This window comes from Pseudomonas sp. GW101-3H06 (genome assembly GCF_059424605.1).
The window spans coordinates 2296360-2409657 of record NZ_JBWKZO010000001.1 but is presented as its reverse complement, the minus strand read 5'-3'; the positions used below and the strand labels follow the sequence as shown (position 1 = coordinate 2409657).

General features: G+C 58.5%; 110 protein-coding genes, 5 tRNA genes, 11 pseudogenes and 1 riboswitch (2 of these 127 cut by a window edge). Of the genes and pseudogenes, 65 read left to right on the top strand and 61 right to left on the bottom strand.

The genetic code is table 11. The features are described 5' to 3' along the window. The 4 genes from AC07ZE_RS11050 to AC07ZE_RS11035 form a co-directional block, all read left to right on the top strand. Nucleotides 1-127 carry the final stretch of a TetR/AcrR family transcriptional regulator gene (locus AC07ZE_RS11050; protein ID WP_207264278.1) on the top strand. 533 nt of this gene lie to the left of the window's left edge, so the window shows 127 of its 660 coding nt (coding positions 534-660); the start codon falls outside the window, past its left edge; the stop codon is at nt 125-127. A 90-nt stretch (nt 128-217) separates the two neighbouring features. After that, entirely contained in the window at nt 218-631 is a 414-nt protein-coding gene (locus AC07ZE_RS11045; RefSeq protein WP_207264276.1) for a VOC family protein, read from the top strand. 139 nt (nt 632-770) lie between these two features. Continuing rightward, on the top strand, nt 771-1193 hold the full coding sequence (locus AC07ZE_RS11040; protein WP_207264274.1) for a YajG family lipoprotein: 423 nt from the start codon (nt 771-773) through the stop codon (nt 1191-1193). 201 nt (nt 1194-1394) lie between these two features. Continuing rightward, nucleotides 1395-1595 (top strand): hypothetical protein, encoded by a 201-nt coding sequence (locus tag AC07ZE_RS11035; protein WP_207264271.1) that lies wholly within the window; start codon nt 1395-1397, stop codon nt 1593-1595. Nucleotides 1596-1649: 54 nt separating this feature from the next. On the opposite strand, the gene AC07ZE_RS11030 is transcribed toward AC07ZE_RS11035, so the two are convergent. Continuing rightward, entirely contained in the window at nt 1650-2429 is a 780-nt protein-coding gene (locus AC07ZE_RS11030; RefSeq protein ID WP_207264269.1) for an AraC family transcriptional regulator, read from the bottom strand. 221 nt (nt 2430-2650) lie between these two features. Here AC07ZE_RS11030 and AC07ZE_RS11025 point away from each other — a divergent pair, with 221 nt between their 5' ends. The 9 genes from AC07ZE_RS11025 (at nt 2651) to AC07ZE_RS10985 (ending at nt 11436) form a co-directional block, all read left to right on the top strand. Then, a complete protein-coding gene (locus AC07ZE_RS11025) occupies nt 2651-3577 on the top strand; it encodes a 4-hydroxyproline epimerase (protein ID WP_207264267.1) in 927 nt (308 codons plus the stop codon). A gap of 50 nt (nt 3578-3627) precedes the next feature. Continuing rightward, on the top strand, nt 3628-4575 hold the full coding sequence (locus AC07ZE_RS11020) for a dihydrodipicolinate synthase family protein (protein ID WP_207264265.1): 948 nt from the start codon (nt 3628-3630) through the stop codon (nt 4573-4575). A gap of 73 nt (nt 4576-4648) precedes the next feature. Continuing rightward, a complete protein-coding gene (locus tag AC07ZE_RS11015) occupies nt 4649-5932 on the top strand; it encodes an NAD(P)/FAD-dependent oxidoreductase (protein WP_207264263.1) in 1284 nt (427 codons plus the stop codon). 280 nt (nt 5933-6212) lie between these two features. Next, nucleotides 6213-6989: an ABC transporter substrate-binding protein gene (locus AC07ZE_RS11010; RefSeq protein ID WP_207264261.1), complete on the top strand. Its 777-nt coding sequence runs from the start codon at nt 6213-6215 to the stop codon at nt 6987-6989. Between the two features lie 92 nt (nt 6990-7081). Then, nucleotides 7082-7771 (top strand): ABC transporter permease, encoded by a 690-nt coding sequence (locus AC07ZE_RS11005; protein WP_207264259.1) that lies wholly within the window; start codon nt 7082-7084, stop codon nt 7769-7771. 14 nt (nt 7772-7785) lie between these two features. After that, nucleotides 7786-8484 carry an ABC transporter permease gene (locus AC07ZE_RS11000; RefSeq protein ID WP_207264257.1) on the top strand — a complete coding sequence of 233 codons (699 nt, stop codon included), beginning with the start codon at nt 7786-7788 and terminating at the stop codon, nt 8482-8484. Nucleotides 8485-8492: 8 nt separating this feature from the next. Next, nucleotides 8493-9605, top strand: a complete 1113-nt coding sequence (locus AC07ZE_RS10995) for a succinylglutamate desuccinylase/aspartoacylase family protein (protein WP_207264256.1) — start codon at nt 8493-8495, stop codon at nt 9603-9605. An 18-nt stretch (nt 9606-9623) separates the two neighbouring features. After that, entirely contained in the window at nt 9624-10388 is a 765-nt protein-coding gene (locus tag AC07ZE_RS10990) for an ABC transporter ATP-binding protein (RefSeq protein WP_207264253.1), read from the top strand. Between the two features lie 139 nt (nt 10389-10527). Continuing rightward, the gene (locus AC07ZE_RS10985; protein WP_207264245.1) at nt 10528-11436 is read left to right on the top strand and encodes a MurR/RpiR family transcriptional regulator; all 909 of its coding nucleotides are present in this window, start codon (nt 10528-10530) and stop codon (nt 11434-11436) included. Between the two features lie 33 nt (nt 11437-11469). Here AC07ZE_RS10985 and AC07ZE_RS10980 read toward each other — a convergent pair whose 3' ends face one another. Then, the gene (locus tag AC07ZE_RS10980; RefSeq protein ID WP_207264243.1) at nt 11470-12126 is read right to left on the bottom strand and encodes a trypsin-like peptidase domain-containing protein; all 657 of its coding nucleotides are present in this window, start codon (nt 12124-12126) and stop codon (nt 11470-11472) included. Nucleotides 12127-12548: 422 nt separating this feature from the next. Between AC07ZE_RS10980 and AC07ZE_RS10975 the strand changes: the two genes are divergently transcribed. From AC07ZE_RS10975 to AC07ZE_RS10965, 3 genes are all read left to right on the top strand, one after another. After that, entirely contained in the window at nt 12549-13295 is a 747-nt protein-coding gene (locus AC07ZE_RS10975; RefSeq protein WP_207264241.1) for a metallophosphoesterase, read from the top strand. A 389-nt stretch (nt 13296-13684) separates the two neighbouring features. Continuing rightward, complete coding sequence (locus tag AC07ZE_RS10970; protein ID WP_207264239.1) at nt 13685-14359, top strand: polysaccharide lyase family 7 protein; 675 nt, start codon at nt 13685-13687, stop codon at nt 14357-14359. 397 nt (nt 14360-14756) lie between these two features. Then, nucleotides 14757-14951, top strand: coding sequence for a hypothetical protein (locus AC07ZE_RS10965; RefSeq protein WP_259331945.1), 195 nt, complete (start codon nt 14757-14759; stop codon nt 14949-14951). Nucleotides 14952-16043: 1092 nt separating this feature from the next. Here AC07ZE_RS10965 and AC07ZE_RS10960 read toward each other — a convergent pair. Continuing rightward, nucleotides 16044-17199: pseudogene (locus AC07ZE_RS10960) on the bottom strand (IS3 family transposase). 568 nt (nt 17200-17767) lie between these two features. Between AC07ZE_RS10960 and AC07ZE_RS10955 the strand changes: the two are divergent. Then, nucleotides 17768-18140 (top strand): annotated as a pseudogene (locus tag AC07ZE_RS10955) (helix-turn-helix transcriptional regulator); the annotation flags it as partial. A 42-nt stretch (nt 18141-18182) separates the two neighbouring features. Here the strand turns inward: AC07ZE_RS10955 and AC07ZE_RS10950 are convergent. Beyond that, nucleotides 18183-18587 (bottom strand): nuclear transport factor 2 family protein, encoded by a 405-nt coding sequence (locus AC07ZE_RS10950; RefSeq protein WP_207264237.1) that lies wholly within the window; start codon nt 18585-18587, stop codon nt 18183-18185. A 197-nt stretch (nt 18588-18784) separates the two neighbouring features. Between AC07ZE_RS10950 and AC07ZE_RS10945 the strand changes: the two genes are divergently transcribed. The 8 genes and pseudogenes from AC07ZE_RS10945 (at nt 18785) to AC07ZE_RS10910 (ending at nt 26737) form a co-directional block, all read left to right on the top strand. Continuing rightward, nucleotides 18785-19327, top strand: coding sequence for a DUF3455 domain-containing protein (locus AC07ZE_RS10945; RefSeq protein WP_259331944.1), 543 nt, complete (start codon nt 18785-18787; stop codon nt 19325-19327). 107 nt (nt 19328-19434) lie between these two features. After that, nucleotides 19435-20001 (top strand): sigma-70 family RNA polymerase sigma factor, encoded by a 567-nt coding sequence (locus AC07ZE_RS10940; RefSeq protein ID WP_207264235.1) that lies wholly within the window; start codon nt 19435-19437, stop codon nt 19999-20001. Then, the gene (locus tag AC07ZE_RS10935; RefSeq protein WP_207264233.1) at nt 19998-20729 is read left to right on the top strand and encodes an anti-sigma factor; all 732 of its coding nucleotides are present in this window, start codon (nt 19998-20000) and stop codon (nt 20727-20729) included. The genes AC07ZE_RS10940 and AC07ZE_RS10935 overlap by 4 nt, the downstream gene beginning before the upstream one ends. A gap of 118 nt (nt 20730-20847) precedes the next feature. After that, nucleotides 20848-21909: pseudogene (locus AC07ZE_RS10930) on the top strand (TrkH family potassium uptake protein); the annotation flags it as partial. Nucleotides 21910-22005: 96 nt separating this feature from the next. Next, nucleotides 22006-23211: an ISL3 family transposase gene (locus AC07ZE_RS10925; RefSeq protein ID WP_207262873.1), complete on the top strand. Its 1206-nt coding sequence runs from the start codon at nt 22006-22008 to the stop codon at nt 23209-23211. Nucleotides 23212-23216: 5 nt separating this feature from the next. Continuing rightward, a pseudogene (locus AC07ZE_RS10920) lies at nt 23217-23618 on the top strand (potassium transporter TrkG); the annotation flags it as partial. Nucleotides 23619-23771: 153 nt separating this feature from the next. Next, nucleotides 23772-24980 (top strand): MFS transporter, encoded by a 1209-nt coding sequence (locus AC07ZE_RS10915; protein ID WP_207264231.1) that lies wholly within the window; start codon nt 23772-23774, stop codon nt 24978-24980. A gap of 1097 nt (nt 24981-26077) precedes the next feature. Next, nucleotides 26078-26737: a carbonic anhydrase gene (locus AC07ZE_RS10910; RefSeq protein WP_160109235.1), complete on the top strand. Its 660-nt coding sequence runs from the start codon at nt 26078-26080 to the stop codon at nt 26735-26737. A gap of 592 nt (nt 26738-27329) precedes the next feature. Here AC07ZE_RS10910 and AC07ZE_RS10905 read toward each other — a convergent pair. Together AC07ZE_RS10905 and AC07ZE_RS10900 are read right to left on the bottom strand one after the other, a co-directional pair. After that, nucleotides 27330-27755 (bottom strand): hypothetical protein, encoded by a 426-nt coding sequence (locus AC07ZE_RS10905; protein ID WP_207264230.1) that lies wholly within the window; start codon nt 27753-27755, stop codon nt 27330-27332. A 57-nt stretch (nt 27756-27812) separates the two neighbouring features. Then, the gene (locus AC07ZE_RS10900) at nt 27813-28331 is read right to left on the bottom strand and encodes an S-layer homology domain-containing protein (RefSeq protein WP_207264229.1); all 519 of its coding nucleotides are present in this window, start codon (nt 28329-28331) and stop codon (nt 27813-27815) included. 76 nt (nt 28332-28407) lie between these two features. Here AC07ZE_RS10900 and AC07ZE_RS10895 point away from each other — a divergent pair, with 76 nt between their 5' ends. The 9 genes and pseudogenes from AC07ZE_RS10895 to AC07ZE_RS10855 all read left to right on the top strand — a co-directional run bounded on the left by AC07ZE_RS10895 (nt 28408) and on the right by AC07ZE_RS10855 (nt 33683). After that, nucleotides 28408-28716, top strand: a complete 309-nt coding sequence (locus tag AC07ZE_RS10895; RefSeq protein WP_207264227.1) for a hypothetical protein — start codon at nt 28408-28410, stop codon at nt 28714-28716. After that, a pseudogene (locus AC07ZE_RS10890) lies at nt 28710-28793 on the top strand (alpha/beta hydrolase); the annotation flags it as partial. The gene AC07ZE_RS10895 and the pseudogene AC07ZE_RS10890, both read left to right, overlap by 7 nt. Before the next feature lie 229 nt (nt 28794-29022). Next, a pseudogene (locus tag AC07ZE_RS10885) lies at nt 29023-29718 on the top strand (transposase); the annotation flags it as partial. A gap of 62 nt (nt 29719-29780) precedes the next feature. Then, a complete protein-coding gene (locus AC07ZE_RS10880; protein WP_207264225.1) occupies nt 29781-30227 on the top strand; it encodes a thiol-disulfide oxidoreductase DCC family protein in 447 nt (148 codons plus the stop codon). 81 nt (nt 30228-30308) lie between these two features. Beyond that, nucleotides 30309-30866 carry a GTP cyclohydrolase I FolE gene (gene folE / locus AC07ZE_RS10875; RefSeq protein WP_090473967.1) on the top strand — a complete coding sequence of 186 codons (558 nt, stop codon included), beginning with the start codon at nt 30309-30311 and terminating at the stop codon, nt 30864-30866. A 43-nt stretch (nt 30867-30909) separates the two neighbouring features. Continuing rightward, nucleotides 30910-31620: an SDR family NAD(P)-dependent oxidoreductase gene (locus AC07ZE_RS10870; protein ID WP_207264223.1), complete on the top strand. Its 711-nt coding sequence runs from the start codon at nt 30910-30912 to the stop codon at nt 31618-31620. A 14-nt stretch (nt 31621-31634) separates the two neighbouring features. Then, nucleotides 31635-31940 (top strand): DUF6482 family protein, encoded by a 306-nt coding sequence (locus tag AC07ZE_RS10865; protein WP_207264220.1) that lies wholly within the window; start codon nt 31635-31637, stop codon nt 31938-31940. A 25-nt stretch (nt 31941-31965) separates the two neighbouring features. Next, complete coding sequence (locus tag AC07ZE_RS10860) at nt 31966-33504, top strand: cryptochrome/photolyase family protein (RefSeq protein WP_207264219.1); 1539 nt, start codon at nt 31966-31968, stop codon at nt 33502-33504. Continuing rightward, nucleotides 33501-33683: a DUF2256 domain-containing protein gene (locus tag AC07ZE_RS10855; protein WP_207264217.1), complete on the top strand. Its 183-nt coding sequence runs from the start codon at nt 33501-33503 to the stop codon at nt 33681-33683. The genes AC07ZE_RS10860 and AC07ZE_RS10855 overlap by 4 nt, the downstream gene beginning before the upstream one ends. Before the next feature lie 159 nt (nt 33684-33842). Here the strand turns inward: AC07ZE_RS10855 and AC07ZE_RS10850 are convergent, their stop codons facing one another. From AC07ZE_RS10850 to AC07ZE_RS10840, 3 genes are all read right to left on the bottom strand, one after another. Beyond that, nucleotides 33843-34820, bottom strand: a complete 978-nt coding sequence (locus tag AC07ZE_RS10850; RefSeq protein WP_207264215.1) for a DMT family transporter — start codon at nt 34818-34820, stop codon at nt 33843-33845. Next, the gene (locus tag AC07ZE_RS10845; RefSeq protein WP_207264213.1) at nt 34817-35389 is read right to left on the bottom strand and encodes a TetR/AcrR family transcriptional regulator; all 573 of its coding nucleotides are present in this window, start codon (nt 35387-35389) and stop codon (nt 34817-34819) included. Before AC07ZE_RS10845 ends, AC07ZE_RS10850 begins: the two co-directional genes overlap by 4 nt. Nucleotides 35390-35762: 373 nt before the next feature. Continuing rightward, a complete protein-coding gene (locus AC07ZE_RS10840) occupies nt 35763-36755 on the bottom strand; it encodes a TerC family protein (protein WP_207264204.1) in 993 nt (330 codons plus the stop codon). Nucleotides 36756-37632: 877 nt separating this feature from the next. On the opposite strand from AC07ZE_RS10840, the pseudogene AC07ZE_RS10835 reads away from it, so the two are divergent. The 8 genes and pseudogenes from AC07ZE_RS10835 to AC07ZE_RS10800 all read left to right on the top strand — a co-directional run bounded on the left by AC07ZE_RS10835 (nt 37633) and on the right by AC07ZE_RS10800 (nt 42960). Next, nucleotides 37633-38613 (top strand): annotated as a pseudogene (locus AC07ZE_RS10835) (site-specific integrase). Nucleotides 38614-38944: 331 nt separating this feature from the next. Continuing rightward, the gene (locus AC07ZE_RS10830; RefSeq protein WP_207267798.1) at nt 38945-39259 is read left to right on the top strand and encodes an ArsR/SmtB family transcription factor; all 315 of its coding nucleotides are present in this window, start codon (nt 38945-38947) and stop codon (nt 39257-39259) included. Then, on the top strand, nt 39256-39690 hold the full coding sequence (locus AC07ZE_RS10825) for a YeeE/YedE family protein (protein ID WP_207264202.1): 435 nt from the start codon (nt 39256-39258) through the stop codon (nt 39688-39690). The genes AC07ZE_RS10830 and AC07ZE_RS10825 overlap by 4 nt, the downstream gene beginning before the upstream one ends. 2 nt (nt 39691-39692) lie before the next feature. Continuing rightward, the gene (locus tag AC07ZE_RS10820; RefSeq protein ID WP_207264194.1) at nt 39693-40112 is read left to right on the top strand and encodes a DUF6691 family protein; all 420 of its coding nucleotides are present in this window, start codon (nt 39693-39695) and stop codon (nt 40110-40112) included. 14 nt (nt 40113-40126) lie between these two features. Beyond that, nucleotides 40127-40314: pseudogene (locus tag AC07ZE_RS10815) on the top strand (YgaP family membrane protein). Nucleotides 40315-40650: 336 nt separating this feature from the next. Beyond that, a complete protein-coding gene (locus AC07ZE_RS10810) occupies nt 40651-41016 on the top strand; it encodes a YidH family protein (protein ID WP_207264192.1) in 366 nt (121 codons plus the stop codon). A gap of 115 nt (nt 41017-41131) precedes the next feature. Continuing rightward, nucleotides 41132-41335 (top strand): annotated as a pseudogene (locus AC07ZE_RS10805) (ATP-binding cassette domain-containing protein); the annotation flags it as partial. A 302-nt stretch (nt 41336-41637) separates the two neighbouring features. After that, nucleotides 41638-41700, bottom strand: a riboswitch (Fluoride riboswitch). A 180-nt stretch (nt 41701-41880) separates the two neighbouring features. Next, entirely contained in the window at nt 41881-42960 is a 1080-nt protein-coding gene (locus AC07ZE_RS10800) for an ArsO family NAD(P)H-dependent flavin-containing monooxygenase (protein WP_207264191.1), read from the top strand. 125 nt (nt 42961-43085) lie between these two features. Here AC07ZE_RS10800 and AC07ZE_RS10795 read toward each other — a convergent pair whose 3' ends face one another. Both AC07ZE_RS10795 and AC07ZE_RS10790 read right to left on the bottom strand, forming a co-directional pair. After that, nucleotides 43086-44414: a sensor histidine kinase gene (locus AC07ZE_RS10795; protein WP_207264189.1), complete on the bottom strand. Its 1329-nt coding sequence runs from the start codon at nt 44412-44414 to the stop codon at nt 43086-43088. Then, a complete protein-coding gene (locus tag AC07ZE_RS10790; RefSeq protein WP_207264187.1) occupies nt 44411-45070 on the bottom strand; it encodes a response regulator transcription factor in 660 nt (219 codons plus the stop codon). The genes AC07ZE_RS10795 and AC07ZE_RS10790 overlap by 4 nt, the downstream gene beginning before the upstream one ends. Nucleotides 45071-45202: 132 nt before the next feature. Between AC07ZE_RS10790 and AC07ZE_RS10785 the strand changes: the two genes are divergently transcribed. The 5 genes from AC07ZE_RS10785 to AC07ZE_RS10765 all read left to right on the top strand — a co-directional run bounded on the left by AC07ZE_RS10785 (nt 45203) and on the right by AC07ZE_RS10765 (nt 50024). Continuing rightward, the gene (locus AC07ZE_RS10785; protein ID WP_207264185.1) at nt 45203-45529 is read left to right on the top strand and encodes a PepSY domain-containing protein; all 327 of its coding nucleotides are present in this window, start codon (nt 45203-45205) and stop codon (nt 45527-45529) included. 92 nt (nt 45530-45621) lie between these two features. Beyond that, a complete protein-coding gene (locus AC07ZE_RS10780) occupies nt 45622-46092 on the top strand; it encodes a DUF2271 domain-containing protein (RefSeq protein WP_207264183.1) in 471 nt (156 codons plus the stop codon). A 25-nt stretch (nt 46093-46117) separates the two neighbouring features. Next, nucleotides 46118-48298, top strand: coding sequence for a PepSY domain-containing protein (locus tag AC07ZE_RS10775; RefSeq protein ID WP_207264166.1), 2181 nt, complete (start codon nt 46118-46120; stop codon nt 48296-48298). Continuing rightward, entirely contained in the window at nt 48282-49253 is a 972-nt protein-coding gene (locus tag AC07ZE_RS10770; RefSeq protein ID WP_310650364.1) for an FAD:protein FMN transferase, read from the top strand. Before AC07ZE_RS10775 ends, AC07ZE_RS10770 begins: the two co-directional genes overlap by 17 nt. Nucleotides 49254-49322: 69 nt before the next feature. Further along, complete coding sequence (locus AC07ZE_RS10765) at nt 49323-50024, top strand: VIT1/CCC1 transporter family protein (RefSeq protein WP_084317898.1); 702 nt, start codon at nt 49323-49325, stop codon at nt 50022-50024. 195 nt (nt 50025-50219) lie between these two features. Here AC07ZE_RS10765 and AC07ZE_RS10760 read toward each other — a convergent pair. The 9 genes from AC07ZE_RS10760 to thrS all read right to left on the bottom strand — a co-directional run bounded on the left by AC07ZE_RS10760 (nt 50220) and on the right by thrS (nt 57676). Beyond that, nucleotides 50220-50296 (bottom strand) — tRNA-Pro (locus AC07ZE_RS10760). An 89-nt stretch (nt 50297-50385) separates the two neighbouring features. Beyond that, on the bottom strand, nt 50386-50742 hold the full coding sequence (locus AC07ZE_RS10755; RefSeq protein ID WP_003179985.1) for a MerR family transcriptional regulator: 357 nt from the start codon (nt 50740-50742) through the stop codon (nt 50386-50388). Beyond that, nucleotides 50723-51025, bottom strand: coding sequence for an integration host factor subunit alpha (ihfA, locus tag AC07ZE_RS10750; protein ID WP_002553164.1), 303 nt, complete (start codon nt 51023-51025; stop codon nt 50723-50725). Before ihfA ends, AC07ZE_RS10755 begins: the two co-directional genes overlap by 20 nt. A 3-nt stretch (nt 51026-51028) precedes the next feature. Then, nucleotides 51029-53410 (bottom strand): phenylalanine--tRNA ligase subunit beta, encoded by a 2382-nt coding sequence (pheT, locus tag AC07ZE_RS10745; RefSeq protein ID WP_207264156.1) that lies wholly within the window; start codon nt 53408-53410, stop codon nt 51029-51031. 26 nt (nt 53411-53436) lie between these two features. After that, nucleotides 53437-54453, bottom strand: a complete 1017-nt coding sequence (pheS, locus tag AC07ZE_RS10740) for a phenylalanine--tRNA ligase subunit alpha (protein ID WP_007940232.1) — start codon at nt 54451-54453, stop codon at nt 53437-53439. A gap of 109 nt (nt 54454-54562) precedes the next feature. Next, on the bottom strand, nt 54563-54919 hold the full coding sequence (rplT, locus tag AC07ZE_RS10735) for a 50S ribosomal protein L20 (protein WP_007905879.1): 357 nt from the start codon (nt 54917-54919) through the stop codon (nt 54563-54565). Nucleotides 54920-54947: 28 nt separating this feature from the next. Further along, a complete protein-coding gene (gene rpmI / locus AC07ZE_RS10730; protein ID WP_002553160.1) occupies nt 54948-55142 on the bottom strand; it encodes a 50S ribosomal protein L35 in 195 nt (64 codons plus the stop codon). A gap of 60 nt (nt 55143-55202) precedes the next feature. Beyond that, the gene (gene infC, locus AC07ZE_RS10725) at nt 55203-55754 is read right to left on the bottom strand and encodes a translation initiation factor IF-3 (RefSeq protein WP_169843736.1); all 552 of its coding nucleotides are present in this window, start codon (nt 55752-55754) and stop codon (nt 55203-55205) included. Further along, nucleotides 55754-57676, bottom strand: a complete 1923-nt coding sequence (gene thrS, locus AC07ZE_RS10720) for a threonine--tRNA ligase (RefSeq protein WP_137806497.1) — start codon at nt 57674-57676, stop codon at nt 55754-55756. The genes infC and thrS overlap by 1 nt, the downstream gene beginning before the upstream one ends. A 374-nt stretch (nt 57677-58050) precedes the next feature. Here thrS and AC07ZE_RS10715 point away from each other — a divergent pair, with 374 nt between their 5' ends. Beyond that, the gene (locus AC07ZE_RS10715) at nt 58051-58353 is read left to right on the top strand and encodes a hypothetical protein (protein WP_207264148.1); all 303 of its coding nucleotides are present in this window, start codon (nt 58051-58053) and stop codon (nt 58351-58353) included. A 292-nt stretch (nt 58354-58645) separates the two neighbouring features. After that, nucleotides 58646-58858, top strand: coding sequence for a cold-shock protein (locus tag AC07ZE_RS10710; protein WP_003179963.1), 213 nt, complete (start codon nt 58646-58648; stop codon nt 58856-58858). Between the two features lie 70 nt (nt 58859-58928). On the opposite strand, the gene AC07ZE_RS10705 is transcribed toward AC07ZE_RS10710, so the two are convergent. Both AC07ZE_RS10705 and AC07ZE_RS10700 read right to left on the bottom strand, forming a co-directional pair. Beyond that, a complete protein-coding gene (locus AC07ZE_RS10705; RefSeq protein WP_207264146.1) occupies nt 58929-59249 on the bottom strand; it encodes an I78 family peptidase inhibitor in 321 nt (106 codons plus the stop codon). A gap of 168 nt (nt 59250-59417) precedes the next feature. Next, the gene (locus AC07ZE_RS10700; protein ID WP_095193356.1) at nt 59418-59723 is read right to left on the bottom strand and encodes a hypothetical protein; all 306 of its coding nucleotides are present in this window, start codon (nt 59721-59723) and stop codon (nt 59418-59420) included. A gap of 133 nt (nt 59724-59856) precedes the next feature. On the opposite strand from AC07ZE_RS10700, the gene AC07ZE_RS10695 reads away from it, so the two are divergent. Continuing rightward, on the top strand, nt 59857-60069 hold the full coding sequence (locus AC07ZE_RS10695) for a hypothetical protein (protein ID WP_207264144.1): 213 nt from the start codon (nt 59857-59859) through the stop codon (nt 60067-60069). Nucleotides 60070-60102: 33 nt separating this feature from the next. Here AC07ZE_RS10695 and AC07ZE_RS10690 read toward each other — a convergent pair whose 3' ends face one another. The 8 genes from AC07ZE_RS10690 to AC07ZE_RS10655 all read right to left on the bottom strand — a co-directional run bounded on the left by AC07ZE_RS10690 (nt 60103) and on the right by AC07ZE_RS10655 (nt 67728). Beyond that, nucleotides 60103-61131, bottom strand: a complete 1029-nt coding sequence (locus AC07ZE_RS10690; RefSeq protein WP_207264142.1) for a nucleoside hydrolase — start codon at nt 61129-61131, stop codon at nt 60103-60105. A gap of 37 nt (nt 61132-61168) precedes the next feature. Continuing rightward, entirely contained in the window at nt 61169-61573 is a 405-nt protein-coding gene (rbsD, locus tag AC07ZE_RS10685; protein WP_207264140.1) for a D-ribose pyranase, read from the bottom strand. Further along, complete coding sequence (rbsK, locus tag AC07ZE_RS10680) at nt 61570-62487, bottom strand: ribokinase (RefSeq protein WP_207264130.1); 918 nt, start codon at nt 62485-62487, stop codon at nt 61570-61572. Before rbsK ends, rbsD begins: the two co-directional genes overlap by 4 nt. A gap of 41 nt (nt 62488-62528) precedes the next feature. Continuing rightward, nucleotides 62529-63548: a LacI family DNA-binding transcriptional regulator gene (locus AC07ZE_RS10675; protein WP_207264120.1), complete on the bottom strand. Its 1020-nt coding sequence runs from the start codon at nt 63546-63548 to the stop codon at nt 62529-62531. Nucleotides 63549-63551: 3 nt separating this feature from the next. Next, entirely contained in the window at nt 63552-64529 is a 978-nt protein-coding gene (locus tag AC07ZE_RS10670) for an ABC transporter permease (RefSeq protein WP_207264111.1), read from the bottom strand. Further along, nucleotides 64526-66079, bottom strand: a complete 1554-nt coding sequence (locus AC07ZE_RS10665; protein WP_207264109.1) for a sugar ABC transporter ATP-binding protein — start codon at nt 66077-66079, stop codon at nt 64526-64528. The genes AC07ZE_RS10670 and AC07ZE_RS10665 overlap by 4 nt, the downstream gene beginning before the upstream one ends. A gap of 55 nt (nt 66080-66134) precedes the next feature. Then, the gene (locus tag AC07ZE_RS10660; RefSeq protein WP_095193348.1) at nt 66135-67088 is read right to left on the bottom strand and encodes a sugar ABC transporter substrate-binding protein; all 954 of its coding nucleotides are present in this window, start codon (nt 67086-67088) and stop codon (nt 66135-66137) included. Nucleotides 67089-67287: 199 nt separating this feature from the next. After that, nucleotides 67288-67728: a hypothetical protein gene (locus AC07ZE_RS10655; protein ID WP_207264107.1), complete on the bottom strand. Its 441-nt coding sequence runs from the start codon at nt 67726-67728 to the stop codon at nt 67288-67290. 318 nt (nt 67729-68046) lie between these two features. Here AC07ZE_RS10655 and AC07ZE_RS10650 point away from each other — a divergent pair, with 318 nt between their 5' ends. From AC07ZE_RS10650 to AC07ZE_RS10640, 3 genes are all read left to right on the top strand, one after another. Next, nucleotides 68047-69135, top strand: coding sequence for an asparaginase (locus AC07ZE_RS10650; protein WP_207264105.1), 1089 nt, complete (start codon nt 68047-68049; stop codon nt 69133-69135). A gap of 182 nt (nt 69136-69317) precedes the next feature. Then, a complete protein-coding gene (locus AC07ZE_RS10645; protein ID WP_207264103.1) occupies nt 69318-69587 on the top strand; it encodes a DUF1654 domain-containing protein in 270 nt (89 codons plus the stop codon). 4 nt (nt 69588-69591) lie between these two features. After that, on the top strand, nt 69592-70281 hold the full coding sequence (locus AC07ZE_RS10640; RefSeq protein ID WP_207264101.1) for an endonuclease: 690 nt from the start codon (nt 69592-69594) through the stop codon (nt 70279-70281). Nucleotides 70282-70414: 133 nt separating this feature from the next. Here the strand turns inward: AC07ZE_RS10640 and AC07ZE_RS10635 are convergent, their stop codons facing one another. Beyond that, the gene (locus tag AC07ZE_RS10635) at nt 70415-70780 is read right to left on the bottom strand and encodes an SPOR domain-containing protein (protein WP_207264099.1); all 366 of its coding nucleotides are present in this window, start codon (nt 70778-70780) and stop codon (nt 70415-70417) included. 250 nt (nt 70781-71030) lie between these two features. On the opposite strand from AC07ZE_RS10635, the gene csrA reads away from it, so the two are divergent. Next, nucleotides 71031-71225, top strand: coding sequence for a carbon storage regulator CsrA (gene csrA / locus AC07ZE_RS10630; RefSeq protein ID WP_007938114.1), 195 nt, complete (start codon nt 71031-71033; stop codon nt 71223-71225). Nucleotides 71226-71309: 84 nt separating this feature from the next. On the opposite strand, the gene AC07ZE_RS10625 is transcribed toward csrA, so the two are convergent. Further along, a complete protein-coding gene (locus AC07ZE_RS10625) occupies nt 71310-71765 on the bottom strand; it encodes a DUF2214 family protein (RefSeq protein WP_207264097.1) in 456 nt (151 codons plus the stop codon). A 197-nt stretch (nt 71766-71962) separates the two neighbouring features. Between AC07ZE_RS10625 and AC07ZE_RS10620 the strand changes: the two are divergent. Beyond that, a pseudogene (locus tag AC07ZE_RS10620) lies at nt 71963-72714 on the top strand (carbonic anhydrase). Between the two features lie 63 nt (nt 72715-72777). On the opposite strand, the gene AC07ZE_RS10615 reads toward AC07ZE_RS10620, so the two are convergent. Then, nucleotides 72778-72972 carry a hypothetical protein gene (locus tag AC07ZE_RS10615; RefSeq protein WP_207264095.1) on the bottom strand — a complete coding sequence of 65 codons (195 nt, stop codon included), beginning with the start codon at nt 72970-72972 and terminating at the stop codon, nt 72778-72780. A 177-nt stretch (nt 72973-73149) separates the two neighbouring features. Between AC07ZE_RS10615 and AC07ZE_RS10610 the strand changes: the two are divergent. The 4 genes and pseudogenes from AC07ZE_RS10610 to AC07ZE_RS10595 all read left to right on the top strand — a co-directional run. Further along, nucleotides 73150-73269: pseudogene (locus tag AC07ZE_RS10610) on the top strand (DNA cytosine methyltransferase); the annotation flags it as partial. Nucleotides 73270-73979: 710 nt separating this feature from the next. Next, nucleotides 73980-74219: a hypothetical protein gene (locus tag AC07ZE_RS10605; protein WP_207264093.1), complete on the top strand. Its 240-nt coding sequence runs from the start codon at nt 73980-73982 to the stop codon at nt 74217-74219. Nucleotides 74220-74267: 48 nt separating this feature from the next. After that, nucleotides 74268-74948: a DUF4406 domain-containing protein gene (locus AC07ZE_RS10600; RefSeq protein WP_259331943.1), complete on the top strand. Its 681-nt coding sequence runs from the start codon at nt 74268-74270 to the stop codon at nt 74946-74948. Nucleotides 74949-75083: 135 nt separating this feature from the next. Then, nucleotides 75084-75857: a site-specific integrase gene (locus AC07ZE_RS10595; RefSeq protein WP_259331942.1), complete on the top strand. Its 774-nt coding sequence runs from the start codon at nt 75084-75086 to the stop codon at nt 75855-75857. 98 nt (nt 75858-75955) lie between these two features. Here AC07ZE_RS10595 and AC07ZE_RS10590 read toward each other — a convergent pair. Beyond that, a tRNA-Val gene (locus AC07ZE_RS10590) sits at nt 75956-76032 on the bottom strand. Between the two features lie 183 nt (nt 76033-76215). Between AC07ZE_RS10590 and AC07ZE_RS10585 the strand changes: the two genes are divergently transcribed. Beyond that, the gene (locus AC07ZE_RS10585) at nt 76216-77499 is read left to right on the top strand and encodes an NAD(P)/FAD-dependent oxidoreductase (RefSeq protein WP_207264089.1); all 1284 of its coding nucleotides are present in this window, start codon (nt 76216-76218) and stop codon (nt 77497-77499) included. A 119-nt stretch (nt 77500-77618) separates the two neighbouring features. Here AC07ZE_RS10585 and AC07ZE_RS10580 read toward each other — a convergent pair whose 3' ends face one another. The 5 genes from AC07ZE_RS10580 to AC07ZE_RS10560 all read right to left on the bottom strand — a co-directional run bounded on the left by AC07ZE_RS10580 (nt 77619) and on the right by AC07ZE_RS10560 (nt 84320). Then, nucleotides 77619-78590: an XdhC family protein gene (locus AC07ZE_RS10580; RefSeq protein WP_207264087.1), complete on the bottom strand. Its 972-nt coding sequence runs from the start codon at nt 78588-78590 to the stop codon at nt 77619-77621. 1 nt (nt 78591) lies between these two features. Then, a complete protein-coding gene (locus AC07ZE_RS10575) occupies nt 78592-79827 on the bottom strand; it encodes a c-type cytochrome (RefSeq protein ID WP_207264084.1) in 1236 nt (411 codons plus the stop codon). A 2-nt stretch (nt 79828-79829) separates the two neighbouring features. Beyond that, the gene (locus tag AC07ZE_RS10570) at nt 79830-80369 is read right to left on the bottom strand and encodes a (2Fe-2S)-binding protein (protein WP_095193325.1); all 540 of its coding nucleotides are present in this window, start codon (nt 80367-80369) and stop codon (nt 79830-79832) included. Continuing rightward, nucleotides 80362-83193, bottom strand: coding sequence for a xanthine dehydrogenase family protein molybdopterin-binding subunit (locus tag AC07ZE_RS10565; protein WP_207264082.1), 2832 nt, complete (start codon nt 83191-83193; stop codon nt 80362-80364). Before AC07ZE_RS10565 ends, AC07ZE_RS10570 begins: the two co-directional genes overlap by 8 nt. Nucleotides 83194-83378: 185 nt before the next feature. Then, complete coding sequence (locus AC07ZE_RS10560; protein WP_207264080.1) at nt 83379-84320, bottom strand: LysR family transcriptional regulator; 942 nt, start codon at nt 84318-84320, stop codon at nt 83379-83381. Between the two features lie 125 nt (nt 84321-84445). On the opposite strand from AC07ZE_RS10560, the gene AC07ZE_RS10555 reads away from it, so the two are divergent. The 4 genes from AC07ZE_RS10555 to aldA are packed head-to-tail and all read left to right on the top strand — an operon-like array spanning nt 84446 to nt 89211. Further along, nucleotides 84446-85741 carry an MFS transporter gene (locus AC07ZE_RS10555; RefSeq protein ID WP_095193322.1) on the top strand — a complete coding sequence of 432 codons (1296 nt, stop codon included), beginning with the start codon at nt 84446-84448 and terminating at the stop codon, nt 85739-85741. A gap of 17 nt (nt 85742-85758) precedes the next feature. After that, complete coding sequence (rhmD, locus tag AC07ZE_RS10550) at nt 85759-86943, top strand: L-rhamnonate dehydratase (protein WP_056853692.1); 1185 nt, start codon at nt 85759-85761, stop codon at nt 86941-86943. A gap of 14 nt (nt 86944-86957) precedes the next feature. Then, nucleotides 86958-87758 (top strand): aldolase/citrate lyase family protein, encoded by an 801-nt coding sequence (locus tag AC07ZE_RS10545; protein ID WP_207264078.1) that lies wholly within the window; start codon nt 86958-86960, stop codon nt 87756-87758. 19 nt (nt 87759-87777) lie between these two features. Continuing rightward, nucleotides 87778-89211, top strand: a complete 1434-nt coding sequence (gene aldA, locus AC07ZE_RS10540; RefSeq protein ID WP_207264076.1) for an aldehyde dehydrogenase — start codon at nt 87778-87780, stop codon at nt 89209-89211. 190 nt (nt 89212-89401) lie between these two features. Here the strand turns inward: aldA and AC07ZE_RS10535 are convergent, their stop codons facing one another. The 22 genes from AC07ZE_RS10535 to leuC all read right to left on the bottom strand — a co-directional run bounded on the left by AC07ZE_RS10535 (nt 89402) and on the right by leuC (nt 112977). Further along, nucleotides 89402-91825, bottom strand: a complete 2424-nt coding sequence (locus AC07ZE_RS10535; RefSeq protein ID WP_207264074.1) for a TonB-dependent receptor — start codon at nt 91823-91825, stop codon at nt 89402-89404. Nucleotides 91826-91891: 66 nt separating this feature from the next. Then, nucleotides 91892-92836, bottom strand: coding sequence for a FecR domain-containing protein (locus AC07ZE_RS10530; protein WP_207264072.1), 945 nt, complete (start codon nt 92834-92836; stop codon nt 91892-91894). Then, nucleotides 92833-93342 (bottom strand): sigma-70 family RNA polymerase sigma factor, encoded by a 510-nt coding sequence (locus AC07ZE_RS10525; RefSeq protein ID WP_207264070.1) that lies wholly within the window; start codon nt 93340-93342, stop codon nt 92833-92835. The genes AC07ZE_RS10530 and AC07ZE_RS10525 overlap by 4 nt, the downstream gene beginning before the upstream one ends. A 249-nt stretch (nt 93343-93591) precedes the next feature. Continuing rightward, nucleotides 93592-93668, bottom strand: a tRNA-Asp gene (locus AC07ZE_RS10520). A 108-nt stretch (nt 93669-93776) separates the two neighbouring features. Next, a tRNA-Asp gene (locus AC07ZE_RS10515) sits at nt 93777-93853 on the bottom strand. A 53-nt stretch (nt 93854-93906) separates the two neighbouring features. Beyond that, nucleotides 93907-93982: transfer RNA gene (locus AC07ZE_RS10510), tRNA-Val, on the bottom strand. A gap of 210 nt (nt 93983-94192) precedes the next feature. Next, entirely contained in the window at nt 94193-94966 is a 774-nt protein-coding gene (locus AC07ZE_RS10505; protein WP_207264068.1) for an SDR family oxidoreductase, read from the bottom strand. Next, nucleotides 94963-96174: an O-succinylhomoserine sulfhydrylase gene (locus AC07ZE_RS10500; protein WP_207264067.1), complete on the bottom strand. Its 1212-nt coding sequence runs from the start codon at nt 96172-96174 to the stop codon at nt 94963-94965. The genes AC07ZE_RS10505 and AC07ZE_RS10500 overlap by 4 nt, the downstream gene beginning before the upstream one ends. 73 nt (nt 96175-96247) lie before the next feature. Beyond that, complete coding sequence (purF, locus tag AC07ZE_RS10495; protein ID WP_207264065.1) at nt 96248-97753, bottom strand: amidophosphoribosyltransferase; 1506 nt, start codon at nt 97751-97753, stop codon at nt 96248-96250. A 41-nt stretch (nt 97754-97794) separates the two neighbouring features. Continuing rightward, nucleotides 97795-98355 (bottom strand): CvpA family protein, encoded by a 561-nt coding sequence (locus AC07ZE_RS10490; protein WP_095193312.1) that lies wholly within the window; start codon nt 98353-98355, stop codon nt 97795-97797. A gap of 98 nt (nt 98356-98453) precedes the next feature. Further along, entirely contained in the window at nt 98454-99140 is a 687-nt protein-coding gene (locus AC07ZE_RS10485) for an SPOR domain-containing protein (RefSeq protein WP_207264063.1), read from the bottom strand. Beyond that, complete coding sequence (folC, locus tag AC07ZE_RS10480) at nt 99124-100431, bottom strand: bifunctional tetrahydrofolate synthase/dihydrofolate synthase (RefSeq protein WP_207264061.1); 1308 nt, start codon at nt 100429-100431, stop codon at nt 99124-99126. The genes AC07ZE_RS10485 and folC overlap by 17 nt, the downstream gene beginning before the upstream one ends. Next, nucleotides 100428-101348, bottom strand: a complete 921-nt coding sequence (accD, locus tag AC07ZE_RS10475; protein WP_137807446.1) for an acetyl-CoA carboxylase, carboxyltransferase subunit beta — start codon at nt 101346-101348, stop codon at nt 100428-100430. Before accD ends, folC begins: the two co-directional genes overlap by 4 nt. Before the next feature lie 192 nt (nt 101349-101540). Continuing rightward, the gene (locus AC07ZE_RS10470; protein ID WP_137807447.1) at nt 101541-102158 is read right to left on the bottom strand and encodes a phosphoribosylanthranilate isomerase; all 618 of its coding nucleotides are present in this window, start codon (nt 102156-102158) and stop codon (nt 101541-101543) included. A gap of 63 nt (nt 102159-102221) precedes the next feature. Beyond that, nucleotides 102222-103046 carry a tRNA pseudouridine(38-40) synthase TruA gene (gene truA, locus AC07ZE_RS10465; protein ID WP_095193691.1) on the bottom strand — a complete coding sequence of 275 codons (825 nt, stop codon included), beginning with the start codon at nt 103044-103046 and terminating at the stop codon, nt 102222-102224. A gap of 310 nt (nt 103047-103356) precedes the next feature. After that, nucleotides 103357-106236 carry a motility hub landmark protein FimV gene (locus AC07ZE_RS10460; protein WP_207264059.1) on the bottom strand — a complete coding sequence of 960 codons (2880 nt, stop codon included), beginning with the start codon at nt 106234-106236 and terminating at the stop codon, nt 103357-103359. 207 nt (nt 106237-106443) lie between these two features. Continuing rightward, on the bottom strand, nt 106444-107454 hold the full coding sequence (locus AC07ZE_RS10455) for an aspartate-semialdehyde dehydrogenase (protein WP_137807449.1): 1011 nt from the start codon (nt 107452-107454) through the stop codon (nt 106444-106446). A 239-nt stretch (nt 107455-107693) separates the two neighbouring features. Beyond that, the gene (asd, locus tag AC07ZE_RS10450; RefSeq protein WP_046026895.1) at nt 107694-108806 is read right to left on the bottom strand and encodes an aspartate-semialdehyde dehydrogenase; all 1113 of its coding nucleotides are present in this window, start codon (nt 108804-108806) and stop codon (nt 107694-107696) included. 68 nt (nt 108807-108874) lie between these two features. Next, entirely contained in the window at nt 108875-109957 is a 1083-nt protein-coding gene (gene leuB / locus AC07ZE_RS10445; protein WP_095193305.1) for a 3-isopropylmalate dehydrogenase, read from the bottom strand. A gap of 52 nt (nt 109958-110009) precedes the next feature. After that, nucleotides 110010-110777, bottom strand: coding sequence for a class I SAM-dependent methyltransferase (locus AC07ZE_RS10440; protein ID WP_207264057.1), 768 nt, complete (start codon nt 110775-110777; stop codon nt 110010-110012). A gap of 122 nt (nt 110778-110899) precedes the next feature. Next, nucleotides 110900-111544, bottom strand: a complete 645-nt coding sequence (leuD, locus tag AC07ZE_RS10435; protein WP_207264049.1) for a 3-isopropylmalate dehydratase small subunit — start codon at nt 111542-111544, stop codon at nt 110900-110902. Between the two features lie 2 nt (nt 111545-111546). Continuing rightward, entirely contained in the window at nt 111547-112977 is a 1431-nt protein-coding gene (gene leuC / locus AC07ZE_RS10430) for a 3-isopropylmalate dehydratase large subunit (RefSeq protein WP_207264046.1), read from the bottom strand. A 148-nt stretch (nt 112978-113125) separates the two neighbouring features. Here leuC and AC07ZE_RS10425 point away from each other — a divergent pair, with 148 nt between their 5' ends. Continuing rightward, a protein-coding gene (locus tag AC07ZE_RS10425; protein ID WP_137807455.1) for a LysR family transcriptional regulator crosses the window boundary here: on the top strand, nt 113126-113298 show its 5' end (the start). The gene runs 718 nt beyond the window's last position; 173 of the gene's 891 nt are visible here — the first part of the coding sequence; the start codon lies at nt 113126-113128; its stop codon lies beyond the right edge, outside the window.

The window sequence follows — 113298 nt, the reverse complement described above, 5'->3', positions numbered from 1 at the left end:
GCTGGAAAACATGCTCAGCGGAGCCATCGAGCGGGTGCTCGCACCACGACGCTCGGTCGAGGCAATAAGCCTCGCCCGGTCTATCGAAAAAACGTCTAAAAAAACCCAGGCCCCTGCCGCGATTTAGGGCTTTGCTTGCCCGGTCGATGTCATCGGAATTCGCTCCTGAACCAAGCGTCCAATCCGATGTGTCCCTTCAATGACCGGGAGCCGCATCATGAAAATCAATCCCTACCTTATCTTCAATGGCGACTGCAAAGCCGCGTTCACCTTCTATGCCGAATGTCTGAAAGGCCAGATCGAAGCGATGTTGACCTACGGTGAAACACCCGCCGGCGATCATGTTCCCAAGGACCTGCATAACCTGATCATCCACACCCGACTGGCAGTGGGCGATCAGGCGATCATGGGGTCGGATACCACCCCCGACCGCCCCACCGAAGAAATGAACGGGTGTTCGATTTCGCTGAATGTCGACAGCATTGCCGAGGCTGAACGGGTGTTCCGCGCGCTGTCAGCAGGTGGCAATGTGCAAATGCCGCTGGAGACCACATTCTGGGCGGCCCGCTTCGGCATGCTGGTCGACCGCTTTGGCGTTTCGTGGATGGTCAATTGCGAAAAAGATCAGTAAATCCCGCCTGATCGACGATGTTCCACGCATGAAACAGCCCAATCTGAACAGGTTGGGCTTTCTGGCAACTCCCGGATCGTCTGCTACCGTCAACATGCCATTCCCCGTATAGCAGCGGATTGTCCGAAGGAAACCCACCATGCCTGCGCCCTGGCCCACCCGTTTCAAACTGTCGCTACTGGCCGGCGGGCTCACCGCCACCCTCCTCGCTCTCAGTGGTTGCGCCACCGTCGATGCCCAGAGCACCGCCTATGTCGGTGTCGAGCACCCCGCTCCGACGATGCCCAGCGAAGTCGTGGTGCTACGCTCCGAACCCCTTCGCCCGCACATACGCCTGGGTGAAGTGCTGATCGACGCCAGCGTCGATCCCGCGCCACCGATCGCCGAGGTCGAACAGAAATTGCGCGAGGAATCCGCCAAGCTGGGCGGCGATGCCGTGGTAGTAGTCTATGACCGTATCGGGATCGTGGGCGCCCATGCCAACGGGCCGCTGTGGGCGCGCGACGTGCAAGCCATCGAAGGTCGCAAGCTCAAGGGGATAGTCATCAAGTACCGGTCCTAGTTGTCGACCTCCCTGGTCTGACTCATCGCACAACCTTTCGTCGCAAATCAACACCTGGGGCGCCCTATGCGCCCCTGTCTGGCTTACGGCTTGCACAGGCGTCGTAGCGGCCCCAGAACGACATAATTCTGACACGCCAGCCCCTCAAACTCATGCTTAAGGCCTCCAGCAATACGCTTGGTCAGTCACCGGAGATGTAACGTGTCAACTCTTAATGAAATCGCAGCGAACCACGCGAGAATGGCCAAGGCAAAAGAAGAGGAGGCGACCGGGTTGAATGAGCGACAGCTTCAGATTGTCGGTGGTTTTGAAATCCCGTGCCTGGAAAAGCAGCAACAGGTTCCGTTGCACCTGATGGCTGGAGTGCATGACAACCACGTCGGGCAAGTAGCCGGTTTTTGAGTTGATTGTCCGAAGGCAATGCGCGGTCGAGGCAAACTCATCGCGCCTTGTTCTTCAGGATTCGCCAAGCGTGACCCGCCGATACTGACGCGGGGTGAAACCCGTCAATGCCTTGAACTGCCGGGTGAACGCACTGTGGTCGGTATAGCCGCACTGCAGCGCGACCTCCGTTATCGGCATGTCGGTATGCAGCAGTCGATGCGCATGCTCCAGGCGAACTTTCTGGATCATCTGCCGCGGCGTCAGGTTGAACACACGTTTGCAGTACCGTTCCAGTTGCGCCACTGAAATGCCGGCGATCCGCGTCAGTTCACCCAAGGTGACGCGCCGGTTGAAATGCGCGCGAATGTATTCGTCTACTGCGGCCAGACGCTGGTAGGCCGGATGCGTCTCACTGGCCGACTGCAGGTCGACCGAGATCCCCACCAAACCGATGATTTCACCGTTGCGATTGTACAGGGGCCGTTTGTGCGTCAGGCACCATCCGGGCTCCCGACTGCCGTACAAGTGCAACTCCAGCTGATCCTCCAGAACAAGCCCCTGCTCCAGCACCCGTCGATCCTGTTCGGTATAGCCAGGCCCCAACTGCGCCGGAAAAACCTCGGCACTGGTTTTTCCAAGCAAGGATTGCAGGTGTTTCAGCCCGCAGCGACGTACCAGGGTCAGGTTGGCCATGACGTAGCGCGCCTGGACATCCTTGATAAAGATCGCGGCATTGGGAATGACATCCAGCATCGGCAGCAGCAGTGCCACACCCGCCAATAACTCATCGATGGTCTGAGGACGACTGGCGTCGTTCCCCTGGCACAGGATCGCAAACGCGTTCTGTGTCATGAAGCTCCTCCCCACTTTTCGTCCAGGCAACCAGCACGCCGAGCAGGTTGCCCCAACCCCGGCGCCCTGTCGAGGGCGCATCACGTCATCCGTACTGTGCTGATTTCGTCATCGATGCCAGTGAAAAACATCAATCGCGGCCAGGCTGACGAGCTCACTCTGAAGCCATTGCGGGTGAGTTCAGACCCACAGGCTTCCGATCTCCTCTAATGGGCGGGACTATGAAAAAAGTACATGTCATCGATTCCCACACCGGCGGCGAACCGACTCGCCTGGTGATGAAAGGCTTTCCCGATTTGCCCGGCAATACCATGGCCGAAAAACGCGATGCCCTGCGTGAGGGGCATGACCAATGGCGTCGCGCCTGCCTGCTGGAACCCCGGGGCAACGATGTGCTGGTGGGTGCTCTGTATTGCGAGCCGGTTTCGCCGGACGCCACCTGCGGCGTGATTTTCTTCAACAATGCCGGCTATCTGGGCATGTGCGGCCACGGCACCATCGGCCTGGTCGCGTCTTTGCACCACTTGGGACATATCAGCCCGGGCGTGCACAAGATCGATACGCCGGTCGGCCAGGTCAGCGCCAACCTGCATGAAGACGGTGCGGTGACTGTGGGCAACGTGCCCGCCTACCGCTACCGCCAGGACGTTGCGGTCCTGGTACCCGGACACGGCCGCGTGTATGGCGATATCGCCTGGGGCGGCAACTGGTTTTTCCTGGTGTCCGACCATGGAAAGGTATTGCAAATGGACAACGTCGAGGTGTTGACCGAGTACACCTGGGCAATGCTCAAGGCGCTGGAGGACCAAGGCATTCACGGCGAAGACGGCGCCCTCATCGACCATGTCGAACTGTTCGCCGACGACGATCATGCCGACAGCCGCAACTTCGTCATGTGCCCGGGCAAGGCCTACGACCGTTCGCCTTGCGGCACCGGCACCAGCGCCAAACTGGCGTGCCTGGCCGCCGATGGAAAACTGGCTGCGGGCGAACGCTGGGTACAAGCCGGCATCACCGCCAGCCAGTTCGAAGGCCGCTACGAATGGGAAGGCGATCGCATCCGCCCGTTCATTACCGGCCGCGCCTGGATGACCGCCGACAGCTTGCTGCTGATCGACGAGCAGGATCCCTTCGCGTGGGGTATTTGAGCCCCGCACCTCCCTGTTTATCTGAATCAACGTTCCAAGGAGCGACAACCATGAGCGACAACATCTTCACCGGTTGCATTCCCGCGCTGATGACACCCTGCACCGCCGAACGCAAGCCGGACTTCAATGCCCTGGTGGCCAAGGGTCGCGAACTGATCGATATCGGCATGAGCGCTGTCGTGTACTGCGGCTCGATGGGCGATTGGCCCCTGCTCACCGAAGCCGAACGTCAGGAAGGTGTGGCGCGCCTGGTCGACGCCGGCATCCCGACCATCGTCGGTACCGGTGCCGTCAACAGCCGCGAAGCGGTATCCCACGCAGCCCATGCGGCCAAAGTCGGTGCCCATGGCCTGATGGTCATTCCTCGCGTGTTGTCCCGTGGCGCATCCGCAACCGCCCAAAAGGCGCACTTCGCCGCCATCCTGAACGCCGCTGCGAATCTACCGGCAGTGATCTACAACAGTCCTTACTACGGCTTCGCCACCCGCGCCGATTTGTTCTTCGAACTGCGTCGAGAGCATCCGAACCTGATCGGCTTCAAGGAGTTCGGCGGTGCCGCCGACCTGCGCTACGCCGCCGAGAACATCACTTCCAGGGATGATGATCTGACCCTCATGGTGGGCGTCGATACCCAGGTGGTGCACGGCTTCGTCAACTGCAACGCCACCGGCGCCATCACCGGCGTCGGCAATGCACTGCCGCGTGAAGTGCTGCAACTGGTGGCGCTGAGCAGGCAGGCGGCCAAAGGTGACGCCAAGGCTCGCCGTCTGGCGCGCGAACTGGAGTCTGCATTGGCCGTGCTGTCGTCCTTCGATGAGGGCTGCGACCTGGTGCTCTATTACAAGTATCTGATGGTGCTCAATGGCGAGCAGCAATACACCCTGCACTTCAACGAGACCGATGCGCTCAGCGATGCCCAACGTCGTTACGCCGAGACCCAGTACAGGTTGTTCCGCCAGTGGTACGCGAACTGGTCGAAAGAGCAGAACCTGGTCTGACACCCGACTCGATTCACATCGTGGTGCGCCAATGCGCACCTTTTGCTGGATGACCCAACAGAAGCCCAGAAACATGACGTCCCTTAATTCAGGCAACACGCACAACCCCGCGGACATCGCCGTGGTCGGCGCCGGCATCATCGGCGTCGCCTGCGCCCTTCGGCTTGCACGCCAGGGAAAGCGGGTGGTGGTCATCGATCATCAGGATCCGGGGCACGGGGCTTCATTCGGCAACGCCGGGCATCTGGCCACCGAACAAGTGTTTCCCATCGCCGACCTGTCCATTCTCAAGCGTCTGCCGGCGATGCTCATGGACCCCATGGGTCCGTTGCGCCTGGACTGGAGATACATGCCCCGGGCATTACCGTGGTTCATCCGTTTATTGCTGAACCTGCGACCGGCACCTTTCCAGCGCACCGTGGCCGGCATCCGCGCACTCAACGAAAGCAGCCTTGGCGCCTGGCAACGGCTGCTCGAAACGATTGCCCGTGCGGACCTGCTGAAAGAGGATGGCTCGCTGTTGGTGTTCGAGCGCCCCGACTCGCGACAGGCAATCGACGCGTTACAGGCACGCATGCGCCATCAAGCAGTGCCCGTCGATTTATGGCAGGCGAGCGCAGTGCGTGAGGTTGCCCCGCAGCTGAGCGAGCACCTTCAGGGCGGGCTGTTCTTCCCGCGCACCGGGCACTTCCTGGACCCCTACCGCGTCGTTGGTGAATTGGTGAAAGCGGCCAAGGCCAGCGGCGTGCAGTTCATCAAACATCAGGTGATGGACGGGCGTGTGCAGGAGCACGGCGTTTCACTGCTCACCCACCAGGGCAGCCTGACCGCCCGCCAGGCCCTCATCGCCTGCGGCGCTCACTCCGCCAGACTGACCGCTGCGCTGACCGGCAAAAAAGTGCCCCTGGACACCGAGCGCGGCTATCACCTGATGCTGCCCCATGAACATCAGCGCCTGCCTTTCGCCGTCACCTCGCTGGAACGCAAATTCATCATGACCCCCATGGCCGATGGCCTGAGGCTGGCCGGCACCGTCGAATTCTCCGGCCTCGACAGCCCTCCGAACATGGAACGCGCCTGGCAGTTGCACCGATTGAGCAAAGGCCTGTTCAAGCGTGATCTGAATGCTGAGGCCGCAACACCCTGGATGGGGTTTCGTCCTTCGCTGCCTGACTCATTGCCGATTATTGATCGGGTGTGCGACGGCAAGGTATTGCTTGCGTTTGGCCATCAGCATTTGGGGCTGACTCAGGCGGCGGTTACGGCTGAGCTGATTGGCCGGATGGTATTGCCTGCAAGCGCCACTGAGGTCCATGAATTACCGGCGGTTGAGGCGTATCGGTTGGATCGGTTCTGAGCGAAACACCCCGCACCACCAACCCACCCGACACCTGCGTTGCCTGACAGGCTGCTTTGGCGAGCAGGCTCGCTCCCACAGGTTTTACCCCTTGATTGACTGGCACTAGCGTTTTCGGCGCCCTTTTCTCGTTTGAAGGTTCGATAGCATGGCAGCGATTACACGCCCATCCATGCACCTTTTATCGCCTCGTTTTGATACGTTTATTTTCATATTATTGATTTATGAAATTCAATATGTCATTTATATCTCCGCATCCCCCATCCAAGGAGTCAACAATATGAACAAGACAGAACTTCTAGGTGCCCTGACACTGTGCGCCGCAAGCTTTCTGGCACACGCCGACGAAGGCAGCTTGCGTATCGGTATCGAAGCCGCCTACCCGCCCTTCTCTTTCAAGACGCCAGAGGGCAACGTCAGTGGTTTCGATTACGACATCGGCAACGCGCTGTGCGAGGAAATGAAGGTCAGATGCGAGTGGGTCATCCAGGAGTTCGACGGCATGATCCCCTCGCTGAAAGTGCGCAAGATCGATGCGGTGCTGTCGTCGATGTCGATCACCGAAGACCGGATGAAGTCAGTCGACTTCAGCAAAAAGTACTACCACACGCCGGGCAAGTTCGCGATGAAGGCCGGCAACGTGATCAACGACCCGCAGGTCGATCTCAAGGGCAAGAAAGTCGGCGTGCAACGCTCCTCGACCTACGACCATTTTGCCACCGAGCAGCTGGTGAAAGCCGGCGTCGAGGTGGTGCGCTACTCCTCGCAGAATGAAGCCTTCCTCGACTTGGCGTCGGGTCGACTGGACGCCACGCTCGCCGACATTGTCAACACCGATGAGAGCTTTATCAAAACGCCACTCGGCAGAGGTTTCGCCCTGACAGGCCCGGATATCAACGATCCGAAATACTTCGGCAGGGGCGCCGGGATCGCGGTGCGCAAAGGCGACACTGCGAACGTTGCACGCTTGAGTGCGGCGATTGACGCCATCCGCACCAATGGCAAGTACCAGCAAGTGATGACCAAGTACTTCGCCTTCGATATCTACGGCGAATAAGCCGTTACCCGAAACCCTGGCGCCGGCCCCTGCGGGCGCCACCTTTGGCTTGTTTCGCGCGCCCACCGGGCGCTCGCTTGAGGAATTTCATCATGCTCCACGGGTACGGATCGAGCATTCTTGATGGCGCCTGGCTGACCATTAACCTGGCCCTGATCTCCATGTCCATGGCGATTGCCCTGGGCCTGATCGGCGCCGCCTTTCGTTTATCGCCGTTCAAATGGCTGGCAATACTGGGCGAAGGCTACACCACCCTGATTCGCGGTATTCCTGACCTGGTGTTGATCCTGCTGATCTTCTACGGCGGCCAGGATCTGGTGAACCGCATTGCCCTCGCACTCGGTTACACCCGCTACATCGACATCAATCCCTTTATCGCCGGCGTGTGCACCATGGGTTTCATTTTTGGTGCCTATCTCTCGGAAACCTTTCGGGGTGCCTTCATGGCGATCCCTAAAGGTCAGGCCGAAGCCGGTGCGGCTTATGGCCTGGGTGGTACCCAGGTGTTCTGGCGGATTCTGGTGCCGCAGATGATTCGTTTCGCCATTCCCGGCTTCACCAACAATTGGTTGGTGCTGACCAAATCCACCGCGCTGATCTCGGTCATCGGCTTGCAGGACATGATGTTCAAAGCCAAAAACGCAGCGGACGCCACCCATGAGCCATTCACGTTTTTCCTCGCGGTTGCCGCGCTCTACCTGGTGCTGACCAGCGTGTCATTGCTGGTCCTGCGCTGTCTGGAAAAACACTACTCGGTCGGCATCAAAGCCGCCGAACTGTAACCGGGAGCCCACCCATGATGCTCGACTACAACCTGATCTGGGAGAACCTGCCGCTGTATTACAGTGGCGTATGGGTGACCCTGAAAGTGCTGCTGATTTCCCTGGCCGTTGGCCTGGTGCTGGCAATTCCGCTGGCGTTGATGCGGGTATCGCGATCACCGCTGATCAACTGTCCGGCCTGGCTCTACACCTATGTGATTCGCGGCACGCCGATGCTGGTGCAATTGTTCCTGATCTATTACGGGCTGGCGCAGTTCGAAGCGGTACGCCACAGCGCGCTCTGGCCTTACCTGTCCAGCGCCACCTTTTGTGCCTGCCTGGCCTTCGCAATCAATACCAGCGCCTATAGCGCAGAACTCCTGGCCGGCAGTTTGAAGGCCACGTCCCACGGCGAGATCGAAGCCGCCAAAGCCATGGGCATGTCGCGCGTTACCTTGTACCGCCGCATTCTCCTGCCATCCGCCTTGCGCCGGGCACTGCCGCAGTACAGCAACGAAGTCCTGATGATGCTGCAAACCACCAGCCTGGCGTCGATCGTCACGCTGGTGGATATCACCGGCGCCGCGCGAACGGTCAGTTCGCGGTTTTATCTGCCGTTCGAAGCGTTCATCACTGCCGGCCTCATCTACCTGGCCCTGACCTTCATCCTGGTTCGCCTGTTCAAGCTCGCCGAGCGCCGCTGGCTGGCCTATCTGGCACCGCGCAAGCACTAAGGAGTTCCATGAAACACATTCAATACCGCTTGCCGTGGAGCGCCTCGGGCACGGAGCGAACGCTCGCGCTGTTTCGTTTTGGCAGCGGCCCGCGCAAGGCCTACATCCAGGCCTCGCTGCACGCCGACGAGCTACCGGGGATGCGCGTCGCCGTCGAACTCAAGCACCGCCTGCAAGCGCTGGAAGAACAAGGTCGCCTGACCGGCGTGATCGAATTGGTGCCAATGGCCAATCCGATCGGCATCGCACAGATGTTCCAGGCCACCCATCAAGGGCGTTTTGAGTTTTCCAGCGGGAAGAATTTCAATCGCGACTTCCCGGAGCTCGCCGAAGCCGTGGTACCGATGCTGGAAGGTCGACTGGGAGACGATAGCAACAGCAACATCGCGCTGATCCGCCGCGCCATGAGCGATGCCCTCACCAACATGCCACCGCCGACATCGGAACTCGATGGCCTGCGGCGCCTGTTGATGCAACATGCCTGTGATGCCGATGTGGTGCTGGACCTGCACTGCGATTTCGAGTCAATCATGCTGCTGTATGCCATGCCGCAAAACTGGCCACGCTTGCACTCGTTGGCCGCCCGACTGGGCGCTGGCGTTGCCCTGCTGGCCGAGGCGGCGGGAGGTAACGCCTTCGACGAAGCCTGCGCCATTCCCTGGCTGCAACTGGCCGATCGCTTTCCCCAAGCCAGTATTCCGCTGGCGTGCGTCGCGACTACGATCGAACTGCGCGGCATGGCAGACACCGAACGCGAGCAATGCGTCGAGAGCGCACAGGCCATTCTCGGCTATCTCGCCGAGCAAGGCCTGATCAGTGGTGACTGGCCTGCCGCCCCGCCGAGCCGTTGTGAAGCGACCCCTTTCGCCGGTGCGCAGTACGCCTATGCGCCGCACCCGGGGGTGGTGAGCTATTTGCAACCGTTGGGCGCCCACGTCAGGGTCGGCGATCCGCTGTTCGAAGTCATCGACCCGCTGACAGACCTGCACAGCGTGGTGCGCGCCAGCACCGACGGCATCCTCTATGCCCGCGAACGACTGCGTTTTGCCCAGCCTGGTTTGTGGCTGGCCAAAGTGGCCGGCCGTACCCCCATCCGCCAAGGCCGCTTGCTCAGCGACTGATTCCAGAGAGTTGAAACCATGTACAAGCTTGAAATTCAGGACCTTCACAAAAGCTACGGCAGCCACGAAGTGCTCAAGGGCGTGTCCCTGGAGGCCAAAGCCGGTGACGTTATCAGCATCATCGGCTCCAGCGGCTCCGGTAAAAGCACCTTTCTGCGTTGCATCAACCTGCTGGAGCAGCCCAACGCCGGCAGTATCGTGCTCAACGGCGAACCGCTCAAACTGGTGACCAACAAACTCGGCGGGCTCAAGGCGGCCGAACCCAAGCAACTGCAACGCATGCGTTCGCGACTGTCGATGGTGTTTCAGCACTTCAACCTCTGGTCGCACATGAGTGCCCTTGAAAACGTCATGGAAGCGCCGGTGCATGTGCTGGGCGTAAACAAAAAACAAGCGCGGGAAAAAGCCGAGCACTACCTGAACAAAGTCGGCGTGGCGCACCGCATGGACGCCTGGCCGGCTCATATGTCTGGCGGTGAGCAACAGCGAGTGGCCATTGCCCGCGCACTGGCCATGGAACCTGAAGTGATGTTATTTGATGAACCGACTTCGGCACTCGACCCCGAACTGGTCGGCGAAGTGCTCAAAGTCATGCAGGACCTGGCACTCGAAGGCCGCACCATGGTGGTCGTGACCCACGAAATGGGTTTTGCTCGGGAAGTATCGAATCAGTTGGTGTTCCTGCATAAAGGCCAGGTCGAAGAGCGTGGCGATCCGCGCGAAGTGCTGGTCAAACCGCAATCCGAACGCCTCCAGCAGTTTCTGTCCGGCAGCTTGAAATAATCAACCCGCCCCGCTCACCGCAAGATACGGCTTCGGATACACTCCAGCCTACGCAGCACCCTGTGGGAGCGCCGCCCGCACGCTCCCACAGGTTATGCGCCAGCCCCAGCCCCAACCCTCAGGAAGTGTTGAACCGGATATGCCGACTCCTTCGAAAAACACCACGGTCTATGCCGCTCCAGTGATGCGCAAACTCGCGGAAATCGTTCCCGACTTACCGCCGTCACTGCGCAAGGTGGCGGATTTTATCCTGCGTCATCCGCTCAGGGCCGCGACGCTGACGATCGAAGAAATGGCTCATGAAACATCCACCTCGCCAGCAGCGGTCAATCGTTTGGCCAAGGCGCTGAACCTGGGTGGCTACACCGGCATGAAAGCCGAGCTGGTCGCGACGTTGCAGCAGATGGTGTCGCCGGTCGACAAACTGCGAAACGAACTGGCCCATCGTCCTGGCGGCGCCTTCGGCCTGCACGAGCAAATCCAGAGCGCCACCAGCAACCTCGCCACGGCCGCCACCAACAACCACGCAGATACTTTTGAAGCGTTCGTCAGCCGCCTGATCAACGCTCGCAAGATTTACATCCTGGGCTTTGGCAACAGCGTCTACTTCGCCGGGCTGGCCGCCTCGACACTGATGCCGTTCTGTGCGGATGCCACCGCCATCAGCATGGAGGGCGGCAATGAAAATGCCGCTTACCGTCTGGCCGCCATCACCGATCAAGACGTATTGCTGGCGATCTCCCTGCCACGCTATTCCCTCGACACCCTGCAACTCGCGCGTTTTGCAAACGAGCGCGGCGCCTCGGTGCTGGCAATCACCGACTCACCCGCCTCGCCGCTGACCAGTATTGCCGAACACGTGTTGTTTGCCCCCGCCGATCATCCGGTAATGACCAGTTCCAACATCGCCGTACTCGCCTTGATCGAAGGATTAGTGGCGGGTGTGATGGCTCGCAATAAAGAAGCCGTCAAGCTGGCGACCGAACTGACCGAAAGCGTGATGTCTTATTTGCATATGCCCTCGAGCGCTAAATCACCGAAGAAGTGATGATTCCCGGGCCAACTGGGTGCCGGCTGAAAATCACTTCGCAACATACTGCGTGCCGCGCGGATCGTTAAGCTTTGCCTGCAACATCCCCCACTCGCGTTGAATGATCGAGTAAGGGATAAAGACACTGATCCTCTCAGCGTCTTTTACCCCGGCGTTATTACTCACATCATTCAATGTGGTTGAGTGGAAACCAACATTGATGCCGACAACACTGCCGTCATTGGCGATGACCGGCCCACCGGACATCCCCTTGACCAGCGGGGCATCATGGATGCCGTAGAGATCACCGCTGTTCTCGTCGGCGTTGACGAACGGCGTTTTATACACCTTGCCTTTCCCGGTGGTGGTGACCAGGTAAGGACTCACCCCCACGGCCGTGATGCTCTCGCCCACACGCGGAGCGCGCCATGAGGGGTAGCGGCCATTGGCTTTATGCTTGATGAAGACAAGATCGCAGTTGGTGCTGCAGCTGTATTTCACGTTGGGAATGAACGGCGTGTGACGGGTGGTGACGGCGTAGTCATCGTTCCATTGCACGGCCGAGGCCATGTACACATACGGCAGAGGAAAGCCTGAAAAGACTAAAAAGTATGAATCATTGGCAGGCTCCGAAAAGTCGGGCTTTACAATGCCATTGCATCCTGCAGTTACAGCTCCTATTAGAAAGAAGGCCATGATCTTGATCATGATGTATCACCGACTTAATAGGGAAAATGTGACTGTTTTTTGTTGTCAGTATTTTGTCTTTTATCGGGTTGCAGTACTCCTCGCCACTTGCTCTAGTTGGACACCTTGATACTTATGGCTGAAGTTACAGCAATGCGTATGAATAAATCGCACTAAGACCAATCGCTTTTCGATCAACTTTTTAGTGTGAATATTTGGCGCCAGAAATACGTTAATAACGAGACTAAATAATAAAAAAACACTATGACTGACTGATTTAAAGATGGCGACTGTTGTTTGTGTATTTGAGCGAAAGAGGACAGCAGCGGGCGAGACAAAGCTATGCCAGAATTCAAGGGAACGCTTGGCCATTGGCCGCTGATGCCGAGGCCGTCATTGGCAATGCGACAAACCGGCCGCCTGCTGCTGCATCGGAGTGTCCAATGTCCGAAACTACCGAGGTGTCGCGCGTGAAGCACTTCGCCGCCAACACGGCGGGCCGGGATCTCGCGGTCGGCGACATTCACGGCCACTTCACCCGGCTGCAGGCGGCGCTGGATGCGGTCGGGTTCGAACCTGCCGTCGACCGCCTGTTCAGCGTCGGTGATCTGGTCGACCGCGGGCCTGAGTCGCTGGATGTCGATGAATGGCTGCTGCGCAAGCCCTGGTTCCATGCAGTGCGTGGCAACCATGAGCAGATGGCTGTTGATTCGAACGCCACCGGCCGCATCAGCTATGAATGCAGCCTGCACTTGCTCAATGGTGGCGCGTGGTTCTACGGGCTGTCGAGCATCGAGCAAGACCGCTACGCCAGCCTCTTTCAGGACTTGCCGCTGGTGATCGAAGTCGAGACCGCACAGGGCCTGATCGGCATCGTGCATGCCGACGTTCCGCGCGCAAGCTGGGGAGAAATGATGACAGCACTTTCTGGATCGGCGAGGGAGGCCGACCACGTTGCCGCCATCCTTCAGTGGTCGCGCAAGCGCTTGACTGACGAAAACCACACCGGTGTTGACGGCGTGCGGGCCGTGATCGTGGGCCATACGCCACTCAGGCAGCCGGTCATACTCGGGAATGTCTACCACATAGATACTGCAGGCTGGAAGAATGGTTACTTCACGTTGCTGGATCTGGCTACGCTGGAATGTTTGCCGCCAATCGACCCTGCGCTGGGGTATGACCGGGTTTAAGTTCTACCCAAAACCCCTATCTCGTCGCCTCACCCTCGCGAAATTCTGTTGCCTAGACTACTGTATATAAAAACAGTATAAATAGGGCGTGGACGTGGACCCATACGAAATCGAAGACACCAGCGATTGGCTCGGCTGCCCGACGCCGCTTGAAACCTGCCGGCACCAGCTCCGCATGCTCGAGAACGAAATTGAGGAACTGACCCTGCAGTTGCGCCAGGCGCGGCAAAACATCTTCGAGCTTTGGCGACTGGACCAGACGGGAAATCGAAAAGGCCTGTGTGGCATCACCTCTGCCCATTCACTGAGTGGGCAGAGGGATGTAGGCCTACATCAAACGAAGGGCTCAATAGAGCACAGGTGACCTCAAATGAAATAAGGAATCGACAATGACTGTAGATATCAGCAATTTCATCATCGCCACACCGCTTCCGATTTCCGACACAAACCCGATCTCCCTCGACCTGATCGGTTGGCGAGCGCTGATCGAATGCCCAAGCGTCGTTTCAATGCTTCCTGACGGATCGTTGCAGATGACGGCCCCTACCCTCGGCGCCTCCAGTAAAAGCGTCCATCGAACCCGCTGCGAATGGAAGGAACCGGGCTACTGGCCGTTTTCTAGTGCCGCAGACCATTGGTGCCGACAAGAAATGCGGCTGACTAAGGTCAACTCTTTGCAGAAGGTCGTGATCGGCCAAATTCATGTGCAGGGTTCTGAACGTCCACCGGTAAAGGTGTTCTGGAACAAAGGCAAAATCACCATGGGGTTCCGCTCGAGTTACTTGCAAGACGATCCGGTCAACTCGACGGTCCTGGAAAACGTGCCGCTCGGCGCACTGTTCAAGATCAACATTCACGCCAATTCAAGCGGCGCTGTTTCGGTATCAGCCAGTTGTAACGGCGCCAAATCTGCCTCAGCGATCATGCGTCTCGACAACACCTGGGACACGAAAACTCTCGCCTTCCACGGCGGCGTATACAACCAGATCGACTACTCCGACTCAACCGATCCTGAGGACGGTTCGATTTGCGTGATCAGTGATCTATCCATCACTCACGGCTAAGACCAACCAGCGCCACGTCAGCCTGACGATAACTGCCCGATGCGGATGATTCTGCACCGCGCAATGCGGCCCCCTGCATCCAGTAGGACCGGAAACAAATTGCATCTGACTGGAATTGTTTTTCCACTCCACTCCCAATGAGGGCGACCGCCATGAAATAGACCATGACCCGAAACTCACTGCATCCGTGAAAGGCCTGAACGTCCAACGGGCCTTTCTTTTTGCCTGCTTTTATCCGCCAGCACTCTCCCCCACGCCCAACGGCAACCAGCAGGCGGCCAGAGTACTGACGAATACACGCCATCCACACCGTGGGATCGGCCCAATGCCCAACCCGTGCCTCTCTGATTGACGACCTGAACCGCAAGTTGGACCAGTTCTTCGGCACGGCCGAGCGGTGCAGAAAATCGCCCCGGGTGTCAGCAGCGAACGCGAACTGACCTTCGGCACCGCCCGCGGCTACAAGCTGCGCGCCGACCGCGACAAACTGGCGGCGCCACCCTCTACCAGACCGCCAGCGAAATCGGCATCGACCATCAACGCGCCAAGCTCATCGCCCGCAAAAAATAACTTCACTTGCGCCGACACGTGAGGCGCATGCCGCAGGCGCGTTTTGAAGGAAGTCGGGACTTGTGGCCGGCGCTTCACCTACACCGACAAGTCGCGAGCACTGGACTCCTACAAGGCCCGCAAGTCGTGGCAGATGCGCCATGCACGTTTGTCCATGGAGCGCGCCCAGGCGGCTATCGGTTACTTCGGCAACAGCGAAGTCGAAAGCCAGGTTCCAGATGGCCCTGTAACCATTCCGAGCGAATCGCCCTCGCCTGGTGCGCCCACGTGTACTGCTACAAGGGGCCACGGTAAGTCTGAGAACTTCACTTGTTCCTCTGCACCCATCCAATCAGCAACAACGTGCACCCTGAGACTAAAAAGGCAAAAGCCAAGTAACCGACACTTCGACCCCAAAGTAGTTGGTTCAGGCAAACGCCGAGTCCACCAATCACCATTGGAACCCCGGTGATGAACAGCGTGTTTCGAAAAGCCTTATGCATCACCGCCCCTCCCACCGAATATCTACTCCATTAAAGCAGAAGCCTGCCGGTTTACGGCGGGCGAGGAATTCGTATGCCCCAAACGATGCAGGAGCCGTTCGAGCAAGCCTGCAGCGAGGACAACGGCGGCATACCGGCAGCGTTTATCAAGGTGCAGCGGCTGGGTGCACCTGTATAAGAAAGCCGGAAAGGACGGGCAGAAGATCACGGGGCACGCCAGCGAGGAGATGACGAAAAATCACCAGCGAGACTAGATGCGCCCTCCCCGCGCTCTGTTCCGTTTCCCTAGCGCACAATCGGAAGTCCGGCCTAAAGGTGCTTCCGTTTGTCTTCAAAGGCACGGCCCGCGTGACGTACAGCCTGTTTCGCGGATGTTGGATGGTGACCTTTAAGAACGAAGAATCGGAACTGAGCTTCCAGGGTTTAGCGCCGCGGAGCCCTGAGGAAAACGCCCTAATCGCCCGGAAACAGGGCTTTTGGCAAGGCGATCTGACATGCGAAAAGCTGAGAAAGAAGATAAATATCAAACAGGATTGGTGCCAAAGACAGCGCGAAAAAGGGCCAAAAACGGCGTGAACTCACAATACATTGAGGCAGCTCGCAAAAATGTGGCAGCTATCAGATTGTAGTGGTCAACTAATCCCGGACACGACGTTAAGTTTTTCTTCGGCCCGAGCTGGCGCCAGCCCACCGTTGAATTGATGGGGTCGAACCCAGTTGTACCGATGCATCAAGAAGTGGCTGATATCGCGCTGGGCTTCTTGAGCTGTTCTGTAGCCCGTGGTCGGTATCCATTCCGTTTTCAAGCTGCGGAACACGCGCTCCATTGGTGCGTTGTCCCAGCAATTTCCTCGGCGACTCATGCTCTGGCGCATGCGATAACGCCACAATCGCTGACGAAATAGCCGGCTTGCGACCCCTGATCCGAGTGAAACAGCAGACCCGAAGGCCTGCCACGCTGCTCGTAGGCCATATCCAGGGCCTTGATCACCAGTTCAGCGTCCGGCTTTTCCGACAACGCCCAGCCCACCACCCGGCGCGTGCAAAGATCCAGCACGACCGCCAAGTAATGCCATTTTCCCTGGGCCCAAATGTAGGTGATGTCGCCGCACCAGACTTGATTCGGGGCTGGCACATCGAACTCACGGTTCAAGGTATTCGGGATATCGAGTCTTTCTACTGTCGCTCGTTTGTAGGCATGTGAGCCGGGTTGTTTACTGACTAAATCAAGCTCGCGCATCAGGCTGCGCACTTTGAATCGACCGAGCTGCTCACCGTCTTCAAGCATCAGCGACAAGATGCTGCGGCTGCCCGCCGCACTGCGACTTTGCGTGAACAATTCGCTCACCCGGCTGCGCAACCTAAGCCGTTCAACATCGGGCGTGCGGCGCCTAAGGCGCTGGGCGTAGTAGCACGAGCGGGTGACTTCAAACACCTTGCACAGCCAATCAACCGGCTCATGGACGCTCAGCTGATTGATCAGCCCGTACGCTCGTGATCTTCCGACATCAAGAGCGCGGTAGCCTTTTTTAGTATGGATTTCTCTCGCTCAAGCCGAGCGATCCGGGCCTCCAGTTCCTGAGTTTTTTGCTGTTCCGGCGTCAGCGCCTTGCTCTGCGGGGTGATGCCTTTATGTTCTTTCTGAATCTGGTCAACCCAGCGGCGCAATGCCGACTCACCAATGCCGAGTGAACGACTGGCTTCGATGTAGCTGTAGTTTTGTTTGAGCACGAGGTCGGCAGCCTCGCGCTTGAATTCAGGAGTAAAGGAGCGGCGTTGTTTGGTCATTTGACACCTCGATCTGGCGAGCATTCTCGCCTAAATGGGTGTCCGGTTTCATTAGACCACTACAGTCGCCAAGTTGCAGATATGGCCGTTTGATCCAAAAGTGCTTTCCTACGACCAGTCAATATTGGCGGTAGCCTTGTCTTATACAGCGCTTGAAATGTATGCAGAGCCGCGAATAGTTGGAGCACTCAACGACGTTCTCGCCGACTTGGTTTTTTTTGTGGATGCAGAACGTTACTGACGAAATGAGCGGGAGAGAATCTGACACTTTGGATCTCTCATACTCTGGCCCCTTTCCTTCGACTGAAGGGCCATCCGCTACCGCGAAGCGAGCCACCTAGAGGCGGTCATGGGGATTATGCAATCTGTCAAAGTCGGTCTGTATGGCATTATGGCAAAAATCTATCTAGAACCCGCCGAATCTCCACCCGGAGCCTCGCTCGGCACAGCCTTGGGAGTATTTGCGGGTTCTAGTCAAAGCGCGTGTAGTGGCATTGATTTCCATGAGACTCTCCTTTTTTGTCCCTACTTTATCGACATGGGCTAAAAGTACTTTAAGGTCAAATTCCTCCGCGCGCACATCGCGAGCCATGGCCAACACACAGGCACCTTGGCATTGCTGTCTGATAAGCGGCTAGGCCGCGATTGGCAGTCCATGTTGGCGGATCCTGCGCATGAGTGGCCCGTTGACGGTCTCGCTGAAACCGCAAGCATGTCTCGCGCAACGTTTATGCTAGCCTTCGTACGGGTGGCTGGAGTTTCACCTTGGGTATTATTGACTCAGGTCCGAATGGAGTTGGCGTTCAACCTGCTGAAGCCATTCACATTTGGGTTTGAGCGACATTGCTTCCTAAGTCGGGTATCAATCCCAAGCGGCTTTCAGCAAAAAACTCAAGGAAATATACGGTGAAGTACCTGGGAGAGTGAGACGCGGGATGTAACATCTCCGACATTTCCATATGCCGGACGATGAGGAAGATTTATTAGCCTCGTGCGGCTTGCGATACGGTAAAGCTATCCTCCAACATTCGAAAGCTCGTAATCAATCCGTCATCTACCTCTAGCACCAGTACAAATGACGTTTCAATACGTTTACCCGTGGCTTTTACGACTGACGCAAGGTCACCAAGTATCAATGTGCGATGCTCATTCGCAAGGATATCGTGGACGTTGAGACTCTCGCTTGTTATCAGCGCCGCAGTATCTCTCACGAAGTCAACAATAGCCTCTCGGCCTGTTTTTTTACCAAGCCACGGCAGTGCCCCCTCATCACCCGCAATTTCCCAACGCGCGTCCTCAGCAAATAGATGCGCCAGTGCTTGAGAGTCTCCAGCACCCAGTTTTTGTAAGAAATTCTGCGCAAATTCTAGATTGTTTTGCCCATTCATGATCATTAAGTCTCTGGTCGTTTTGAGAAGTCATTGTCGAATAATTGGTAGGCGCTTTGCTGCGCGCTGCGCAGACGACAGCATGGTGGGTATTCTGTACTGATATTTTTCAAGCAACTGCATCCAGTTCGGTCTCCAGCGGGTAGTACAGACAGTAGCCATAGCTGCTGAATTGATTACTTCCTGGAGAAATTTGCATGAACGCTAAACAGTTCTTGGGCTTTGTCAGAAACGCGTTTGCTGCCACCTGCTTGCTGGTTACAGTCCCAGCGGCCTATGCGCAAACAGATCTGCCCGACAGCATCAAGGTTCCGGACGGTCATAAGGTAGCGCTGGAGACCGTGGGCGTGGGCGAAATCACGTATGAGTGTCGCGACAAGACTAACGTCGTCGGCCAGACCGAATGGACGTTTGTCGGCCCGAAAGCGGTGCTCAATGATCGCAGCGGCAAGCAGGTCGGTAACTACTTCGGCCCCCCTGCCACCTGGCAAGCCAAAGACGGCTCTAAGATCACCGGGACTCAACTGGCGGTTGCCCCCTCAGGTACCGGTGACCTCCCTTATCAGTTGGTCAAAGCCAACCCTGCGGAAGGCAAAGGTGCGATGAGCGGTGTCACCTACATTCAGCGGGTAGCCGTTATAGGCGGTGTAGCCCCCATGTCCGAATGCACCGCCGCAAACAAAGGCAAACGGGAAATCGTGAAGTATCAGGCCGACTATATTTTTTGGGCCGCCAATTAAGCCAACGACCCAGAACAGGCTGAGAGCGCTTAAAGTCGTCTACGCTGCTCCGATGGAACCCCAGCCCAAGGGCTGGGGAATTTACCACTTGCTGACGGCTGAAAACCTTGTCTTTACCTGAAACCATGTTCGACTATGAAGCCTGTCTGGCTGCTTGTGCCCGAGGCGAGCAGCAGGCATTGCGGGATTTATATGAGCAGGAAAGTGCTCGCCTTTTGGGTGTTGCCAAGCGAATTGCTCGCGATAACGCCTTGGCCGAAGACATCGTGCACGACGCTTTTATCAGAATATGGACACGTGCCACCATATTCGATCCGGCACGGGGCTCTGCGCGCGGCTGGATCTTCAGCGTGACGCGGCATCTGGCGCTCAACTTTATGCGTGATAACGCCAGGGAGATACAAGTCAGCGAGCAAAGCGAAATGGCATTACAAGCTTCAGCATCCCTGGAGACATCGTCAGAGAATGTCGATACCTTCGATTTTCGAATCCGTTCAGGACGCATTTATGTGTGCCTTGAGCAACTGGAGCCGGCGCGTCGCAACTGCATCCTTCACGCGTATGTAGATGGCTATTCGCATTCAGAAATCTCACAGAAACTAGGCGCACCTCTGGGGACCGTCAAAGCCTGGATCAAACGCAGTCTGGTGGCCTTGCGGGAGTGCATGGGATGACCACAAGCCCAAAGAGTGACAATCCCGACTACATCGATGAACTGGCGAGTGAGTACGTGTTAGGTACGCTGCCAGCCGAGCAACGCCTCGAGATACAAAAACGTCTTCTTCAAGAGGCCGATTTGCGGGCGGCTGTCGATGCGTGGGAACAGCGATTGTTGGCGTTGACCGAACTGGCTGAGCCGCAAATCCCTTCTCCGCTGCTCTGGGGGCGAATCGAGCGCAGCTTGAGCAGCAATCACCGGCGTGCATCACCAGTGACAGCCGCCGCGAAGCCAATCTCGTGGTGGAACCTGCTTCCTCTATGGCGTGGGCTCGCGGGAGCAGGTCTTGTCGCAACGCTGGTGCTCGGAACCCTACTCCTGACAAGAATAGCTCCACTGAATCCGACCACTTACCTGGTAGTTCTGGTGGCTCCGCAGAACCAGGCACCCGGCTGGGTCATTCAGGCGAGCAATCCGAAGGAAATCCAATTGATCCCCTTGGGGATAGCGCAAGTGCCAAGCGACAAGGCACTTGAGTTCTGGACCAAAGCGGATGACTGGCAAGGACCGGTGTCCCTTGGATTGGTCAAACCTGGGCAAACGCTTTCAGTCCCTCTGGATAAATTACCGCCGCTGGAACCCAACCAGCTCTTTGAATTGACTCTAGAGAATCCCAATGGATCGCCGACTGGCAAACCCACTGGACCGATTCAGTTTATTGGCAGGGCCGTTAAAGTGATCTGACCATGGCTAATGACCATCAGATGGATCTCAATTGCTTCGGTGAACTTTACGCAAACTTTACGGGCGGCCATGTTGAGTGAATTGATACTGTGCGGCGCTTATCAGCCAGGCGTTTTTTATGTCCATTGCAGTACTGCGGCTTATCGGATTCATCCTGGGTATTTTCTTGATCACGTTGGCCGTGAGCATGGTTATTCCCATGGTTACATTGGTGGTTTATGAACGCAGTGATGATCTGTCTGCGTTTCTCTGGTCTAGCCTGATCACCTTCGTCTGTGGGCTGGCGCTAATAGTTCGCGGGCGCCCCGAGGTTGCCCAACTTCGTCCACGAGATATGTACCTGTTGACTACGGCCAGTTGGGGCGTCGTCTGCGCTTTTGCGGCTTTGCCGATGGTGCTCATCCATCACATCAGCTACACCGATGCTTTTTTTGAAACGATGTCAGGTATCACCACTACCGGCTCGACGATTTTGACCGGGTTGGATACTGCGTCTCCAGGATTACTGATTTGGCGCTCGATGCTGCACTGGCTTGGGGGAATTGGTTTTATCGGCATGGCCGTGGCGATTTTGCCTTTATTGCGCGTCGGCGGCATGCGGTTATTTCAGACAGAATCTTCAGACTGGTCAGAGAAAGTCACACCACGCTCTCACGTCGCGGCGAAGTATATTCTGGTGCTCTATCTCGGACTGACCGCGGTGTCCGCTCTGGCTCTATGGATAGCGGGAATGTCGCCTTTCGAAGCGATCAATCATGCGATGTCTTTTATTTCTACGGGTGGCTTTTCAACCTCGGATGCCTCCCTGGCGCACTGGCCTCAACCGGCTATTCATTGGGTATCCGTGGTCGTCATGATTATCGGCAGCCTGCCTTTCACCTTGTATGTCGCCACTCTACGGGGCAACAAAAGTGCGTTATTAAGAGACCATCAGGTGCGAGGGTTCATTGGGTTTCTGTTGATAACCTGGCTGCTATTTGGTACGTGGTTGTGCTTTCACAGTGACCACAGCTGGTGGGACGCATTTCGTATCGTGGCCGTCAATGTAACCTCGGTGGTCACCACCACGGGGTTGGCCCTCGGGGATTACACCTTATGGGGCAGCTTTTCTGTTTTGCTGTTTTTCTATTTGACCTTCGTCGGTGGCTGCTCAGGGTCGACGGCAGGAGGGCTTAAAATCGGTTCTTCACGGAATCCCGGGAAACACAGAAACAAGAACGCCGATTTGATTGATGATGTTCGTGCGAGCAAACACATCTAACAAACCGGCGTTCTTATGCGCGATATTAATACTTTCCTTCCTTTTTGGGAGGGCTTTTCTGTCGTCAACATCAAGCCTGATGGTGACGCCCTCCAGATTGATCTAGCACCCCACGCCACCCGATTCCCTTCCTGTGGCGGCTGCCAAAAAACCTGTTCAACCACTCATGAGTATTGCGAGCGAGTCGTTCGTGATTTGCCCATTCTTGGCCGTGCGGTACGCCTCAACGTTTTGCTCAGGCGAGTTGGCTGCCGCGATTGTGGCAAACGCATGGAGGCCGTCAGTTGGCTGGATCGCTATGCGCGCATGACGCGCCGCTTGGCCGATGCGGTTATTCAGGCTTGCGAGCGTCTTCCCACTCTGCACGTGGCCCAAATGTTTGGCCTGCATTGGGACACGGTTAGATTGCTGGAACGTCGCGCCCTACAGGCGGTATTGAGCGAACTGCCGAAGGCGCAACCACGACGTTTGGTGATGGATGAGTTCGCGCTGTTCAAAGGGCATCGCTACGCCAGCGTTGTTCTGGATGCCGACACACGACGGGTTCTGTGGATCGGCGAAGGCCGCAGCCGGGCGGCGATCAGACCGTTCTTCGAAGAACTTGGGCCAGAAGGTTGCGCCAAAATCGAAGCGGTGGCGATGGACATGAACACCGCTTTTGACCTGGAAGTTCGTCAGCACTGCCCGAAAGCGCGAGTGGTCTACGACCTGTTTCACGTAGTGGCCAAATACGGCCGAGAGGTCATTGACCGGGTCCGCGTCGACGAAGCCAACCGGCTACGTCACGACAAGCCGTCTCGCAAGGTCATCAAACAAGCGCGATGGCTGTTGCTGCGCAATCCGCAGAATCTGAAAACACCTGAACAAGAGGTTCACCTGCAGGATTTATTGGCAGCCAACCAATCACTGATGACGGTCTATTTGATGAAGGCTGAACTCAAAACACTCTGGGCACCGAGTACCGCCTGGGCTTGGAGATCGGCCTGGAAGCAATGGCTGCGCCATGCTCATGAAAGCGCAATTCCGGCCCTGATCCAATTTGCCAAACGACTAAAGGGTTACTGGCGGGGCATCGTAAGTCGGGTTCGTTGGCCGATGCACACCGGTCAGTTGGAAGGAATAAACAATCGAATAAAGGTCATCAAGCGGATGGCGTACGGTTACCGGGATAGCGAGTTTTTCTTTATGAAGATCAAGAGCGTCTTTCCCGGTAATCCGTGAAGAACCTTAAAATCTTCCGCTTTCAGGTCGCTGCCTCCTTGCTGATGGGCAGCCTGAAACAACTGATTCATCCTCGTGCGGTGATTCGGAAAAAATACAACGGCCATCCCATTGACGAAGACATCGCGCGTTCACTGCTGACCTTTTCATTTTTTTTCACCATCACCATCGGTGGCATTGCACTGGGGTTGGCGCTGATCGGTCTTGATTGGACGACAGCCTTAAGCGGTGCTGCCACCGCAGTTTGCAACGTGGGTCCCGGGCTGGGCACGATCATTGGTCCAGCGGGCAATTTCTCGACCTTGCCAGATGCCGCAAAATGGCTGTTGACGGTCGGCATGCTTTTGGGACGGCTGGAAATTCTGACCGTATTGGTGCTGCTCACACCCGTCTTTTGGAGGTACTGATTGGGCAGGTAGGCGCGCGTATTTTCAATGCCCGCGAAACAATTGGCACCGTATCCCGCTATAAGCTTGTTAAACAGATGGCTGTATGTGATCTAGGCGCAACATTACTGGACGCCGTCAATGCAAATGGGCGGCAGCCAAGGAAACTGCAATATGTCCCGGACAATAGCTACCCGTATCCCCCGTACGGTCTGGGCGTTAGGGTTCGTCAGCCTGTTCATGGACCTGTCTTCAGAAATGGTTCATAGCCTGCTGCCGATGTATCTGGTGGGTTCTCTAGGCGTCAGCATGATAACCCTGGGGCTGATCGAGGGTATTGCAGAGGCGACGGCCCTAATCGTTAAAGTCTTTTCAGGCGCTATCAGCGATTACTTCGGACGACGCAAAGGCCTGCTATTGCTGGGCTACGGACTGGCTGCACTCACCAAGCCACTCTTTCCGCTGGCCCAATCCGCAGAGATGGTGTTCACCGCACGTTTTCTGGATCGGATTGGCAAAGGTATTCGCGGCGCTCCGCGTGATGCCCTGGTCGCCGATGTATCTCCACCGCAGATCCGTGGCGCCTGCTTCGGCCTACGCCAATCCATGGATACGATAGGGGCCTTCCTCGGGCCAGCAGTAGCCATCGGCCTGATGTATACCTTCAGTGAAGACATTCCACTGGTGTTATGGATCGCGCTGATACCGGCGTTGGTAGCGGTCATTCCGATTTTTGTTGGCGTCGATGAGTCCGCACATGAGCGGTTAGCTCAGCGCTTTCGTTCACCCATACGGCTACAACTGCTACACAGCTTTTCGCCGGCTTATTGGTGGGTAGTAGTAATGGGCGCACTGCTCACCTTGGCACGCTTTAGTGAGGCCTTCCTAGTCTTGCGCGCTCAGCAAACAGGACTGTCTGCAACCTGGGTGCCTATAGTGATGGTGGTGATGGCCTTTTTCTATACGCTCTCGGCTTACCCTGTGGGGAAGCTCTCTGACCGTGTAAGCCGCACAAATCTCCTCGGGGTTGGATTGATACTGCTGATCTCGTCCGATCTGGTTCTAGCCAGTGCCAAGTCCGCCTCAATGCTGATACTCGGCGTTGCCCTGTGGGGACTTCATATGGGATTAAGTCAGGGGCTATTGGCAGCCCTTGTCGCTGACACAACACCGGCAGAATTCAAAGGAACCGCTTTCGGGATTTTCAACCTGGTGGGCGGTGTTTCCATGCTACTGGCAAGTGGGATTGCGGGGTTACTTTGGCAAAACTATGGTTCAGCAATGACGTTTTATGCCGGAGCCATTTTTTCTGCGGTGACGCTCATACTGCTGATAGCACTGCGTAGTAAAAGCACACGTCGCTTGCATGATCACGGGCGGTGACCACGCAAGAATTAAGGAAGACTTAAACCTAGTTTACCGGGTACTCGGCAATCATTTGGCCAATACATGCTTACAGACTGATGACCTGATAAACATCCTGTTTCCCACCGACTTCCAACTGAAGACCTGCCTGCCAGGTGTGACTCCTCAGTCACAGACCTTCAATCAGTGTCCTCAGTTTTTGAACGACCAACTCAGCCCGAGTAGACAATGGCCATTCGGCGCGATGTATCAGCCACAGAGTGTCTCTCGACCAATCGTGGCCCCTTAATGACCTGGATACTTTCTGGTCATTGAAACGCCAGGAGTGCATAACGCGGCAACACAGTAAAGCCTAAACCTCGCGCTACAGGTTCAAGGATCAGTCCGATCTGGTTGGTAAAACCACGACAGGGCCACCTCGGGGGAGAACTGCTCGAAGCGATTCACAGCATCAAAAGTACTCTCGAGGAATATCCAGGCTCTGAGTGGCAGGTGCGGGTTGATGATTCATCGCTGCGCGAGCGATTGACCGCATCCGCGGTGTCTCTGGCTGCCAACGAGTCCGCCGACTACATCTTTCATGTTTTATGAACCACCTTTACAGCAGAGTCCGCTCAGCAATACCGAACTACTGTCCGTACATGCGCGTTTATTTTTCACGCTACTTGGCCAAGAGACCGCGCGGGTTAATTGCAGTCCTCTGCGACGGGCAGCAATCGGCCCATTGCATACGCTCAATGATGCGAAGAGACGATTTACCTTTGCGCAAACCGTAACGATCCGGGGAGATTTAAAGACGGCGTAGAAATGACCTGACAATTGATTTCGTAGCATCGCTTGTGTCCAAGCCATGAAGCTTGCTCAGAGAAAACCAGAAGCGGTCCTTTGAAAGCATCTACGGAAACAGGACCAATTCACTCGCCTTTCAGGCCAGCGAAAAATAAACGGAGGCTGTCAGGTTGCTTCGGACATCCGCCGCGCTGGTCACGGCTCGAAGTCCATCGTTGATCAAGTACAGCCAAGGCGCAGGAGGTCTGCGATAATGATGACCACAGTGGCGCGATGATATATCGAGGGTTCGTGCCAGTATTCGGCATTCGGGTTTGGAGGACTCCATGCGTGACATTATTGACGGCTTTCTGCGCTTTCAGCGCGAGGTTTATCCGCAACGCGTCGAGCTTTTCAGGCAGCTCGCGACGACACAAAATCCGAAGGCGTTGTTCGTCACCTGCTCGGACAGTCGTGTTGTGCCTGAACTCCTTACACAGCGCGAACCGGGCGAGCTGTTCGTGATTCGCAACGCCGGTAACATTGTGCCGTCGTATGGTCCCGAACCAGGCGGCGTCTCGGCTACCGTCGAATATGCGGTCGCAGTGCTGGGCGTACAGGATATCGTGATCTGTGGCCACTCGGACTGCGGAGCGATGGGCGCCATTTCACGCTGCACTTGTCTGGACCATCTTCCGGCGGTCGCTAACTGGCTACGTCACTCGGACGCCGCGAAAGCGATCAACGCGGCGCATGAGTTCGACACGCCTCGCGCGAAGCTCGACGGCCTCGTGCGCGAAAACGTAATCGCGCAGCTGGCGAATCTGCGTACGCACCCATCAGTGGCACTCGCGCTTGAGCAGGGGCGCATGAATCTGCACGGCTGGGTCTACGACATCGAGACGGGTTGCATCGATGCGCTTGATGGCGCGACACGACAATTCGTTTCACTTGCTGATTCACCGACCACCGTTGCGATCGCTGCCCGCAATGGCAGACATATGTAATGGCGACAGACAATTGAGGTTGGTCGCATTACTTCCGGAATATTTTCGCCCCAGCTAAGGTCAGCGAAACGGCACTGTCTCTATCGGGCAAGTTTTGGATCGGATCAACTGTTCGAATGGCTGCTCGACGGGACTGGCGAACGACAGGAACTGGCCGTTTTCTGCCTCTTGCGACGGGCAGAAAACGGCCAAATCAGACATTTCGAAATGCATTTTCTGTCTTCCGTCGAAGGGGTGGACGGTTAATATGCGCGCTTTCTGTAAGGGTAGGGGCTGAAACTGCGATGTGATGAAATGGGCTTTTGCACAATGCTTATACCGATGCCAACAGCTATCCACTCGCAGTTCGGGCCAACGACACATAGCTTCCCACTGACAGGGCGGCCTCCCAGGCAGTTTGTGCCAAGGCCGCCTGTATTTAAATTTCGGTGACCAACCTCTCAGTGCACCCAGAAGAAAAAACAATCATTGCGAGAAACACTATTTTGCGGTGAACGTGGCGACGGCAGTCAAGCTCGCGTTCGCCTCGGATTTTAATCAAGATAGCCTTCTAACTACAGGCTAAATGACTTGGCCGGACGGAAAAATCTGCTTAGCCAGAAGCTTGCTCGCAAAGGTTCTTGCCCCCTCGGCTTAGGACTTGGTATCTATAAAGCTCACTGCTGGAATGTACTATAGCGCTGGTCGCGAGACTCAATTGCTCGGGCAACAACACCGAAGGCCATCCGCCCTCACGACTGAATGCCTCCAAACACAACGTCCGGTTGTCATCGGACCAGCAGACAAAAACGCCCCTTTGGCTCAGCGAAGCATGATCGAATGTCCAGCAACGCTCCTTGGCCTCATCTGCCCATCGCCCTTCTAGCGAGCAATGAATGATCGAGTAAAAGCCCGCGCTGGTTTTCTCGCGCGCAATTACTCGAAACATTGGGTTATCACTCTTCGCTGAAGCCAAACCTATTTCTTCACCAGCAAACAGGTTAGAGAGCGCGAAAATCTCAATCTGGTCGAGAGGCATCTGATTCAGTTCATTTTGTAAGCGCATGCAATCTGTGTAACGGACATACAGCCAACTTCAAGATTTGTCTCCCAACCCGTAAGCCTGCGCGATCAGTTCGGCTACTTCATCACGACGGACAGTTGTACCTTTGGGTACATCGGATTTCACTGTAGTCACGGAGCCTTTAGCGACCAAAATTTTTGCTGCTTCGGCCCACTCTTCTCGGGTGACGGGTTTGTTCGCATCAAACGCAGGCCCGCTTTTCATCCAGCCATTAGAAACCACAATCACGGCTTGATCATACAAAGGGGAATCCACTAGGAGATCAGTAAAAACAACTTGCTTGTCGCCCTTTATTTCACCGGCCAACGTCATCTGCATCGTGTTGGCTAACTCTCCTCGGGTAATGGCACGGGCCGGTTCAAAGGCATTGGCCTCGTTACAGATCATCAGCCCGCGGAAAACCACCGCCCGCACCGCATCGGATGCTTGATTCGCCGGGATGTCGGTGGGCAGGCTTTTCTGCGCAGGTCTCAACCTCGCGTCAACCGGCGTGACGTCCAGACTCACACCCTGCGCGGTGTAGTTGGTCAATGAGTCATAAGTCTTGTTGTGTGCAACAAAACCCGGGGCCTTGGTGAAATCAAACCGATATCCGTAATGGTATCCATTGGCAGGATTGTATCGAGTCAGCCATGCGACCAAGCAGTTCGGTGTCTACGGAACTGAATTGCGTAATGTGCAGCTCGCGATGCTTGGCAACGGCGATCGCTACAGTCCTTTGACAAATGCGGTTTCACCGGCTGAAGGCAAGGAGGTCATTAAGCCGGGCGATGAGTATCTAGTAGGTAACCAACTGATCACAGACCTATCGGCAGTGGCGGCGATGCGTCGGGCAGTGCTGTATGGTCTGGCGGACAACACAGCTACACGTCAATCGGGGTTGATGAACGTGCGCACTCCAAGCAAACTGTCGTGATCAAGGGTGGCTCGCACGTTGTTATGGTGTCCAATCCAAAGGCCGTAGCTGACCTGATTGAGAAGGCGGCAAAATAAACTTGAAATAGCTGCCATGAGGTTTACCGATTGGCAGCGGCCTGTTATTGGAAAGTGACAGATGCTCTTGATTCACAGTTTTTTCACACGCATCTGATTACATTAATCCCAGCTCCTTCTAAACCTTTTAGCCCGCGCTTCCCACGCGGGCTTTTCTTTGCCTAAGTGCTTGAGCCTGTTATGTCGCGAGGTTAGCGACTGATGTATCGAATACTTGGTCGAATAATCTTTGCAGTTGCTGTCCCAGGTCGACTCGATGGGCCAGAAGATCCACCGCCTCGAAACGGTCAATGAACAACTTGCCCATGAGATCGCGATCCTTAAACGCCACAAGTTTGCCAAGCGCAGTGAACAACTGAGCCCTGACCAAGGCAGCCTCCTAGACGACCTGTTCGATACCGACCTCGCGGCCATCGAAGCCGCGCTTAACGCGGTCAATCCGCCAGCCGTACCGGCCAAGCCACGTGAGAAGCCCTAGCGTGCGCCGCTGCTTGCGCAGCTCCCGCGCACCGTGATGCAGCACGAGTCAAATAAGACCCAGTGCGCTTGCGGCTGCCAGCTTCAGCCCATCGGCGAGGACCTCAACGAGAAGCTGAATTACACATCCGGCGTCTTCACCGTCGAGCAGCATGTGCACGGGAAATGGGCCTGCCGTCAGTGCGAAACCCTGATCCAGGCACCCGTTCCTGCGCAGGTCATCGACAAAGGCATCCCGACCGCAGGCTTGTTGGCTAACGTGATGGTGGCGAAATTCGCCGACCACTTGCCGCTGTATCGGCAGGAGAAGATTTTCGGTCGCGCCGGCCTGCCGATTGCACGCTCAACGCTGGCTCGGTGTGTTGGACAAACAGGCCTGCAACTTCAGCCGCTCGTGGATGCATTGCGCGATACCGTGCTGGCCGAAGACGATGAGCACCTGAATGACGGCCATTGTCAGTCGGGATTTTTCGGCCTATGTTATACAAAACCTATACAAGGCTGCCTGACATGTACAATAAAAAGCAGTGGCCACTCACGCTTTACTTTGACGGCGAATGCCCGCTCTGCGCCCGGGAAATCAAATTTCTCAGCCAGCGCGCCTTAGACACCCGCCTACGATTTGTTGACATCAACGACGCTGATTTCGACTCAACGGCCTTAGGGTTCACGTTCGAGCAAATGCAGTCATCCCTGCATGCCCGATTCGCGGATGGTCGCTGGATGAAGGGCCTGGACGCCACGCTATGGAGCTGGCGAGCAGCCGGTCTGGGCTTTTGGGCCACACCGCTGACCTGGCCTGCGATCCGGCCGCTTCTTACCGTCGGATATCGCCTGTTCTGCCAGTTACGCCCGTATTTGGCATGGTTGCCTCATCCGGATGGCAGCCGCCGCTGTCGCGATTACCGCTGTGCGGTGAAGCCGCCAGCACCAGAGCCCGCGAACCGCCGGCTGTGAAAACAAAACTGAAGTGACCTGCAAGCCCCTGCTGCCTGGGATTTCCCGTTCATGAAATGCAGCATCACGGAGAACATCAACGTGGACCCATCTCTATCCGAACACTACCGTGAAATTCTCGTCGGCGTCGGCGAGAACCCAGAGCGAGAAGGACTGCTGGACACGCCAAAACGCGCAGCCAAAGCAATGCAGTACCTGTGCAATGGCTACACGATGAACCTGGAAGAGCTGATCAACGGCGCACTGTTCGAGTCGCAAAACGATGAAATGGTCATCGTTCGCGACATAGAACTGTATTCATTGTGCGAGCACCACATGCTGCCCTTCATCGGCAAGGCTCATGTGGCGTACATCCCCACCGGACGTGTCCTGGGCCTGTCGAAGGTTGCGCGAGTGGTCGAAATGTTCGCCCGCCGCTTACAGATTCAGGAAAACCTGACAAAGCAGATTGCCGACGCCATCCAGCACATCACCGATTCCGCCGGGGTGGCGGTGGTCATCGAAGCACAGCACATGTGCATGATGATGCGCGGCATAGAGAAGCAAAACTCGGTGATGACCTCCTCGGTGATGCTGGGCGCCTTTCGCGAGTCATCCACCACGCGTCAGGAATTTCTGCAACTGATCGGGCGCCGCTAGCAACGCCCAGAACGGCAATCGCGCTTTTCTGCGGGAGAGGCTAATGAACAATTCTTTCACGATGAACTCGCTTGGCGCTGGCTACCGAGCCTTGGTGATCGGCGCCAGCGGAGCACTCGGCGCGGCTTTTTGTGAATGGCTAAAGGCAGATCCAAGCTGTGCAGGCGTTCGTGAGCTGGGGCGCAAAAGTGTTCCTGGATTGGATCTAGAAGAGCCTGAAAGTATCGCCAGAGCCGCTATCGAATTAGCGGCCGAAGCACCCTATCAGTTGATTGTGCACGCCGCTGGCCTGCTCCACCGTGACGAAATCAAGCCTGAAAAAAGTTATTGCGCGATTGAAGTGGATGCGTTTCAGGCTGTCTTCCAAGTCAACACACTCGGGCCTGCTCTTGTGTTGCGCCACTTTCTTCCCTTGCTTGATACACACGGAGTGATGGCGGTGCTCTCCGCCAGGGTCGGCAGCATTGGCGATAACCGGCTGGGCGGATGGTATGCCTATCGCGCCTCCAAGGCAGCGTTGAACATGCTGATTAAAACAGCGGCAATCGAACTGGCACGCACCCGTCCTCAGACCCGCTTACTGAGCCTTCATCCTGGCACTGTTATTTCAAGCCTGTCACAGCCCTTTCGGGGCGTCTCTGCTGCCAGGCCTGCAAGCATTGCTGCCCGAGAGTTGTTGTCACTGATTGACCGCTTGGCGCCAGCCGACAGCGGCCATTTCTTTGCTTACACCGGAGAACGCCTACCCTGGTAGGCAAGGAGTACACCTTGAATCTGCAAGCGTTGATCGAGTTAGCTTCGAAGGGCGAAATCCGTGAGCTGGAGTTGCTGTCGCTGGAGGGTGGTTTTTATGTCGCGCGCGTCACGCAGGATCACGGTCAATCCACGCTGCTCAACGATGCCGCGAAACCACTGCACCTTCGTTCCGTCAGTCACCTGCGTGAATTACTGCAACTGGTTCCACCCTTTCCCTGCGTGCTGGTGCAGCAGTGCGTGCACGATGAAATGTGCGGCGTACGTGAAGGCCCCATAGATTCGTTGCGCATTCCCTTTTCACTTACGGCGCCGTTGTGAGTCGTATGCATCTGGACCATCGCGCATGAAAAACACCCACCGCCTTCGTCTGGTTCTGGGCGACCAGTTATCGTTTGACCTTGCCTCTTTGCAGGGCCTGGACGCCGAGCACGATACGGTGTTGCTGGTCGAGGTGATGGAGGAAGCCAGCCATGTGCCCCATCACCCACAAAAAATCACATTCATCTTCAGCGCCATGCGCCACTTTGCCGATGCGTTGCAGCAGCGCGGCATTCGCGTGCAGTACGTGACTCTCGATGATCCGCAGAACAGCGGTTCAGTGTCGGGTGAGTTGAGGCGCTGGCACGCATTGCTAGCGCCGGATGAGTTGCACCTTACAGAATGTGGTGACTGGCGCCTGGAGCAGTCGCTCAAAGATTGTGGCTTGACAATCCAGTGGCATACCGATACTCGTTTTCTCTGCACCCGACTAGAATTTGCGTCCTGGGCCGAAGGCAAAAAGCAGCTGCGTATGGAGTTCTTCTACCGAGAGATGCGACGCAAGAGTGGCTTGTTGCTCAATGGTGACAGTAGCCCGGTCGGCGGTGCCTGGAACTTTGATGCTGAAAACCGAAAGGCACTTCCCAAAGGCTTAAGAGCCCCCTCGCCCATGCGCTTTTCGGCCGATGCGATAACCCAGGACGTGCTGGCGCTGGTCGCAAAACACTTCTCCGGCCACTACGGTGCCGTTGACACCTTTGACTACCCGGTAACCCACGCCGATTCCCAAGCGCTTTGGGACTACTTCCTCGACTGGGGTCTGGCAGCCTTCGGCGACTACCAAGATGCGATGGCCAGTGATGAACCCTTTCTGTTTCATGCACGGATCAGCGCCGCACTGAATATCGGTCTGCTGGATCTGCGTAAATTGTGCAACGACGTGGAAGCTGCTTACTGGGCGCACAGGATCCCGCTGAATGCAGCCGAAGGCTTTATCCGCCAACTCATCGGCTGGCGTGAATACGTTCGGGGTGTCTACTGGCTGAAGATGCCCGACTACGCCGACGGCAATCTGTTTGGCAACGACAGGCCGCTTCCAGAGTTCTATTGGACGGGCGACACCAGGATGAATTGCATGGGCCAAGCGATCGGGCAAAGCTTGAAACATGCCTATGCCCACCATATCCAGCGGCTGATGGTAACCGGAAACTTTGCACTGCTGGCCGGCATCGCGCCGCCCCAGATTTGCGACTGGTACCTGGCGATCTATTTGGACGCATTCGACTGGGTCGAACTACCCAATACGTTGGGCATGGTCATGCACGCCGATGGTGGTTACCTGGGCTCCAAGCCTTACTGCGCCAGTGGTCAATACATAAAGCGCATGTCGGATTACTGCCGTAACTGCGCGTACAAAGTCAGTGAAAGCACGACGGACGACGCCTGCCCTTTCAATTCGCTTTACTGGCATTTTCTGATGCGTCACGGCGACCTTTTGCGCGGCAATCAGCGCATGGGCATGGTCTACAAAAACCTCGATCGTATGACTGAATCAAAGCAGCAAGCGCTATGGGATCGTGGCCAGAAACTGCTCGCCAAACTGGATGCCGGGGAGTCGTTTTGAAGAAGAGTGAACTCCCGATCAAAACCTGTGCGATCTGCGGATTGCCCTACGCCTGGCGCAAAAAATGGGCGCGCTGCTGGGCCGAGGTGCGCTACTGCTCGGAGCGTTGCCGGCGGCACAGACGCATTGAAAACCGAGTATTTATGCCAGATATAAGACTAAATGCTGCACGCTTATAAACCTCGAATTCAGGTCGTTTGGCACGGTGTCTTATCGCTACAAACATTGGATAAACGTAACCGTCCGTCAAACACACCTCCCCGATCCCAGCACTTAGCACAATGATGCCAAATCAATCCAAAGTGGACACCTCAAATGCCCATACGGGCGCAGTCGAATTAGTTTTGGCCAAGGCCTGTTATCCCACCACGTGTCGCGAGGCGTGGTTGCCTGCGATAAAAGGCGTGAATAGCCCATACCACGCCGACGAATAGCAACCCTGTCCCAAGCGCTTCCATAGGAGAGGGCCAGCGTTGATTGATGAGCAGACCCATCGTAGTTGCATAAATGGTTCCGCTGGCGATCAATTGCCCGCTTAGAGCCAGAGGTAGACGTCGAGTTGCGATTGACCACGCCCAGGCACCTGCAAGGGTGGCCCCTAACCCCTGAATCAATCCACAGACAATTAGCGCCTGAGTACCTGCTAACCCGCTCGGATGGCTAGCGAAGTGGGACAGGTTCAAGTACAGACCAACGGGGATAAAAGCCAGCATTTCCACGCTGCACATGAAGATCAGCATGGCTGACCACAACATGGGAGACATGCTTGGGCGTTGAGCCAAAGCACTTTCATTTAACAATCCAAAACCAGTCCAAAATCCAATTGCGATTAACGATGCGAGCAGCCCAAGCAGTATCGAATCGGTCGGGAGCACCACCGTTGCGCTGCGAAAATCAAACACACTCAGGTTGACCAGATTTATGCCCAAAGCCGCGACCAACAGCGGCCCGGCAATGGCGCGCCAGGGCACGCTGGAGCTTCGCATGTTGCCGGCAATCGCGAGCACGATCGGTACTGACCCCATCATTACCGGAGGAATCACCGGCCCAGCTGCCAAGACCGCAGTGGTGATCAGGAAGAAGTAGCCGATGTAACCTAAGAAACCCAGCAATGCGGCGCTGGCCCAGTCGGTGAGTCGCAATTGCCGCACTTCGCTACGGTAAACGAACAGCACAAGCAGGCTACCTAAACCGGCAAAGGCATAGCTCACCACAGCCAGATCAAAAAGGCTGTAGTCGCCGACCAACCCCGGAAAGATGTAGAGCAGTGACCAGGAAAAAGTGGCGGCAATGGCCGCTAATAGGCCCAGCGTCATACGCTCTGCTCCTGTGGGGCCTGCTTGCGGATCCAGCAATGAGCTACGTGGCGGGCAGTGTCAAATACCCTTACATCCTGGCGCAAGGCGGCGCTGACGAAACTGCCCTCCAGCAAGATAAACAGCCCCTCAGCAACTGCGTCAGCGTCGCTTATACCGGCGCTCATAGCCAAGGCGGCTAGGTTTTCGCGTATCCCTTGCTTATGCCTGCTCACTACCAAATGCACAGGGTGGCTAAACTGGGGGAATTCAGCCGCACTGTTGACGAACAGGCACCCGCGCTCGCTATCTTGCAAAAGAAAGCGTTGATACAAATCGAAAAACGCGAGCATGCCGCTGACCGGGTCAGGATACCCTGCCAAGGTGCGCGCCACCTCTTCACGCCAGCGTCGGTCACGCTCCTCAAGGCAAGCCACAATCAGCGCATCCTTGGAGGGGAAATGGCTGTAGAGCGTCATCTTGGTAACACCCGCCATCGCGGCGATGGCCATCACACCCGTAATGTATATACCTTGTGACAGAAACAGCTTCAGCGCTGAGTCAATCAAGCGCTCGCGGGTATTATCCATATTAAGGCACTCCGGCATCGGGACGGAGCTGACTATACTGACCGGTAAGATTGTAGTGCGTCCAAATACGACCTGAGTCATGGCCGTTACGACACAAGCCGCAGCATGCTAACGCGGTACTAAATCGTAGGATTTGGCGAATCAGCACGTTCGTTACGCTAGCTCAACGCACCCTGCATCCACATCGCACTTAGCCCAGAATCGACCTCGTCCCCCTTTATGAAGGGCAACTCTTCTTGGTAACGGAAAGTCCCCCGGAAAGGGAGAGGAACCTGGGCGATATCCGCTGCAAGCGTAACTGGTAACGATTCTCCAAACCCGGCCCTCGCGCCGGGTTTACTGTTTTCATGTGGCGGCCGCCACCTGTTTGGATCTAAACCTGCGGGCCAGCAGAAGCCTGGTCGCGGGTTTTCCAAAGCGATAGCAGTACACCGCCCAGCAGCAAAGCCACGGTCACGCTCAGGGAGATGACCGCCGGAATCTTGCCGATGATACCGACCATGAAAATCTTGCCGCCGATAAACACCAAAACCAGCGCCAAGGCGTACTTGAGATAGGCGAAGCGGTGAATCATCGCCGCCAGGGCGAAATACAACGCACGCAGGCCAAGGATTGCGAAGATGTTGGAGGTGTAGACGATGAAGGGGTCTTGGGTGATGGCGAAGATCGCTGGCACGCTGTCCACGGCGAACACCAGGTCGGCACACTCGATCAGCACCAAGGCTAAGAACAACGGCGTCGCCCAGACCACGGACTTGCCGCTGGCATCTGCCTGACGGACAAAGAAGCGCCCTTCATGCAGTTGCTCGGTCACCCGCATGTGTTTGCGCAGGAACTTCACCAGCAGGTTTTCGCTAAGGTTCGGGTGGGCATCGACCTTGCTGAACAGCATCTTCACTCCAGTTAACAGCAGGAAGATGCCGAACACATACAGAATCCAGCTGAACTCGGCGATCAGCGCCGCCCCCAGGCCAATCATGATCGCGCGCAGCACGATGACACCGAGAATGCCCCAGAACAGCACCTCGTGCTGATACCTACGCGGGATAGAGAGGAAGCTGAAGATCATTGCCATCAGGAACACGTTGTCCATCGACAACGATTTCTCGATCAGAAAACCGGTGTAGAAATCCATCCCGGCGTCAACACCCTTGACCTGCCAGACCCAGAGTCCGAACAGCAAGCCAGCCGTGATATAGCCAGCAGACAGCAGAAGACTTTCAGTAACGCCGATTTCTCGCTGCTCACGGTGGAGAACCCCGAGGTCGAAGACCAACAGGCCTATCACGATGCTGATAAAGACTAGCCACAACCAAGTGGCGGTGCCGAGGAACTCGGCCATGAAGAACGGTTCTAGGGCAGTCATGAGCCCCTCCTCCAAGTGTCGAAGTTGTACAAACTACAACTCCGACATGGCAGCGATTCGCTGTCAGAGGGGCCCGGTGTTGTGGAGAAAAAATTTAGAGAGAGACGTGGGATTTCTCAATCACGCAAGAGTTGCAAGTTATTTCAATGTTGGAGGCCGCCGCTGAGGTCGGAATGTCGAGGTAGAAAATCCATAACAACGTTTCACGCTGGCCTACTCTTGAGGCCGTTCGATCCAAACGAGCTAGACGAGGATCAGCTAACACTGGCGGTTGACCTGAGCTACAACCTCAGAGAGTTTTACGATGAAGAGCCGATTCTTACGTCCCAGAGCCCATGGCAGCAGAATAGGATTGAAACGGTCTATTACGATCACCTCCAGCAACTACGATCACCCAGCCACCTTTTCGGACTAAATGTTCGGCCGCGCTCGTTACTAGGCCAGTCGTTTGTGCGCTTGGGCGAGCGAGAGCGCAGCGCGAAAAAGGGCCAAAAACGGCGTGAACTCACAGCAATTCCGGACTTGAAAATCAGCGAAATCACCGGGTAGTTTTGCGCCAGTATTGCGCGGGTTTTGCGCAGACACAAAAAAAGCCGATCTAGATGATCGGCTTAAGTGTCTGATTTTACTCAGGAATAATGGTCGGGACGGAGTGATTCGAACACTCGACCCCTAGCACCCCATCTCCTTTTTCATACTTCTTGAAAGATTCCAAAATTTTACTCTGGATTTTTCTAAGCTAGTTTTTACTTGAGCTCCAGCGGTGTTCTGCTCTACGAGAGTCCAGGAACGTCCATCAAGAGCCGGCGTTTTTGTGGGGGTAAAAGTAGGGGGAGTCCATTTCATGGCCAAAATTACCATCAAATAACTCAAGTCGCTGACCGCTGAAGATTCCGGCCGCATCCTCCGGGAGGATGGTAATCTCGCCGGTCGAATCTCCGTGCGTAAGGACGGTATATCGGTCAGCTTTTTCTATCGGTATCGCTGGGGCGACCAGAACAAAGAGCACGCCTGCGGAACCTGGCCGCGCAAATCCCTGACGGACATCCGCAAGTCCCGTAACCAGGCCCGGGCGCTCATTGATGAGCAAATCAATCCCGACTTACACAAGAAAACCGCCAAGGCACAGGTATACGCCGCGGCTAACGTAGAGGCCGAACAAGTAAAAACGACGAAGGTGCAAACGCTGACCGTCCAGGACCTGGTCAAGGCCTGGCTGTTGGATGGCGTCGCGCGTAAAGACGGCAATGCCGAGTTGCTGCAGGCCGAATGGAAAAATGTCGATCTGGACCAGCAGACCTGATTTCTCCCCTGTGAAAACGTCAAAGGCACACGCGGCAAGAAACAAGACCACCATGTCTGCCTCTCGCCCTTTGCGCTGCATTTCTTTCAGGAGCTCAAGACCCTAACGGGAGACTGCCAATGGTGCTTTCCGAACAAGCAGGATGATGGGCATGTGGACGTAAAGGTGGTGAGCAAACAGGTCGGCGATCGCCAGGCCCGATTCAAAAACCGCAAGGCCCTCTCCAGACGGCGTCACGACGACACCCTGGTTCTTGCCGACGGCCAGAACGGCGACTGGACGCCACATGACCTTCGTCGCACGGGCGCGACCATGATGCAGGCCCTGGGGGTCAGCCTGGACGTCATCGACCGCTGCCAAAACCATGTGCTGGCCGGCTCCCGGGTCAGGCGTCACTATCTGCATCACGACTATGCCGAAGAGAAGAAACACGCCTGGAATCTGCTGGGTGATCGACTCAGTGCTGTGTTGTCCTCGACCTACGAACACCCACCGACCGAATCAATGATGTCGTTTCCAGCGTACACCGCGACTGGATCCCTACCACCTTCATAAGTCGGCATATTTAGTGCTGCGTCCTCATAGTTTCATGGACATCGTCGAGCGTTTTCTTCAGATCGATCCCGGCCTATTGACGCCGATGCCAAATTGACTCACGTGACGATGTAAGACTAACCCATCTCAAAATCGGCACTAATCTCGAACAGGCATTGGTGCGATGAATCAGGTTAATTCGGCGTCGGCGCCAACACCCAAGCCTCGCCTATAGCCCGTGACTTGCCCCCCCGATCTCTCCTGCCAGTGACCAGCGCAAATCAGTGCCACCAAACACTTAGCTTTTTTATATAATATAATTTAACAAACTGACTAATTAATGATCAATCGTATGCCCGAATCAGATCTCCAGCAACTACACTCCAATGCCGATGCTGCCAGCCAATTCCTTAAAGCCCTGGCCAATCCGGATCGCTTGATCCTCCTGTGCCAGCTATCGCAAGGTGAGCGCAATGTCAGCGATCTGGAGTCACTGCTGGGGATACAGCAACCAACGCTTTCTCAACAGCTGGCTGTGCTTCGTCGCGAAGGACTGGTGGAGACTCGCCGTGACGGAAAGCAGGTGTTCTATTGCATCAGCAGTCCCGCAGCATTGGCAGTCATCCAAACCCTGTATCAACACTTTTGCGTAGGAGAAAGCTCGTGAATGTCGACTGGCTCAACTTCACTCCCTGGTCATCCCTTGCCGGTGGCGCATTGATTGGCCTGGCGACCAGTCTATTCGTCGTCGCCAACGGGCGCATCGCCGGGATCAGCGGCTTGATCGGCAGTCTTTTACAGCGTGGGAGCGAGGGGGTGAGTGAGAAAGCACTTTTTCTCCTGGGCCTGCTCATCGCGCCGCTTCTATGGGGTTTGTTCGCCGCGCTGCCGCAGATTGAGTTCAAAAGTGGCGGGGGCGGACTGATCGTCGCCGGTGTATTGGTCGGCATCGGCACCCGATACGGATCAGGTTGTACCAGTGGCCATGGGGTCTGCGGCATATCGCGCCTTTCGCCGCGATCGGTGGTCGCCACTGTGTGCTTCATGTTCAGCGGTTTCGTCACGGTGTTTGTCTTGCGTCATCTGCTGGGGGGTTGAACATGACCAAACTGACTGCGTTCATTGCTGGCCTGCTTTTCGGCCTGGGCCTGCTTCTGGCAGGCATGGCCAACCCGAGCAAAGTACTCGCTTTCCTGGATTTAACCGGTGCCTGGGACCCTTCCCTGGGGTTGGTCATGGTCGGGGCCATTGGCGTGGCCATTGGCCCGCTTACCTGGGCCCGCCGACAATCCAGTTCGCTGTTGGGAAGGCCAATGCAGCTACCGATCAAACGTGAGTTGGACCCGCGCTTGATTGGCGGGAGCCTGTTGTTCGGCATCGGCTGGGGTATAGCGGGCATCTGTCCTGGCCCCGCAGTGGCCATTCTACTGACAGGGCACTGGCAAGTGATCGTGTTCATGTTGGCCATGCTGGCCGGCATGTTGTTGTTTACTGCACTGGAGAGCCGGCGCAGCCATTGATCGGGAGATCCGCCATGAAAGCGGATATTCGAACCATTGACCGTAGCCTGCGCATTGTCGCTGGCCTGCTTCTCATTGGCCTCAGTCTGTCCGGTGTGATCGGCGCGGGGGTTGGATCAGTTTAGTGCCGCTGGCCACTGGTATTTTCCGTTTCTGCCCTGACTATACGTTGCTGGGCATCAAAACCTGTAACCATCGCTGAACTACCGTTGCGTACTTGCGGGCACATTAAGGTGCCCGTGGTGGTTCAGGTACGTAGCGCTGATCAGGGTTCCTTGCCCAAGCCCATTGGTAGTGAGCACTCCATTTCCTATATCGAAAGGCTGACGTTAATTGATTCACTTAAAAATATAGCGTTTACCAATGCTATCGCAGCCTTACAAGGGCAGTTGAACGATTTAGGTCGTGGTTCAACACCCTGCTAACGCCATGCGCATTAACCCCAGCTGCTGGATCTATAAACGTACAAATAGATTGCTATTGTTTAAAAGTATTCTGAGCGGGGCAGTTTCAAAACTTGTTTGACTAGGAGATTTTAATGTCCGACCTGAACGATCCACGCGTGTTCTTTGCCGCTGAGCGAACATTGCTGGCATGGAACCGAACCAGCCTTTCGCTGATGGCATTTGGATTTGTGATTGAACGATCCGGGCTACTACTGCAGATGCTAAAGCCGGGCGTATTGGGGCCTCCTGGAAAACATTTTTCGTTCTGGATCGGACTGGCTTTTCTGATGCTGGGCTCATGGGTTGCCTGCTGGTCAGCCTGGCAATACAAAAAGGTGGTCAATACCCTCAAGCCCGTTGAAATCCCCTTTGGCTACAGTGTCAATGCTGGCCCTGGCATTAATGTCATTACGGCAATCCTGGGCGTTTTGCTCATGGCCTATTTGTCCATCATGTGAACAAGGCTTGGCCTGGCTAACCTCATTCGGCTTGCCACCATCACTTCCGCAAATGTGGGTCTAACGGCCGTCCCACGGGCTGTTGACGAGTGAGTAACTTTCTTTTCATGAGTTGGATGCACGCGTAGAACAAGCACCAATGGTTCAGCGCTTTGAGACGAGGTTAAGGACAAGCTCAAACAAAGCGCACAGTGCCTGCCAGGTGGCCAGCAACAGCACCTATGTATACGCGCACCATCGCTTTGCGCCCCAAGTATTGCTTCTGGATGAACCGAACTCTGTTCTTGAACCGATTTCCACCGGGCGCATAAACAACATCTAGAACAATTTAACCAACGGTTGGTATGACATTTTGGTTTGTGATCTCAACCCAGACTCGACCCTCGCGCAGACAGAAACAAAAACCCCGGCGCGAAGCCGGGCTTTTTATATTTCGGACGGGGCTGATTCCTCAGCAATTCCGAGTGTAATTCAAGGAAGCCTATCGTGCAGCTAACACTTTCTCTGAGGTCGGAGGTACTGATAACCGCAAGCGGAGAGAGGGAGCTGATAAGGGAATGGAAGTCACTATCCTGTCCTAAATTGGAAGACAGGGAGACATACCTACGCACCCTGTCCAGGGTTTACGTAGGCATCATCAGCACAAAGGTGGTTAAAGGAGGAATTGCCATCTCCTGCTTTCATCCTGTAGCAGCGGCGTACAGACATTCAAGCGGCTACGTGGATCGAGGATCCAAAACTGATAAGCAGTCATTCGAAGCATTTAATCAATGTCGATCAGCATCCTCAAACTATGAGCTAGATCAGTTGGATTCAAACTTGGGTCGCTATACTGGCTACCGGCATCGACTTTAGGTTTCCACCATGACTCCTTCGCCCAGCGACCAACGAGATGTAGTGATTATCGGTGGAGGTCAGTCAGCCTTGGCGGTAGCGTATTTCCTGCGCCGAACTCAACTTTCGTTCGTCATCCTCGACGCAGAGGAAGAGCCCGGTGGTGCCTGGCGGCATGGCTGGAACTCGCTGCGCTTATTCTCTCCGGCCACCTGGAGTTCAATACCCGGCTGGATGATGCCGCCCGCGCAAGAAGGCTATCCCACACGAAATCATGTAATCGACTATCTCAACCAATATGAGCAGCGCTACCAATTTCCGGTGGAACGCCCGGTTCGGGTCGTTTCCGTGGAACGCTTAGAGTCTGGCTTACGAGTACGTTCTGACGACAAGTATTGGGATGCCAAGGTTGTAATCAGCGCTACCGGCACCTGGAGCAATCCGTATATCCCTCACTACCCTGATGCCGAATTATTCGCCGGTCGGCAATTGCATTCCGCGAACTATGTCGATGCACAAGCGTTTGCTGGCAAGAAGGTTTTGGTGGTGGGTGGTGGCAATTCAGGAGCGCAGATTCTGGCAGAAATATCCAAGGTCGCCGAGACCACTTGGGTAACCGCTACTGAACCGGTCTTTTTGCCTGACGATGTGGATGGACGGGTGCTGTTCGAGCGCGCCACTCAGCGCTTGAAGGCCCAGCAAGAGGGGCGTGTCATTGACCAGCCGGTCGGCGGGTTGGGAGACATCGTCATGGTGCCACCAGTTGTAGAAGCCCGTGAGCGTGATGCTCTCAAGTCTGTACGCCCATTTGAACGTTTCACTCGCGATGGCGTGATGTGGGCCGATGGATCTGAATCTGCAGTGGACGCGGTCATTTGGTGTACCGGGTTCAGGCCCGCACTTCAGCATCTGGATACGTTGGGGGTGATCGACACTGAAGGTCGCGTTAAGGTCGACGGCACTCACTCGATCCAGGAACCAAGACTATGGCTGGTAGGCTATGGCGAGTGGACAGGTTCGGCTTCCGCCACGCTGATCGGTGTAACACGCACAGCACGCAGCACAGTGAATGAGATCGCGGCCTATCTTGGCGATCCGTCCGTGCACTAGTGCGCCTACACCCCAGGAGTAGAGGACATGAATGAAATGAGCCTGTGGACGCGCCGAACTCAACTTTCGCTCGTTATTCTCGACGCTGAGAAAAAGCCAAGTGGCGCCTGACGACCTGATTGGAACTAGGCAAGCGGTAACCAGACGCACACTTCGAACCCCTCCTGTCGACCTGTTGCAGGGGAAAACAATTTCATTCTCGCGTTGACCCCCTGCACGATGGTTTTAGTAATCGCCAACCCCAGCCCTGAACCACTGATTTCACTGTGACCGCGCACAAAGCGCTCTGTCAGGTGCTGCAATACCGACTGCGGCACCGCCGGGCCGCTATTGACCACCCGTAGCTGTGCCTGTTCGGTGAGACTGACATCGATCGGTTGATCCGCTGCCCCGTACTTCAGCGCATTTTCGATCAGGTTGCGCAACAGGATGCCAAAGGCGTCCGGATCAATGGTCGAGTACACGCAGGTCTGGTTTGGCAGCTGCAACTTGATCCGGTGCCCACTGCGGTTGTTCCACTCATCAACCACATGGGCGAGCAACGGAATGAGGTCCTGAGGCGTTTCGGACAACAGGCCACCGCCTTCGGCCTTGGCCAGTTGCATGAGTTTTTCCGAAAGCCGCGCCAGCTCGCGTAACGCGTTTTCGATTTTCGCCGCACGTACTCGCAACGGGCCCTCGGGCGCCTCTTGGTGGAGTCGCTGGATTTGCGCCAGGGTTGCCGCCAGTGGCGTACGCAGTTCATGGGCGCTGTTGGCAGTAAAGCTGCGTTCGCTCTCCAAAGCCTTGCGCAAGCGCTCCAGCAGATGATTGACCGCCTCCGCCAGTGGTGCGATTTCCGCCGGCAATCGCGCCCCGCTGATCGGCGACAGATCACCCACCCCACGAGTCTCCACGGCACGACGATAGGCCAATACACTGCGCAAGCTGATGCGCACAAACAACCACGTGCCCAACAGACTGATGGGAATCAGCGCCAATAATGGCAACAACAAGGCAAGCAACGCTTCACGTGCCGCTTCACGGCGGTGTTCCAGAGGTTCGGCAATCTCGATAAACACTGTTTCACGTAGCGCACTGGCGCCGTACAGACGGTATTTTTTTGTGGTTGAAAAGCCTTCGGCCGGTTGTTGGTTGAAGATCTTCGGGTTGGCGTCGTGGGACTGCATCAGGATCTCGCCCTTGGCATCGCGCACCAGGTACGTCAGGTATTCCTTGTGCATTTTCAGGGTGGCGACATGTTGTGCCTCACTGGGGTTTTCCCGGTTGCTGATTTCCAGTACGGCTAGAGGCAGAATGCGCTGCGCAGTTTCTTCCAGTGCACTGTCGAACGCCTCGTTCAATTCATGCTGCACCACCAGCCAGGCGCCAACGGTCGCCGCCAGCCACAGTAAGGTCGTGCCCAACGTCAGCCCCAGGCCGAGGCGTTTTTGAAGGCTTGACGACGGCTTCATGCGGACATCAACCGGTAGCCCATGCCCCGCACGGTTTCAATCAGGTCGCGCCCGAGTTTTTTACGCAGCCGACTGATGTAGACCTCGATGGTGTTGCTCTCGATTTCGGCGCCGAAGGCATACAACCGCTCTTCTAGCTGCGACTTGGACAGCAGCGCGCTGGGGCGCTGCACAAACGCTTCGAACAGCGCCCACTCCCGCGCGGTCAGGTCCACCGTCGCACCGGCCCGCAACACCGTGCGGGCACTCATGTCGACCTGCAAGTCGCCGAGTCTGATCTGTGGATTGGGGTTGCCGCTGCAGCGCCGGGCCACCGCCGTCACACGGGCCGACAGTTCGAACAGGTCGAACGGTTTGACCAGGTAGTCGTCGGCGCCCGCGTTGAGGCCAGCGATACGATCGGAAATCTGATCCTGGGCGGTCAGGATAATCACCGGGGTCACGTCCCCTGCCAAACGTTGCTGACGCAAAAAATCCAGCCCGCGACCGTCCGGGAGCATCAGGTCCAGCAGGATCAGGTCGTAAGGCGTGGTGCGTACGCTGTTGCGCGCGTGGTCCAGGCGCTGCACCCAATCGACGGCGTGGCCGTCATCGGCAATCTGCTCGCGCACCGCTTCCCCCAAGCCTGGAGCGTCCTCGACCAATAGAACCCGCATCTGGCACCTCCTGTGATGGTTGTCATGCAGCACCTTAATCGCCTTACCTGACGTGAATCTGAAGATTCAGCTAGTTGTCAGGAATGCACCTTAGGGTATGCCACAGACACCGACCTCGGCAGGAGACAGATCATGAAAACAGGTTTTATTGCCAATGCCACGCTGTTGAGCCTGCTGCTCAGTGGTTACGCCCTGGCCGATGACGATTGCAGCGACCCGGTGAGCGACTGGCAACCGCGCGAAACCTTGCGTCAGCAGGTCGAGCGGCAATACGGCTGGAGCGTGCAACGCATCAAGGTCGACGACGGTTGTTACGAGCTCAAGGGGCTGGATCGAAAAGGCAACGCCATCGAAGCCAGCTACTCACCGGCCTCGCTGCGTTTGCGCACACTCGAGATCCATTTCCTCCGCGACGACGGCGATGCCAGGGATTACCTCGGCAGCCCGCTCACCGAATGACGCCTTACCTGTCGATGAGTTTTCCCTGCGCTTCAGGTTGCTGTCAGCAAGCAGGTCCAGGCTCTCGACCTAACGATCAAAAGGACACCCTCATGAAAAAGATCATCGCAGCCACCTGCCTTGCCGGCGCCATTGCCCTGCCGGGTCTGGCTCAGGCTCGTGAAGTGACCTTGACCACACAGCTCAAGGACTACAGCGGCAATGATGCCTACCTGGCGATCTACGTCACCGACGCCAACGGCCAATACCAGAAAACCCTTTGGGTGGCCGGCAAGAAAGCCAAGTACTACAAGCACCTGAGCGACTGGGCCCGTGGCAGCGGGATGAACCCGAGCGAGTTTGACGGGGTCAGCGGCGCCAGTGTCGGCAGTGGGCGCACGCTAAAAGTCAGCGTCGAACTGGCAGACACCCTGATTGATGCCGGGTATCAGATCCGCATCGACAGTGCCGTCGAGGACAAACGCGACGCTCGCGCCGATGTCAGCGCGCCGCTCACGTCCAAGGGCGCGGGCCAGCCGGCGACCGGCAGCACCTATGTCGAGTCCTTTACTTACGATCTGTAGCACCTGCCCTTTCTGGAGGCTGAACATGCTTCGCCAGTCCCATTCCCTGCCCGGCCTGATCGCGGCCCTGTTGGTCATGCTGTTGGCCATAAGCGGTGCGATCCTGTCGGTCGACCCGGCGCTGGAACGCTTGCACAACACCGCCACCGCCGCCGGGCAACTCAACGTCGGCCAACTGGCCGGACGTGTGGCCAATCACTTCCCGGGCGTGGAGCAGATCCAGCGCACGGCGTCCGGGACGGTCATCGTCTACCACAACAAGAACGGTCAGGCCGGGGCTGAAACGGTCGATCCACTGACCGGCGAAGGCCTGGCGCCTTATGCACCCTCCGCTTTTACGCGTTGGGTGAAAGAGCTGCACCGCTCGATGTTCCTTGGCACGCCAGGCCACGGAGCGTCGGGTGTCGGCGCGCTGTTCATGCTGATGTTGTCGGTGTCCGGCGCGCTATTGCTGGCCCGGCGCCTGGGTGGCTGGCGCAACTTGCTGCGGCCACTGCGGGGCACCTTCAGCCAGCGCTGGCATGCTGAAGTTGGGCGACTGGCGTTGCTCGGGCTGCTGCTGTCGGCATTGAGCGGGCTCTACATGTCCGCCACCACGTTCGGTTTTATCGCCGACGGCAGTCAGAGTGAACCCGCCTTCCCCGCCCACGTCAGTACCGGTCCGACCTTGCCGGTGGCGACACTGCAAGCCTTGCAGGCCACCGACCTCAACGACCTGCGCGAGCTGGTTTACCCGAGCCCTGGCAACCCGCACGATGTGTTTTCCCTGCGCACGGCCCAGGGCGACGGCTACGTGGACCAGGCCAGCGGCGCCTTGTTGTCCTATCAAGCCCATGACTCGATGCACAACCTCTACGAATGGATCTATCAGTTGCACACCGGCGAAGGCCTCTGGTGGCTGGGCCTGCCGCTTGGACTCTGCGCCCTCTGCGTGCCGTTGATGAGCGTGACCGGCATCCTGTTGTGGTGGCGCCGCCGCAAGGCTGGCCCGAATATCCGCCACAACAGCCCTGCCCACTCCGCCGACAGCGTAATTCTGGTGGGCAGTGAAAATAACAGCACCTGGGGCTTTGCCAAAACCTTGCACGACGCCTTGCACCAGAGTGGTCATCAGGTGCACAGCGCGGCGATGAATGATTGGGTGGGTGATTACCGCAAAGCCCAACGGGTGTTCATCCTCACCGCGACCCACGGTGACGGCGATGCGCCGGCCTCGGCTTCGCAGTTCCTGGCGCGGCTGGCCAAAACCGGCCTCAAGCCCGGTCTGCCTTTTGCGGTGCTGGGCCTGGGCGACCGTCAGTTTGCACAGTTCTGTCAGTACGCCCATCAGGTGCAGGACGCGATGTTGCAGGCCGGTGGCTCGCCATTGCTGGGGTTGGAAACCGTCAACCGCCAGTCCTCTCAGGAGTTTGCCCGCTGGGGTCATGCGTTGGGCGAAGTGTTGGGGCAGGATCTGGTGCTGGTTCACACCCCGCAGCAGCCGCGTACCCATCAATTGCAGCTGACAGAGCGGATTGCCTATGGCGAACAGGTGAATGCGCCGACCCACATCCTGCGCTTCAAAGCCTGCGGCGAGCTGCCGGGTTTTCTGGCCGGTGACCTGGTCGGGATTGTGCCCCCCGGCAGCCCGATCCCGCGTTTCTACTCGCTGGCCAGCGGCTCCCAGGACGGCGTGCTGGAGATCTGTGTGCGTAAACACAACGGTGGCATGTGCTCGCAATTCCTTCATGGCCTGAACATCGGCGCGCAGATCGAAGCTTTTATCCAGCCCAACCCGCAATTTCGTCCGGCGTCGGGCGCGCACCCGGTGATCCTGATCGGCGCCGGTACCGGCATCGGTCCTCTGGCCGGTTTTATCCGAAACAATAAGGCCAGGCACCCGATGCACTTGTATTGGGGCGGGCGCAACCCGACCTCGGACTTTCTCTATGAGCCGGAGCTCAACCAATACTTGTCAGACCGTCGCCTCACGGCACTGCGCGCGGCCTTCTCTCAGGTTCAGGACCGCTGCTACGTTCAAGACCGGCTGATCGGCGATGCCTTGACCTTGCGCCGACTGATTGAAAAAGGTGCCCAAGTGCTGGTGTGTGGCAGCCGCGAAATGGCCAAAGGCGTGATACAGGCCCTCGATGAAGTGTTGGCGCCTCTCAACCTGAGTGTGCTGACCCTCAAGGCACAAGGACGCTACCGTGAAGACGTCTACTGAGTTGCAGCGCTATAGCCTGAACGGCGAAACCATGGGCACTCGCTACACCGCCCTGTTTTATTCCGGGGCCGGGATCGATGCCGACGACGTTGGCCATCGCCTGGCGCGCGCCGTGGCCCGAGTGGACCAGCAAATGTCCACCTGGAAACCCGACTCGGACATCAACCGCCTCAACGCCGCCCCCGAGCAGGAATGGGTGTCCGTGCCCAAGGAACTGGCCACGGTGCTGTCTGCTGCGCTGCGCGTCAGTCAGCAATCGGGCGGCGCCTTCGACATCGCTGTCGGTGACCTGGTGAACGCCTGGGGGTTCGGCCCCGGGGAACAGACAGTCACAGAGCAGGCGATCGGCACGATGCCGCTGCGCGCCCGGCTGTTGGCCAGCGCCGCATTAGTGGTTGACCCGCAACACAATCAGGCACGCAAGCGCGTGCCGCTGAACCTTGACTTGAGTGGCATCGCCAAAGGTTTTGGCGTGGATGAACTGGCCCGCTGCCTGGAGGGTTTGGGCATCACCCGCTACCTGGTCGGCATCGATGGCGAAATGCGCGCCCGGGGCGTCAAACCTGACGGCCAATGCTGGGTCGTGGCCCTGGAAAAGCCCAACCGGGGCGTGCGTGAAGTCATGGGCGTGATGGAACTTGGCGATGCCGCTATCGCGACCTCCGGGGACTATCGACATTGGGTGGACGTGGGCGGTCAGTCCTATGCTCATACCATGAACCCGGCCACCGGCGCGCCGCTGTGCAACCCGCTCGCCGCCGTCACCGTGGTGGCGGCCTCGTGCATGCTCGCCGATGCCTGGGCCACGGCGTTGATGGTCCTGGGCGAAACCGAGGGCCCACGTCTGGCTCAGGAACGCGGGATGGACGCGTTGTTCGTGCTGCGCGAGGGTGAACAATTCAAAGAAATATCCATTGTCGGCGGCCAGTTGCAGGCGCAAATTGAAACCCGCTGACGCAGATTGCCGGGCCGCTCGGAATCCGTCCGACGTGAACCGCCTAATGACAGGGAGTCCCGTTCTACAATGAAGTTCATGCACAGGCACACCGAGGCACACCGAAGCGATCGTATCGGCTGGCTGCGCGCCGCCGTCCTGGGCGCCAACGACGGGATTGTCTCTACCGCCAGCCTGTTGATGGGCGTCGCGGCCGCCAATGCCAGCCACGCCACATTGCTGGTCACCGGAATGGCGGGCCTGATGGCCGGAGCCATGTCCATGGCCGCTGGCGAGTACATCTCCGTACATTCCCAGGCCGATACTGAGCGGGCCGATCTGTCCCGCGAACGGGCAGAACTGTCGAGCGACCCGAAAGCCGAGCACATCGAGCTCGCCAACATCTACATGCATCGCGGCGTATCACCCGAACTGGCCCATCAAGTGGCCGATCAATTGATGGCCCATGACGCATTGGGCTCCCACGCCCGGGACGAGTTGGGCATCAGCGCCACCCTCACCGCCAAACCCTTGCAGGCAGCCCTGGCCTCCGCCGCCAGTTTCGTGGTGGGCGCCGCCTTGCCGCTGGCGGTGACGTTTGTCGCGCCGGAGCACAGCGTGGTGCCCTGGATATCAGGCATGTCCTTGGTGTTTCTCGGGACACTAGGCGCCATCGCCGCCAAGGCCGGCGGAGCCAAGGTCATCACCGGGGCCTGGCGGGTGACATTCTGGGGTGCGCTGGCTATGGGCATTACGGCAATGGTGGGATCGCTTTTCGGAGCGGTGGTTTAGTAAGGCGTACGCTCTCGAAACGCAAAGGGGGAGGCGGAGGTTGTTGGTTCTTGCCGATCAGCGACCCCCTTGTACAGCCTTTCCAGAAACAACGCGCGACCTAAGATTCCACCCAGAGCCAGCCGTTTTGTGGGGTAAAAACAACAAAAATAAAAAAGGGTCGCGAGATAAAATCTCGCAACCCCTTGAATTATATGGTCGGGACGGAGTGATTCGAACACTCGACCCCTAGCACCCCATGCTAGTGCGCTACCGGACTGCGCTACGCCCCGACTAGGCGTGAATCTTGTTCCTCTTCTCGAGGAACGCTCAAGAATATATCGCAAGCTTTTGAAAACTGGAAGTATTTAAAAGCAGGAATTTATTTCTTGAGGACCACCAGTACATCTTCGAGCTCGGCGATCATCTGGCGAATCATTTGTTTGTACTGCGTGGTGTCGTCTTTGGCTTCGTCACCGGACAAGCGCAGACGCGCACCGCCAATGGTGAACCCTTGATCGTAAAGAAGCGCGCGGATCTGCCGGATCATCAGCACGTCCTGGCGCTGATAATACCGGCGGTTTCCGCGGCGTTTGACGGGGTTGAGTTGAGGAAACTCCTGCTCCCAGTAGCGCAGCACGTGCGGTTTTACCGCACACAGCTCGCTGACTTCACCTATGGTGAAGTAGCGTTTGCCTGGGATGACGGGTAGCTCGTCGTTATGACTTGGTTCCAGCATAAGCCTCAACTCGGGCCTTCAACTTCTGCCCTGGACGAAAGGTGACCACACGGCGAGCCGTGATCGGGATTTCTTCTCCCGTTTTCGGATTGCGGCCAGGCCGCTGGCGTTTGTCCCGCAGGTCAAAATTGCCGAAACCGGACAATTTGACCTGCTCGTTGTCTTCAAGAGCGTGCCTGATTTCCTCGAAAAACAGTTCGACCAATTCCTTGGCTTCCCGCTTGTTCAGGCCCAGCTCTTCATACAGACGTTCCGCCATCTCAGCTTTCGTCAAAGCCCCCATACGTCACTTCCTTAACGTGGCGTTCAACCTTTGTTCGAGCGAGGTGAGGATGTTTTGCGTCGTGGAATTCACCTCATCGTCATTAAGAGTGCGCGATGGATGCTGCCAGGTCAAGCCGACTGCGAGGCTTTTTCTATCAGGATCAATGCCTTTACCCTGATACACGTCAAATAGCCTGAGGTCTGTCAGCCATTCGCCTGCATTTTCACGGATTACGTCCAGTACCGCCGCGGCTGCGACGTCTTTGTGCGCAATCAGTGCCAGGTCACGACGCACTTCAGGAAAGCGCGACAACTCATGGAATTTCGGCATTTTTCCACTAGCCACTTCAGCCAGAACCAGCTCGAAAACAAATACTGGACGATCCAGACCCAGGGTTTTCGACAATTCAGGGTGGATGGCACCGACGAAACCGACCAGACGGCCCTCGCGTTCGATGCGCGCGGTTTGACCCGGGTGCAACGCAGGGTGCTTGCCTGGCACGAACGTGAAGGCATCCAGTGCACCGGCGAAGCCCAGCACCGCTTCCACATCAGCCTTGACGTCGAAGAAGTCGACGACATCGCGACCTTGCGCCCAGCCTTCCGGCAGACGGCTACCGCAAACCACGCCCGCCAGCATCGGCTCTTGTTTCAAGCCTTCGAGCTGACCGACGAAACGCAAACCGCTCTCGAACAAACGAACGCGATCCTGCTGGCGGTTCAGGTTGTGCTGAAGCGCCTTGACCAGGCCTGGCCACAGCGACGAACGCATGGCAGCCATGTCGCTGGAAATCGGGTTGGCCAACAGCAACGGCTCGACACCCGGATTGAACAGTTCGAACTGTTTCGGATCGATGAAGCTGTAGGTGATCGCTTCCTGATAACCGCGGGCAACCAGCAGGCGGCGCAGTTCTGGCAGTTCGCTGCGGGCTTCGGCCTTGGCTTGCGGTGCCAGACGCGCTTGCGGGTAACGAACCGGCAGGCGGTTGTAACCGTACAGACGGGCCAGTTCTTCGATCAGGTCGACTTCCAGGCTGATGTCGAAGCGATGGCTTGGCACTTCAACGCGCCACTGCCCTGCTCCCTCGGCAGAAATCTTCAGACCCAAAGCACTGAGCAGACGCTCGACTTCGGCCGAATCCATTTCCATGCCCAGCATCTGGGTAATGCGCTGGGCACGCAAAGTTACCGGCGCGATCGACGGCAGGTGCTGCTCGCTGACGGTTTCGATGATCGGGCCGGCTTCGCCACCGGTGATCTCCAGCAGCAGGCCTGTGGCGCGCTCCATGGCTTCGCGGGCCAGCTGCCAGTCCACACCACGCTCGTAGCGGTGCGAAGCGTCGGTGTGCAGGCCATAGGAGCGGGCCTTGCCAGCGACGGCGATCTGATCGAAAAATGCGCTTTCCAGGAAGATGTCACGCGTTGTTGCGGTGTTGACGCCGCTGTGCTCGCCACCCATGACGCCAGCAATGGCCAGGGCGCGAGTGTGGTCGGCGATCACCAGTGTATCGCTGCGCAGGCTGACTTCCTGACCGTCGAGCAGTACCAACTTCTCGCCTTCTTCAGCCATGCGTACACGGATGCCGCCATTGATTTCGGCGAGATCGAAAGCGTGCAGCGGTTGACCCAGCTCCAGCATCACATAGTTGGTGATGTCGACGGCAGCATCGATGCTGCGCACATCAGCACGACGCAGACGCTCGACCATCCACAGCGGTGTAGGCCTGGACAGGTCGACGTTACGGATCACACGACCCAGGTAACGTGGGCAAGCGGCAGGCGCCAGCACTTCAACCGGACGCACTTCATCGTGCACGGCTGGAACCGCAGCAACCACTGGACGAGTGACCGGGGTGGCGTACAGTGCACCGACTTCACGGGCCAGGCCCGCCAGGGACAGGCAGTCGCCACGGTTCGGGGTCAGGTCAACCTCGATGCTGGCATCGTCCAGGTTCAGGTATTCACGAATGTCCTGACCCACCGGCGCATCGGCCGGCAGCTCCATCAGGCCGTCGTTACCTTCACCGACCTGCAGCTCGGCTTGTGAGCACAGCATGCCGTTGGACTCGACACCGCGCAGCTTGGCCTTCTTGATCTTGAAGTCGCCCGGCAGCTCGGCACCGATGGTGGCGAACGGGATCTTCAGGCCCGGGCGCACGTTTGGCGCACCGCAAACGACCTGGAAGGTCTCCGAGCCATTGCTGACCTGGCAAACACGCAGCTTGTCGGCGTCAGGGTGCTGTTCGGTGCTCAGCACCTCGCCCACGATCACGCCATTGAATACACCGGCGGCCGGCGTAACGCTATCGACCTCAAGACCGGCCATCGACAGACGAGCAACCAGCTCGTCGCGACTTACCTGCGGGCTGACCCAGCCACGCAGCCATTGTTCACTGAATTTCATCCTGCTCTCCTAAGAATTCGTTACGACTAGCGAAATTGCGCGAGGAACCGCAAGTCGTTGTCGAAGAACAGACGCAAGTCGTTCACGCCGTAACGCAGCATGGCCAGACGCTCAACGCCCATGCCGAAGGCAAAGCCCGAAAATTCTTCCGGGTCGATCCCGGACATGCGCAGCACGTTCGGGTGAACCATGCCGCAGCCCATGACTTCCAGCCAGCCGGTCTGTTTGCAGACGCGGCAACCTTTACCGCTGCACATCACGCATTCCATGTCGACTTCAGCGGATGGCTCGGTGAACGGGAAGTACGAAGGACGGAACCGCACTGCCAGTTCTTTTTCGAAGAACACGCGCAGGAACTCTTCGATGGTCCCTTTCAGGTCGGCGAAGTTGATATCGCGATCGACCAGCAGGCCTTCGACCTGGTGGAACATCGGCGAGTGGGTAATATCGGAGTCGCTGCGGTACACACGGCCTGGGCAGACGATGCGGATCGGCGGCTGTTTCGATTCCATGGTGCGGACCTGTACCGGCGAGGTATGGGTGCGCAGCAACATGTTGGCATTGAAATAGAAGGTGTCATGCATCGAACGGGCCGGGTGATGGCCTGGGATGTTGAGCGCCTCGAAGTTGTGGTAGTCGTCTTCGACCTCAGGGCCTTCGGCAATGCCGTAGCCGATGTGGGTGAAGAACTGCTCGATACGTTCCAGAGTCCGGGTAACCGGATGCAGACCGCCTGAGGTCTGGCCGCGGCCAGGCAGGGTCACGTCAATGGATTCGGCGGCGAGCTTGGCCGCAAGATCGGCCTCCTCGAACAACGCCTTGCGCGCATTGAGAACCTCTGTGACACGCTCCTTGGCAACGTTGATCAGCGCGCCGACTTGCGGACGCTCTTCTGCCGGCAAATTCCCCAGGGTCTTCATCACCTGAGTCAATTCGCCCTTTTTGCCAAGGTAGTGAACCCGGATTTGCTCCAGGGCATTGATATCTTCAGCGCTTTGCACAGCCTCTAGTGCTTGCGAGACGAGCGCGTCCAGGTTTTCCATGTACAGACTCCAGATACAAAATAGGGGAAGAGCTTGAAGGCTCTTCCCCTATTTATGACGTTTAACACCTGACCCCACAGAGGTGAGGCCGGGTGACTGTCGGGGGTACTTAAGCCAAGGTGGCTTTAGCTTTCTCGACAATCGCAGCAAACGCCGCTTTTTCGTTCACTGCCAGATCAGCCAGAACCTTACGGTCGATCTCGATGGACGCTTTTTTCAGGCCGGCGATGAAACGGCTGTAGGACAGACCGTTGATACGAGCACCAGCGTTGATACGAGCGATCCACAGAGCGCGGAACTGACGTTTTTTCTGACGACGGTCACGGTAGGCGTATTGGCCTGCCTTGATTACCGCTTGCTTGGCAACACGGAATACGCGCGAGCGAGCGCCGTAGTAGCCTTTAGCAAGTTTCAGAATTTTTTTGTGACGTTTACGGGCAATGACGCCACGCTTTACACGAGCCATGAGTTACTTCCTCTATTCTTGACTAAAATTAACGAAGGCGCAGCATGCGCTCGACTTTTGCCACGTCAGACGGATGCAGCAAGCTGCTACCGCGCAATTGACGCTTACGCTTGGTCGACATTTTGGTCAGGATGTGGCTCTTGAAAGCGTGCTTGTGCTTGATACCGTTAGCAGTTTTCAGAAACCGCTTAGCAGCACCACTTTTGGTCTTCATTTTTGGCATGTTCGGATACTCCGCATTCAGTTGATAAACATAATCAGAAGGCCTGCCGTGCCCTGTTGATTACTTCTTCTTTTTCGGGGCGATGACCATGATCAGCTGGCGTCCTTCCATCTTAGGATGCTGTTCGACCGAACCGTACTCGAGCAAGTCACCTTCAACTCGCTTGAGGAGTTCCATCCCCAGCTCCTGGTGGGCCATCTCACGGCCGCGGAATCGCAAGGATACCTTGGCCCTGTCCCCGTCACTCAGGAAACGTACCAGGTTGCGCAGTTTTACCTGGTAATCCCCTTCCTCCGTCCCTGGACGAAACTTGATTTCTTTTACCTGAATCTGCTTCTGGTTCTTCTTCGCCGCAGCAATCTGCTTCTTCTTTTCGAAGATCGATTTGCCGTAGTCCATCACCCGGCAAACAGGCGGGACGGCGTCGGCGGAGATTTCTACCAGATCAAGCTTGGCTTCTTCAGCAATACGAAGCGCTTCATCAATCGAGACGATGCCAATCTGCTCGCCGTCAGCGCCAATTAACCGAACCTCGCGTGCCGAGATATTCTCGTTGATCGGGGCTTTCGGTGCAGCTCGTTTATCTTGTCTCATTTCACGCTTAATAATAATTACTCCGAATCTTGGCGACCACGCCGGGAAACCGCTTGCGCGAGGAACTCGGCGAACTGGGCGACGGGCATCGAGCCCAGGTCAGCACCTTCACGAGTACGCACAGCGACAGTCTGCATCTCGACTTCCTTATCTCCAATAACCAAGAGATAGGGAACCTTGAGCAAGGTATGCTCGCGGATTTTAAAGCCGATCTTTTCATTTCTCAAGTCAGACTTGGCACGAAACCCGCTTTCGTTGAGAGTTTTTTCCACTTCGGCAACAAAATCTGCCTGTTTATCAGTGATATTCATGATCACTGCCTGGGTCGGCGCCAGCCACGCAGGGAATGCACCCTCGTAGTGCTCGATCAGAATTCCGACGAAACGCTCGAAGGAACCCAGGATCGCCCGATGCAACATCACCGGATGCTTGCGGCTGTTGTCTTCGGAGACGAATTCGGCGCCCAGACGGACAGGCAGGTTAAAATCGAGCTGCAAGGTACCACATTGCCAGACGCGGCCGAGGCAATCTTTCAGCGAAAATTCGATTTTCGGACCATAGAACGCGCCCTCGCCCGGCTGCAGATCGTACGGCAGGCCCGCACTATCAAGGGCGGCGGCCAACGCAGCTTCGGCGCGATCCCACAGCTCATCGGATCCGACGCGCTTTTCCGGACGAGTGGACAGCTTCATTTCGATGTCTTTGAAGCCGAAGTCGGCGTAGACATCCATGGTCAGCTTGATGAACGCAGCGGACTCGGCTTGCATCTGCTCTTCGGTGCAGAAAATGTGGGCGTCGTCCTGGGTGAACGCACGTACACGCATGATGCCGTGCAATGCACCTGATGGCTCGTTACGGTGGCAGGCACCGAACTCGGCCAGGCGCATCGGCAACTCGCGGTAACTCTTCAGACCCTGATTGAACACCTGCACGTGGCAAGGGCAGTTCATCGGCTTGATGGCGTAGTCGCGGTTTTCCGACTGAGTGGTGAACATGTTGTCGGCGTAGTTGGCCCAGTGCCCGGATTTCTCCCACAGGCTGCGGTCAACGACTTGAGGCGTCTTGATCTCCAGGTAGCCGTTGTCGCGCTGCACCTTGCGCATGTATTGCTCGAGCACCTGGTACAGGGTCCAGCCGTTCGGGTGCCAGAACACCATGCCCGGCGATTCTTCCTGGGTGTGGAACAGGCCCAGGCGCTTGCCGATCTTGCGATGATCGCGCTTCTCGGCTTCTTCGATGCGCTGGATGTAGGCAGCCAGCTGCTTCTTGTCAGCCCACGCGGTGCCGTAGACGCGCTGCAATTGCTCGTTCTTGGCGTCACCGCGCCAGTAAGCGCCGGACAACTTGGTCAGCTTGAAGGATTTCAGGAAGCGGGTGTTCGGCACGTGCGGACCGCGGCACATATCGACGTATTCTTCGTGATAGTACAAACCCATGGCCTGTTCGTTCGGCATGTCTTCGACCAGGCGCAATTTGTAGTCTTCGCCGCGGGACTTGAACACTTCGATCACTTCGGCGCGCGGAGTGACTTTCTTGATGACGTCGTAATCTTTCTCGATCAGCTGCTGCATGCGCTGTTCGATGGCCGCCAGGTCGTCCGGGGTGAAAGGACGCTCGTAGGCGATGTCGTAATAGAAGCCGTCGTCGATGACCGGACCGATGACCATTCTGGCGGTCGGGTACAACTGCTTGACCGCGTGGCCAACAAGGTGGGCGCAAGAGTGGCGAATGATCTCCAGCCCCTCTTCATCCTTTGGCGTGATGATTTGCAGCGTAGCGTCGCTGTCAATGATGTCGCTGGCGTCGGCCAGCTTGCCATTGACCTTGCCGGCCACAGTAGCCTTGGCCAGACCGGCACCAATGGATGCGGCGACTTCGGCGATGGAAACCGGGTGATCGAATGAACGTTGACTGCCGTCGGGAAGAGTAATAGTTGGCATGGCGCCTCCTCTCCTAGTGGTGACCCCTACCAAAGGTCACGTGGGTTGGGATGAGCCAGTACAAGATCCGATCCAGGCCATTCAATGACGAACGCCTGCCTTACAGCGGCAGGAGCCTTGCGGCCAACCGGAAAACCGAACCAGAGTGACTGGGATTCAAATCAGGATTATTCGGGCATTTGCCGCAGCCGGGACTGAAGGTCGACCGGAGCCTGCAAGCGCCCGAGCCAGGCATGCTAGCACAGATGAACGGTCAGGGCGGCGTAGAGGTTTTCCGTCAGGGCAAATCCGCTGTTTTTATGCCAGAGTGCTGAACTTGATCGCCGTTTTCCCCCTCAGATAACAAGACATTGACCCACAAGGAGCATCCCGGCATGCGTCTGAATCAATTGTTCGCTGTAGTCGCCCCCATCGTCCTGCTGCTGCCGCTGGCCGCCCACGCCGATTGGCCGAAGGGTGAGCGCGAGAAGTACATGGCGCAGTGCACCCAGGCTGCCACGCCTCAGATCGGCGCCGCGGCTGCAAAAGCCCACTGCGCCTGCGGAGCCGATGCCATCAAATCGTACCCCGCCAAGGACCTTCAGTCCCTGATGGATAACCAGGCCAGTGACGCCTTGAAACAACAGGCGCTGACCCAGATTTCCAAATGCAAGGCCACTAACCCGGCGAAAAAATAAGCCTCTCAAGACGCTGAAAAAGTGACTTGAGCCGATGAACGGCCTCAGAAAAGCGCTTTTTCCTACGATTTATGCTGGTTTTACAGGTTTTTTTATCGTCTTTACTTTCGGCTGAAAGCCTTTTAAAACGGGGCTTTCAGCCGTATCGGGCAACAAAGAATGTGCGACTGTAGGGCAAACGGCACCTGCGGGGGGCTCCCAAAGCGAACATTTCGACTATGATACCCCGGTGTGCCCAGTTGGCCTGAGCAGCACAGTACTACTGAAAATATATGTTTCTTGGAGATACACCATGTCTAATCGCCAAACCGGCACCGTTAAATGGTTCAACGATGAAAAAGGCTTCGGCTTCATCACTCCTCAAGGTGGCGGTGACGACCTGTTCGTACACTTCAAAGCTATCGAAAGCGACGGTTTCAAAAGCCTGAAAGAAGGCCAAACCGTTTCCTTCGTGGCTGAGAAAGGCCAAAAGGGTATGCAAGCTGCTCAAGTTCGCCCAGAGTAATTTCCAGGCGCGCTAAAAAAACCCCGTCCATGTGACGGGGTTTTTTATGGGCAACGCAAAAGCTGGGAGATCAGCCGCAGTTGACGCGGATGACAACCCGATTGGCATCGGTGTTGAGGTTCAGACGGTCGGAGCGATACTCCAGCGTCACCATGTCGGTAGGCAGGAGGAACCGAGCATTTTGCGCGCCTGCACGGGTACGCGCTTGTTCCAGCAGTTGTGGCGAAGCCTGTTTTCCAATGGCGAATTCGGCCGCTTTGGCCTCGCAACGGCTGTGACCTGTGTCAGTCGTCGTTACAGGGTCTGTTGCCGACTCGGTGGTGGCAGTGCTGCAACCGGCCAGCATGGCAACGGCCAACAAGGTACCCAATGACGCGAGCTTCCAAGGCATGAAGCCTCCTTTTTTCGAGAGTTAAGCTGAGATCGTGCGACCGCCAATCCGGCGTTTGGTTTCACAAGGAGAGCCAGCGACCTGTCCTTGCGCCGCAGACAAACGGCAAGTTTGCCTGAGCATCACCCTGCCCTTCATCCTTCAATCGTGACTGAATATGAACGATGCTCAATAGACATCAATGTAGTCGAAGGCCGGCTTCGGCCAGTTCTGCTTCAGCGCATTGAAGATCTGCATGACCCAGACCTCGTCGCTGGCTGCGACGCGCCCGACATAACCAGAGCCTTTGGCCCAGGTTTCCAGACGGAACAGCAGCCCGTCGATATCGGTGCCGCCCACGACTCCCGATGAAATATAGGCGATGCCGCCCTTGGTCACACGCAATTGCGTGTGCTCATCGTCGCTGGCTGACGCCAACAACTGACGCACGGCCTCCAGGGTCAAGCCGTCTGGGGTGTTCAAATCAATCTGCACAACGCAGTCCTTGAAAAGTCATCAAAAAACCAAGTGTCGCACAGCCCTCGAGTCATGCCTAAGTCGGAGTGCCAAACACGACGCAAAATGGTTAACTCGTCGTTCAGACCTTTCCGACTGCACGAGCGCAATCATGACCACCGTAAGTATCGACGCCAACATTACAGTCAAGTGGCCACAAGGCCACAGCTCCTATAGCCCGGGCAGTCCGGAAGAGCTGGCAATCATTGGTATCGATCTATTGGTCAAAGGATTGGGTACCGAAGCAGCCCGGCAATTTATCGCGCAGGTTTTCGAAAAGTACCCGACCGATCACATGGGTGCAGCCCACACAGACAGAGAATAAAAACCCGCAGGCCGCTACCTGCGGGCGTGAAGGCTACTTCAGGCGCGCCAGGCGTTCAGTCAGCAGATCGAAGAAACCCTGGGCATCGCCGCTTTCAACCCAGAAGGCATTCTTCGGCGCCTTGAGGCCGTCATGCCAGTCGACAATGGTCTGGCCGAAAGACGGCCCCTCATCACTATCCACCACGACGTTCACCTCTCTACCGCTGAACAGCTGCGGCTTGAGCAGATAGGCGATCACCGTTGCGTCGTGCACCGGGCCGCCCGGTATGCCGTAGTGCACCATATCGGTTTTGATGTATTCGTTCAGGATACTGACCACCAGCTTGCTGGCATTGTTATTCAATGCCGCGATCTGTTGCAGGCGCGCGTCACTGGTGAGGATTTTGTGGGTCAAGTCCAGCGGCAGGTAGGTCAGTTTCACCCCACTCTTGAGTACCACCTCGGCAGCTTGCGGATCGGCAAACAGGTTGAACTCTGCTACGGGCGTAATGTTGCCACCGTTGAAGTGCGCACCGCCCATGATCACCACTTCCTTGATACCCCGAACGATTTCCGGCTCCTGGATCAGCGCCAGGGCAAGGTTGGTCTGTGGCCCCAACATGGCAAGGGTGATGCTATGGGGCTCGGCCGCCATCAAGGTGTCGATCAGGAACTCGATCGCATTGCCCTCGGCGAGGCCTTTCTTCGGCTCATGGACAGTGATGCCCGACAGTCCTTCCTTGCCGTGGATGTTCTCGGCATAGATGGGTTTGCGCATCATCGGTTTCTTCGCTCCGGCGTAGACCGGCACATCCTCGCGTCCTGCCCATTCACGGGCCAGCCGCGCGTTACGCGACGTCTTGTCCAGGCGCACGTTGCCGGCGACGGTGGTCAATGCGCGGATGTTCAACTCCTGCGGCGATGCCAGCGCAAACAGCAGGGCAACCACATCGTCGGCGCCGGGGTCGGTGTCGATGATCAAGTCGATCTTCTGCGTCGCGTGGGCGCCGGTGGCGGTCATCAGGGACAAAAGCAGCAGACTCCGAAGCAGATGAGGCAGTTTGCGAGCATAACGGTACATGGCGCACTCCTTGTGCAGGGTTGAAAACAAAAACGAGTCAGAACGTCACCCCGGCGATCAGCACGATGTTGCAGTACGGCTGGCATTCGCCAGTGCGCACGATCGCCCGTGCCTGCCGGCTGAGAATCTTGAATTGCTCATGACTGAGCAACTCACGCTTCCCCAGTCCACCCTTGGCATTCAGCTCATCCAGAGCAGCCAGTGCCGACGGTTTTTTCTCCAGGATTTCCCGGGCCAGTACGTGGCTTTCAACCTGCATTTCGCTGAGCACGACCTTCAAGGTGCTGATGAAATCCGGGATACCGTGAGTCAGGGCCAGATCAATCAACTCGACGCCGGGTGGCACCGGCAGCCCCGCATCGCCAATCACCACGGTGTCGCCATGGCCCAGGGAAGCGATCAACCGTGACAGGGCAACATTGAGCAAAGGTGTCTTTTTCATGGAGTCTTGAATGCCTGCACTTCGAACAAAGAGGGAATCGAGGGTTGCGCGCCGGCTCGGGTGACCGATAACGCCGCGGCGACCTGGCCGAAACGGATCGCTTCGGCTTCGCTTTTACCGCCGGCCAGCGCAGCGGCAAAACCGCCGACAAACGTATCGCCCGCCGCCGTGGTGTCGACCGCCTTCACGGTCGGTGCAGGGAAATGCTCGAAGCGTTGGCCATCGGCAAACAGCGAACCCTGGGCACCAAGAGTGATGATCACTTTGCCGGCCCCCAGCTCGATCAGGCGGGCTGCAGCAGCTTGCGCAGACTGCCGAGAGTCCACCGGCAAGCCACTCAGGGCCGATGCCTCGCTCTCGTTGGGAATCAGATAATCGATGTTCGCGTACCAGTGTGCCGGTAATGGACGGCTGGCAGGCGCCGGATTGAGGATCACGGTCTTGCCCAGTTCCCGACCGCGCTTGAGTGCGTGACCCACCGTGGCATCCGGCACTTCCAGCTGACAAATGATCACATCGGCGGCTTGCAGAACCGAATCGAAACAGCCGACCACCGCCGGCGTCAGTGCGCCGTTGGCACCGGCAACAATCACGATCGCGTTCTGGCTGTTGTCGTCCACCACAATCAACGCCACGCCACTGGAACCGTCCACGGTGCTGACGGCCTGACAATCGATCTGTTCAGCCAACAGGGCGGCGCGCAGTTCTTCGCCATAGGCATCGCTGCCCACGCAACCGACCATCGACACCTGGGCCCCTAATCGCGCGGCGGCCACGGCCTGGTTCGCGCCCTTGCCGCCGGACACTGTGGCAAACGAATGACCGATCAACGTTTCACCACCCTGCGGCAACCGAGGCGCCCGGGTCACCAGGTCCATGTTCAGGCTGCCAATCACCACTACTTTTGCTGGCATACATTGCTACTCATTTGTTCGGTTTCATCAGGTACTTTAATTTAACGAAACTGGGCAAAAACACCGGCCAGAGGCGCAGTCGACTCCCGCATGACGATGCTTGGCATCACAATCCGTTGTTCGGTGACCAGATCCGGCCTGGCGATTCGGCGCAGCAACACTTCGGCCGCCATCTCGCCAAGCTGCAGGATCGACTGCCCCACGGTGGTCAGCGCCGGATAGACATAACGACTCATCTGGATATCGTCGAAGCCGATCACCGACAGCTCCGTCGGTACACGCACTTTGCGTTCGGCGGCAGCTCGCAATACACCAATGCCGATCATGTCGTTGGCGGCGAAGATGGCGCTGGGCGGGTTGCGCTCCAGCAGGGTGGCGGCGGCGTTGTAACCGCCGGTGCTGGTGAAATCACTTTCGAGCATGCGCTCGGCAGGCACTTCGATGCCCGCGTCTTTCAAGGCCCGGCAGAAACCGGCCAGACGCATCTGCGCCACGCTGGTGGTCGCCGGACCGCTGATGGTGGCGATGTCGCGGTGCCCCAGCTCCAGTAAATGGCGGGTCGCCAGGTAGGCTCCGTATTCGTGATCGATGCGCACCAGGTCCGCATCGACACCTTCCAGGCCGCGGTCGACAATCACCATCGGCGTGCGCACACCCGACAAGCCCTGCGCCAACCCGCTGTCACCACCTGCCGACGCGACGATCAGACCGTCGATGCGTTTTTCCAACAATACGCGCAAGTAGCTGCGCTGCTTGTCCGGGTTGTCGTCGGAGTTGCAGAGGATCACGCAATAGCCATTGCGCTCACAGTAATCCTCGATCCCCCGGGCCAGTTCGGCGAAGTACGGGTTGAGGCTGTTGGGCACCAGCAACCCGATGGTGGCCGTAGTTTTGGCCTTGAGGGATCGGGCCACGGCGCTGGGAACGTAATCGAGGGTTTTGATTGCCGCCTCGACCTTGATCCTCACTTCTTCGCTGACCGGGCGGGTTTTGTTCACCACGTGGGAAACCGTGGTGTAGGAAATCCCGGCGAGTGCCGCTACATCTTTGATTGTTGCCATGACTCAGGTCCGCCGGCTTGCGCGTTGACTGCGGTAGGTATCAAGCACCACCGCGACCACGATTACCGCGCCGGTGATGATGCGCTTGGTAGGTTCAGTGGCGCCGATCTGCGCCAGGCCAGCTGCCAATACGGAAATGATCAGCACGCCGAAGAACGTGCTGATGACCGAACCACGCCCGCCCATGAGGCTGGTGCCACCAATCACCACGGCGGCGATCACTTGCAGCTCCAGGCCAGAGCCGGCGTTCGGATCCGCCGCTTCCAGACGCGAAATCTGAAACAACGCGGCGATCCCCGCCAGCAAGCCCATCAGGCTGAACACCATGATCTTGTAGGGCTTTGGATTGATCCCCGCCAGCCGCACCGCCTCTTCATTGGTGCCGATGCCGATCAGGTAGCGACCGAATACGGTGCGGGTCAACACCGCCTGGGCGATAAAAATGATCAGCAAGGCAATGATAAACGACGGCGAAATGCCGAAGGCGATCGGGTTGGACAACCAGGCGAAGGCATCGCCGATGTACGCCGTGCGCGAGCCGGTCATCTGATACGCCACGCCGCGGGCCATTTCCAGCACGCCGAGGGAGACGATGAACGACGGGATGCGCCACGCCACGGTGATCGAACCGGTGATGGTCCCGGCCAGTGCAGCCGCCGCCATGCCGAGCAATGCCGCCGGCAGGACGCTCCAGCCCCAGCCGAGAATCGCCACACTGACGGTTGATGCAGCGAGCGCCAGCACCGAGCCCACCGACAGGTCGATGCCGCCGATGATCAACACGAACGTCATACCGACCGCAAGGACCATCAGGTCTGGAATCTGGTTGGCCAACGTACTGAAGGTGTCGTAAGACAGGAAATGACTGCTCAGGATCGAGAACAGTACAACCATCGCCAGCAAGGCACCGGCCAGGCCCAGGTAAGTGCCGAGGCCGTAAAAGTTGCCGCCGCGTTTGCCGGCTAAAGATGCGGTTTTCATGGAAAATCCCTAGGCGCTGCTTCGTTGAGCAGCGCATCACGTTTTTGGTAGCCGGCAAATGCGGCGGCAAGCAAATCATCCTGGGTCCAGCTGTCGCGCTCGAAGGTATCGATCAGACGGCCCGCCGACAGCACGCCGATGCGATCGCAGATCAGCATCAATTCGCGCAGGTCGCTGGACACCACCACCAGCGCTTTGCCCTGGCGGGTCAACTCCCCGAGCAGCGCATAAATGTCGAACTTGGCGCCGACGTCGATACCCCGGGTCGGTTCGTCGAACAACAGCACCGAACAATCGCGCTCCAGCCAACGACCGATGACCACTTTCTGCTGATTACCGCCGGACAGTTCGGACACCCGTTGTGTCGGGCCGGAACTGCGGATGCGCATGGCATCGATCTGACGCTGGGCCAGGGAAGCTTCGTCGCCGTTATTGACGAAACCGCCTCTGGAAATGCCTGGCATGTTGCCCAGCGCGATGTTGGCGCTGATCGATTGCGTCAACAGCAGGCCTTCACCCTTGCGGTCCTCGGTGATCAGGGCGATGCCGTGAGCGACCGCGTCTACGGGAGAGTGAATGCTCACAATCTGCGCGGGGGAACCCAGCGCCACCGTGCCGCTGTCAGCGCGGTCGGCACCGAAGATCAGGCGCAGCAATTCGGTACGCCCTGCCCCGATCAATCCTGAAATGCCGAAAATCTCGCCGGCGCGCACTTCAAAAGACACATCCAGGACCTTGTCGGCGCGGGTCAGGCCCTTGACCGTCAGCGCCGGTGGACCGATGTTGCGCGGCCCCATGTCGATGTGTTCGCCGAGCTCCCGGCCGACCATCAAGGTCACCAGTTGCTCGCTGTTGTAGTTGGCCATCGGCTCGACGCACACCAGATTGCCGTCGCGCAGTACCGCAATGCGCTGGGCAACCCGGGCCAGTTCTTCGAGGCGATGGGAGATGTAGATGATCGACACGCCGCGCGCCTGCAGACGGGTGATTTGCTCGAACAGCATTTCGACCTCACGGGCCGTGAGCATCGCAGTGGGTTCGTCGAGGATCAGCACGTGGCAATCGCCGATCAGGTTGCGGGCGATCTCGACCATTTGCTGGTGACCAATGCCGAGTTCGCCGACGAGGGTGTCGGGATCGATCGCGTCGAGCCCGACCTGGGCCATGGCTTCGATCGCCGCCTTGCGCAGTTGCTTGCGACTGATCCAGCCGCCGTTGCTGGGCAAGTTATCGAGAAACAGGTTTTCTGCCACCGACAGCGTCGGCAGCAGATTGAGCTCCTGCATGACCATGCGGATGCCCAAGTCTTCAGCCTGGGTGCGGCTGCCAGGGCGATAATCCTGCCCCTGAAACTGCATCTGGCCAGTGGTCGGTGCGACCAGTCCGCCGATGATCTTCGACAGTGTGCTTTTGCCTGCGCCGTTCTCGCCGGTCAGCGCCAGCACTTCACCGCGCATCAGCGTCAGGTCGATGCCGGTCAGGACCGGCTGAGCGTAGGTCTTGCCGATACCACTGACCGACAGGACAGCGTTCGGGGCGTGAACGGACATAAAAACTCTCCATGTGCTCGCCCGGACGGGCGAGCACCGTTGTGTCGCCAGAGGATTACTTGGTAACCAGCTCTACCGGGGTCTCGATCACGCCGTTGGCGCTGTCGACTTTCTCGCCCTTGATGATTTTCAGCGCGGTTTCGATGCCGAACACCGCTTGCTTGGCGGCAAACTGATCGGCAGTGGCCAGCACGCGGCCATCCTTGAGCATCGGCTTGATGGCGTTGATGTTGTCGTAGCCGACCACTTGCACCTTGCCAGCCTTGCCTGCGGCGCGCACGGCAGACACGACACCGACCGCCATGCTGTCGTTACCGGCCAGCAGGGCTTTGATTTGCGGGTATTCGCTGAGCATGGCGGAGGCAACCTGGTTACCCTTGTTGATCTCCCAGTCACCGGACTGTACCGACACCACCTTGATCTGCGCGGCCTCCATCGCATCCTTGAAACCCGCGGTGCGAGCCTGGGCGTTGGTGGTGGTGGACACACCTTCGATGATGCCGACTTCGTCACCGGCCTTGAGCTGCTTGGCCAGGTACTCGCCTACCAGGCGCGCGCCCTTGCGGTTATCCGGGCCTACGAAGGGAACGCTGATGTTTTTGCTCTTGACCACCGCCGGATCAAGCTGATTGTCGATGTTGATCACAGTGATACCGGCATCGACTGCCTTCTTGATCACCGGCACCATGGCCTTGGAGTCGGCCGGCGCGATGACCAGTGCATCGACTTTGGACACGATCATCTGCTCGACGATGCGGATCTGGTTGGCCGTGTCCGTTTCGTCCTTGATGCCGTTGGAAATCAGCTCGAACTCGCCGGAGTGGTCTTTCTGGTAGGCCTTGGCGCCATCTTCCATGGTCAGGAAGAATTCGTTGGCCAGGGATTTCATGACCAGCGCGACTTTAGGTTTTTCCGGGGACTCGGCGAATGCCGAAGAGACAGGCAGCGCGGCGGATGCGGCAGCCAGCATAGCGACAGCAAGAAGGCGTCCGGCGAATGGCAGCTTCATGGGTTCACTCCGATCTTATGATTATTGTGAGCAACGCTTGCGCTGGCGTAAGCTGCGTGACGCTCATCGATGGTTTTATCCACTGTTAGCGCCGCGCAAACGTTTGCGTAGATCGAACTATGCGAACCTTGTCAAAATTTGTCAACGACCGGTAGCGCCCTTTGCAGGGTCGACGGGCAGAAAAAACTGACCGTTTTTATCATGCCGTCGTACTAATCACGCTTCCCGTGCTGGCAGCCTTGGTCAGCTCCTTAGCCAGGGCCGCGGCCACTTGCGACAGCGCCGCCGAGGTGTCGGCTATCTGGCTCTGGACCGCCATCACCGCTGTTGCCTTGGCTTCCGGCGTCGGGAACTCCGCGGCTTGCGTGGCCGCCAGTTGTTGTTGCTGTTCGCGCAGTTGCTGTTGCAGTTCCTGCATGCGCTTGAGCAGCATCTTCACCGCGATGCTTTGGCTGCCACCGCTTTCGGTTTCGGAACCGCGAACGTCACCGAGGCTGACTGCTTTCTTCTCGCCCTCCTCCAGTCCCAGCCGCTGCTCGGTGGTTTCGGTCGCTGCGCCATTCAACGCCTCGACGGTTGACGGCGATTTACCGCCGATGTTGATCACGGATGCAGTTGGAAAACCGACAGTCAACGACATGTGAACTCCCTGAATTAAATATTCCTCAGGAGGGAGATCGACCTGCGCACGGGTTTCTTTAGACCTGAATCAGGATCCGGCTTTCGGTGAGCCGAACGAAAAAGTGGCCGATAGTCGGTAACCCGGACACTTCAAGGCCAGGCCACGGCACTCAACTTGTTTAAATATCCAAATAAATCATCAAGTTAAACGTTTTTATCAACGCAAAACATGACTGGTACAGATCCTGCTCTTGTCCAGCACCCCAAGCGTTCAGATTCGCCTGGGGCGCATCTAGATGAACCTGCATCAGCACCGTCACTACTAGAGAGAAAAATAATGACATCTGCTTTGAAAACTTTTGTTCCGGGCGCCTTGGCCCTTCTGTTGCTCCTGCCCACCGCCCTTCAGGCCAAAGAAGTCGAAACCCAACAGAAACTGGCGAACGTGGTGATTCTGGCCACCGGCGGCACCATCGCCGGCGCCGGTGCCAGCGCAGCCAACAGTGCCACCTACCAGGCAGCGAAAGTCGGCGTCGACAAGTTGATCGCCGGCGTTCCCGAACTGAGCCAACTGGCCAACGTTCGCGGCGAACAGGTCATGCAGATCGCGTCCGAGAGCATCACCAACGACAACCTGCTGCAACTGGGTCGCCGCGTGGCCGAACTGGCCGATAGCGAAGACGTCGACGGCATCGTGATTACTCACGGCACCGACACCCTGGAAGAAACCGCCTACTTCTTGAACCTGGTGGAAAAAACCGACAAGCCGATCATCGTCGTCGGATCCATGCGCCCGGGCACCGCGATGTCGGCCGATGGCATGCTGAATCTGTATAACGCCGTGGCCGTGGCCAGCAGCAAAGAGGCGCGTGGCAAAGGCGTACTGGTGACCATGAACGATGAAATCCAGTCGGGTCGCGATGTCAGCAAAATGATCAACATCAAGACCGAGGCGTTTAAAAGCGCCTGGGGTCCGCTCGGGATGGTGGTTGAAGGCAAGTCTTACTGGTTCCGCCTGCCAGCCAAGCGCCACACCATGGACTCTGAATTCGACATCAAAACCATCAAGAGCCTGCCGGACGTGGAAATCGCCTACTCCTACGGCAACGTCAGCGACACCGCCTACAAGGCGCTGGCTCAGTCGGGCGCCAAAGCCATCATTCACGCCGGCACTGGCAATGGCTCGGTGTCTTCGCGGGTCGTTCCAAGCCTGCAAGCCCTGCGCAAGGACGGCGTGCAGATCATTCGCTCTTCCCACGTCAACGCTGGCGGCTTCGTACTGCGTAACGCCGAACAACCTGACGACAAATACGACTGGGTCGTGGCGCACGATCTGAATCCGCAAAAAGCACGCATCCTGGCCATGGTTGCCCTGACCAAGACCAACGACAGCAAAGAGCTGCAACGGATGTTCTGGGAATACTGATTCACCTTCGCCCGAGCGATTCCGGTCGGGCACTGTTTTCACCACTCGCCAGCCCTGGCGAGTGGCTCCTACCCCGCCTGACAAAAATACTCCTTTCGTCCTACACCAAATTGAAAAAGCCGCTGTCAGAGGATTCTCTTGTTTTTTAAGCAGTTGCGAAATTGCCTACAGTTAAATACTGTATGCACGTACAGCTTAATAAGGATAATCCCGTGGACACCACCTCCGCCGCACCTGACGCCTATGTCCGCATGGGCCTGCGCGTTCAGAAAATCATCAACTCCCCCACCGCTCAAAAAGCCAAGGCAGCCCTGATTTTTCGTCTTCCGGACGAGCCCGTGGATGAGTGGGAGCGCCTGCTGGAAGAGATCGACGAGAACGACAACGTCACCCTCGCCTATCGCGACGATGGTGGTGTGCAGATTTTCTGGGTTGTGCCGAAGGAAGACTGAGTTAATGAGTGTCCGTTGTTTTGCTTTGCTGTTTCTGTTGTTCGCCACGGGTGCCCAGGCCGACGCGCCACGCACCTTCAACGAAGCCAAGAAAGTGGCCTGGAAGCTGTACGCCCCACAATCCACCGAGTTTTATTGCGGCTGCAAATACACCGGCAACCGGGTGAACCTCGCGGCTTGCGGTTATGTGCCGCGAAAGAATGCCAAGCGTGCGGCTCGCATCGAATGGGAGCACATTGTTCCGGCCTGGCAGATTGGCCATCAGCGCCAGTGCTGGCAGGAGGGCGGGCGCAAGAACTGCACGCGCTACGATCCCGTCTACCAGAAAGCCGAAGCTGACCTGCATAACCTGGTGCCCAGCATCGGTGAGGTGAATGGGGATCGCAGTAATTTCAGTTTTGGCTGGCTGCCGGAGCAATCGGGTCAATACGGTTCGTGCCTGACTCAGGTCGACTTCAAGGCGAAGAAAGTCATGCCGCGCCCGTCCATTCGCGGCATGATCGCCCGGACTTACTTCTACATGAGCAAGCAGTACGGTTTGCGCCTGTCGAAACAGGATCGGCAACTGTATGAAGCCTGGGACAAAACCTATCCGGTCCAGGCCTGGGAACGTCAACGCAACCAGAGCGTGGCCTGCGTCATGGGGCGCGGTAATGAGTTTGTCGGCCCGGTCGACATGAAAACCTGCGGTTGAACGCACACTGAAAACACAAAGGCCTCGGGTTCATTCCCCGAGGCCTTTGTGTTTTCAGCCGCCGACCTTGTTGTAAATCAGGTTCAATGCCGGTGGGGCATGTCGTGCTGCTTGATCCTATATGTACCTGGACTCACTGAGCGACCGGGCGCTCCAGCACCAGCACCTCGATGTTCTGCTTCTTCGCCTTGGTGATGGCAGCACTGACCTGCGCCTGTTTAGCCTCGGCTTCAGCTTTCGAATTAAACGGCCCCATCAACACTCGCACCTTGCCGTTTTCCCGGACGACATTGGACATGAAATTGTGCTCGATCAGCCAGCCGCTGAGGTCGCTGACAGCCTGGGGAGTTGCACCCCGCACTTCCAGATCCCATTGCGGCACCAATGCCTGCGCAGGCGCGGCAGCCGTTGCCGGCGCAGGCTTGGGCGCATCAACACGCTTTCCTTCACCGCATCCCGCCAGCGCCAGTACCGCCATTACCAAGACCATTTTGCGCACAGCGTTTCCCTCTGAAGGCTTAAAGCGAGGATTTTAACACTCATGAAAACTTCTCGAGTGCCGCAAAATGGGCGCAAAACAACGAGAATGATGGTTGCGGCCTCTGTATAGTTACGCTTTGGGAATTAATGCTGTATCTGCGCGTCAGAAAGAGGCACCCAAACCGTGAGACTTCGCACTAATCTATACATACCACCGACCTCTGCACTGTCCGAATCAGGTGCCCCATAAAGCAATCAAGGAGAAGACCATGCTGATACTCACCCGCAAAGTCGGTGAAAGCATAAACATTGGTGATGACATTACGATCACCATCCTGGGCGTAAGCGGCCAGCAAGTCAGAATCGGCATCAACGCCCCGAAAGACGTGGCGGTGCATCGCGAAGAGATTTATCAGCGTATTCAGGCCGGCCTGACCGCCCCGGACAAGCCACAGACCCCCTGAATCCTGATGCAGTCAGTAGCCAGCCCGTTCACCCCGGAACGACGGCTGGCTAAAGATTCAAGCGACAACCCGCCGCCCGCTCAATCAACCAAACGTCACGCCGCGCGCCATGCCAGTGGCCGCTATCACCATCAGCAGCACCAGCAAGGCCTCGACATGGCTGATCCGCGCAAACAGCGTCGCGCGCCCGGTATCGATTGCCACGCCACGCGCCAGCGCCACCCGCCATTTGATCAATGTCACCATCGGCGCGACTTCCAGTAGCAGGATAAGCACGAACAATGCCATCTTGAGGTGGAATAACGGTTGGTGCAGGTAATAATCCGTGCCTTTCTCGTACCCACCGAAGGCTCGTATCCCACCGCTAATCAACAGAATGAGCGCAGATATCCCCCAAAGATTGTCCGCGTTCAACACACTGCGAGCCTCCCCCGCGCCGATTGCCAAACGCCGAAAATTCGTGCCGCGAACCAGAACCGCCCAAAACCCCAGCGCAAGCGCCGAAAGATGTGCCGCCGCCAGAAACCAGTGAATCAGCATCGAAGAACTCCTGTCAGGACGAAGTTGAATCAACCTGTCAGTAGTAGTCCATGGATCGACGGTTTGCATTCGTACCACTCGCTACAAACATAGCGTTACAGCGGGCGACTAGACTCCAACTCTCCAGTGCCACATGTTTGTACGAGCACTGCAGCACAGTATCTATTCCCACCGAATCGACCTGAGCACACAAATTCATGTGTGAATCTTGTGATACAAGATCCGCCTCAACGATCAATGAACGGCGTCGCTTTCCGCGGCTGGCGGGGCTAGGAACGGGCGCCTTGCTACTCGCCGGTGCACTGCCCAACAGAATCATTCAAGCAGCCGAAAAAACCGCCGCACCGCCAAAACCCAAAAACGTGATCGCCCCGGATGCAGCCCTGGAACGGCCGATGAAGGGAAATGAACGGTATGCAGCGGTAACTCAGAGACACACGACTTCAAGGACGAACGCGAAGCCCTGGTCTCCGGCCAAAACCCGTTCGTCGCCGTACTGAGTTGCTCCGACTCGCGTATCGCCCCCGAATACGCGTTCGATACCGCACGGGGCGATCTATTCGCCATACGCGTGGCGGGCAACTTCGTCACGGATGAAGGCCTGGCAAGTCTTGAGTACGGTGTCACCGTACTGGGCGCGCCATTGATACTGGTATTGGGGCATGAAAGCTGTGGCGCCATCGAGGCCGGCATAAAAGCCGTCAAGGATCACACGGTATTCCCCGGGCAGATCCCGAAACTGACGGATGCACTCAAACCGTCCATCGAAACCGTGATCAACCAGCCAGGAAACCTCGTAGAAAACGCCACCGTGCAAAACGTCAAAAATTCGGTCGAGCGCCTCAAGCAAGCCACACCACTGCTGACCGACGCGCTCGGCAAAGGTTCGTTGAAAATAGTCGGGGGCATTTATCGCCTGGCAACCGGTAAGGTCGAGCTGATTGCCTGACTCATCAAGGCTGCGGCCAGAAGTGCCGGATGCGAAGAGCCCAGCGCGATGGCTGGGCTCTGGTTATTTTCGGTTTTCCATCATTTTGTCGGCGAGGGTTTTGGCCCTCTCGATCAACAGATTCTGCCTGTCTTCATGAGTAGCGCCGCCTACAACGGGGGCCGTCAGATTGCTTTCGGCAATCAACGCAGCGCAGAAGTATTGATCCCAGACTGCCTTAGTTTCGGATGCCTGTTTGTTCATTTGGTCGGAGATCATGTGCGACTCCTTTTAATGAGGTGGCATTGCCCATTCTACGCCTGAAAAGCCGCAAGGCAGGGCTGAGTCAGAGCATCCAGCGTAGAAGCACATGAGATGCGATCCACGAAGATGCCTTGACCACCGTCCACTGAAGCAGGAGGCAAATGGACAGGTAAGCCGCAAAGAACTTGATCATCGTTCCCGGCCGATACCAAGCGTCCCAACAATCATCGGCTGACCATGCATATGGCAGGAAACGCCGTGCCGCCTCTGGCCGGTCAACAAATTATCGAAGCGCTCAAAGCCGCCGCCTGACTCACTCTCACCAATCGAGCTTAGACGTCAGTCAAGCCAACGGCTCAACGCGCCATCTGTAGTAGGAATACAAGTGAACCCGGCAGTCGTCGGACTTCTTTTCCTTCTCCTTCACGAACAGACGGAATTTTGAGCCGACAGGATTTGCCTGTCTGAAGCTTTTTGCACACTCAACCACCATAGAAGGCGGGTACTTTTGACCTGGTAATGGTCTAGCTCTGTTCTCACCCCTTCTCTGATCGAAAAAAATCTCAACGTCCAACGATTCGTAGTCATCCACAGCTAGATCCCTCTTAAGCCTGATTGGCACGAATCAAAACAAATAGCCCACTTCAACGAATCACGCCAGCCGGCGAGAAAGGAAGATGATAGAGGCGTGGCGGCAGCTTAAACCTGGATCAGAACGCTAGCCTGCTGTGAATCAATCGTTGGGATCAGCCCAGAGCCCTGTTGATGTGAGAGCCAGGCCCGAGTCAGCTTCACGTCGAATCGCCAGCCATGGGTTTCCATCCAAACAAGCGCTGTATGGGTAACTCGATAGTGTCCGCACTTCGCGCACGCTCTTTCCTGGTAATCATCACCAGCATCGACGTCCGAAGCAGGCTCATCGCAAATTAGGCATTCCATAAATACCTCCACTGGCTGGACCCCTAACTATAGACGATTCCCACCCCTCCACCGCCCGGGCATGACCCGGCATAGGACGCCCCATGCCCACAGAAAGCCGTATCGACTGCCCAGCACTGCACAAGCGCAGTAACAGCTACCCGTCCGGCGAGCGAGTGCCGCGCAGTGTGCGAATGCTGAAGACCGTCACCGCCGATCCTATGCCCGGTATTGGGCTGGGCTACATCAAGGGCGATGTTCCGATTGCCCAAGAGGGCCAGGTCCTGCCTGTGTGGACGAACAGTCACGGTGCTGTCGCCGCGGTGATGGCCGACGGCACATAACTCGGTCTGCGTCCGGCCGAGTTCGAGGTCGACACCTGGCATGACCTGTTGCTGAAGAAGCTCGTTGAAGCCGGAGTGACGCTCAAGGCTGCCCGTAAAAACCGCGTGTACGTGGCCGGACCGATGACTGGGCTGATGGACTTCAACTACCCGGCCTTCAACGCCGCCGCCGACCAGCTGCGCGCCCTAGGCTACGAGGTGGAGAACCCAGCCGACCACGGAATCGTCCCGGGCGCCGAGTGGGCCGACTACATGGCCTACGACCTGACGCGCCCCGGTCTGTGCGGAATGATCGCCCTCCTCACTGACGCTACGATCATGCGAAAGAATGTGAATGGCAGGCCGGCGCCCACTCAACCTGCCGCGTTGGCGTCCAGCCAGATACGGACTTCGACCGGTTCCAGTGGTCACAAACTCAGCTCTGGGAAAGCGTCAGCGATGTTCTGCTCGGCCAGAAGGTGGCGCCATGATCGCAGCGCCGCTCTACATGCTCTGGCTCATCTACAAGGCGCCATAGGCTCAGGCAACTTTCAGTGTATCGACACGTACCCGCCCATCGGCCATGAGCTGAAGATACTCGCGCCATTTATGGAAGGCTTGCTGCTGCCTGGTGGATGCCGCCAGCCACTGAGCGCTACCAATCAGCCCCACTGGGATGGACATCATCTGCTCAATCGCAAGATCAAGTTCATTTGCGAGCTCACGCCCATTCGGCAATTCGAGGATTAGCGGTCGCATAAAAAACCTGTCTTTTTTTGGGCTACTTCATCGACTAGTCAATTTGTCGATCGTGCGCGAGCCCCGACGAACGGTTAAAACTCCATTATTCACCTTCTGCCGCCACGCGCGGCATGGAGCATCATCATGGCAAAAGTCCTGGCCCAGATTACGGTCAAGCTGCCACGCCTCATGGAGGCAGGCGGATACCGGAAACTGCGGTACGCCGGCGGAAAGCCGAGCCTGCAGCAGTTGAAGAAATGGATTGAGGAAGGCGAAGTGATTGGAGAGGTTAAGGGCGGGATGTATTTCGTGGATGTGCAGGCGAGGCAGGACCTGGGCGATAGGCTCATCGGGCAACTCGATGTTCTGGCTATGGCCGAATACCTGGACCAGTTCAGCAACAACGCCTACACGAAGCACCGCGGGCTGTGGGTGCAGATCTTCGCCTTCGCAGTCGCCAAGGGCCTCGCCGAGCGAAACAACGCCGAGTTGACCCTGGTGAAGAAAGAAGCGGAGAAGAAGCGCCAGCGGCACACGCTCGAAGGCTTGAAGTCGATCATCGATGCCGCCACCACGCCGCCCTGGCTGAAGCGGGCCATCCGTCTGGCGCTTGCCAGCCTCCAGCGTCGAGAGGATATCGTCACCTGGTTGAAGTCGGCCGTCGACATGGACAAGAACACGCTGACGGTATCGCCCGGGAAGACCCAGGGCTACGACCATGTGCCGGCCCGCGAGCGCCCCACTTTTCACGAGATCCGCGCTTTAGGGTCATGGCTCTACGAACAACAGAATTGCCCGACCGAATACATCCTGGCGCTGATGGGTCATGCGGACGAGAAGATGACGAGACACTATCAGGAGGGACACGACGAAAAGAAGATCGAGTATCTGGAAGTGGGCGCCGAATTGGCGCTCTGAGATGGGAGTTTTGCAAAAGTTTTGCAAATCGCAGAAAGCAAAAAGGGGTCACCGTTTCCGGTGACCCCTCTAGACCGCCCAGCAGAGCGGATTTTGTTTGGTAGGCGCGATTGGACTCGAACCAACGACCCCCACCATGTCAAGGTGGTGCTCTAACCAACTGAGCTACGTGCCTGCTGTGAGGCGGCATTCTACGGAATTCCGGAGGGGTGTCAACACCTTTTTTCGCGCTAACCCTATGAATATGCAAAATATTTAATTTTGCGGCTGCGAAGAAGATTTTCCGGTGGCTGGCGGTGGTTTTTTAACTCGGGTAGGATCGACGCACTCGTAAAATATATTAAACAGAGGCAGCAGGATGGCGAACACCCCCTACCCAGAGTCCTACTACGCCGCATCGGCCAATGCGGTGCCGCCACGCCCGGCTTTGCAGGATGACATTGAGACTGATGTCTGCGTGATCGGCGCGGGCTACACAGGGCTGTCTTCGGCGCTGTTCCTGCTGGAGAACGGTTTTCGGGTGACGGTGCTGGAAGCGGCCAAGGTGGCTTTCGGCGCGTCGGGGCGTAATGGCGGACAAATCGTCAACAGTTACAGCCGCGATATCGATGTGATCGAACGCAGTGTCGGCCCCAAGCAGGCTCAGTTGCTGGGGCAGATGGCGTTCGAGGGTGGGCGAATCATTCGTGAGCGGGTCGCCAAATACAATATTCAGTGCGACTTGAAGGACGGTGGCGTGTTTGCCGCCATCACGGCCAAGCAGATGGGCCATCTGGAATCGCAGAAGCGTTTGTGGGAGCGCTTCGGTCACACGCAGCTTGAACTGCTGGATCAGCGACGCATCCGCGAGGTGGTGGCCTGCGATCAATACGTCGGCGGCATGCTGGACATGAGCGGCGGGCATATTCATCCGCTCAACCTCGCGCTGGGCGAAGCGGCGGCTGTGGAGTCGCTGGGCGGCACGATTTATGAGCAATCGCCGGCGGTGCGCATCGAGCGCGGCGCGAATCCGGTGGTGCACACGCCACAGGGCAAGGTCCGGGCTAAATTCATCATCGTGGCGGGCAATGCGTACCTGGGTAACCTGGTGCCGGAACTGGCCGCCAAGTCGATGCCCTGCGGCACTCAGGTCATCACCACCGAACCCTTGGGCGATGCGTTGGCAAAAAGCCTGTTGCCTCAGGATTATTGCGTCGAGGACTGCAACTACCTGCTCGACTACTACCGCCTGAGTGGCGACAAGCGTCTGATTTTCGGCGGCGGCGTGGTGTATGGCGCACGGGATCCGGCGAACATCGAGGCGATCATCCGGCCAAAAATGCTCAAGGCCTTCCCTCAGCTCAAGGACGTGAAAATCGACTACGCCTGGACCGGCAACTTCCTGCTGACGCTGTCGCGTCTACCGCAAGTCGGACGTCTGGGCGACAACATCTACTATTCCCAGGGTTGCAGCGGCCACGGCGTGACCTACACGCACTTGGCGGGCAAGGTCCTGGCTGAAGCGTTGCGTGGCCAGGCCGAGCGTTTCGACGCGTTTGCCGAACTGCCGCACTACCCCTTCCCCGGCGGCCAATTGTTGCGCACTCCGTTCGCGGCATTGGGTGCCTGGTATTACGGACTGCGGGACAAGTTCGGGTATTAAGCAACACCGAAATACCTTGAGGGAGCGAGCCTGCTCGCGAAGGCGATTGATCATTCAACCTTGTTGTCGACTGATCCGACGGATTCGCGAGCAGGCTCGCTCCCTCAAGGATAACGCTGCTAGAGCCGCTCTCGCGGGATACCGCTGCGAATCCGCAGGATATCGGCGAGTACAGCCAAGGCAATTTCCGCCGGTGTCTTGCTGCCCAGGTTCAAACCGATCGGCGCATGAATACGCGCCAGTTCCGCATCCCCCAAGCCCCCGATGCGACGCAGTCGCTCAAAACGCTTTTGCGAGGTTTGCAGGGAGCCCATCACGCCGATGTAGAACGCCTCGGTGCGCACCGCTTCCATCATCGCCAAATCGTCAATGCGCGGATCGTGGGTCAAGGCCACCACGGCGGTATCGCTGTGGCAACCGCCATCGGCGATAAACACCGACGGCAGCTGACGACGAATCTCCACGTTGTCCAGCACCACGCCTTGCAGCACGTCATCACGCGGATCACACAGAATCACCTCGAATCCCAGGCCCACGGCAAATTCCGCACAGGCCTGTGCCACGCTGGAATATCCAGCGAGCAACAAGCGCTGCGCCGCGCCGATGCGCAAGCGAGCCCGGTCAACTTCGCGCTCGACACGCACACCCTGTTCGCGATCATCGAACAGACCGCGCGCGCCGCTGGACAGGTCAACTTCACGAATCAATCGGCGTCGGCCCAACAGCGCCGACTCCAGCTCGCGCAGATGCGCCTGCACCTCGCAACACGATTCAAGGTTTTCCACCAGCACATCGAGCACGCCACCACAGGGCAGGCTGACCCGCGAGCGTGGGTCGTCGCCTTCACCGTAGCGCACAACACTGACAGCTTGTTCAAAGGCACATTCGGCAACGCGCTCGAGGAAGTCGTCCTCGACACAACCGCCGGACAGCGAACCGATCCACTGTCCTGCGGCGTTCACTGCCAGCAACGAGCCCGGTGCGCGCGGTGCAGAGCCGTAAGTGGCGAGCACGGTGCACAGCCAGACACGCTGCCCGGCCGTCGACCATTCCAGTGCCCGGCGCACCACCTGCAGATCCAGATGCTGCATGTCAGTGCACCTTGTGCTCAAGCGGCGGCGCATCCGCGCGCAACGCCTGCACCTCGTTCACCGCCAGATCATCCGCCTGACCGCCCCACCCCTGACGCAGGTAATTGAGCAGATCCGTCAATTGCTCATGACTGAGCTTTTGGGCGAAACCCGGCATCGGTTGCATGTGTTCGAATCCGGCAAACTTCTGCTCGCCGATGCCATCGTCGATCACCCGCACCAGGTTGCGCGGATCTTCCAGGCGCAGCGTGGTGTTGCCACGCATGGCCACAGCGATGTGCGGCTTGCCTTCGCCACCAACAGCATGGCAACCGGCGCAGACGTTCAAATATTCCTGACGGCCGCGCTGGGCGCTGGTGCTGAGCGCTTCAAACGGCACATCCGTCAGCACTTTTGCCGCCGGTGGTTGATCGCCGAGCAGGAAGGTCGCCATGGCCGCCAGGTCCGGCTCGCTCAGGCCCTGGGTGCTGTTGTGGAACACCGGGAACATCTCGTTGAACATCGTGCCCTGGGCGCTCATGCCGTGCTTGAGGAAGGCGCTCAGGTCTTGATGATTCCAGCCGCGAGCCGCCAAGTCAGTGGCCAGCAAGCTGGGCGCCAGATAGCCGTTGAGCAGGCCGCCAGTCATGCGCTTGTCCTGCTGCATCGCGCCCGGCAAGCCACGCGGGGTATGGCATTCACCGCAATGACCGAGGACATCGACCATGTACTGGCCGCGCTTCCAGGCTTCGCTTTTGCCTTCGGTCGGCGCCAGCTTCACCTCTTTGCCGTAGAGCATGTTCCAGCCCATCAGACCCAGGCGCACGTTGAACGGGAAGCTCAGGCGGGTGACCGGTGCGGCACGCTCGATCGGCTCGACGGTTTTCAGGTAGGCATGAATCGCATCGGAGTCTTCCCGAGGCATCAGGTGATACGAGGTGTAGGGCATTGCCGGATACAGGTTGGCACCGTCGCGACGCTTGCCTTCGGTCAACGCGGCGAAAAACTCCTCATCGTTGTACAGGCCGATGCCATGCGATTTGCTCGGGGTGATGTTGGTACCGTAGATCGTACCGAATGGCGAAACGATCGGCAGACCGCCCGCGTACGGCGCGCCTCCTGGCGCGGTATGGCACGCCATGCAGTCAGCGGCGCGAGCCAGATAGGCCCCGCGAACCAACTGATCATCCGCCTGCGCCAGCAACACAGGCGCAGCCAGGCCAACCGCCAACGTGAGGCGGGTCAATAGATGCTTCATGCTTAACCCTCCTTGACCAGGCCGAGATCGCTCAGCACGTTGCGCGTCGCGTTGTAATAACGCACGTAGCCAGTGCAGCGGCAAATGTGGTGACCGAGGCTGTCCTCGATGACTTTCTCCAGTTGGCTTTTGACGATCGGCTGTCGCTGCAGCTTTTCCACCAGCACGGTCGCAGCGTTGACGAAACCTGGCGCGCAGTAGCTGCACTGGAAGGCGAATTCGTCGACGAAGCGCTGCTGGATCGGGTTCAGTTCAGTGACCTTGCCCTGCTCGTCGCGGGTCGCGTGGCCTTCGATGGTGCGTACTTTCTTGCCTTCGAAATAGTGCGCGCCGGTGATGCAGGTGCGCACTTCTTCGCTGGTGCCGTCGGGGTTGTCGACGATCACCACGCAGGCGTGGCAGATGCCCTGGCCGCAGCCCAGGCGCGAACCAGTGAGGTTTTTGTATTCGTGCAGGTAATCGATCATCGGCAGGTCATCAGGGATGTCCACCGGGCCGACGGTTTGACCGTTGAGGGTCAGTTGAAGCGGACGGTTAGCCATTGAGGGCCTCCTTGATGCGAGCAGAAGTGATAGGCAGGTCGCGGACACGTTTGCCGATAGCGTGGGCCACGGCGTTGCCGATGGCGCCGACCACGGGGATCATCACCACTTCGGCGATGCCCTTGGACGGATCGCTCGGCGACAATGGCGGCAAGATTTCCGCGGTCTGTTTCCACACCGCGACGTGCCGCGCCATCGGCAGACGGTAACGGTTGAAGTTCCAGTCACCCTCCCCCGGCCCGCCTTCGTACAGCGGCATTTCTTCCATCAACGCATGGCCGATGCCCATGGCCGTGCCACCCTCGATCTGGCCCTTGACCAGCTCCGGCACCAGCACCCGCCCGCACTCGACCCACGAGTGGTGGTTGAGCACCTGCACCTCGGCCGAGCCCTTGTTGACTTTCAATTCCACCAGGGTTGCCACAGGGCTGTAGTAGGTCACCGCCGCGTTGTTCAACTGAGTCGCCGGGTAGGCGATGTTCTGCCGATCCAGCAGATGGAAACCGGCGCTGTTCATTTGCGCCTGCTTGGCCTTCGGCGCACCTTCGCCGTACTTCACCGCCAGGCCGTCGAGCGGCAAACGCTCACGCACGCCGTCGATGCTGTACTCGGCCTCGGCCCAACTCCAGCGGTTGAAACCGTGCACGGTCGCGCCAGTGACCAGACCGCGCTCGTGGGCACGCTTGGCCAGCATCGCAAACGGCAGCGGCTCCATGCCGTTGGCGGTGAGTTTGCCGTCAACCCAATGGGCGTCTTCACGGCGTACCACGTAAGGGTTGGCCTGTCCGCCGTAGGGGCCTTGTCGCCAGATTTCCAGCGCCGCCGGCCACAGGCCGTGATTGAACAACACGCGCGCCGCCTCGCGGGTGGCGTGGCTGAAGTAGTACGCGGAGTTGGTCGCCGACGAGGCCGACGCGATCTTGCCAACCCAACGCGGATTGCGCAGGAAGCTGTCCTGCTCGGCCTGGCTCATGATGTAAGGGTTGCCGCCGCTGATCAGCTGCAACTCTTTCCATTCGGTTTCGCCGGTCTTCACTTCATGCGCTGGCAGACCGAGGAAATCGGCCACCACCATGGCTTGCGACGTGGACATGCCGGTGCCGATCTCGATACCGATATGGCGCAGACTGATCCGGCCGTCGGCGGTGAATTCGACGCTGGCCATCGGCGCCTCGGAACCGGTGCCGAAGTCTTTCTGGCAGATGGCGAAACCGACGCCGTACCAGTGATCCGGATCCGCCGCTTCGCGCTGTTTCTTGATCGCGTCGCGGTTTTTCCAAACCTCGTTAACGGCAGCCTTGTCGAGAATTTCGTGTAGGCGCAATGCGCCGGCCGGCACTGCACCCTGGGTGTTCTTCATGCCCGAACGCAGGGCGTTTTTCTTGCGCAGGTCGATGGCGTCGATGCCGAGGCGATCGGCGATTTCGTCGACCATCATCTCGGTGGACGCCATGCTCTGCAGGGTTCCATAACCACGCATCGACCCCGCTTCGACGGCGCGGGAATGATAGGCGGTGACCTGCAGATCGTTCTGCGGCATGTAGTAGATCGACTGCGCCGCCGTGGCGCCAACCGCCGCCACCGACGGGCTGTAGTTGATCCGTCCGCCGCCGTCGACGCTCATTTCGGCGCGAAAGATCTTGAAGCTGTGATCGGTCTTGTCCACCGCCAGCTGATAACGGATATCGAACGGGTGGCGCTTGATGCCACTCTGGAACTGCTCATAGCGGTCGTTGGCCAGGCGCACCGGCACACCGGCGCCATACAGCGCCGCCAGCGCTGCGTAGTACACAAAAATGTTGTGGTCCTTGGAGCCGTAGCCGACGGTGTAGCCCGGATGCAGGTTCAGGTTCGCCAGGCCTAAACTCGATGGCGCGATCATCTTCGCGGTCTCGGTCGCGGTTTCCAGCGGGCACTGAGTGGCAACGACAAAATGCAGGGTTTTGGTCGCCGGGTCGTACCAGCCGTTGCCGTTGTCCGGTTCCATCGCCGCTGGCTCGATCGACGGCGTCTTGTAGCGTTCGTCGAACACCAGCCAATTGTCCGGCGGCGTATCGATCTGCTGCTTCATGCGCTCGGCGTAGAACAGTCCGCGCTCGGTCAGGTTGCCATGCAGATTGGGTTGGGAATCCCACACCGGACGGCGGTTGCGCAGCATCGGGAACAGGATCGAATCCTTGAGGCTGGCGAATTCATCCTCGTCAGACGAGGTCGCACCGCCTACCCGCACATAGCGGAAGCTGCCGTAGGGATCACCTTCGTAGAACGGTACCTGGGCACCGTAACGAATCGCTTTGTCATTGAACTTGAGTTGGGCCTTGGCCTGACGGAAGCGCTCGAAATCGTTCCAGATCAGGATCGCCACCGGGTGGCCAATGAACATCGGCACCTTGCCGACCGGCAACAGCGGATCGGGGGCGTGCTCTTCCGGAAAGACGATGCCGTCCTTGACCAGATCTTCGGCGGTGACGATACGGTCGGGCTGCAACTCGGCGCCGAGCCACGACAAGTCGTAACCGTCGTAAATGCGATCAGCCTTGATGGTTTTCAGCAACATCGCATGGCCCTGTTGCTGCGGCCAGCCCGGCATGTCCTTGGCGCGGATATCGCGGGCAAAGACCTTGCTGCCGCAGACCTTGGACAAAGCATCGTTACGCGCACGCGCCTTGCCGTTGTTGCCGAGCCATTGCTCGGACGGCACGGTCACGCTGTTTTCCATCAAGGCCGCCAGCGCCTGACTGCTCAGCGGTGTAAGCGTCACGCTCACACCCGCCACCAGCCCGCCCTGAAGGAACGAGCGCCGGGATATTTCACGGTTGGACATGGATCATCCTCTGGGCGGTTATGGGGTCCGCCCTTCTGGTTATGTACGGGGAATCTCGAGTCTTGCAGAAGCCCTTTCTGACGTTGCAAAGGGCTGTGATGACAGTGCAAAGCTGACCGAAAGGTTAACTTTATAGCGTTATGGTCTTTTAGAAAACAACCGGTTACAAAAAACTGACCAAAGAATCAAAAAACTGCCGCTTTGCGACGCAGCAGATCGATGAACAACCCCAGTTCCCGGCTGATGTGTTCGCCCTTGCGCAATAGCAGCCCGAATGGCGCCAGTTGCACATCGAGTTCCACCGGCAACGCCACCACGAGGCCCATTTTCAGGTAGTCGCGCAAGGCGGTTTCCGACAGCACCATGATCGCGTCGGTCAGTTGAATCAGTTGCTGCATGGAATACACCGAACTGCATTCGATGATGTCCGCCGGCAGGGGCAACGCCAGGCGCTGCAAAGCCTGATCCAGGCCGATGCGCGCCGGGCTGGTTTCCGGTTGCAGAATCCACGGCCAGGCGCTGACCAGCTCCGCCAGCTCCAGTTTCTTGCGTTTGGCCAGTGGGTGACCGGCGTGCACCACCACCAGCAAACGTTCGTTACCCAGTTGCTCGAACTCGTAATGCTCGCTGTCGGTGGCGGCGTTGCGCCGGGCGATGGCGAGGTCGATGCGGCCCTGCTCCAGCAACTGGATCACCTGGTCGCTGGTGTCGCCCATGATGCGAATCCGCAGCTGCGGGTTGAGCGCCTTGATTTCGGCAATCGAATCCATGACCAGATCCGGCGCCGCGCCCATGATGGTGCCGATGGAGAGATAACCGTAACCGCCGTGTTGCCGCGCCATCAGGTCCTCGGCACAACGGTCGAGGCCACTGAGGGCCGACTCGGCAAAACGGATCAGCTCCTGGCCCAGCGCCGTCGGTCGCATACCGCGAGGCAGCCGTTCGAACAGGTCGCAGCCAAACATGTCTTCAATTTCATGGAGCATGCGGGTGGCGGCCGGTTGCGACATGTTCAGGGTTTGCGAAGCGCGGTGCAGGTTCTGGCTGGTGCTGAGCGCCACCAGCATGTGCAAGTGCTTGTAGCGCAGGCGATTGAACAGGCTGCGGGAGAGGATCGGCGTGGTCATGACGGGCCTTTTTTATCGATACCCTGAAGGTATCGGTTGTGAGCTAGATTCGATTTGTAACGCATCGATCAGCCGCCGTACAGTCTTCCCCATAAGAACAAATGCCCTACCAAAGGAAAACTGCGATGAAGACTCTACCCGCGCCTCTGCTCGCCAAAATTTCCTGGCGGCTGCTCCCCTTCCTGCTGCTGATGTACATCATGGCCTTCCTCGATCGCGCCAACGTCGGGTTCGCCAAGCAAGCCTTTCAAGCCGATACCGGCATCAGCGACGCCGCCTTCGCCTTCGGCGCCGGGGTATTTTTCGTCGGTTACGCGCTGCTCGAAGTGCCCAGCAACCTGATCCTGCACCGCGTCGGCGCCCGTTTGTGGATGTGCCGGATCATGGTGACCTGGGGCCTGGTCTCCGCGGCCATGGTCTTTGCCCATAACGAAACCACGTTCTACGTCCTGCGCTTTCTGCTCGGCGTGGCAGAAGCCGGATTTTTCCCCGGCGTGATTCTTTACCTCACCTACTGGTTTCCCAACGCGGTACGCGGCAAAGCCATGGGCTTCTTCTATTTCGGTGCGCCACTGGCGTTCATCTTCGGCAGCCCGTTGTCCGGCCTGCTGCTGGAAATGGACGGGTGGGCCGGTTTCCACGGCTGGCAGTGGCTGTTCGCCGTGGAAGGCTTGATGGCTACCGCCGTGGGCATCTGGGCCTACTGGTACCTGGACAATCGCCCCGCCGATGCCAAGTGGCTGACCACCGAGGAACGTCAGCAAATCCAGAGCCTGCTCGATCAGGAAGACAGCCACAAACAGAACCACGGCCGCAGCCTGCTCAACGTGTTGTGCCAACCCTCGGTGCTGTACCTGTGCCTGATCTACCTGCTGATTCAGGCCAGTGTCTACGGCGTGGTGTTCTACCTGCCAACTCAAGTCGGCGGACTGTTGGGCACCAAGGTCGGGCTGATGGTCGGCCTGGTCACCGCGATCCCGTGGATCTGCGCCATCGTCGCCGCGTACCTGATCCCCGGCTACAGCGACCGCACCGGCGAACGTCGGCGCACAGCCTGCCTGACGCTGCTGATGTCCGCGGCCGGGATTGCCTGCTCGGTCACTTTCAGCAGCCCGATCCTGGGCATCGTCGCCCTGTGTTTCGCCGCTTCCGGCTTCATCGCCGTGCAACCGGTGTTCTGGACTTTCCCTTCCAGCTATCTCGCCGGCAGCGCCGCGGCGGCCGGTATCGCTCTGATCAACTCGTTCGGTGCCCTTGGCGGCTTCATCGCCCCGGTGCTGAAAAACTGGGCCGAAGGCGCCTTCCACTCACCAGCCGCCGGCCTGTACCTGCTGGCCTCTACCACAGTCATTGCCGCGTTGCTGGTGCTGGGCGTGCGTTCGCCCGGCCATAAAGCTTCGAATAAACCGGCCACCGTTTAAACCTGAGGAGTCACACCATGGGCATTCCAACCATCAAACACGTCCGTGCTTTCACCCTGCGTGGCGGCGGCGCGGATTATCACGATCAAGCGGACGGCCACTGGATCGACGATCACATCGCCACCCCGATGAGCAAATACCCGGAGTATCGCCAGAGCCGTCGCACCTTCGGCATCAACGTACTCGGCACCCTGGTGGTGGAAATCGAAGCCAGTGACGGCACCGTCGGCTTTGCCGTGACCACCGGTGGCGAACCTGCCGCCTATATCGTCGAGAAACACCTGGCGCGCTTCCTTGAAGGTGCACGGGTGACCGACATCGAAAAAATCTGGGACCAGATGTACCAGTCGACCCTGTATTACGGGCGCAAAGGCATCGTGATCAACACGATCTCCGGAGTCGACCTGGCGCTGTGGGACTTGCTCGGCAAGATCCGCCAGGAGCCGGTGCACCAGTTGCTGGGCGGCGCGGTGCGCGATGAATTGCAGTTCTACGCCACCGGTGCCCGCCCGGACCTGGCACAGAAAATGGGTTTCATCGGCGGCAAGATGCCGTTGCACCACGGCCCCGCCGAAGGCGAGGAAGGCTTGCGCAAGAACCTCGAAGAACTGGCGACCATGCGTGAACGGGTAGGCCCGGACTTCTGGCTGATGCTCGACTGCTGGATGAGCCTGGACCTCAACTACGCCACCAAACTGGCGGTCGGCGCCCATGAACACGGTTTGAAGTGGATTGAAGAAGCCCTGCCGCCTGATGATTACTGGGGCTACGCAGCACTGCGCAACAACGTGCCCAAGGGCATGCTGGTGACCACCGGCGAGCACGAAGCCACCCGCTGGGGTTTCCGCATGCTGTTGGAGATGGGCTGCTGCGACATCATTCAGCCGGACGTCGGCTGGTGCGGCGGTCTCACCGAACTGGTGAAAATCTCGGCCCTGGCCGACGCGCACAACGCACTGGTCATTCCCCACGGCTCGTCGGTGTACAGCTATCACTTCGTCGCCACCCGGCATAACAGCCCGTTCGCCGAGTTCCTGATGATGGCGCCGAAGGCTGACGAAGTGGTGCCGATGTTCCATCCGCAACTGCTCGGCGAACCAGTGCCCGTGAACGGACGCATGCGCTTGTCGGAACTGGATCAACCTGGTTTCGGCGTGACGCTCAACCCCGAATGCCAACTGCATCGGCCCTACAGCCGCTGAGAAAGGAGCCCGTGATGAACATGCCACACAACGCCTTCAAGACCGCGCTGAAACACTCGACGACCCAATACGGCATCTGGGCCGGCTTCGCCACCGGCTATGCCGCCGAGATCGTCGCCACCACCGGTTACGACTGGATGCTGATCGACGGTGAACACGCACCGAACACCGTGCCCGGCGTGTTGGCGCAGTTGCAAGCCGTCGCCCCCTACCCCACCGCGCCCATCGTGCGTGCGGTCAATGGCGACGCCAATCTGATCAAGCAATTGCTGGACATCGGTGCGCAGACGCTGATGATCCCGATGGTCGAAACCGCCGAACAGGCGCAGGCCCTGGTGCGCGCCATGCGCTATCCGCCCCACGGCATTCGTGGCGTCGGCGGCGGCCTGACCCGCGCCACACGCTGGGACGGCGTGCCGGATTACCTGAACACCGCCCATGAACAGCTGTGCCTGATCGTGCAGGTCGAGTCGCGGCTGGGGGTGGATAACGTGGAAGCGATTGCTGCCGTCGAAGGCGTCGATGCGGTATTCATCGGCCCGGCGGATTTGTCCATCGGCCTGGGCCATGCCGGCAACCCAGGTCACCCGCAAGTCCAGGAACGCATTCAACACGCAGTCAACGCCACGCTCGCGGCCGGCAAGGCCTGCGGCATTCTCGCGCCCAATGAAGAAGATGCGCGCCGTTACCAGAACTGGGGCTGCCAGTTCATCGCGGTGGCCATCGACATCAGCCTGCTGCGCCAGAGCGCCATGGCCACCCTCGCCCGCTACCGCACACCGGCCACCGAACAAGCGCCGTCGCGTACCTACTGATCAGCCAAGGAGTCGTCCCATGTCGTCCGTGCCTGTCTATGAAAACTTCATCAATGGCCAGTTCGTGGCCAGCGCCGCCCATCTGGATGTGATCAACCCGGCCACCGGCGCGGTGCTCTCGAAAGTCCCGGCCTCGACAGCCGAAGACGTCGAGCGCGCCCTCGCCGCCGCCCGCGCCGCGCAAAAGGACTGGTCCCGCAAACCGGCCAATGACCGCGCCGGCTATTTGCGTAGGATCGCCGCCAAGCTGCGGGAAAACGTTGCGTACCTGGCGCGCACCATCACTCTGGAACAGGGCAAGATCAGCGGCCTGGCGGAAGTCGAAGTGAATTTCACCGCCGACTACCTCGACTACATGGCCGAGTGGGCGCGACGCATCGAAGGCGAAATCATCACCAGCGACCGCCACAATGAAAACATCTTCCTGTTCCGTAAACCGCTGGGCGTGGTGGCCGGGATTCTGCCGTGGAATTTCCCGTTCTTCCTGATCGCCCGCAAGATGGCCCCGGCCTTGCTGACCGGCAACACCATCGTTATCAAGCCCAGCGAAGAAACCCCGAACAACTGCTTTGAGTTCGCCCGACTGGTCGCCGAAACCGATCTACCACCCGGCGTGTTCAACGTGGTGTGCGGTGACGGCCAGGTCGGTGCGGCACTCAGTGCGCACAAGGGCGTGGACATGATCAGCTTCACCGGCAGCGTCGACACCGGCTCGCGGATCATGGCCGCCGCCGCGCCGAACATCACCAAGCTCAACCTGGAACTGGGCGGCAAGGCCCCAGCCATCGTGCTGGCGGATGCCGACCTGGACCTGGCGGTGAAGGCCATCCGTGATTCGCGCATCATCAATAGCGGACAGGTGTGCAACTGTGCCGAGCGAGTGTATGTCGAGCGCAAGGTGGCGGATCAGTTCATCGAGCGTATCGCGGCGGCGATGAGCGCTACACGCTACGGCGACCCGATTGCCCAACCCGATGTGGAAATGGGTCCCCTGATCAACCGTCAGGGCCTGGACAGCGTCAACCGCAAAGTCCGCACCGCATTGAGCCAGGGCGCGAGCCTGATCAGTGGCGGGCAGATTGCCGATCTGCCGAATGGCTTTCACTTCCAGCCCACGGTATTGGCCGGTTGCCGTGCCGACATGGACATCATGCGCAAGGAGATTTTCGGCCCGGTGCTGCCGGTCCAGATCGTCGATGACCTGGACGAAGCCATCGCCCTGGCCAACGACTGCGAATATGGCCTGACCTCATCGGTCTACACCCGCGACCTGAGCAAAACCCTGCACGCCATGCGCGAACTGGATTTTGGCGAAACCTACGTCAACCGCGAGAACTTCGAGGCCATGCAAGGCTTCCATGCCGGCGTGCGTAAATCCGGAATCGGTGGCGCGGATGGCAAGCATGGGTTGTATGAGTACACCCATACCCATGCGGTGTATCTCCAAGGCTGAACCCTCGGCGGTGTTGCTCATGCCGCCTTCGCGAGCAAGCCCGCTCCCGCATTAGATCTCTGTTGATCACAAATATGTGTACGACGCAGATCCACTGTGGGAGCGAGCCTGCTCGCGAAAGCGCAGCGTCAGACGATACGAATAGCGACTGACACGCCCTCTTCGCGAGCAGGCTCGCTCCCACAGCAATTCAGAAATCGACTGTCGCCGACAGCAGGTAGGTTCGCGGCGTCGCCAGCGTCAACCCTGGCTCGCTGTCATCCGACGCCCCGGCCGAACTCCAATAACGCTTGTCCACCACGTTCTCGACATTTGCACGCACGGTAACGTTCGTTTCATCGACCTTGAACGCATAGCGTGCACCCACGTCGAACCGCTCCCACGCATCGATTTCCTTGTTGTTGGACGGGTCCAGGTACTGCGAGCTGGAGTAGATACCGCGACTGGTCAGGGTCACTCCCTGCACGCTCGGCACGTCCCACTCGGCGCCCAGGTTGACGTTGTATTTCGGCGTGGCAGGTGCCCGGTTGCCGTCGAAGGTGCCATTGGTGGTGTCGTTCAACTCACTGTCGATGTACATGACACCACCGAGCAGACGGAAACCCTTGAGCGGTTCACCGAACACGCTCAGTTCCACACCATCGTTCTGCCGTTTACCGTTCGGGCCGAACACCCGGGTGGTGGCGTTGGTTTCATAAGCCGGCTGCTTGATCCGGAACACCGCGGCGGTGACGGCGAAGGCACCGGCGTCATACTTGGCACCGACCTCGACCTGGCGGCTGATGAACGGCGGGAAGATTTCGTCCTCGTTCACCGAGGTCGACGGCGCGATTTTGCCCTGACTCAGGCCTTCCAGGTAATTGGCATACAGCGACAATTTGTCGGTGGCCTTGAACAGGATGCCGCCCGACGGTGAAACCTTTTCCTCGTCGTAGGCCGTGTCGCCTTTGACGTTATCGGTCCAGTCGTCGACCTTCACCCGCTGCCAGCGGGCGCCGAGGGTCAGCAGTAGCCGGTCATCGAAGAAACCCAGGGTGTCGGACAACGCCACACTGCTGAAGCGGTTCTCGGTGTAGACCTCTGCGTCCTGGCGCGTAGGTCGTACTGGTGTTGGTGTTTCCACAGGGTGATAGAGGTTGCTGGGCGCTGCAGCATATCGGGCGCCTCCGTTTTCGAAGTCCATGTAAAAGTAGCTGCCAGCCAGGTTCACTTCATGGCTCACCGGGCCGGTGTGGAACCAGTTGCGCACGCCCGCCGTGGCCGTGCGGATATTTTCGTCACGGGTGAAGTCACGGGGCAAGACGCTGAAATCGCCGGCATCGTTGGTGACCGCCACGGCATGCCGGAGAAAATCATGGTTGCTTTTGCGCGCGCCCACACCGCCGTAGAGCATGACGGAATCGTTGACATCGAATTCGCCGTTCACCGTGCCGAAGGTGTCCGAGGTACGTGCCTGACTCCAGGGTTGCGCATAGTTGTGGCGGACATCGCTGGCATGCGGCACCTGTGCGTTGGCGCCGACCTGGACGCGCTCCTGCGGCGCGTCGGTGTCACGTTCGGTGTGGCCGATGTCCGTCGAGAGCCGCAGCCGCTCGCCGCGGAAATCCAGACCCAGCACCGCCATCTCGCGATCGACACTCTGATGATCCCAGTCCGTGTCACCGGACTGCTTCACGCCGTTGAAACGCAGACCGAACTGGTTGTCTTCACCAAAGCGCCGGCCAACATCCACGGCGCCGCCAACCTGGTTATCGGACGCGTAGTCAGCGGTGAACGACGTGATGGGCTTGTCGGTCGCGCGCTTGGGTACCACGTTGATCCCGCCCCCCACACTGCCACGCGGCGAAATGCCGTTGATGAGCTGGCTCGGGCCTTTGAGGATGTCGACGCGGTCGGCCATCGCCATGTCGATCGTGTAGGTCGGCAGGACGCCATAAAGACCGTTATAGGAAACATCACTGTTGAACAGGCTGAGCCCGCGAATGGTGAACTGCTCGTATCGCCCGCCCGCCGGGTTGGTCGCCCGGACCGAGGGGTCGCTGGCGATCAGGTCGCCCAGGGTACGCGCCTGCTGATTCTCGATCACCTCACTGGTGTAGGTGGTCATGCTGAACGGCGTTTCCATGAAATCTTTCGAGCCGAGCAAGCCTTGCGAGCCACGGCGCGCAACCTGGCCGCCGGCATACGGATCGCCGTCCACCGGGTCGATGGCACCGAGAATCGAGGTGGCGCCCAGTTGCAGGCTGCTGCCTGATGGCGCCGGCATCAGGATGTATGCCTGCACGCCCACCGGCTGCAATTGCAGGCCGGTGTTTTGCAGCAACCGGGCAAAACCCTCTTCCACGCCATACTCTCCCGACAGGCCGGTGCTGCTGCGACCACTGACCAGCGCCGGATCGACCGACAGGTTGACCCCGGCCAGACCGGCGAACCGCGTCAGCGCATCGCTCAGGCTGCCGGCGGGTACCTGATAACTGCGGCGGGCCGCGTCTTCAGCCCAACTGTTGATAATGAAAAAAGGGCTGGCGCTCAGACTCAACATCAGGCTCAGGCGCAACAGAGGGCGCAGACCGGACGACGCCGGACGCGGACAGCAGGGCTTTACTGCGGGCATTGAAGAAGCTCTCTTGTTCGTTCAGTTGCCTTGAATGACAAGCGAGTCGAAAAAAGGGGACAGGCTTCAGACAATTTTTTTACGCGCCACCAACGTCACCCAGTAACGGGTACGCGTTTGCACCTCCAGCGGCAGGCTGGCCGCGAGCAGCGCGAGGATGCGATCAGTGTCGTCCAGGCGAAAACTGCCGGTGATCCGCAGTGCTTCAAGCTCCGGCTCCCAACGCAACACACCTGGCCGATAAGTGTCGAGTTCACGCAGGAAATCCCCCAGCGCCTGGTTCCTCGCCATCAACACGCCTTCGCGCCAACCGGGTTGCAGCACATCGAACGGCTCGATCCCTGAGGCGCCGGTTGCTTGCAGGTTGATCTGCTGTCCCGCTCGCAATGTCAGCGAGGCGTCCTGCAACGGCTGCAACTGCACGACTCCGTTGAACACCGACACCCGGCAATTACTCGCGTTCTGGCGGACGCAGACTTCACTTTGACTGACGATCACTTGTCCGAACCGGGTCTGAATCGTCAGCGGCGAGGTGCCCGACACCTTCAGCGACATCTCACCCTCCACCAACTTCACCCGACGGCTCGGCAAATCCACATCGACGGCACTGGCGGTATTGAGTTCAAGGGAACTGCCATCGGCCAGTTGCACCTGTTTGCGTTCACCTGTGGCGGTGTGCAGGTCGGCACGCCAGACCTCCAGCGGCAATTGCCGACTGATCAGCCAGGCCGCCGGCACCAGCGCCACCGCGCCTAATGCGCGCCTGAGCACCACGCGTCGCGCTGGATCGTGACGATCGAGACTGCTCAGGGCCAAGGCTGAAGGCAGATCGGCAAAGCGTTGGCGCAAGGCTTGCGCCTTCTGCCAGGCAAGCTCATGGCTGCGGCAGCTGTCACGCCATCGCTGCAAATTCGCCCGGTCCTGTTCAGTGGCGCCACCGGATTCCAGCAGCGCCAGCCACTGCGCGGCGGCACGCACAGCCTGACGCACATCGGGCGCCGGGCCGCTCACAGCTCCACCAACAGGCAATGCTCGTAGGCCTGCGCCATATAGCGTTTGATCGTGCGCTCTGAAACCTGCAAGCGCTCGGCGATTTGCTGGTAGTTCAAGCCTTCGAGCTGGCTCCAGAGAAACGCCCGTCTAACCGCTCTGGGTAATCCGTCGAGCAGTTCATCCAGGGCTTGCAGGGTTTCCAGCAGCAACCAGCGCTGCTCGGGGGATGGCACACACTCTTCAGGCAGCGATGCCAGGGCACTCAGGTAGGCCTGCTCCAGACTGCGGCGCTTATAGAAGTTGCTCAGCAGGCGTTTGCCCACTGTCAGCAGGTAGGCACGGGGCTCATGCAGATCGGCGATCCGCTGAGAGCTGGCGAGCAAACGCAGGAACGTATCCTGGCTGAGATCCGCTGCATCGCACGCGTTGCCCATACGGCGTCTCAACCAGCTTTCAAGCCAGCCACGGTGATCGCGGTACAGATCGTGGAGAGTTTGCTCCTTCGGCATCGCCACATCACTCATCTCAAGAAGCCCTGTGCCAGGAGTTATCGTAAATGAGAGTGATTCTAATTAATATCGCAGTGACGAACCAAGTGCTTTATGCAGCGAACGCGCAGAAAGATCAGGCGTTAAGAGCGAAAGGAGAGAAATGCCGAATTTCAGACACAAAAAACCCCGGTCTTTCGACCAGGGTCTTTGCTATCGACTCGAAGTAGCCAATACCGGCTTTCTTCGTAGCGCCAAGGCGTTCAGTGGGCCTTGAAGCAGATATGGCGCAGCGGACGGGACTCGAACCCGCGACCCCCGGCGTGACAGGCCGGTATTCTAACCGACTGAACTACCGCTGCGTATCGCTGTGGACTTGCGTCCAGGTAACTCGTTTGGCTGAAAGCTTCTGCGCCTATTAGGCACTAAATCAGTCAACCACGAACCGAATGAATCCGATTCGTAAAATATGGCGCAGCGGACGGGACTCGAACCCGCGACCCCCGGCGTGACAGGCCGGTATTCTAACCGACTGAACTACCGCTGCGCGTCGGTGGAGGCATTTCAGCTTCCATCTTGCTTCCGCAAGACTCTCGGGAGTGGTGGGTGATGACGGGATCGAACCGCCGACATTCTGCTTGTAAGGCAGACGCTCTCCCAGCTGAGCTAATCACCCGTTTGCATCTCCGAGGCCGCGAAATTTACGCAGGTAGCGAACCTAAGTCAATAGCAGGATTGAAGTTTTTCTGAAAAAGACAAAATTCTTTCAATCGGTACTGCGTCGACCGCTTTCGCGAGCAGGCTCGCTCCCACAACGGATCGCATTTCTAATGTGGGAGCGAGCCTGCTCGCGAAGACGGCGGCACATTCAACATCAATGCCTGAGTTACTCGCTGTAAATCATCTTCTTGGTCATGCCACCGTCCACCACGAACTCCTGCCCCGTGACGAAACCGGCATTCTTCGACAGGAGCCAGGCCACCATCGCCGCCACGTCCTCTACCGTCCCTACCCTGCCCGCCGGATGCTGGGCGTGATCGGCATCGGTCAGCGGCTCGGCACGGCGCACCGAAGGGTCCCGCGCATCGATCCAGCCCGGGCTGACCGCATTGACGCGAATCTCCGGCCCCAGACTGATGGCCAATGCGTGAGTCAGGGCCAACAGGCCGCCCTTGCTCGCCGCATACGCCTCGGTATCGGGTTCCGACTGCCCGGCACGAGTCGAGGCCAGATTGACGATCGCCCCGCTATGGGCTCGCAGATACGGCGCACAGTGTTTGGCCAACAACATCGGCCCACTGAGATTGACCGCCAATACCCGATTCCAGTAAGCCAGATCGAGACTTTCCAGGGTGATGTTGTGCGGGTCGGCAACCGCGGCGTTGCACACCAGCGCATCCAGACGACCGAACTGCCCCAATACCTCGGCAACACCCAATGCAACCTGCGCCTCATTGGAGACGTCCATGGCGATGAACCAGGCGTTCTCACCAAGCACCTTCGCCACTTTCGATCCGCGCACCCGGTCCAGATCCGTCAGCACCACTTGCCAGCCTTCGCTGATCAACCAGGCCGCAATGCCCAGACCGATGCCCCGTGCAGCGCCAGTGACCAGGGCTACACGGCCATTGGAGCCCGATGGCGTGGACAACTCGATCACAGGGCAGCCAAGCCGCGCGCCAGGTCGGCTTGCAGGTCCGCCACGTCTTCCAGGCCGACCGCGATGCGGATCAGGCTGTCACGAATGCCCGCGGCTTCACGCTCTTGCGGCGCGAGACGGCCGTGGGAAGTGGTGCTCGGGTGCGTGATGGTGGTTTTACTGTCACCCAGGTTGGCGGTGATCGAAATCAGTCGGGTTGCATCGATAAAGCGCCAGGCACCCTCTTTGCCGCCCTTGACTTCGAAACTCACCACCGCGCCAAAACCTTTTTGCTGACGCTGGGCCAATTCGTGCTGCGGATGGCTCTTGAGCCCGGCGTAATGGACTTTCTCGATACCGTCCTGCTGCTCCAGCCACTCGGCCAGCTGCTGGGCGTTGGTGCAATGTGCCTTCATCCGCAGGTTCAGTGTTTCCAGGCCCTTGAGGAAGATCCAGGCATTGAAAGGGCTCAGGGTCGGCCCGGCGGTACGCAGGAAACCCACCACTTCTTTCATTTGCTCGCTGCGACCGGCCACGACACCGCCCATGCAACGGCCCTGGCCGTCGATGAACTTGGTCGCCGAGTGCACAACGATGTCCGCGCCCAATTTCAGCGGCTGCTGCAAGGCCGGGGTGCAGAAGCAGTTATCGACTACCAGCATCGCGCCCTTGGCGTGAGCGATTTTCGCCAGTTCGGCGATGTCCACCAGCTCAGCCAGCGGATTGGACGGCGATTCGACGAACAACAACTTGGTGTTGGGCTTGATCGCCGTGTCCCAGCCGGCTAAGTCCGCCAGTGGCACATAGTCGACTTCGACGCCAAAACGCTTGAAGTATTTCTCGAACAAACTGATGGTCGAGCCGAATACGCTGCGCGACACCAGGACGTGGTCGCCGGCGCTGCACAGGCTCATCACCACCGCCATGATCGCGGCCATGCCAGTGGCAGTGGCAACGGCTTGCTCGGCGCTTTCAAGGGCGGCAATGCGCTCTTCGAAGGCGCGCACGGTCGGGTTGGTATAACGCGAGTAGACGTTGCCCGGCACTTCTCCGGCAAAGCGCGCGGCCGCGTCGGCGGCGGTGCGGAACACATAACTGGAAGTGAAGAACATCGGATCACCGTGCTCGCCTTCCGGCGTACGGTGCTGACCGGCACGTACGGCCAGGGTATCGAACGCTACGCCTTCGAGGTCGCTGTCCAACCGACCGGCATCCCAATCCTGACTCATGCTGTCACTCCTTTCCTTATTCTCGAAAATTAAAAGCCAGATACAAAACCGGCCCCTCAGGGCCGGTAGAAACTCAGTTGTTGTACAGATCGATGATCGCGCTGACTGCCTGCGTCTTGACCTTGGAGGCATCGTTACGTGCCTGCTCGATTTTGTTCAGGTAAGCCTCGTCAACGTCGCCGGTCACGTACTGGCCGTCGAACACCGCACAATCGAACTTCTCGATCTTGATCTTGCCGCCACCGACCGCTTCGATCAAGTCAGGCAGGTCCTGATAGATCAGCCAGTCGGCACCGATCAGGTCCGCCACGTCTTGGGTCGAACGGTTGTGGGCGATCAATTCGTGGGCGCTCGGCATGTCGATACCGTAGACGTTCGGGAAGCGCACGGCCGGTGCGGCGGAGCAGAAGTAAACGTTCTTGGCGCCCGCCTCGCGTGCCATCTGGATGATCTGCTTGCAGGTGGTGCCGCGCACGATGGAATCGTCTACCAGCATCACGTTCTTGCCGCGGAATTCAAGTTCGATGGCGTTGAGCTTCTGGCGTACGGATTTTTTCCGTGCTGCCTGGCCCGGCATGATGAAGGTCCGGCCGATGTAGCGATTCTTCACGAAGCCTTCGCGGAATTTCACGCCCAGGTGATTCGCCAGCTCCAGGGCCGCGGTGCGGCTGGTGTCCGGGATCGGGATGACCACGTCGATATCGTGATCAGGACGCTCGCGCAGGATCTTCTCGGCGAGTTTCTCACCCATGCGCAGACGGGCTTTGTACACCGACACGCCGTCGATGATCGAATCCGGACGCGCCAGGTAGACGTGTTCGAAGATGCACGGGGTCAGGGACGGGTTGGTCGCGCACTGACGGGTGTGCAGCTTGCCATCTTCAGTGATGTAGACCGCTTCGCCCGGTGCCAGGTCGCGAATCAGGGTGAAACCGAGTACGTCCAGGGACACGCTCTCGGAGGCGATCATGTATTCGACGCCTTCGTCGGTGTGACGCTGGCCGAACACGATCGGACGGATGCCGTGCGGATCGCGGAAACCGACGATGCCGTAGCCGGTGATCATCGCAACGACAGCATAACCACCGACGCAACGGTTGTGCACGTCAGTCACGGCGGCAAAGACGTCTTCTTCGGTCGGCTGCAACTTGCCGCGCTGGGCCAGTTCGTGTGCGAACACGTTAAGCAGCACCTCCGAATCGGAGCTGGTGTTGACATGGCGCAGGTCGGATTCGTAAATCTCCTTGGCCAGTTGTTCAACGTTGGTCAGGTTGCCGTTGTGCGCCAGGGTGATGCCGTAAGGCGAGTTGACGTAAAACGGCTGGGCTTCGGCCGACGTCGAGCTGCCCGCGGTCGGGTAGCGCACATGGCCGATGCCCATATGGCCGACCAGGCGCTGCATGTGACGCTGCTGGAACACGTCACGCACCAGGCCATTGTCCTTGCGCAGGAATAACCGGCCATCATGGCTGGTCACGATACCGGCAGCGTCCTGGCCGCGGTGCTGGAGGACGGTTAGCGCGTCATACAGCGCCTGATTGACGTTCGACTTACCGACGATACCGACGATGCCACACATGCGACGCAACCCCTACTTAATGGATCTGAACTGAACACAACTCACTGAGGCGTTTTGGCCGTCGGCAAGAGGTGCTCCTTGAACGGTATATCAGCGGGTACGCTGATTCCGCTGGCAAGCCACTGACTGCTCCACCCGAGAATCAGGTTTTTGGACCAGTCTGCGACCAATAGAAATTTTGGCACGAGCTGCGACTGTTGCCACCACTCGTCCTGCTGTACCGGCCCCAGGCTCAACAGCCCGACCGCCACGACCACCAGCAGCCCGCCACGCGCGGCGCCAAAGGCCATGCCGAGGAATCGATCGGTCCCGGACAGCCCGGTGACGCGTACCAATTCGCCGATAAGATAATTGATCATTGCGCCTACAATTAACGTGGCGACAAACATTATTGCGCAACCCGTGATCACACGGGCTGATGGCGTTTGGATGTATCCGGCGAGGTACTCGGACAATGAGCCACCAAACATCCAGGCAACGACTCCTGCGATGATCCAGGTCACCAGCGACAGTGCTTCTTTGACGAAGCCGCGGCTCAGACTGATCAATGCGGAGATGGCGACGATTGCAACGATCGCCCAGTCAACCCAGGTAAATGGCACAGTGCAGCCTACAGACGGATAAGGCGGCGCATTTTAGCAGAGCCCATGCTTATCGGTAAGCTGCGATTGTCAGTGCATTTCAAATCGGGTCGATAGATTTAGCCGCGTTCTGGCTGAAAGCGCACCACAAATCCCTTGAGGTTCTGCTGGCGGTTCAACAAGTCGCGCAGGCGATCGGCCTCGGCGCGCTCGATCAGCGGTCCGACAAACACCCGGTTCTTGCCGTCGGCAGAACGGATATAAGCGTTGTAACCCTGGCTGCGCAGGGTTTTCTGCAGCTTTTCCGCACTTTCACGGTTGGACAGGCTGGCCAGTTGCACCGACCAGCTGACCGACAACCCATTGGCATCGACGCGACTCTGCGTGGTGTCCGGCTTGCCAGGAGCAGCCGTAATCGGTTGGGCAGGCGCCGTCGCGGGCTTGGCAGCCAGCGCCGGGACCGGTGCCGGTGTCGGAGCAGGCGGTGTGACCGGTTTGGCAGCTGGTGCCGGTACAGCGGACACAGCCGGTGCGACCGGCGCTGCAGGCGCTGCAGGCACGTCCTGAGCGATATCGTCGTCGCTCGGCACCGGTTCCTGTGGCAAGGCTTGGGGTTCAGGCACCACTACCGGTTCAACCTGCACTTGCGGCATCGCTGGCGCTTGCGGCGCAGCCGGGGCCTCGACCGTTATCTGGCGCTGCTCATCCTGACGGGAAAACAGCATCGGCAGGAAAATCACGGCCAATGCCACCAGGACCAGGGCGCCCACCATGCGCTGTTTGTAGGCTTTATCCAGCAATGCCATTTGCCGCTTCCTCCGTGGAGCGCCGAGCCAGCCAATCCAGGGCCTCGGCGACACAATAAAATGATCCGAACAACAGAATTTCGTCGTTGCTCGTCGCCAGCGCGCACTGCCCTTCCAGGGCGGCGGCCACGCTGTCATAAGACATTACCGAAGCACCGCGTTTGCGCAACGCTTCATAGAGCTCGACAGCCGGTCGTGCCCGCGGCGAATCCAGCGGTGCGACGGCCCAGTGCTCGACACTAGCACCCAACTCGTCAATTACACCATCCAGATCCTTGTCCGCCAGCAAACCGAACACTGCCAGGCGCTTGCCGACAGGTGGACGACTGGCCAGACGCCGGGCCAGATATTCAGCCGCATGTGGATTATGCCCCACATCCAGCAGCAGATTCAGACGCTTGCCCTGCCAGTCAAACTGCCGGCGATCGAGACGACCGACCACGCGAATGGCTTGCAGCGCTTCGATGATTTGCGCATCCAGCCAAGGCAATCCGAGCAGCAGATAGGCCTGCAACGCCAATGCGGCGTTTTCCATCGGCAGATCAAGCAAGGGCAAATCATGCAACTCGACCACACGACCCTGAGTGTCGAGGCCGCGCCATTGCCAGTTGTGGTCGGTAATCCCCAGGTCGAAATCGCGCCCACGCAGGAAAAACGGGCAGTTGAGCTCGCGCGCTTTATCCAGCAGAGGTTGCGGAGGATTCAGGTCGCCACAGAGCGCAGGCGCGCCCTGACGGAAGATGCCGGCCTTCTCGAAGGCCACGGACTCACGGGTATCACCCAGATAATCCGCATGGTCGACGCCAATGCTGGTGACCAGCGCCATGTCGGCGTCTACCACGTTGACGGTGTCCAGACGACCGCCCAGACCGACTTCCAGCACCACGGCATCGAGCCCGGACTGTTGAAACAGCCAGAAGGCCGCCAGGGTGCCCATCTCGAAATAAGTCAGGGACGTATCGCCACGCCCCGCCTCCACCGCAGCGAAGGCCTGGCACAGCTCGGCGTCAGTAGCCTCGACGCCGTTGACCTGCACCCGCTCGTTATAACGCAGCAGGTGCGGCGAGTTGTAGACACCGACGTTCAGGCCCTGAGCTCGCAGCAAAGACGCTACGAAGGCACAGGTCGAACCCTTGCCGTTGGTGCCGGTGACCGTGATCACCCGAGGCGCCGGCTTGCCCAGTCCCATGCGGGACGCTACCTGTTGCGAGCGCTCAAGGCCCATGTCGATGGCCGAAGGGTGCAACTGCTCAAGGTAGGCGAGCCACTCGCCAAGGGTACGTTCGGTCATATGTTGGCAGGCACCGGTGGAACGACGATCGGTTCAATCGGCGCGGCGACGAACTTCGGCGTCGGCAGGCCCATCATTTGCGCCAGCAGGTTACCCAGGCGCGGACGCAGTTCCTGACGGTGAATGATCATGTCGATCGCACCGTGTTCCAGCAGGAATTCACTGCGCTGGAAACCTTCCGGCAGTTTTTCGCGCACGGTCTGCTCGATGACGCGCGGACCGGCAAAGCCGATCAGGGCTTTCGGCTCGCCGACGATCACGTCGCCCAGCATCGCCAGACTGGCGGAAACACCGCCGTAGACCGGATCGGTCAGCACGGAGATGAACGGAATGCCTTCTTCACGCAGACGCGCCAGTACCGCGGAGGTCTTGGCCATTTGCATCAGGGAGATCAGCGCTTCCTGCATCCGCGCACCGCCGGAGGCGGAGAAGCAGATCATTGGGCAGCGTTTTTCCAAGGCGTAGTTGGCGGCGCGCACGAAGCGCTCGCCGACGATGGCGCCCATCGAACCACCCATGAAGTTGAATTCGAACGCCGAAACCACTACCGGCATGCCCAACAGCGTGCCGCTCATGGAAATCAGGGCGTCTTTTTCGCCGGTCTGCTTTTGCGCTGCGGTCAGGCGATCCTTGTACTTCTTGCCGTCACGGAATTTCAGACGGTCGACCGGCTCCAGGTCCGCACCCAGCTCGGCACGACCTTCAGCGTCGAGGAAAATGTCGATACGGGCGCGTGCGCCGATACGCATGTGGTGATTGCACTTGGGGCAAACGTCCAGGGTCTTTTCCAGCTCCGGACGATACAACACAGCCTCGCAAGACGGGCATTTGTGCCAAAGACCTTCAGGCACCGAGCTCTTTTTGACCTCGGAACGCATGATCGAAGGGATCAGTTTGTCTACCAACCAGTTGCTCATGCTTTCTTTCTCCAGTACCGGCGGCTCGAACGCTCTGGTTCGCAGCCCCGCGTATGCCCTTGAGCTAAATTCATATATGCGGCGATGTTTGATGGATGGCCGGGTCAGTGAAGCGTGACCTGCGTACGACCCATCAATCCTCAGCCGTTTTTGTACAGTGCAGTGGACGGCGGCAGTGTGCCAGCCGTCACATCATCCGCGTGCCGCTTTGATGAACGCCTTGATCTTCGCGTGATCCTTGATGCCCTTGCTCGCCTCTACCCCGCCACTGACATCCACGGCATAAGGCCGAACCCGCGCCACCGCTTCGGCAACGTTATCCGGGGTCAGGCCACCCGCCAGGATGATTGGCTTGCTCAAGCCCTGCGGTATCAATGACCAGTCGAACGCTTCGCCGGTTCCACCAGGAATTCCTTCTACATAAGCATCGAGCAGAATACCGCTGGCGCCTGGATACGCAGCACAGGCTGCTGCGATGTCATCACCGGCCTTGACCCGCAATGCCTTGATGTACGGACGATGCCAGCCTTCGCAGTCTTCAGCGCTTTCATCACCATGGAACTGCAAAAGGTCCAGCGGCACGGCGTCGAGGATTTCCCCCAACTCACAACGGCTGGCATTGACGAACAAACCCACGGTGGTGACGAACGGCGGCAACGCCTTGATGATTGCGCGCGCCTGCTGGAACGTAACCGCCCGCGGGCTCTTGGCATAAAACACGAATCCGATGGCATCGGCCCCGGCTTCGACCGCTGCCAACGCATCTTCTATGCGGGTAATCCCGCAAATCTTGCTGCGAACGGCTGACATGTCGAGAAAACCCCACGGCAAATCCGAGAAAGTCCCGGATGGTAACAAAAGCGTTCGAGGGCGTCAGCCGTCAAGTTCGGAGAAACCGGTCAGGAAGTGCGGCCCGATGTATCGCTCGGGCAATTCGAACTCGTCACGGTATTCGACCTGCACCAGATACAACCCGAACGGATGCGCCGTCACCCCACCGGTACGGCGGATCCGGCTCTCCAGCACTTCCTTCATCCATTCCACCGGACGCTCGCCAGCGCCGATGGTCATGAGTACACCGGCAATGTTGCGCACCATGTGGTGCAGGAAGGCATTGGCGCGGATATCCAGCACGATCATCTTGCCGTGGCGCGTGACGCGCAGGTGATGCAATTGCTTGATCGGCGACTTGGCCTGGCACTGACCGGCGCGAAAGGCGCTGAAGTCATGGGTTCCCACCAGGTATTGAGCCGCCTCGGCCATACGCTCGACGTCCAGCGGGCGGTGGTTCCAGGTGATTTCTTCGTTGAGGTGCGCAGGACGGATCTGATCGTTGTAGATCACATAGCGGTAGCGCCGGGCGATGGCCTTGAACCGCGCATGAAAATGCGCCGGCATGACCTTGGCCCAACTGACACTGACGTCGTGCGGCAAGTTGATGTTGGCGCCCATGACCCAGGCTTTCATCGACCGTTCGACCTGGGTATCGAAATGCACCACCTGGCCACAGGCATGCACGCCGGCATCCGTACGCCCGGCGCAAAGCAGCGACACGGGAGAGTCGGCGACTTTGGACAGGGCGTTTTCGAGGGTTTCCTGCACAGTGAGCACACCGGAGGCCTGGCGCTGCCAGCCGCGATAACGCGAGCCTTTGTATTCAACGCCCAACGCGATCCGGAAAAAGCCGTCGGCCGCCATTTCGGCGGCCGGGTTATCTATGTTTGCCAAGGGGAACAGCCTGCTGATGTACGCAATGGCGGGCATTATAAGGCTGCGGGACGGGGATGCCACTACAACAGTCGGTGCGGTGTTGAATGTGACGCCCTCTTCGGGAGCAGGCTCGTTCCCACAGTGGATCGGGAGCGCCCATCATTTGTGTCTCACGCCATTCCTTGTGGGAGCGAGCCTGCTCGCGATAGCAGCCCGGCAGACACCCTCACACACTATCGACACCAACAAAAACGGCAGCCCCACCGGGCTGCCGCTTTGCTTATAACGAGTCGATCACTCAAGCCAGTCGCGCAAGCATCTCCTTGGCTTCGCTCTTCTGGCCATCGTCGCCTTCGGTCACCACCTCATTGAGGATGTCCCGGGCGCCGTCGTTGTCACCCATGTCGATGTAGGCCTGAGCCAGATCGAGCTTGGTGGCGACTTCGTCGGTGCCGGACAGGAAATCGAATTCCTGCTCGTCGTCCACGGTCGCCAGGGCGTCGTCCACGGTGAAGGTTGGCTCGCTGAGGCTCTGGGACAAGCGATCCAGCTCGGAATTGACGTCATCCAGCTCGGCGGCGAATGCATCTGGAGCATCCATCTCGTCAGCCAGGGACAGATCGAAATCGGCCGGCAGCTCCAGATCGTCCAGCGTTGCTTGCGCAGCCGTCGGCGCCCCGTCGGCAGGCAGATCCTTGACGTCGTCGTCCAGGCTCAGCAGGAATTCGTCTTCGGCCTGGATCGCTGGCGAAGGCTCGCCACCGAGATCCATGTCCAGATCGAAGGCCGACAGATCGTCGAGGTTTTCCTTGATTTCAGTCTGCTGCTGCAGCACCGACTCGAAGCTCAGGTCGTCGTCCAGCGGGAAGTCTTCCAGCTCGTCCAGGTTTGCAGCAACTTCCAGCTCAGGCTCAGGCTCGGGCTGCGAGGCTGGTGCAACGGCCACCGGCGTAATGTTGTCCAGATCGTCGAGACTCAGATCGAACGCACCGTCGAAATCGTCATCGGTCGAAGTTGAGGCCAGAGCTTGCGGTTCGGGCTCAGTTTCCGGTTGCGCTGCTGGCGTAATGTTGTCCAGATCATCCAGGCTCAGATCGAAAGCGCTGTCGAAATCGTCATCGGTCGAAATTGAGGCCAGAGCTTGCGGTTCGGGCTCAGTTTCCGGTTGCGCTGCTGGCGTAATGTTGTCCAGATCATCCAGGCTCAGATCGAAAGCGCTGTCGAAATCGTCATCAGTCGATACCTCTGCGCGAGCTTGCGGCTCGTCCAGCAGCAGGTCCTTGACGTATTGCGCGTCCAATTCGGCAGCAGCGGCGGCGGCAGCAATACCACCGGCGGCGACCAGCGCCATGGCCGGGAAACGGTTTTTCAGTTTTTCGACCTGGGCGAAATTGTCGCCATTGGCTACCAGTTGACGCTCCTGAATAACGAATGCGTCGCGGTCGCCCTGCAAGCCGTAGACCTCCATCAGCTTCAGGCGCAAATCACTGCGCTGCGGCGCTTGCTTGACACCCTCTTCCAGCAACGCGGCAGCCTGATTCAGACGTCCGGCGGCGATATGCGACTGAGCCTGGCCCAACACATCGTCGGAACGCTCGGCAGCCGGTGCCACCAGCGGTGCGGCGATCGGCGGCGTCACCACGACCGGAGCAATTACCGGCGCCGGCGCCGGCGCAGGCGCAGGCGCAGGCGGCGGCACGGTAGCGCGCTTCACGCTCGGCGGTGGAACTTCCAGACCTTCGAAGCTGCTTTCCGGCAGATCGAGATCGGCGGAAAACGGCTGCTCTTCGGCCAAGGCGCGGGCCATGCGCAGATGCTTCTCGGCTTCCTGCTGGGCTTTGCGGCGACGGGCCAGCAACAGCAACAACAGCAACACCACAACTGCCCCGCCACCGGCCAGACCCAACAGCCATGGGTTGGTCAGCAATTCGTTGAATTTCTGCTCGTCGGAGGTCGGCGATGTAGCCTCGGCTGGTTGCTCCGCCGAAGCCGCGGTCTCAGGCGTGGCCGGAGTCGATGCTGCAGGCGCAGATTCCACAGGCGCTGCCCCAGAGCTGGCTGCCAGCTCAGCGGTGATCGCCGGAGCGGTCGCGGCAGGAGCGGCGTCCGGCGCACCCGCGGCGCCTTCGGCCTGCAGCTTGGCCAGTTGATTGTTCTTCAGTTCGATCAGGCGTTGCAGCTTGTCCATCTGACTTTGCAGATCAGAGATGCGGCTTTTCAGTTCCTCGTTGTCGCGACGGGTCGTATCGAGGCTTTCCTGGGTGACGGCCAGCTTGTTGCTCAAGGCCTTGGCATCACCGGCTGGACCTTTGCCACGGGCTTTTGCGGACTCGGCAGAAACCAGGCTCAGATTATCCCGCCCGGCTTGCGTCGACACTGCTTCACCGCGACCGCGATTGGTGGCATCGAGTTGTTGCTGCCCGGTTCCAGGCTTGGGCACATAACGACGCCCCTGACGCCAGGCAGTGTTTTGAGCAGCCACTTCAGCGATGGCCTTGGACTGCGGCAGGCTGGCACTTTGCGACTGATCCGGCAGACGCAGCACCTGCCCGGTTTTCAGGCGGTTGATGTTGCCGTCGATAAAGGCATCCGGGTTCAGTGCCTGAATGGCCAGCATGGTTTGTTGAATCGACCCGCCGTTACGGGTCTTCGCGGCGATTTCCCACAGGGTATCGCGCGCCGAAGTGGTGTATTGGGATGGCTGGGTCGCACCGGTGACCGGCGTTGTGCCTTGCGTTGGTACAGGCTGCGCAGCCGCTTCAGCGGTTTGCGGCGAGAATTTGGACGGATCGAGCAGCACGCTGTAATCGCGCAGCAGACGACCGTTGGGCCACATCACTTGAACCAGGAATTTCACCATCGGTTCGGAAAGAGGCTGGCTGGAGGTCACACGCAGGATGCTTTTGCCGCTGGCGTTCAACACCGGGGTGAAGGTCAGGTCGTTGAGAAACGCCTGGCGATCGACACCGGCCTTGGCGAAATCTTCAGGTGACGCCAGGCTCGGCACCACTTCGGCAGCGGTAAGTTCCTTGACGTCGAGCAACTCGATTTCCGCCACCAGCGGCTGGTTCAGCGTCGACTTCAGGGTCAATTCCCCGAGTCCGAGGGCATGCGCCATACCGGAGGACAGCGCCGAGGCGGCCGCTATTGCTAACACCAGTTTGCGAACTTGAACCATAGCTCATCCTTAGTTTGAACATTCCTCGGCCAGCGAGAAGGTATTGATTGCCGCTGCCGTAAGGCATGGCGCGCGGCGGCGAAGGGTCGTCGCGCGCGATTGTTTCGTGCATGCCCCGGAAAGCCCCACTGGGTGACTCGCCTTCAGCATTCCGGCCAAGCATGGCGCTCGCCCGAAACCATTCGAAAATTTGTCGCCAAGTATCTTTTACAGCAGGTCTTTTATCAACAATTCGGCCAACTGCACAGCATTAAGCGCGGCGCCTTTGCGTACGTTATCTGACGTCAGCCACACATTTAGTTCCGACAGGTCGTCGATACCATGGCGAACCCGACCAACGTAGACCACATCCTGCCCTACCGCGTCGCCGACCGGTGTCGGGTAATCGCCGGCTTCGACCAGCTCGATGCCGGGGGCGTCTTCCAGCGCGGCGTTGACTTTGGCCAGGTCGATCTCACTCGCCGACTGCAAGGTCACGCTAAAGCTATCGCCAAAAAACACCGGGGCTTGAATGCAAGTGACAGAAATCTTTAATGCAGGCAGCGCCATGACCTGGCGTAGCTCGCGCACCAGGCGCTTTTCCAGCAGCGTATGGCCTTGTTCATCCGGCTTGCCGACCTGAGCCAACAGGTTGAAGGCCATCTGCCGGTCGAAGAATGTCGGCTCCAGAGGACGCACATTGAGCAGTTCGGCAGTCTGGCGCGCCAGCTCGGTGACGGCTTCACGCCCCTGGGCAGAGACTGCAAGGCTCGCCGTCAGGCTGACGCGCTGCAAATCGAGCAAACCCAGCAGCGGTGCCAGTACCACCGCCAGGGTGGTGGCCGAGGGGCTCGGGCTGCTGATCTGGAACGGTTTTTTCAGGTTGGCCAACACGTGTGCATTAGCTTCCGGTACCACTTGCGGCGCCTGATCGGCGGGCAATGCGCCGGACAAGTCGATCACCGAGCAGCCGGCGGCCGTGGCACGCGAAGCGAAACTCAAGGTTACCGCCGGACCAGCGGCAAAGAACACCAGTTGGACCTTGCTGAAGTCGAACTCATCGACTTCTCGCACCCGCACGTTTTTGCCGCGAAACGGCACTGAACTGCCGGCGGATTCGCTGCTGGCCAGCAGGTGCAGGTTGCCGACCGGAAAGTCGCGTTCTTCAAGAATCTGCACGAGCGTTTCGCCGACAGTACCGGTGGCGCCGATCACGGCAATATCAAAGGACTGGCTCATGGTTTTACCTCTGGCGAAACGGGGGGAGCGGCACTTTACCGGGTGGTGGGCATGCAGGCAATTCGACAGGATCCGCGGCGCCCGTCATACCGCCTTCGCGAGCAGGCTCGCTCCAACAGGGAAATCACCAAACCCTGCGGGAGCGAGCCTGCTCGCGAAGAGACCGGAACAGACACCATAAATCCATAAAAAAACCCGCGCCTCTTTCAAGGCGCGGGCTCTTTCATTGCTTCAGTCGATCAACGCTCCAGCAGGATCCGCAGCATGCGACGCAGCGGTTCGGCCGCGCCCCACAGCAGCTGGTCGCCAACGGTGAACGCGCCGACGAATTGCGAACCCATGTTCAGCTTGCGCAGACGACCGACCGGTACGTTCAGGGTGCCGGTGACTTTCGTCGGGCTCAGCTCCTGCATGCTGATATCGCGGTTGTTCGGCACCAGCTTGACCCATGGGTTGTGCTGGCTGATCAATCCTTCGATGTCGGCGATCGGTACGTCTTTGTTCAGCTTGATGGTCAAGGCCTGGCTGTGGCAGCGCATGGCGCCGATGCGCACGCAAATGCCATCCACCGGGATCGGGCTCTTGAAGCGACCGAGGATCTTGTTGGTCTCGGCCTGGGCCTTCCACTCTTCGCGGCTCTGACCGTTCGGCAGTTCCTTGTCGATCCACGGGATCAGGCTGCCGGCCAGCGGTACACCGAAGTTTTCGGTCGGGTACGCGTCGCTGCGCATGGCTTCGGCGACACGACGGTCGATGTCGAGGATCGCGCTGGCCGGGTCGGCCAGTTGATCAGCGACAGCAGCGTGGGTTGCGCCCATTTGCTTGATCAGCTCACGCATGTTCTGCGCGCCGGCACCGGAAGCCGCCTGATAGGTCATGGCGCTCATCCACTCCACCAGGCCGGCTTCGAACAGCCCGCCCAGCCCCATCAGCATCAGGCTGACGGTGCAGTTGCCGCCGATGTAGTTTTTGGTGCCCGCGTCCAGCTGCTGGTCGATGACCTTGCGGTTGACCGGGTCCAGCACGATGACCGCGTCATCCTGCATGCGCAGGCTGGAAGCGGCGTCGATCCAGTATCCCTGCCAGCCGGCTTCGCGCAGCTTGGGGAAGACTTCGCTGGTGTAGTCGCCACCCTGGCAGGTCAGAATCACGTCAAGGGTTTTCAGCTCTTCAATGCTGTAAGCGTCCTTGAGCGGAGCAATGTCCTTGCCCACGGACGGGCCTTGGCCACCGACATTGGAAGTGGTGAAAAACACCGGCTCGATAAGATCGAAATCCTGCTCTTCCAGCATCCGCTGCATGAGCACGGAACCGACCATACCGCGCCAACCGATCAGACCTACACGTTTCATCGCAACTACACCTTCTTGAAATGTGGGCCGCTGCTTTCGGGGGTGAAATGGGCAGCGGGCCCGAGAGATTACAGATTCCGCAGCGCGGCGACTACTGCGTCACCCATTTGCTGCGTACCGACTTTAGTGCAACCGGTCGACCAGATGTCACCCGTGCGCAAGCCCTGATCCAGCACCAGGCTGACGGCTTTCTCGATGGCATCGGCCGCGGCCTGCTGATTGAAGCTGTAACGCAGCATCATGGAGACCGACAGAATGGTCGCCAACGGGTTGGCGATGCCCTGGCCTGCGATGTCCGGTGCCGAACCGTGGCACGGCTCGTACATCCCCTTGTTATTGGTGTCCAGGGACGCCGACGGCAGCATGCCGATGGAACCGGTGAGCATCGACGCCTGGTCAGACAGGATGTCGCCGAACATGTTGTCGGTAACGATCACGTCGAACTGCTTCGGTGCGCGCACCAGCTGCATGGCGGCGTTGTCGACGTACATGTGGCTCAGTTCGACTTCGGGGTAATCCTTGGCCACTTGCTCGACGACTTCACGCCACAACTGGCTGGATGCCAGTACGTTGGCCTTATCCACCGAACACAGCTTCTTGTTGCGCACCATGGCCATGTCGAAACCGACACGGGCGATGCGACGGATTTCGCTTTCGCTGTACGGCAGGGTGTCGTAGGACTGACGTTCGCCGTTTTCCAGGGTACGGGTGCCGCGTGGCGCGCCGAAGTAGATGCCGCCGGTCAGTTCGCGAACGATCAGGATGTCCAGGCCGGACACGATTTCCGGCTTCAGGCTCGAAGCCTCGGCCAATTGCGGGTACAGGATCGCCGGACGCAGGTTGCCGAACAGCCCCAGTTGCGCACGGATTTTCAGCAGACCCCGCTCAGGGCGGATGTCACGCTCGATGGTGTCCCATTTCGGACCGCCCACGGCGCCCAGCAGCACCGCATCGGCCGCACGGGCACGCTCGAGGGTTTCGTCGGCCAGCGGCACGCCGTGCTTGTCGATGGCCGCGCCACCGATCACGTCGTGGCTCAACTCGAAGCCCAGGGCGAACTTGTCGTTGGCCAGTTCCAGAACCTTGACCGCTTCGGCCATGATTTCCGGGCCAATACCGTCACCTGGGAGAATCAGAATCTGCTTGCTCATGCTTTCCTCATGTCATCAGTCGGTGCGCCCAGGGGCGCGCCCGGAAAAATTCTTATCGTTCGGCCATCAGGACCAGCACATCTGTGCTGAACGAACCATCGGCCTCAATCTCAAAATATTCGCGTACTTCGTTGCCCATCGACTGCTGCAATTCGCGGATCGCCGCGCGCATCACCTGCGGCGTACGCATGCGTTCGACCCAGGAGTTGTATTCCAGGCGCAGCCGCTGACGCGTGGTGCTGCGGGTGTGCAACCCTGCCTCACTGACCTGGCGCAACCACTCACCGGCGGAATAATCGCGCACATGACTGGTGTCACGCAGCACTTCGACGCTTTGCAGGTAAGTGTCGAACAACGGGCTGCCCGGTGACAACACATCGATGAACGCCGCCACACCACCGGGTTTCAGCACCCGGCGAACTTCCCGCAGGGCCAGGCCGAGATCGCTCCAATGATGTGCCGAATACCGGCTGAAGACGAAATCAAACTCGCCATCGGCGAATGGCAGGCGCTCGGCGGCGCCAAGGACTGTGGACACGTTGCTCAGCCCACGATCGACCGCGGCAGCGGCAACCACGTCGAGCATCTGCTGCGACAGGTCGTAGGCCACGACTTCTTTCACCAACGCAGCCACGTGAAAACTGACATGACCGGCGCCGCAGCCCAGGTCCAGCACACGGGCATCGCCCTGCCCCGCCAATTCGGCCTGCAGCAGTGCGAATTCGGTGCCTTGAGCGTGAACGGCGCTGCTCAGGTAGGCCGCGGCCTGTTCACCGAATTGCTTCTGGACTACCTGACTGTGTTGGGCAGTGCTGGTCATGGGTGACTTCCTTTTTCAGGGTTTAGTCTTGCGGTGCTTGTTCGGGCTTCTTCGCGAGCAGGCTCGCTCCCACATTTGAAATGCATTCCACTGTAGGAGCGAGCATCTCGCCTTACTCATGCTTACGCGTCGCGAAACAACCAAGGCTGGCTCGCACGATGCTTGGCTTCGAATGCAGCAATCGCATCACCGTCCTGCAAGGTCAGGCCGATATCGTCCAGGCCATTGAGCAGGCAATGCTTGCGGAATGCATCGATTTCGAATTTCAGCACCTTACCGTCCGGACGGGTCACGGTCTGGGCTTGCAGATCGATCTGCAACTGGTAGCCGGGATTGGCCTCGACCTGCTTGAACAGCTCATCGACTTCAGCGTCGCTCAAGATGATTGGCAGCAAGCCGTTCTTGAAGCTGTTGTTGAAGAAGATGTCGGCATAGCTCGGCGCAATGATGCTGCGGAAACCGTATTCTTCCAGCGCCCAGGGCGCGTGCTCGCGGCTGGAGCCGCAACCGAAGTTCTCACGGGCCAGCAACACGCTGGCGCCCTGATAGCGTTCGGCATTGAGGACGAAGTCCTTGTTCAGCGGCCGCTTGGAGTTGTCCTGATACGGCTGCCCCACATCCAGGTAGCGCCACTCATCGAACAGGTTCGGGCCGAACCCGGTGCGCTTGATCGACTTCAGAAATTGCTTCGGGATGATCTGGTCGGTGTCGACGTTGGCACGATCCAGAGGCGCGACAAGTCCAGTGTGCTGGGTAAAAGGCTTCATCGTTACTGCGCTCCTTGGATCAATTCACGGACGTCGACGAAACGACCGTTTACCGCGGCGGCGGCGGCCATGGCCGGGCTGACGAGGTGGGTACGGCCACCGGCGCCCTGACGCCCTTCGAAGTTGCGGTTGGAGGTCGAAGCGCAATGCTCGCCCGACTCCAAGCGGTCAGGGTTCATCGCCAGGCACATCGAGCAACCCGGCTCGCGCCATTCGAAACCGGCTTCGAGGAAAATCTTGTCCAGGCCTTCCGATTCGGCCTGCGCCTTCACCAGACCCGAGCCCGGCACCACGATGGCCTGCTTGATGGTCGACGCCACTTTGCGGCCCTTGGCAATGACCGCAGCAGCGCGCAAATCTTCGATCCGCGAGTTGGTGCAGGAGCCGATGAACACGCGGTCCAGCTGAATGTCGGTGATCGCCTGATTGGCGGTCAAACCCATGTATTTCAAGGCACGCTCGATGGAACCGCGCTTGACCAGGTCCATTTCCTTCGCAGGATCCGGCACGTTCTGATCGACCGCCAACACCATTTCGGGCGAAGTACCCCAGCTGACTTGCGGCTTGATCTGGGTGGCGTCGAGCTCGACGACGGTGTCGAACACCGCATCGGCATCGGACACCAGGTCTTTCCAGGCTTCGACCGCCAAATCCCACTCAGCACCTTTCGGAGCGAACGGACGGCCCTTGACGTAGGCCACGGTTTTTTCGTCTGCTGCCACCAGACCGACGCGCGCGCCGGCTTCGATGGACATGTTGCAGATGGTCATGCGGCCTTCGACGGACAGGTCGCGAATCGCGCTGCCGGCGAATTCGATGGCGTGGCCGTTACCGCCGGCGGTGCCGATCTTGCCGATCACGGCGAGAACGATGTCCTTGGCGGTCACGCCGAACGGCAATTGGCCTTCGACGCGCACCAGCATGTTCTTCATTTTCTTGGCGACCAGGCACTGGGTGGCGAGCACGTGCTCGACCTCGGAAGTGCCAATACCGTGTGCCAGGGCACCGAACGCGCCGTGGGTCGAGGTATGGGAGTCGCCGCAGACCACGGTCATGCCTGGCAAGGTGGCGCCCTGCTCCGGGCCGATGACGTGGACGATGCCTTGGCGGACGTCATTCATCTTGAATTCGACGATGCCGTATTCGTCGCAGTTATCGTCGAGGGTCTGGACCTGCAAACGCGAGACCTGGTCGGCAATGGCTTCGATGCCGCCCTTGCGCTCCGGCGTGGTCGGTACGTTGTGATCCGGGGTCGCGATGTTGGCATCGATGCGCCAAGGCTTGCGCCCGGCCAGACGCAAGCCTTCGAAGGCTTGCGGCGAGGTCACTTCATGGATGATGTGACGATCGATGTAGATCAGCGCAGAGCCATCGTCGCGCTGCTTGACCAAATGCGAATCCCAGAGCTTGTCGTAGAGCGTTTTGCCGGCCATCAGACGGTTTCCTCATCAGCTTGTTTCTATGCCCCGGGCTTTGACAATTTCAATAACCCTTTGGCTTGTGAGGCTGATCCTATGGGGTTACATTAAATAACTCAAATTCATATTTTTTATGCTTTGGATAACCAACTGGAATGCATCCATGGACCTGGCCAATCTCAATGCCTTTATTGCCATCGCCGAGACTGGAAGCTTCTCCGGGGCCGGTGAGCGGCTGCATCTGACTCAACCGGCGATCAGTAAACGCATCGCCGGGCTGGAACAGCAATTAAAGGTGCGACTGTTCGATCGACTGGGCCGGGAAGTCGGCCTGAC

Coding starts and splice junctions, on each gene's coding strand:
- AC07ZE_RS11045 (WP_207264276.1), top strand. CDS start 218: ATGAAAATCAATCCCTACCTTATCTTCAATGGCGACTGCAAAGCCGCG.
- AC07ZE_RS11040 (WP_207264274.1), top strand. CDS start 771: ATGCCTGCGCCCTGGCCCACCCGTTTCAAACTGTCGCTACTGGCCGGC.
- AC07ZE_RS11030 (WP_207264269.1), bottom strand. CDS start 2,429: ATGACACAGAACGCGTTTGCGATCCTGTGCCAGGGGAACGACGCCAGT.
- AC07ZE_RS11025 (WP_207264267.1), top strand. CDS start 2,651: ATGAAAAAAGTACATGTCATCGATTCCCACACCGGCGGCGAACCGACT.
- AC07ZE_RS11020 (WP_207264265.1), top strand. CDS start 3,628: ATGAGCGACAACATCTTCACCGGTTGCATTCCCGCGCTGATGACACCC.
- AC07ZE_RS11015 (WP_207264263.1), top strand. CDS start 4,649: ATGACGTCCCTTAATTCAGGCAACACGCACAACCCCGCGGACATCGCC.
- AC07ZE_RS11010 (WP_207264261.1), top strand. CDS start 6,213: ATGAACAAGACAGAACTTCTAGGTGCCCTGACACTGTGCGCCGCAAGC.
- AC07ZE_RS11005 (WP_207264259.1), top strand. CDS start 7,082: ATGCTCCACGGGTACGGATCGAGCATTCTTGATGGCGCCTGGCTGACC.
- AC07ZE_RS11000 (WP_207264257.1), top strand. CDS start 7,786: ATGATGCTCGACTACAACCTGATCTGGGAGAACCTGCCGCTGTATTAC.
- AC07ZE_RS10995 (WP_207264256.1), top strand. CDS start 8,493: ATGAAACACATTCAATACCGCTTGCCGTGGAGCGCCTCGGGCACGGAG.
- AC07ZE_RS10990 (WP_207264253.1), top strand. CDS start 9,624: ATGTACAAGCTTGAAATTCAGGACCTTCACAAAAGCTACGGCAGCCAC.
- AC07ZE_RS10985 (WP_207264245.1), top strand. CDS start 10,528: ATGCCGACTCCTTCGAAAAACACCACGGTCTATGCCGCTCCAGTGATG.
- AC07ZE_RS10980 (WP_207264243.1), bottom strand. CDS start 12,126: ATGATCAAGATCATGGCCTTCTTTCTAATAGGAGCTGTAACTGCAGGA.
- AC07ZE_RS10975 (WP_207264241.1), top strand. CDS start 12,549: ATGTCCGAAACTACCGAGGTGTCGCGCGTGAAGCACTTCGCCGCCAAC.
- AC07ZE_RS10970 (WP_207264239.1), top strand. CDS start 13,685: ATGACTGTAGATATCAGCAATTTCATCATCGCCACACCGCTTCCGATT.
- AC07ZE_RS10950 (WP_207264237.1), bottom strand. CDS start 18,587: ATGAATGGGCAAAACAATCTAGAATTTGCGCAGAATTTCTTACAAAAA.
- AC07ZE_RS10945 (WP_259331944.1), top strand. CDS start 18,785: ATGAACGCTAAACAGTTCTTGGGCTTTGTCAGAAACGCGTTTGCTGCC.
- AC07ZE_RS10935 (WP_207264233.1), top strand. CDS start 19,998: ATGACCACAAGCCCAAAGAGTGACAATCCCGACTACATCGATGAACTG.
- AC07ZE_RS10925 (WP_207262873.1), top strand. CDS start 22,006: ATGCGCGATATTAATACTTTCCTTCCTTTTTGGGAGGGCTTTTCTGTC.
- AC07ZE_RS10915 (WP_207264231.1), top strand. CDS start 23,772: ATGTCCCGGACAATAGCTACCCGTATCCCCCGTACGGTCTGGGCGTTA.
- AC07ZE_RS10910 (WP_160109235.1), top strand. CDS start 26,078: ATGCGTGACATTATTGACGGCTTTCTGCGCTTTCAGCGCGAGGTTTAT.
- AC07ZE_RS10905 (WP_207264230.1), bottom strand. CDS start 27,755: ATGCCTCTCGACCAGATTGAGATTTTCGCGCTCTCTAACCTGTTTGCT.
- AC07ZE_RS10880 (WP_207264225.1), top strand. CDS start 29,781: ATGTACAATAAAAAGCAGTGGCCACTCACGCTTTACTTTGACGGCGAA.
- AC07ZE_RS10870 (WP_207264223.1), top strand. CDS start 30,910: ATGAACAATTCTTTCACGATGAACTCGCTTGGCGCTGGCTACCGAGCC.
- AC07ZE_RS10860 (WP_207264219.1), top strand. CDS start 31,966: ATGAAAAACACCCACCGCCTTCGTCTGGTTCTGGGCGACCAGTTATCG.
- AC07ZE_RS10850 (WP_207264215.1), bottom strand. CDS start 34,820: ATGACGCTGGGCCTATTAGCGGCCATTGCCGCCACTTTTTCCTGGTCA.
- AC07ZE_RS10845 (WP_207264213.1), bottom strand. CDS start 35,389: ATGGATAATACCCGCGAGCGCTTGATTGACTCAGCGCTGAAGCTGTTT.
- AC07ZE_RS10840 (WP_207264204.1), bottom strand. CDS start 36,755: ATGACTGCCCTAGAACCGTTCTTCATGGCCGAGTTCCTCGGCACCGCC.
- AC07ZE_RS10830 (WP_207267798.1), top strand. CDS start 38,945: ATGCCCGAATCAGATCTCCAGCAACTACACTCCAATGCCGATGCTGCC.
- AC07ZE_RS10820 (WP_207264194.1), top strand. CDS start 39,693: ATGACCAAACTGACTGCGTTCATTGCTGGCCTGCTTTTCGGCCTGGGC.
- AC07ZE_RS10810 (WP_207264192.1), top strand. CDS start 40,651: ATGTCCGACCTGAACGATCCACGCGTGTTCTTTGCCGCTGAGCGAACA.
- AC07ZE_RS10800 (WP_207264191.1), top strand. CDS start 41,881: ATGACTCCTTCGCCCAGCGACCAACGAGATGTAGTGATTATCGGTGGA.
- AC07ZE_RS10795 (WP_207264189.1), bottom strand. CDS start 44,414: ATGAAGCCGTCGTCAAGCCTTCAAAAACGCCTCGGCCTGGGGCTGACG.
- AC07ZE_RS10790 (WP_207264187.1), bottom strand. CDS start 45,070: ATGCGGGTTCTATTGGTCGAGGACGCTCCAGGCTTGGGGGAAGCGGTG.
- AC07ZE_RS10785 (WP_207264185.1), top strand. CDS start 45,203: ATGAAAACAGGTTTTATTGCCAATGCCACGCTGTTGAGCCTGCTGCTC.
- AC07ZE_RS10780 (WP_207264183.1), top strand. CDS start 45,622: ATGAAAAAGATCATCGCAGCCACCTGCCTTGCCGGCGCCATTGCCCTG.
- AC07ZE_RS10775 (WP_207264166.1), top strand. CDS start 46,118: ATGCTTCGCCAGTCCCATTCCCTGCCCGGCCTGATCGCGGCCCTGTTG.
- AC07ZE_RS10765 (WP_084317898.1), top strand. CDS start 49,323: ATGAAGTTCATGCACAGGCACACCGAGGCACACCGAAGCGATCGTATC.
- AC07ZE_RS10755 (WP_003179985.1), bottom strand. CDS start 50,742: ATGCTGGAACCAAGTCATAACGACGAGCTACCCGTCATCCCAGGCAAA.
- ihfA (WP_002553164.1), bottom strand. CDS start 51,025: ATGGGGGCTTTGACGAAAGCTGAGATGGCGGAACGTCTGTATGAAGAG.
- pheT (WP_207264156.1), bottom strand. CDS start 53,410: ATGAAATTCAGTGAACAATGGCTGCGTGGCTGGGTCAGCCCGCAGGTA.
- pheS (WP_007940232.1), bottom strand. CDS start 54,453: ATGGAAAACCTGGACGCGCTCGTCTCGCAAGCACTAGAGGCTGTGCAA.
- rplT (WP_007905879.1), bottom strand. CDS start 54,919: ATGGCTCGTGTAAAGCGTGGCGTCATTGCCCGTAAACGTCACAAAAAA.
- rpmI (WP_002553160.1), bottom strand. CDS start 55,142: ATGCCAAAAATGAAGACCAAAAGTGGTGCTGCTAAGCGGTTTCTGAAA.
- thrS (WP_137806497.1), bottom strand. CDS start 57,676: ATGCCAACTATTACTCTTCCCGACGGCAGTCAACGTTCATTCGATCAC.
- AC07ZE_RS10715 (WP_207264148.1), top strand. CDS start 58,051: ATGCGTCTGAATCAATTGTTCGCTGTAGTCGCCCCCATCGTCCTGCTG.
- AC07ZE_RS10710 (WP_003179963.1), top strand. CDS start 58,646: ATGTCTAATCGCCAAACCGGCACCGTTAAATGGTTCAACGATGAAAAA.
- AC07ZE_RS10705 (WP_207264146.1), bottom strand. CDS start 59,249: ATGCCTTGGAAGCTCGCGTCATTGGGTACCTTGTTGGCCGTTGCCATG.
- AC07ZE_RS10695 (WP_207264144.1), top strand. CDS start 59,857: ATGACCACCGTAAGTATCGACGCCAACATTACAGTCAAGTGGCCACAA.
- AC07ZE_RS10690 (WP_207264142.1), bottom strand. CDS start 61,131: ATGTACCGTTATGCTCGCAAACTGCCTCATCTGCTTCGGAGTCTGCTG.
- rbsD (WP_207264140.1), bottom strand. CDS start 61,573: ATGAAAAAGACACCTTTGCTCAATGTTGCCCTGTCACGGTTGATCGCT.
- rbsK (WP_207264130.1), bottom strand. CDS start 62,487: ATGCCAGCAAAAGTAGTGGTGATTGGCAGCCTGAACATGGACCTGGTG.
- AC07ZE_RS10675 (WP_207264120.1), bottom strand. CDS start 63,548: ATGGCAACAATCAAAGATGTAGCGGCACTCGCCGGGATTTCCTACACC.
- AC07ZE_RS10670 (WP_207264111.1), bottom strand. CDS start 64,529: ATGAAAACCGCATCTTTAGCCGGCAAACGCGGCGGCAACTTTTACGGC.
- AC07ZE_RS10665 (WP_207264109.1), bottom strand. CDS start 66,079: ATGTCCGTTCACGCCCCGAACGCTGTCCTGTCGGTCAGTGGTATCGGC.
- AC07ZE_RS10660 (WP_095193348.1), bottom strand. CDS start 67,088: ATGAAGCTGCCATTCGCCGGACGCCTTCTTGCTGTCGCTATGCTGGCT.
- AC07ZE_RS10655 (WP_207264107.1), bottom strand. CDS start 67,728: ATGTCGTTGACTGTCGGTTTTCCAACTGCATCCGTGATCAACATCGGC.
- AC07ZE_RS10650 (WP_207264105.1), top strand. CDS start 68,047: ATGACATCTGCTTTGAAAACTTTTGTTCCGGGCGCCTTGGCCCTTCTG.
- AC07ZE_RS10645 (WP_207264103.1), top strand. CDS start 69,318: ATGCACGTACAGCTTAATAAGGATAATCCCGTGGACACCACCTCCGCC.
- AC07ZE_RS10640 (WP_207264101.1), top strand. CDS start 69,592: ATGAGTGTCCGTTGTTTTGCTTTGCTGTTTCTGTTGTTCGCCACGGGT.
- csrA (WP_007938114.1), top strand. CDS start 71,031: ATGCTGATACTCACCCGCAAAGTCGGTGAAAGCATAAACATTGGTGAT.
- AC07ZE_RS10625 (WP_207264097.1), bottom strand. CDS start 71,765: ATGCTGATTCACTGGTTTCTGGCGGCGGCACATCTTTCGGCGCTTGCG.
- AC07ZE_RS10615 (WP_207264095.1), bottom strand. CDS start 72,972: ATGATCTCCGACCAAATGAACAAACAGGCATCCGAAACTAAGGCAGTC.
- AC07ZE_RS10605 (WP_207264093.1), top strand. CDS start 73,980: ATGCCCACAGAAAGCCGTATCGACTGCCCAGCACTGCACAAGCGCAGT.
- AC07ZE_RS10595 (WP_259331942.1), top strand. CDS start 75,084: ATGGCAAAAGTCCTGGCCCAGATTACGGTCAAGCTGCCACGCCTCATG.
- AC07ZE_RS10585 (WP_207264089.1), top strand. CDS start 76,216: ATGGCGAACACCCCCTACCCAGAGTCCTACTACGCCGCATCGGCCAAT.
- AC07ZE_RS10580 (WP_207264087.1), bottom strand. CDS start 78,590: ATGCAGCATCTGGATCTGCAGGTGGTGCGCCGGGCACTGGAATGGTCG.
- AC07ZE_RS10575 (WP_207264084.1), bottom strand. CDS start 79,827: ATGAAGCATCTATTGACCCGCCTCACGTTGGCGGTTGGCCTGGCTGCG.
- AC07ZE_RS10570 (WP_095193325.1), bottom strand. CDS start 80,369: ATGGCTAACCGTCCGCTTCAACTGACCCTCAACGGTCAAACCGTCGGC.
- AC07ZE_RS10565 (WP_207264082.1), bottom strand. CDS start 83,193: ATGTCCAACCGTGAAATATCCCGGCGCTCGTTCCTTCAGGGCGGGCTG.
- AC07ZE_RS10560 (WP_207264080.1), bottom strand. CDS start 84,320: ATGACCACGCCGATCCTCTCCCGCAGCCTGTTCAATCGCCTGCGCTAC.
- AC07ZE_RS10555 (WP_095193322.1), top strand. CDS start 84,446: ATGAAGACTCTACCCGCGCCTCTGCTCGCCAAAATTTCCTGGCGGCTG.
- rhmD (WP_056853692.1), top strand. CDS start 85,759: ATGGGCATTCCAACCATCAAACACGTCCGTGCTTTCACCCTGCGTGGC.
- AC07ZE_RS10545 (WP_207264078.1), top strand. CDS start 86,958: ATGAACATGCCACACAACGCCTTCAAGACCGCGCTGAAACACTCGACG.
- aldA (WP_207264076.1), top strand. CDS start 87,778: ATGTCGTCCGTGCCTGTCTATGAAAACTTCATCAATGGCCAGTTCGTG.
- AC07ZE_RS10535 (WP_207264074.1), bottom strand. CDS start 91,825: ATGCCCGCAGTAAAGCCCTGCTGTCCGCGTCCGGCGTCGTCCGGTCTG.
- AC07ZE_RS10525 (WP_207264070.1), bottom strand. CDS start 93,342: ATGAGTGATGTGGCGATGCCGAAGGAGCAAACTCTCCACGATCTGTAC.
- AC07ZE_RS10500 (WP_207264067.1), bottom strand. CDS start 96,174: ATGAGTCAGGATTGGGATGCCGGTCGGTTGGACAGCGACCTCGAAGGC.
- purF (WP_207264065.1), bottom strand. CDS start 97,753: ATGTGTGGCATCGTCGGTATCGTCGGTAAGTCGAACGTCAATCAGGCG.
- AC07ZE_RS10485 (WP_207264063.1), bottom strand. CDS start 99,140: ATGGCATTGCTGGATAAAGCCTACAAACAGCGCATGGTGGGCGCCCTG.
- folC (WP_207264061.1), bottom strand. CDS start 100,431: ATGACCGAACGTACCCTTGGCGAGTGGCTCGCCTACCTTGAGCAGTTG.
- accD (WP_137807446.1), bottom strand. CDS start 101,348: ATGAGCAACTGGTTGGTAGACAAACTGATCCCTTCGATCATGCGTTCC.
- AC07ZE_RS10470 (WP_137807447.1), bottom strand. CDS start 102,158: ATGTCAGCCGTTCGCAGCAAGATTTGCGGGATTACCCGCATAGAAGAT.
- truA (WP_095193691.1), bottom strand. CDS start 103,046: ATGGCGGCCGACGGCTTTTTCCGGATCGCGTTGGGCGTTGAATACAAA.
- AC07ZE_RS10460 (WP_207264059.1), bottom strand. CDS start 106,236: ATGGTTCAAGTTCGCAAACTGGTGTTAGCAATAGCGGCCGCCTCGGCG.
- AC07ZE_RS10455 (WP_137807449.1), bottom strand. CDS start 107,454: ATGAGCCAGTCCTTTGATATTGCCGTGATCGGCGCCACCGGTACTGTC.
- asd (WP_046026895.1), bottom strand. CDS start 108,806: ATGAAACGTGTAGGTCTGATCGGTTGGCGCGGTATGGTCGGTTCCGTG.
- leuB (WP_095193305.1), bottom strand. CDS start 109,957: ATGAGCAAGCAGATTCTGATTCTCCCAGGTGACGGTATTGGCCCGGAA.
- AC07ZE_RS10440 (WP_207264057.1), bottom strand. CDS start 110,777: ATGACCAGCACTGCCCAACACAGTCAGGTAGTCCAGAAGCAATTCGGT.
- leuD (WP_207264049.1), bottom strand. CDS start 111,544: ATGAAGCCTTTTACCCAGCACACTGGACTTGTCGCGCCTCTGGATCGT.
- leuC (WP_207264046.1), bottom strand. CDS start 112,977: ATGGCCGGCAAAACGCTCTACGACAAGCTCTGGGATTCGCATTTGGTC.